Raw genomic sequence first — 115343 nt, forward strand, 5'->3', positions numbered from 1 at the left:
AGGCTGGCGCCCATTTGCAGGTTTTCCATCACCGTCATGCGCGGGAAAATGCGGCGCCCTTCCGGCGACTGGGCGATGCGCATGCGCGCGATCTCGTGGGTCGGCAGTTGGGTGATGTCGGTACCGGCGAATGTGATGGTACCCGCGCGGGCGCGGGGAGCACCGAAGATGGTCATCATCAGCGTCGACTTGCCGGCGCCGTTGGCACCGATCAGCGCTACGATCTCACCTTGCTTGACCGTGACATCGACGCCGTTCAGCGCCCTGATGTTGCCGTAGTAGGTCTGGACGCCCTTGATATCGAGCAGCGTTGTACCGGCCATCATTTACGCCCTCCGCGCCGATTGGAGACGCGCGGCGTCTTCGGCTTCACCGGAGCCTTGGTGGCCGGCTTTGCTGCAGAGGATTTCGCGGCAGAAGATTTCGCCGTCGGTTTGGCTTTGGCCTGCGCTGCCGCCTTGCTTGCTGCTGCACTCGACCTCGCATCGAACTGCCCGGCTTTCGAGGCACCTTTCGACACGGTGACGCGCTCGCCCTCGCTGTGGCCGACCGTGTCGGCAACCGGTCCGGCGAGATACGAAGCCGATGTGCCTGGGCCGTGGGCGGCATCCGGGCCCGTATCCAATTGCTCGATGACATCTTCGTCGCCGACTTCGGTGAGCACCGTCTCGACCTCCTCGTCGTCGACGCCAAGATAAGCGGCGATGACGCGCGGGTCGGTCCGCACCGATTGCGGGTTGCCGTCCGAGATTTTGCGCCCGTATTCGAGCACCACGACGTGATCGGAAATCTGCATCACCACCGCCATGTCGTGCTCGATCAAAAGGATCGACGTGCCGGTGTTGTCCTTGATGTCCATCAGCAGCGCATTGAGCCCCGCCGATTCTTTCGGATTGAGACCAGCGGCCGGCTCGTCGAGGCACAGAAGCTCAGGCCCGGTGCACATGGCGCGAGCGATTTCGAGCCGCCGCTGCGCGCCATAGGGCAGATCGCCGGCCGGATCGTCGGCGCGGTCGACAAGGTCGGCCTTCTCCAGCCAGTGCTCGGCCAGTTCAACCGATTCCGCCGAAGCCTGTCTGTAGCCGCTGTAGCCGAACAGGCCGAGAATGGTGTAACCGGAGGCCTTCATCAGCTTGTTGTGCTGAGCGACCAAAAGGTTCTCCAGTAGCGTCATGCCCGAGAACAGGCGGATGTTCTGGAAGGTGCGCGCCACCTTGGCGCGCGCCGGGATCTCATGGTTCGGCAAGCGTTCAAGCAGGAACGTGGAGCCGTCGCGCCGGTTGAGCGTGATCATGCCTTCCGACGGCTTGTAGAAACCGGTGATGCAATTGAACACGGTGGTCTTGCCGGCGCCGTTGGGACCGATCAGGGCGGTGATCTCGCCGCGCTTGGCCTGGAAGGAAAGGTCGCCGATGGCGACGAGACCGCCGAACTTCATCGACAAATGCTCGACCTGCAGGATGGCATTGTTCACGGAGGGGCTCGCGTTCATCAGCCGTGTCCCTCCTTGGTGAAGGACCCAGACACCGCCCTGCGCACCTTGAGGAAAGCTGTCGGCTCGCGGCTGCCGACGAAGCCGCGCGGCTTCCACAGCATGACGATGACCATCGCCATGCCGAACAGCAGCATGCGGTACAGTTCCGGCGTGAAGCCGGACCCGAAACCGGGTATGACCGTAGTGTTGCCCCACCTGAGGCCGGTCTTGAGGAAATCCAGTTCGCGCAGGACTTCGGTGCCGCCGATCATCACCATGGCGGCGACGGCAATGCCGACCAGCGAGCCCATGCCGCCAAGCACGACGATGGCGAGGATGATCGCCGATTCCAGGAAGACGAAGGATTCCGGGCTGACGAAGCCTTGCCGCGCGGCAAAGAACGAGCCAGCGAAGCCGCCGAACATCGCGCCCGTGGCAAAGGCGGTGAGCTTGGTGGTGGTGGTGTTGATGCCGAGCGAACGGCAGGCGATCTCGTCCTCGCGCAGCGCTTCCCAGGCACGGCCGACCGGCATCCGCCTGAGCCTCACGGTGACGAAGGCCGTCAGCAGGCAGAGCCCGAGGATCAAATAGTAGAGGAATATCTTGTAGTAGGCACCCGATTGGGCGATGCCGAGCACCTTCGAGATGTAGTTCGGATCGGAGACGTTGAACGACATCAGGCCGAAGAAAGACACCTTCGGGATGCCGGAAATGCCGGCCGAGCCGTTGGTCACCTCGCGCCAGTTGATGATCACCAGCCTTATGATTTCGCCGAAGGCGAGCGTCACGATCGCCAGATAGTCACCGCGCAAGCGCAGCACCGGGAAGCCTAGCATCACCCCCCAAAACGCAGCCATCAGGCCGGCGGCGGGCAGCAGGATCCAGAAGGAGAGGCCGAAATGCGTGCCGAGCAGCGCATAGGCGTAGGCACCGACGGCGTAGAAGGCGACATAGCCGAGATCGAGCAGGCCGGCCAAGCCGATAACGATATTCAGCCCCCAGGCCAGCATCACGTAGATCAGGATCTGGATGCCGTAATTGTCGACATATTTCAGCGAGCCCTGGAAACCGGCGGCCATCGACCCGGCATATAGCGCCAGCACCAACACCACCACGATCGGGTAGAGCGCCAGTGCAGTTATGCCCAATGCCGAGAAATGAGCATGAATGAAGGCCCGGAAATGATAAATCAGCCAGGCCAGCGCATAGATGATTGCAAGCGCCCGCACGAACCGCACGAAATCGGAAAGTTCCGGCCCTAAGGCGTCGGTCAGAAAGCCGCTGAGCGCGAGCAGAATAACGGCGACGGCGAGCGCCACGATGAACGCGGGAAAGCGGAAGAATCGCGAAGCCAGGCTGACCGGCAGCAGGCCGGTGGCGACGTCGACGATCTTCTGGTTCGCCAGGAAGGGTTGGCCATAGGCGACGTAAAGGAAGCGTCCGGCCATGGTGGCGATCACGACGCCGGCGAGCAAGCCCCAGCGCTGCACCAGGATCAGTTCGTTGGAGATGTTCTGGTCGGTCTTCAGGCCGATGAACAGCACGAACAGGCCAAGCGAGATGGCGCCGGCATAGAGCGCTTCGCGAAAAGCGCGCTGGACCGGGGTGGCGACGACGGTGCTTTCCGGAGACACGGTAACCGCCATGATCTCAGACCTTTTCGACTTCTGGCCGGCCGAGAATGCCGGAAGGCAGGAAGATCAGCACGATCGCCAGGATGGAAAAGGCGGCGACGTCCTTGTAATCGATCGAGAAATAAGCCGACCACATGCTTTCGATGAAGCCAATCATCAGCCCGCCGAGCACGGCGCCGGGCAGTGAGCCGATGCCGCCGAGCACCGCGGCAGTAAATGCCTTCACACCGGGCGTAAAGCCGTCGGAAAACACCACCACACCGTAGTACATCAGGAACAACGTGCCGGCGACGGCGGCAAGGGCGGCGCCCATGATGAAGGTGATCGAGATGGTGCGGTCGACGTCGATGCCAAGCAGTGCGGCCATCTTGCGGTCCTGCTCGCAGGCGCGCTGCGCCCGACCGAGCGAGGTCTTGTTGACCAGGTACCAGAACAGCGCCAGCAGGACTATGGTGACCAGGACGATGATGATCTGCTTCAGCGAGACGCTGATGCCTTCGATGTTGTAGACCTTGGACACCATTGGCGGGACCGGCTTGTTGCGCGGCCCTTGGGTCACCTGGACGAAATTGGACAGCGCAATCGACATGCCAATCGCGGTGATCAGCGGCGCCAGCCGGAATGAACCGCGCAAAGGCCGGTAGGCCACCTTCTCGATCGTCCAATTATACAGGCTGGTCAGCAGCATCGCGACGATCATCATGATCAGCAGCGCAACGACGATCGGCAGCGAATAGAACAACGCACCGAGGATAAGGAAAACGATGAGCGCGGTGAAAGCGCCGATCATGAAAATGTCGCCATGGGCGAAATTGATCATGCCGATGATGCCGTAGACCATCGTATAGCCGATCGCGATCAGCCCATAGATCGATCCCAGCGTCAGCCCATTGATAAGCTGCTGGACAAAATACTGCATGCTGTCGTGGCTCCCCTGGAATGTCGCCCATGCAGACGCATTCCTTTTCGTATTTCCCCTAGTCGTAAAGTTTCGAGCCCGGATTGCAACGTGATTTTTCGATCATTATGCGTGTTTTCGCCGCACGCCGTTCGATTGCCCGTTTTGTTCCCGTCCGCCCCCTGGACCATCGCGGACCCTACCATTGGCCTAACGCAATGTCTTTGACGATTCAATCGCAGCATGCGCTCCATTTCGAAGAAATCGCCGTCAAAATAAGTTGATGAGCGGGATCGTTGCGCCGTTGACGTCAATCCGCTTGCGCTCTCTCTTTCCCTTGGGTCAGTGTTTTTTCTATTTGACGACGAAGCCGTGCGCGAACGGGTCGCGGTCGTCGATGAAGATCGTGTTCAATCCGGTCATTCGTGCCCAGCCGCCGATCGAGGGAATGATTGCCGGCTTGCCGGCGACGGTGACCTCTTCCTCGACCCTGCCCTTGAACAGCGAACCAATGATCGATTCGTGGACGAAGTCGTCGCCAACCCCAAGCTTGCCCTTGGCGTGAAGCTGCGCCATACGCGCCGAGGTGCCGGTGCCGCAGGGCGACCGGTCGATTGCCTTGTCGCCGTAGAAGACGGCGTTGCGGGCATCGGCTTGCGGGTTGGTCGGCGCGCCGGTCCACAATATGTGCGACAGCGTATTGATGCCGGGATTCTCCGGATGCACGAAGGTATATTTTTCGTTGAGCCGCTGCCGCACCACCGGGCTCCAGGCGATCAGTTCGCCGGCCGAATGGTCGGCCATGTCGCGATAGGTCTTTTGCGGTTCGACGATGGCGTAGAAATTGCCGCCATAGGCGACATCGACGCTGATCTCGCCGAGCCCGGGGCATTCGACCGTCAGTGCCTCGGCATAGAGGAAGGAAGGCACATTGGTGATGCGCACCTCCTCGACATAGTCGCCGACTTGGCTGTACTCCGCTACGACCACGCCCGCCGGCGTATCCAGCCTGAGCACGCCCGGTGTCTTCGGCTTGATCAGCCCATGCTCGACGGCAAAAGTTACCGTGCCGATGGTGCCGTGGCCGCACATCGGCAAGCAGCCCGAGGTTTCGATGAACAGGATGGCGATGTCGCAATCTTCACGCGTCGGCGGATAGAGGATCGAGCCGGACATCACGTCATGGCCGCGCGGCTCGAACATCAGCCCGGTGCGGATCCAGTCATATTCGGCCAGGAAATGCGCTCGCCGCTCCATCATCGTTGAGCCCTTGAGCAAAGGCCCACCGCCGGCGACCAGCCGCACCGGATTGCCGCAGGTGTGGCCGTCTATGCAGAAGAAGGAATTCTTGGCCATGCCGGCTCCCAACTGAATGTCTTCGAACTCAAAACCGTTGCGGGCTGAACGGGCCGAGATCGAGCGATGGATTCTGCCCGAGAACGAGCTCGCGGATCAAGCGCCCGGTCGCCGCAGCCTGGGTCAGGCCGAGGTGACCGTGGCCGAAACCATACACCACCGACGGCGTTTGTTGCGACCGCCCGATCACCGGCAGCGAATCCGGCAGCGACGGCCGGAACCCCATCCATTCGCGTCCATTGGCCGGATCCAGTCCCGGCAGGAATTTCTGCGCCTTTTCGAGCAGCGCTTTCGAGCGCGCATAATTGGGCGGCCTCTCAAGGCCGCCGAGTTCGACCGCGCCGCCGACGCGCAGGCCCGTCTCGAGCGGCGTGATGACGAAGCCATGCCCGGAGAAGATCAATTGCCGCTTTACGTCGAAGGCAGTCTTCGGCAACGTCGTGTTGTAGCCACGCTCGGTCTCCAGCGGGATTCCGTCGCCGAGATGTCTCGCCAGCAGATGCGACCAGGCCCCGGCAGCGATGACGACGTGCTTCGCCCGTCGCCGCGTGCCGTCGGCCGTGGTCAAGATCGCGCCGTCCTGTCCCGCCTTGACACGCTCGATCCGGGCCCTTTCGAACCCGGCGCCCAACCTCTCGGCATAGGCCCACAAGGCCTTTCCAAGCAGTTTGGGATCGGCAACGGTTTTCCACCCCGGCACGAACGTTCCCTTGACGAAGCGCGGCGACAGACCGGGCTGCAGGGCTGTGAGAGCGCTCCCGTCGACATGGCTGAAGCCGATGCCGAAGCGCTGCCTTGCCGCCCAGCCGGTCAGCGAGGCCTTGAACTCGGCCTCGCTGTCGTAGAGTTCGAGCGAGCCGTCCTCATGCAGCATCGGCCGTGTGCCGGAACGGTCGAGCAAGCCCATCCATTCCGCCTCGGCGAGCTTCATCATCGCGGCCTGCGCGGCAAGGCCGGCTTCATAGCGGTCGCTTCGGCCGGCGCGCCAGAAGCGGACCAGCCAGGGCAGCAGCTTCGGCAGATACGCGGGTGGGATGCTGAGCGGGCCGAGCGGGTCGGCGAGCCATTTCGGCAACTGCTTGATCATGCCCTTGTGGGCGAGCGGCAGCACATCGGAGAAGGCAAAGGCAGCGGCATTGCCGGAGCTGGTTTCCTCACAGATCCCCGTCCGATCGAAGATCGTGACATTTTGGCCCGCCTCTGCCAGAAAGGCGGCGGCGCAGATGCCGATGATGCCGCCACCAATGATGGCGACATCGAGCGTAGCATTATCATTCATTGCCATGCGCCGCGCTGCACATCTGCAAATGCCTTCAAAGCGACTGGATCAGAATGTCGGCAGCTCTGGCCGCACCGCCAGCGCATCCCTGACGATCTTTTCGACTGCCTTGCGCCGCTCGCCCGACAATGGCTGGCGCGGCATGCGCACGCGGTCGTTGGTGTTGATCGCCAACACTTCGGCGAGCTTGATGTTCTGCACCAGATAGGTCGAGACGTCGAGGTCGAGCAGCGGCCGGAACCAGCGGTAGATCTTCAACGCCTCCTCGCGGCGGCCCTGTCTCATCAGTTGGTAGATGGCGACGGTCTCGCGCGGGAACGCGGTGACCAGGCCCGCCACCCAGCCGATGGCGCCGACCGACAGCGCCTCGAAGGCGAGATTGTCTACGCCGGTGAACAAATCGTAGCGGTCGCCGAGGCGGTTGATGATCTCGGTCGAGCGGCGGATGTCGTCGGAGGACTCTTTTATGGCGACGAAGCGTTGGTCCTTCGCCAACTCCTCCATCTGGTCGACGGTGACGTCGACGCGGTAGGCAAGCCGGTTGGAGTAGATCATCACCGGCAGGTCGCCGGCCGCGGCGGCGGCGCTGAGTGCCGCGACCGTCTCTTCGGCATTGGTATGGTAGATCGGACTCGGCACCACCATCAAACCGTTGGCGCCTGCCTTGGCAGCGCGGCGCGCGATCGCCGCCGCCTCGCGTGTACCGGCCTCGTTGACCGTCAACAGCACCGGTTTCTTGCCGGCGATCTTCTGCGCGGTCTTCAGCACCGCGATCTTCTCGTCGTGCGACAGCATCGGGCCTTCGCCGAGCGACCCGCAGACGATGATGCCGTCACAGCCGGCCTCCATCTGCAGCGCAAAGCAGCGCTCCATCTCGGCATGGTCGAGGCCGTCGTCCTTGGTGAATTTGGTCGTAACGGCGGGGAAGACTCCGGCCCACATGTCGATCACTCCATCTGATATATCAGCCGTATATTTCTTAAGAAGCCGGCTGTCAACATTGAATCTGATATGATATATCAACAATATATCAGGAGAAGTCGCATTGGTATATGACAGACCGGGCTCCGAGCCGGCGACCGCGAAGGCCTACCGCAGGCTCGAGCACATGATCGTAACTCTCGAACTGGCGCCGGCGAGCTTCATCACCGAGGGGGCGCTGATCGACAGGCTCGGCCTCGGCCGCACCCCGGTTCGCGAAGCAATCCAGCGGCTGGCCTGGGAGGGGCTGCTCGAGGTCCGGCCGCGCGCCGGCATCGCCATCGCGCCGCTCCACCCCGGCGACTGGCTGCGTGTCCTCGACGCCCGCCGTGGCGTCGAGGTGGTGCTTGCCCGCTCGGCCGCCCGCTTCGTTACCCGCGAGGCCGCCGACCTGTTCCATGACGCTGCCCTTGCCATGCAAAAGGCAGTGATTTCGGAAAATGTGTTCTACTTCATCCAGGCCGACAAGGCGCTCGACGAGGCGCTGGCGCTGGCTGCCGACAACCCGTTCGCCGCGCGCCTGGCGGCACCCTTGCAAACCCACAGCCGTCGCTTCTGGTTCCGCTACAAGGCCGATACCGGATTGGCCGAATCGGCCGAGCATCATGTCGCGCTGATCCGTTCGATCCTCGCCGGCGACGAAGAGGCCGCGGCCAAGGACGCCAAGCGGCTGATGGCGCTTTTGCGCGGCCATGCCGAGGCGGCTGCTACGCGCTGAGCCTGCCATTTCGTCATGCGCCCTGGCCGGGCAGGGCCATCACGTTTTCCCAATTGTCGCCGGCCGCGACGATGCAGCTTCTGCCAGCGATATCGGTGACGACGATGGTCCAGGTTCCGGTCTCGGCGACAAAGACTTCCATGACCGCCTCATGACCGATCAGCCCCAAAGCAAACTGCCTTTCCTGGAACTTCTCGCTCAAATGGGCGACGATCTCGCCATGTTCAACGCAGTATTGATATTGCGCGCCTGCGGTGTTCGTACCCACCGCCAATGCGCCAGCAAGAACCAGGGTTTTCACCCATCTCAACAGCGATTTGCGTGCCATAGGGCACCTCCTTTGCCATCACGTTCCGGCAAAGGAGGGGTTTGACGGCCTCATTTTGCCGGAGCGATTCAGGCCGGTTCCGACGTCATCATCATCGCGTCGTTCCTTTCTGTGTTCCGGTCTGCCATTGGTGGGAACGATTCCAGATGTTCCCATTATGTTCTCGATATATGGTATCGGCAATGGAAAAGCGCAAGCAGGCGCCCAAGCGGGCGCCTGCAGATCCGTTTTACGGTTGTCGCCGAAAGAATGGGCCACAGGCCGCGCGGCCATGCCGAGGCGCGCAGACCCGTGATAAATCGTTCAGATGCCTGGCAGCGCCGCTGTCGTCATCGCGCTTTCCCAGCCTTCGCCGACTGAAATCACGCAGCTTTGACCTTTTGTGTCGCTGGCGAGGATGGTCCAGGTGCCCTTGTCGGAAACGAAGACTTCAAGCACCACATTCGGATTGACGACGCCGACCGCGCTCGGGTTTTCATGAAACTTCTCGCCGAGCGCCTTGACCATATCGGCGCGAGCCGCGCATTGCTCGGCAGCCATTGCCGGGACGGCGGAAAGGGCCATCGCAGCGCAAGCTATAGTCGCCATGAGACGTGTCATCTGACACCTCCTTTGCGCCGGACATTTCCCCCGGAGCCGTCACCAGCGCCGTTGGTTGATCTGCCAGCGTCTCCTTCGCGGCAGGACTGCAACCTAAGAAGATTGCTGCCTTCTTGGTTCCATCACATTAACGTTCAAACGAAAAGGCCCGGGTCCGAGCCCAGGCCTCGTTCAGTGTTTGCGATCTGGATCAGTTCATCGTCGGGATGACGAACTCGGCACCGTCCTTCACACCGGACGGCCAGCGCGACGTCACCGTCTTGGTCTTGGTGTAGAAGCGGAACGCGTCCGGCCCGTGCTGGTTGAGGTCGCCGAAGGAGGACGCCTTCCAGCCGCCGAAGGTGTAGTAGGCGATCGGCACCGGGATCGGCACGTTGATGCCGACCATGCCGACCTGAACCCGCGAGGCGAAGTCGCGCGCCGCGTCGCCGTCGCGGGTGAAGATGGCGACGCCATTGCCCATCTCGTGCTCGTTGGCGAGCTTGATGGCGTTCTCGTAGGTCGGTGCGCGAACGACCGAGAGCACCGGCCCGAAGATCTCTTCCTTGTAGATGCGCATGTCGGCGGTCACATTGTCGAACAGGCAGCCGCCCATATAGTAGCCGTTCTCGTAGCCCTGCATGGAAAAGCCGCGGCCGTCGACGACCAGCTTGGCGCCTTCCTTGACGCCGGTGTCGACATAGGACTTGACCCGCTCCAGCGCCTGCGCCGTGACCAGCGGGCCGAAATCGGCGGAAGAATCCGTCGACGGACCGACCTTCAGGCTCTCGACGCGCGGCACCAGTCTTTCCATCAGCCGGTTGGCGGTGTCGTTGCCGACCGGGACGGCCACCGAGATCGCCATGCAGCGCTCGCCGGCCGAGCCGTAGCCGGCGCCGATCAGCGCGTCGACGGTCTGGTCCATGTCGGCATCCGGCATGATGATCATGTGATTCTTGGCGCCGCCGAAGCACTGCACGCGCTTGCCGGCCGCGCAGCCGCGCGAATAGATGTACTGGGCGATCGGTGTCGAGCCTACGAAACCGATGGCCTTGATGTCGGGATCGTCGAGGATGGCGTCGACCACTTCCTTGTCGCCGTTGACGACATTGAGGATGCCCGCCGGCAGACCGGCCTCGATGAACAGTTCGGCAATCCGCATCGGCACGCCCGGATCGCGCTCCGACGGCTTGAGGATGTAGGCATTGCCGCAGGCGATGGCCGGCGCGATCTTCCACAACGGGATCATCGCCGGAAAATTGAACGGCGTGATGCCGGCGACCACGCCGAGCGGCTGGCGCATCGAATAGACGTCGATGCCGGGGCCGGCGCCATCGGTGAACTCGCCCTTCATCATATGCGGCGCACCGATGCAGACCTCGACCACTTCGAGGCCGCGCTGGATGTCGCCCTTGGCGTCGGCGATGGTCTTGCCGTGTTCGCGCGCCAATATCTCGGCCAGCGCGTCATACTCCTTGGCGACCAGCTCGAGGAACCGCATCAGGACGCGTACGCGTCGCTGCGGATTGGTCGCCGCCCAGCCGGGCTGTGCGGCCTTGGCGTTTTCGACCGCCGCGCGCAATTCCGCCTGCGAAGCCAGCGCCACCGTGCCGCGCACCGTGCCGTCCATCGGCTGCATGACGTCCTGCTTGCGGCCGCTGGTTCCGGCGACGCGCTTGCCGCCGATGAAATGACCGTATTCGATCATGGTCTCTCTCCCTGGTTCGTGATGAGGCATTGTCCGCCTTTGCGGGAGCGATGGCAACGCGAGCGAAAACGCAACCGTTGTGCGGAGAATAGATAGCGGTTGACGGCAGAGCATCAATTCTCGCAAATAGGAAGAATGCAGGTCCCCAGCAGCAAGGATTGAGAATGAGTTCCTTCACCGCCCCCCTCTGTCCTGCCGGACATCTCCCCCTCAAGGAGGGAGATTGGCTGTCACGCCCGCCTTCGGAAATCTTCACTGCGGCAAGAAAGACGCCTGCGGCGGAACTGCCAATCTCCCCCCTTGAGGGGGAGATGTCCGGCAGGACAGAGGGGGGCGCGAAGGAACGCGGTTTTGATCGTTATCGCCAAGACCACCCTCATGAACTGGGATGATGCCCGTATCTTCCTTGCCGTAGCGCGGGCCGGCCAGATCCTCGGCGCCGCCAGGCGGCTGGAGCTTAATCACGCGACCGTCTCGCGCCGCATTGCCGCCCTCGAGGATGCGCTCAGGACAAAACTGTTTCGCCGGCTTACCACCGGCAGCGAGCTGACGCCGGCGGGCGAGCGTTTCCTCGAGATTGCCGAACGCATGGAGGGCGACATGATCGCCGCGCGCTCGACCGTTTCAGGCGAAGGCGACGACGTCTCGGGCACCGTGCGCATCGGCGCGCCGGACGGCTTTGGCGTCGCCTTCCTGGCCAGGCGCCTCGGCGCGCTGACCGCTCTGCACCGTGAGCTCACCATCCAGCTGGTGCCGGTGCCACGCTCCTTCTCTTTGTCCCGGCGCGAGGCCGACATTGCCATCACCGTCGAACGGCCGACGGAAGGCCGCCTGGTGGCGGGAAAGCTGGTCGACTACACGCTCGGCCTGTTCGCGTCGCGGGCCTACGCCGACACCCATGGCCTGCCCGGAACCGCCGCCGAGCTAGGCCAGCATACGCTGATCGGCTACGTGCCGGACCTGATCGTCAGTCGCTCGCTCGACTACGCGGCCGAATTCAGCCCCGACTGGCGCACCAGCTTCGCTATTTCCTCCGCGCTCGGCCAGGCCGAAGCAGTGCGTTCCGGCGCCGGCATCGGCATCCTGCACACCTTCGTTGCCCGCTCGATGCCGGAGCTGGTGCCTCTCGATATCGTCGCACCCATACGCCGCGCCTACTGGCTGGTCTATCATGAATCGGTCAGGCCGCTGCGCCGCGTCCAGGTCGTCGCGAGCTTCATTACCAAGGCCGTCGAACGGGACAGGGGTTTGTTTGCGTGAGCCTGCCGGCCGCTGGCTGTCTTAGCTGGTGGGCGTCTTACTTGGCGTATCGTCCGGGCCCGAGATCGCCGACGTCGATGTCCGGCACCCGGCTGGAGATGATGTCGGCCAGAACTTTGGCCGAGCCGCAGGCCATGGTCCAGCCGAGTGTGCCATGGCCGGTGTTGAGATAGAGATTGGAGAAATCGGTGCGGCCGATCAGCGGCGGCCCGTCGGGTGTCATCGGCCGCAGCCCGCACCAGAAGGTCGCCGATCGCATGTCGCCGCTGCCCGGAAACAGGTCGCCGACCGAATGTTCGAGCGTGCGCCGCCGCGATTCGTGCAGCCGCAGGTCGAAGCCGGAAATCTCCGCCGTGCCGCCGACCCGGATACGGTCGCCGAGCCGGGTGATCGCTACTTTGTAGCTCTCGTCCATCACGGTCGAGACCGGTGCGGCGGCGGCGTCCTTGATCGGCAGGGTGATCGAATAGCCCTTGACCGGGTAAACCGGGATGGGCCGCTTCAGCATGCGCATGAACCGTGCCGAATAGCTGCCCATCGCCATCACATAGGCATCAGCGACCATCCAGCCCTTGCTGGTGCTGACGTTGGTAATGCGATCGCGCTTCTTGACGACGCGCCGTATCTCCGTGTCGTATTCGAAGGTGACGCCGCGTGCCGCGCAAAGCTCGGCAAGCCTGTCGGTGAACATCTTGCAGTCGCCGGTTTCGTCGCCGGGCAACCGCAGGCCACCGACGAATTTTTCGCGCACGCCGGCCAGCCCAGGCTCGGCCGCAATGCAGCCGTCGGGGTCGAGGACCTCGTAGGGGACGCCATAGGCCTTCAGCACCTCGACATCGCCGCCGACGCCGTCGAGCTGCTTTTGCGTTCGGAAGAGCTGCAGCGTGCCCTTGGCGCGCTCGTCATAGGCGATGCCGGTCGCCTCGCGCAGCGCCTTCAGCGTGTCGCGGCTGTACTCGGCCAGCGGCACCATGCGCGCCTTGTTCAGCGCGTAGCGTTCAGCCGTGCAATTGCGCAACATCTTGACCAGCCATATCCACATATGCGGATCGAGGGCCGGTCGCACCACCAGTGGACCGTGCTTCATCAAAAGCCATTTGATGGCCTTCAGCGGAACGCCGGGCCCGGCCCAGGGCGAGGCATAGCCGGGCGAGATCTCGCCGGCATTGGCAAAGCTGGTTTCCAGCGCCGGGCCTTTCTGGCGATCGATCACCGTCACCTGATGACCGGCCTCGGCAAGAAAATAGGCGGTGGTGACCCCGATCACGCCGCCGCCCAGCACGAAGATCTTCATCGTTTGGTTCTCCGCGGCGGCATCTCGTCGGGATTCGAGACCGGGATCATCGCCGCCTCATGTCTGCCGGATTCTGTGGCGTCAGCCAAGTGCCGATGCTTAGGGAAAAGACATGCGTGAGGACAACAAGCTTGCGTCCTAGCCATTCACATAGCGCCGGTGGAAACGGTGGCCGAGGCTGGTCAAGACCTCATAGCCGATGGTGCCGGCCTGGCCGGCTACCTGGTCCACCGTCTGCGACGACGGTCCGATGAGTTCGACGAGGTCGCCGGCCTTCAGCCTGCCGGGCGGCAATGCGGAAATGTCGAGGATGATCGAATCCATCGAAACCCGGCCGACGAAGGGCAGCCGCACATTTTCGAGCCAGGCCGAGGAAGCGGCGCGTCGATGCCAGCCATCGCCATAGCCGAGCGAAATCGTCGCCGCGGCAAGCGGAGCCTTGGTGTGGAAAGTGTGACCGTAGCCGACACCGACGCCGGCCTTCAATATCCGCGTCTGGATGACCTTGGCTTGCAATCGCACCACCGGCAGCATCGGATTGTCCTTCGCCGGCGTCGGATTGACGCCATAGAGAGCGGCACCCGGACGAACGAGGTCGTAGTGATAGCGCTGCCCGAGAAAAATGCCTGATGAATTGGCAAAGGAAGCCGGCGCTTCCGGCAGCATCCGGCGCAGCCGTTCGAATTCCAGCCGCTGCCGCTCGTTGGCCGGCTGCTCGGGTTCATCGGCGCAGGCGAGATGGCTCATCACGAACGTCAGTTCGACACCGTCGAAAGCCTGCGGATCCTGCGCAACGGCTTTCACCTCGGATGGCATCATGCCGAGCCGCGACATGCCGCTGTCGACCTGGAGGGCGGCCGGCAATTTGCGGCCCACCCGCCCGGCCATCTCGCGCCATGCCGCGAGTTGGCTGGCGCTGTTGAGTACGGTGCAAAGCCCTGCCGCAACCGCTTCCCTTTCCGCACCCGGCGGAATGCCGTTCAGCACATAAATGGCCGGGTCTGAGCCGAGCGCCTTGCGCAGCAAGATGCCGCCGGCCAAATGCGCAACAAAGAAAGTATTACAGCCCTCACCCATCAGCGCCGCCGCCACCGGCGCCGCGCCAATCCCATAGCCGTCGGCCTTGACCACTCCAGCACAGCCGACGCCGCCCAGCCGCGCCTTCAGCCGCCGGTAGTTCTCACGGACGGCGCCGAGATCGATGGTCAGGATCGCCCCTGCCGCGGCTTCGCTGATCGGTTCGCCCAGGGTGACGGTCGGCGGAAGAGATTTGCTGGAGATGTCGTTCATGCCGACCTGTTTTAACGGAAGGCCGGCGGCTACGCCACCAGGTGCCGGAACGCCGCCACCACGTCTTCGTAGACCTTGCGCTTGAACGGCACGATCAGGCCCGGCAATTCCAGCATCGGCCGCCACGCCCACCGGTCGAACTCGGCCTTGTGGCCACCCGGCGGCGGATTGATCGCGATCTCGGTTTCGTCGCCGTGGAAACGGAAGGCAAACCATTTCTGCGTCTGGCCGCGATATCGTCCCTTGAAGGCGACGCCGACCAGATGCGCCGGCAGATCGTATTTGATCCAGTGCGGCGCCTCGGCCAGCAGCGACACCGAGCGCATGCCGGTCTCTTCGTAAAGTTCACGCGCCGCCGCGGGCAGCGGCTCCTCGCCATCATCGATGCCGCCCTGCGGCATCTGCCAGAGCTGCGTCGTTCCAGCGAATTCGCTGTCCGGCTCGGCAATGCGACGGCCGACCCAGACCAGGCCGGCCTCATTGAGGACCATCACCCCTACGCAGGGCCGGTAGGGCAGCGTCTCGGGCTCAACGAGCTTGTTCTTTGCCATCTCAGCCTTTTTCCGGATCTATGGCCACCGCCGAAACCGGCACGATCTCGATGCCACGCTTCTTGGCCTCGGTCACCCAGGAAGACACGGTATCCACCGTCAGGTCGAAAGCCGAGCCGATGCCAACGGCAAACCCTTTCGCCCGTGCCGTCGCTTCCAGCCCATCCAGTTTCTTCAATATGGCGCCGCGGTCCTGCACCGCATCGATCGCCGTATCGCCGCCGACGAACGGCACGCCGTCCTTCAGCGCCAGTTCGGGTGCCAGGCTGCGCGCCGACGAACCGTCGTCGACATAGGCCAGACCACGCTTGCCAAGCTCGGCCATCAACGGCCCCATCGCCGTCGCGTCGGCCGAAAAGCGGGCGCCCATATAGTTCATGACGCCGGTGTAGTTGGTCGTTCGCGACAGCGCCCAGCGTAAATTCTTCAAATTCTCGTCCGGCGTTGCAGCCACGGTCAGCGTGTTACGGCCGGGATTGACGTTCGGATAGTCGAACGGCTCAAGCGGTACCTGCATGATGACCTCATGGCCGCTCTGCCGCGCCACCTGCATCCAGCGGCCGATGCTGTTGCCTTGCGGCGCGAAGGCCAGCGTCACTTCCGCCGGCAGCTTGGCGATGGCTGCCTGCGTGCCGGTCTGCGACACGGCAAGCCCGCCGATGACGAGCGCGACGCGTGCACCGCGAGCCCCGGACCACGGCCGCGCATAGACATCGAACGGGCGCCTGCCGTCGGCGGCGCGGATCGGCAACGGACCGGTTTCGCTGGCCTCGACCAGCGCCTTGTCGGGAATGTGCGCGATCCTGAGGTTCTGGCCGATCGTCGAAGGGTCGCGGATGACGATGGCCGCATTGGGTGGACCGTCGCCCTCTTCGGTCTGGACATGGATGATCTGCGGACCGCCCGTCTTCGGCCCGCTTATGTTGGCCCCCCTTGCGTTGCTTGGCGCAGCCATTTCGGGCGTCGCCTTGGCGGGCGCGGCGACGGTATCCGCCGCCGGCGTCTTCGGCGTCGAAACGGCTACTTCTTGCAGCTTCCGGAACGGCTTGTCTCGCAAGGCGATCGCGCTGGAGACGCCGACCACGGACAGCACGACAAGCGCGGCCGCGACCGCACCGGCGCTGATCCCGCTGCCTGAGCGCGGCAGCCGGATCGCCTGTCCGAGAGGTCGTTCTATGTCCTTGCCGATATCAGCCAAGCCCGCACCCCCCGGCGTGCATCCCCGAAGTAAACCTTCTCCGGAGGCGCAAAATCCAAAATGTCGGCGCGTCCCCTTGCTCCACTGGACGCGCAGCATGCCGGCCGCAGCCCCGAATCAAACTGCCGGAGCCTCGCGGCCCCGGCAGCATCGCATCGCTTCGCTCAGGCAGCCAGACCTGTTTGGCCCGGCTTGCCCGCCCTTACTGGTTCAACACGGCCTTTTGCGGATTCGGCGGGAACGCCGGATCGGTCTTCTGGCCGCGCAGCAGTTGCTCGGCATAGATGAGCTGCAAATCGTCCTTGGGTTCCGGCGGCACATAGGCGGCCGAGCCCGAACCGGTCGTGCTTTCGTCGGCGCCCTTGATATGGCCCTTGAGGTCCGATTCGCCGCGCGTCAGGTCCCTGCCCTGCAGTTCCGCCGGCAGCGGCTGGTCGACCTTGATGTCGGGCGTGATGCCCTTGCCCTGGATCGACTTGCCGGACGGCGTGTAATAGAGCGCCGTCGTCAACCGCAGTGCCCCGTTCTCGCCGAGCGGAATGATGGTCTGCACCGAACCCTTGCCGAAGGACTGCGTGCCGACCACGGTGGCGCGGCGCAGATCCTGCAGCGCGCCGGCAACGATTTCCGATGCGCTGGCCGAGCCGCCATTGACGAGCACGATCAGCGGCTTGCCGCCGATGTCGTCGCCGGCCCGCGCGTCGAAGCGGGTGACGTCCTTCGGATCGCGGCCGCGCGTCGAGACGATCTCGCCACGGTCGAGGAAGGCATCCGACACGCTCACCGCCTGGTCGAGCAAACCGCCCGGATTGAGGCGCAGGTCGAGCACGTAGCCCTTGAGCTTGTCGTTCGGCACCTGCTTCTTGATGGTGTCGATGGCATTCTCGAGGTCGTCATAGGTCTTTTCGGTAAAGGAGGTGATCTTCATGTAGCCGATGTCGTTTTCGACCCGGAACTTGACCGCCTTGACCTTGATGATATCGCGCACGACGGTCAGTTCGATCGGCTTGTCGGCGCCCTGGCGCAGGATGGTGAGCTTGATCGGCGTATTGACCAGCCCGCGCATCTTCTCGACGGCGTCGTTGAGGGTCAGGCCGCGGACCTCCTCGCCGTCGATCTTGGCGATATAGTCGCCGGCGAGCACGCCTGCCTTGGCGGCCGGCGTATCGTCGATCGGCGTGATCACCTTGACCAGGTCGTTCTCCATGGTGACCTCGATGCCGAGGCCGCCGAATTCGCCCTTGGTCTGCACGCGCATGTCCTGCGCTTCTTCGGCATTCATGTAGGAGGAGTGTGGGTCGAGCGACGACAGCATGCCGTTGATGGCATTTTCAACCAGCGACTTGTCGTCGGGCGGCGTCACATAATTCGCCCTTACCCGTTCGAAGATATCGCCGAAGATCGCCAGTTGCTTATAGGTCTCGGAGCCCGCAGCCTTCGCTGTCGAGCCGGGCGCGCCATAGACCAGGCTCATCGCCGATGCACCCATCAGCGCACCGGCAAACAGAAGCGACAGTTTCCGCATCATTCACGTCCTTCCAGAAAAACGGTCCGCCCACCATGGGGCCGGATCGACGGGTTTTCCATCCTTGCGGAACTCGACATAGAGCTCCGGTGTGGCATTTCCATTCTTCGATGCCGAGGTGCTCGCCACCCGGGCCTCTCCCATCGCGCCGACCGGCTCACCTGCGAGCACCGACTGGCCAGACGCGACGCTGATTCTGCTCATCCCCGCCAGGACGACATGATAGCCGTCACCCGCATTCAGGATCAAGAGTTGACCGTAAGAGCGGAAAGGCCCCGCATAAAGCACATTTCCATCCGCCGGCGCTGTGACGATGGCTCCCGATTGTGTCGCAACCATGTCACCGAGCATCACCGCGCCGTTACCGTCGTCGGCCCCGAAGCGCCGCTTGATCCTGCCGGTGACCGGCAGCGCGATCTGCCCTTGAAGCGCGGAAAACGGCGCGGCAGCGGTGAGCCTGTTGCTCTCCGGCACCGGCAGCGAGGCCAATTCCGTCGGCGCCGCAGCCGATGCCGGGCCCTTGTCGGCGTCGGCCGTCTTTTGCTCGGCTGCCTTGGCCGCATCCGCCGCCTTGCGGGCTCTGTCGGCCTCGAGCGAGGCGATCAGTTCTTTCAGGCTGCCGGCCTTGGCCGCCAGCGTCGCGGACCGCTGCTTTTCGGCGGCCAGCGCGGTTTGCGTATCGGCGGCGAGCTTCTGCTTGGCTTCGAGCAGCATGCCGAGCCGCTTTTTTTCCGCCGCCTGCTCGCCGACAGCTGCCGTCAGCCGCGCCCGCTCGGCCTCGATCGAGGCCGTCACCCGCGACTGCTCCTTGAGGTCGGCCAGCAACATGTCGGTCTGGTGGCGCAGTTCCGGCACCACGGCACCGAGCAGGATGGCGCTGCGCACCGACGACAATGCGTCCTCCGGCTTGACCAGGATCGCCGGCGGCGGATTGAGCCCCATGCGCTGCAGCGCGCCGAGCACTTCGGCCAGAACGTCGCGTCTGGCGGCCAGTGAGGCGCGGATCTTCTGCCCCTGCGCCTTCAGCCCTTCCAGCTTGCCGCCAATGTCCTCGATGTCCTGGCCGAGCTTCTGCTCGGTCATCGCCGACTGGATCAGCGCCGCGGTGATCGAGGCGTGGTCCTTCTTGACAGCCGCTATGTCAGCGGCGAGCTTGGCCAGCCGCTCGGACGACAGCGTGATCTCTTTCGATACTTTTTCGTATTCGGCGCGGCTCTGGTCCGGGTCGGGCGCCAGGTCGAGCGTGTTCTCGGCCCGCGCGACGCCGAGCGAAAGCGCGATCGTCGCCACGGCGATGCCGTAGCGCACGCGCCAGGAGCCCGTTCGTGATTTCCAGTCTTCAGACATTGAAGCCCAACTCTATGCGCGGCTTCGTTAACGAACCATCAACCATGTTCGAGCCCCGGCCGTCATCGACAAACCCCATGAGCCCAAACTGTCGATGAGCATTGGGGCAAAAATCCGGGCGGCTGGCATCAATTCGCCGACGGAGCCGACTTCATGAACGATGGTAGGGGTGACCGGAAAGGATCGTGGCCGCCCGGTAAAGCTGCTCGCCCAGCATCACGCGGACCAGCTGATGCGGCCAGGTCAGCGCGCCGAGCGACACCGTCAGATCAGCCAGGTCGCGCAGTGACTGGTCATGGCCGTCGGCGCCGCCAATGGCGATCACCAGCGCCTTGCGCCCGCCATCGCGCAGCGAACCTATGCGACCGGCGAAATCCTCGGAGGAAAGGTTCTTGCCGCGCTCATCCAGCAGCATCAGCGCCGTGCCCGGTTGCAAGTGCGTCTGCAGTTTCTGGCCTTCCTCGCGCCGGCGCTCATTGGCCGTCTGCGCGCGACCTTCGGCAATCTCGACGATCCCGGCGAATTCGAGGCCCACGGCAGGACCGCTCCTGGCAAAACGCTCGAAATAGCGGTCGGCCAACTGCTTCTCGGGGCCGGCTTTCATTCGGCCCACGGCATGAACCGTAATCTTCATCCCTGCCTCGAAGAGCCGCTGATGCATGTCGGACGACGACATGCATCAAGACGAATACGGCTCAGTGGAGGGTCTCCTCCTCGAGATCGGGCGCCTGCCACATCTTTTCGAGATTGTAGAAGTCGCGGACCTCGGGACGGAAGACATGGACGATGATGTCGCCCGAATCGATCAGGACCCAGTCGGCGCCAGCCAGCCCCTCGACGCGTGCAGTGCCGAGCCCGGCATCCTTCAGCGCCTTGAGGAGATGATCGGCAACAGCCGAGACATGACGGTGCGATCGGCCCGACGCGACGACCATGTAGTCGCCGAGGCTCGATTTCCCCTGAATGTCGATTGAGACGATGTTTTCGGCCTTGGAGTCTTCCAGACTGGCAAGGACTGTCTTGATGGCGCGGGACACGGCGTCGTTTACGCTGATCCCGGCCGGCGAAGGCACGATGTCGGCCTTCTTCCGCAGTGCTGTTCTCAGTGTATTTCCTTTCGCAGCAAGAACAACCAAATCACCTCTGAAATCAGGTGACACTGCTTAGATAGGCAGAGTTAGGTTGCAGTTTCAAGACACCGCTCGCAAGCAGGCACCCGGCAGCGGCCGAATATCCGGCTTTTCGGGCCAGAAAATCGGAACCGCCTCGCCCCGCAGCGGTTATCGGCTCATCCACGAACCGGAATCCCGACATGCCGATCGATCCCCAGAACGCTCTCCTCACCGTGCAATCCGGCCTGGCGCAACTCAGCACGCTGATCGTCTCCTACTCGCTTTCGGCGGTCGGCGCCGTCATCCTGCTGGTCATCGGCTACATCGTCGCCGGCCTCGCCGAGCGTTCGATCTATGCCGGCCTCGGCCATATCAGCGGCTTCGACGAAACGCTCCGCCATTTCTTCTCGCAGGTCGTCCGCTACGCCATCCTGGGACTGGTCGTAATCATGGTTCTCGGCCAGTTCGGCGTGCAGACGGCTTCGATCATTGCCGCTATCGGTGCCGCCGGCCTGGCCATCGGCCTGGCGCTGCAAGGCACGCTGCAGAACATTGCCGCCGGCATCATGCTCCTGGCGCTGCGGCCGTTCCGCATCGGCGAATATGTCGAAGTCGGCGCGATATCCGGCACCGTCGAGGAGATCGGGCTGTTTGCCACAACGCTGAGGACGGTCGAAGGCGTCTACGTGCTTGCACCCAACTCGACCCTGTGGAACCAGCCGGTCCGCAATTTCACCCGCAACGGTGTGCGCCGCGGCGACATCACGCTCAGCATCGGCTCCTGGAACGACATCGATTTTGCGCAGAAGACCATGCTCGGTGTCGCCGCCGCCGACCGACGCGTCAGGCGGCAGCCGGCGCCGATCGCCTTTGTCGCGACTGTCGGCGACAGCACCGTCGCCATCACCTTGCGCTACTGGACGGCGGCTGCCGATTTCTTCGCCGCCCAGATCGACCTCACCAAGAGCGTCAAGCAGGCGTTCGATGCCGAAGGCCTTTCAATCCCGGCGCCGGCGCCGCAAGTGCCGCAGCCGGAGGCCTCAGCCACGCAGCAATAGAGCATTTGAACCCGGCCGGCAGATGGCCCTCAAAGCTCTCCGCGCCCGCGCTGATCTTCGGGCGCGAAGGCGAGATCGACAGGCAACGGCGCCTGCGCCGTCATTGGCGCGAAACTGCCGGTCTCGGTGGCGGGCACCGGCCGAACCATGACGACGCGCCAGAGAACGAACAGGCAGTAGGCTGTGGCAATGACGATTGCCACATAGATGAAGGCCTGCGTGCCGTAGACGGCGGAAAGTCCGGTCACAATGCCGGGTACGACGAAGCCGGACAGCGACCAGGCAAACAAAAGCGAGCTCGACAACGCCACCATGTCGTCCTTGCCGGCGCGGTCGCCGGCATGGGCGCTGGCAAGCGAATAGATCGATTCCGAGGCGCCGTCCCAGACCACATAGATGACGAGCAGCACCGCCAGCGCGCCGCCGTCGAAACCGAGGGCAAACAGGCCCGCCGCGGCGGCAAGCGCCGACGCCGCGATCAGCACAAAGCGCCGGTCGGTGCGGTCGGAAATCCAGCCGAGCGGAATCTGCAGGATCAGCGTGCCGACCGGCATTGCCGAAAGCAGCAAGGCGACGTCGGCCTGGCTGTAGCCCTTGGCCGTGGCATGGATCGGCGCAAAACCCGAGATCGTCATCGACAGGCCGCCGACGGCAAGCATACCGGCAACGCCGACCGGGGAGATCCGCCAGGCGCGGCCGAGCGCCACGGACGCCGCTTGCGGCGCCGGCGGCTGCGCAAGCCGCGTCAGCCCGACGGGAAGGATCGACAGCGCGGTGAAGGCAATGCCGATCAGCGGCGCGTCGGCCGCGCGGATATCGATCAACGCCAGCGTCGAGTAGCCGACGCCGAGCCCGGCGACGTAGGCAACGTAGAAGATAGCCATGACCCGGCCGCGGATGGCGTTGGCGACGACATCGTTCAGCCAGCTCTGCGCGACAATGAACAGGCCGCATATGGCAAAGCCGTAGAGTGCCCGTGCAGCGATCCATGGCAATGGGTGCGGCCCCGCGCCGACCGCGGCGTTGGACAGCACGATCAGCGCCGACAGCACCATGAACACGCGGGCATGGCCGACACGCCGCACCAGCGGCCCGGTCAGGATGCAGCCGGCGAGGCCGCCAGCCGAAAGGCCGGTGACGATCAGCCCCGCCCATGTCGGATCGAAGCCCTCGGCGCCGAGCCGGACTGGGATATAGGCGAACATCAGCCCATTGCCGACGGCGATCAGCGCCATCGACAAAAGGATGCTGGCAATGGCGATCGACGGCGCCGGCTGCCCTAGACCGTTCTTGTCCTGGTCGCGCTCGAGAATCGTCATGACCGAGGATCGCCCATCAAGCAGGTCAAGGCAGCGGCAAAAGCGACATCACCGGACTTGCCTTCCGCGCCGGTTCAGCCCTTTGCCACCTTGCGGATCGCGCTCGACGACAGCGACGAACGCGGGCCGTGGATGAAGGTCCAGGCCGGCGCCGTCATGCGGGCGAGCCGCGGTGCGTCGCCCTCGTCGACGCGGGCATAGTCGAAGGTCTTGGCGACCACCGACGACAGGAACGACAGCGTCGCGCCTGGTCGGTCGACCACCGCGATCGGGAACGTCATGACGATGCGGCGCCAGCGCTGCCAGCGGTGGAAGTCGCGAAGCGAGTCGGCGCCCATGATCCAGACAAAATCGACGCCCGGGTTACGCGCCTTGACCAGCGCCAGCGTGTCGGCGGTGAAGCGGACGCGGTGGGCCGCCTCGAATGCGGTGACCTTGATCTTCGGGTTCTTCGCGATCTTTTCGGATAGCTGCAGCCGCTCGGCCAGCGGCGCCAGGTCTCCGGCATTCTTGAGCGGATTGCCGGGCGTCACCATCCACCACAGCTGATCGAGCGCAAGGCGTCTGAGTGCGATCTCGGCGACCAGCGCATGGCCGGCATGCGGCGGGTTGAACGAACCGCCGAACAGCCCGACCGCCACGCCTTTCCCGGCATGCGGCATCTTGAGATAGCGGGAGGATATGGCATGTTCGGACAAGGCAAGCATGCGTCAGGCACCCCCCTCTGCCGCGCCGGGCATCTCCCCCTCAAGGGGGGAGATTGTCAGCTTCATCGCAGGCGCAAATCTTGCAACGCCGCCGATTGGCGAAATCAGAAATGACAGCCAATCTCCCCCCTTGAGGGGGAGATGTCCGGCAGGACAGAGGGGGGTGGCTGGGCGCACGCCTCTCAGGCTCGGACTGTGGACGGATTCAAGGCCTCACCTGTCCCGACCCGCGCACGCGATATTTGAACGAGGTCAGTTGCTCGACGCCGACCGGCCCGCGTGCATGCATCTTGCCGGTGGCGATGCCGATCTCGGCGCCCATGCCGAACTCGCCGCCATCGGCAAACTGGGTCGAGGCGTTGTGCAGAAGAATCGCCGAATCGACCTCGTTGAAGAACCGGTCGACCGCTGTGGCGTCCTCGGCGATGATCGCCTCGGTGTGATGCGAGGAAAACGTCTCGATATGCTCGATGGCGCCGCCAATGCCGTCGACCAGCTTCACCGCAATGATGGCATCGAGATACTCGGTCACCCAGTCTGCATCGGTCGCGGGCTGGGCATCGGCATAAAGCCTCAGCGCCTCGGCATCGGCATGGATCTCGCAGCCTGCCGCCCGCAAGGCCTCGAGGATCGGCACCAGGTGCGTGCCGGCGGCGGCACGGTCGACCAGCAGCGTCTCGGCAGCACCGCACACCCCGGTGCGCCGCATCTTGGCATTGACCGCGATCTTGACCGCCATGTCGAGATCAGCCGATCGGTCGATATAGAGATGGCAGATGCCCTCGAGATGCGCGAAGACCGGCACCCGCGCCTCGTTCTGCACACGCTCGACCAGGCTGCGGCCGCCGCGCGGAATGATGACCTCGAGATTGCCGGAAAGTCCTTTCAGCATTTCGCCGACGGCGGCGCGATCGGTAGTCGGCACCAATTGTATGGCATCCTCCGGCAGCCCGGCTGCCTTCAGCCCCTCGACCAGGCAGGCATGGATAGCGGCGGAAGAATTCGCCGAATCCGAGCCGCCGCGCAGGATCACCGGATTGCCCGCCTTGAGGCAGAGCGCGCCGGCATCGGCGGTCACGTTAGGCCGGCTCTCATAGATGACGCCGACGACACCGAGCGGCGTGCGCACCCGTTCGATATGCAACCCGTTCGGCCGGTCCCATGCGGCAATGACATCGCCGACCGGATCGCGTAACCCGGCGATCTCGCTGATACCGTCTGCCATGGCGCGGATGCGGGCGGGATCGAGCTTCAGCCGATCCATCGACGCTGCCGATAGGCCAGCCTCCCTGCCATTTCTGATGTCGATGGCATTGGCGTCGAGGATGTCCTGCTCATGCCGAAGGATCGCCTGAGCCATGCCGAACAGCGCCGCGTGCTTGCGCTCGGCCGCAGCGATGGCCAGCGGGCGGGCCGCGGCACGCGCGCGGCGGCCGATATCGGCCATCAGCGCCACGGTATCATCCCGGGATTTTTCATGCAGCGTCAGCATGGCTCATCCTCCGCTATGTAACCTGGTCACCGACTACTTGCTCGCCACCGGCATGGCTCACCACAAGATCGTCGCGGTGGATCATCGCCGAACGCGCCTCGTAGCCGAGCACGGTTTCGATCTCTGTCGTCCTCAGCCCAGCGATCCTTACGGCATCGGCGGCATCATAGGCAACCAGCCCGCGCGCGATCTCGCGGCCCTCGGGCGACAGGATCGCCACCGTGTCGCCACGCGCAAAATTGCCGCTGACCAGTTTGACCCCGGCCGGCAGCAGCGACTTGCCGGAGAGCAGCGCGCCGATGGCGCCGGCATCGACGGTCAGCCGGCCGGCCGGTTCGAGCTGCCCGGCGATCCAGGTCTTGTAGCCCTTGACCGGATTGGCGCTCGGCCGGAAGAAGGTGGCACGCTCGCCGCGCTCGATTGCCAGCAGCGGCGACAGCCGCGTGCCCGATGTGATGATCATGGCGGTGCCGGCGGCGGTCGCGATCTTGCCGGCGTCGAGCTTGGTGCGCATGCCGCCGCGCGACAATTCCGAAGCAGCGGCACCCGCCATCGCTTCGATGTCGGGGGTGATGCGGTCGACGACCTGAATGAATCGAGCTTGCGGGTCACGCGCCGGCGGTGCCGTGTAGAGCCCGTCAACGTCGGAGAGCAGCACCAAAAGGTCGGCGCCCATCATAGTGGCGACGCGCGCCGCCAGCCGGTCGTTGTCGCCATAGCGGATTTCGGAGGTGGCCACCGTATCGTTCTCGTTGATGACCGGCACCGCCTTCATCTTGAGCAGTGTCGAGATCGTCGCCCGCGCGTTGAGATAGCGGCGGCGCTCTTCGGTGTCGCCGAGCGTCAGCAGGATCTGGCCCGATTTCAAGCCATTCTTGCCGAGCGCATCCGACCAGGCGCCGGCCAGCGCGATTTGCCCGACGGCGGCCGCCGCCTGACTCTCCTCGAGCTTCAGCGCCCGCTTGCCGAGGCCGAGAATGGTGCGGCCAAGTGCAATCGCGCCCGAAGACACGACGAGAATTTCGGCGCCGCCATTGGCCAGCACGGCGATGTCGTCCGCAAGCGAGGCCAGCCAGTCGCGCTTCAGGCCCGTCGTGCGGTCGACAAGCAGCGCCGAGCCGATCTTGACGGCAATGCGCCGATAATTTTTCAGCGATTGCGCGGCCATGGCTATGTGTTCCAGCGCGTCTCGACCGGCGCAGCGACAGCCTCGCGTGCATCGGCCACCACAGCGATCAGCGCGCGCAGCACCGCCTCGACGCCTTCGCCGGTGACTGCCGAAAGCAGCATCGGCGCGCGGCCGGCGGCACGTTTCAGCGAGGCGGTCTTTTTCTTGCGTGCGTCGGCATCGAGTATGTCGACCTGGGAAAGCGCGACGATCTCGACCTTGTCGGTCAGGCCGTTGCCGTAGGCTTCGAGTTCGGCACGCACGGTCTTGTAGGCATTGGCCGGATTTTCTTCCTGCGCCGAGACAAGATGCAGAAGGACACGCGTGCGCTCGACATGGCCAAGGAAGCGGTCGCCGATGCCGACACCTTCATGCGCGCCTTCGATCAGGCCCGGAATATCGGCAATGACGAATTCGCGACCGTCGATGCGGGCCACGCCAAGGCCCGGATGCAGCGTGGTGAAGGGATAGTCGGCGATCTTCGGCTTGGCCGCGGTGACCCCCGCCAGGAAGGTCGACTTGCCGGCGTTGGGCAGCCCGACAAGGCCGGCATCGGCGATCAGCTTCAGCCTGAGCCAGATGTTGAGCTCTTCGCCCGGCAGTCCGGGATTGGCGCGGCGCGGCGCCTGGTTGGTCGAGGTCTTGAAGTGCTGGTTGCCGAAACCGCCATTGCCGCCCTTGGCCAACAGAAAGCGCTGGCCGACGACCGTCAGATCGCAGATCAGCGCCTCATTGTCCTCGGCAAAGACCTGTGTTCCGGCCGGCACTTTCAGCGTTACGTCGGCACCCTTGGCGCCGGTCATGTTGCGGCCCATGCCGTGCGTCCCGGTCTTGGCCTTGAAATGCTGCTGGTAGCGATAGTCGATCAGCGTGTTCAGCCCATCGACCGCCTCGACCCAGACATCGCCGCCGCGACCGCCGTCGCCGCCGTCCGGGCCGCCGAACTCGATGAACTTTTCGCGCCGGAACGACACCGAACCGGCGCCGCCGTCGCCGGAGCGGATGTAGACCTTGGCTTGATCGAGAAATTTCATCGGATTGTATGGTTTCTGCTATTGGCTTTGCGGGATTGCTCTAAACCAAGGCGGGTCGAAGGGCGAGGGCCGTTTTTGCTACTGTACCGTCGCGCGTAGCTCTGGACGCGTAGCATTTGGTTGACCCTTGCCGAAAATCGATCCTCGGCTTTCCAAGCGCGAGATGTCGGAATGAAGCTGGTTACTTACAATATCCACTACGGCGTCGGCCTCGACGCCCGCTATGATGTCGGCCGTATCGCCGATGCCGTGCGCGGCGCCGACGTGATCGCGCTGCAGGAGGTCACCCGCGCCAACCCGAAGAATGGCGGCCGCGACATGGTGGCCGACCTCGGCGAGGCGCTGCCCGACTATTTTGCCGTCTACGGCAGCAATTTCGAAGCCGACGCCGGCTCGCGCCTGGAGAACGGCCGCGCCATCACGACCACCTTCCAGCTCGGCAACATGGTGCTGTCGAGGACGCCGATCCATCTGTCGCGCAATCTCCTTTTGCCGCGCAGCCGCAGTGTCGAGGCGATGAACTTCCAGCGCGGCGCGCTGGAGGCGCTGATCGAAACGCCGCTTGGTCCGATCCGCTTCTATTCCACCCATCTCGACCACCGTAGCCCGGTTGAACGGCTGAGCCAGATCCGCTTTCTGCGCCAGCGTCTGTTGAAATACCCGCTCGAGGGCGGCGGGCTCTCCGGCGTCGCCGAGATCGGCTTGCCGGACCTGCCTTGTCCCGAAGCCTTCGTCGTCATGGGCGACTTCAACATGCTGGCCGGATCGCCGGAACATGTCGAACTCGCCGGCCAGCCTGACCATGAATTCGGCATGCCGGTGACCGCCGACCTCGCCATCGATGCTGCCACCCGCCTCGGCGCTGCCGGCGCCGATCTCGTCACCTGGGTCGACCCCAAGCGGCCGGGCGATACCAGCCGCTACAAGCGCATCGACTACATCTTCACCAGCGCCTCGCTTGCCAAATCGCTGAGGCGCCTGTGGGTCGACCGGCAAGCGGCCGGTTCGGATCACTTGCCGATCTGGCTCGAGATGACGTGAGCCGCATCCATCAAAAATGCACCCAGTTCCGCAGGCTGGTCCAGGTCTTGCGATCGAGGCGGTAGCGCTCGACCGGCACCTGACCGGCAACGATCGAATTCAGCATGCCCTGGCCGGCATACTGGAAGCCGCATTTGTGGATGACCCGGCGCGAGGCCGGATTGATAACCCGCGTCGAGGCGTGCAGCACCTGGATCGTGGTTCTCTGGAAGGCAAGGTCGACCAGTGCGTGCGCTGCCTCCGTCGCGTAGCCGCGTTTCCAGTACGGCTCGCCGATCCAGTAGCCGAGCTCCAGCCCACGATCCGTGGTGTTGAGCCCGGCACAGCCGACGAAGGTCTCGGTGCCGGCCAGCGTCAGCGCATAGGCGATTCCGGCCCGGCGCGATGCCGTCATGGCCAGGAAAGCGCGTGCCTCCGCCTCGCCATAGGGATGCGGCATGCGGGCCAGCATTTCCGCGACATGGCGGTTGTCGGCGAGCGCCACCAATTGCTCGATGTCGCTCTCACGCGGGGCACGCATAACCAGCCGCTCGGTGACCAGGACCGGGCAATCTATCGTGTAACTTTCGTCGTCTGTCGCTTCCGCTTCGGCAACCATATCAAAGTCCTCCAGGCACAAGAAAAAGGGGAGATGGAAACCCATCTCCCCTGATCCATTTCCTGGCTTGGCCAGACACCGGTTCCCGAGATGGGTGCCGGTGTTCTCGTGCGGAACCGGCTACTCCGCTGCCTTCGTCATCGGGTTCACCGATACGTAGGTTCGGCCATTGGCTTTTTTGTTGAAGGTGACTGCGCCAGCTTCGAGCGCAAACAGCGTGTGGTCCGTGCCAATGCCGACATTGGTGCCGGGATGCCACGTCGTGCCACGCTGACGAATGATGATGTTGCCCGGAATCACGGCTTCGCCGCCGAACTTCTTCACGCCGAGCCGCTTGGAATGGGAGTCGCGACCATTGCGCGACGATCCGCCAGCTTTCTTGTGTGCCATCTAACTACTCCGATGCGCCGCGAGGCGCCTAAACGATCTTATGAACGCGTTCGCGTTCCGTTTCAAGTCCGATCCGGCGACGATTGCGCCGGTTCGTTCTACTTCTTCGCCAATTCCTTGGCCTGCTCGCGCCAGTCCTTGATCTGGTCGGCGCTGAACGGCATGTGCTCGTCGATCTTGGCGACGTCCTTGTCGGACAGCTTGGCGATCTGGGCAAAGGTGGTGATGCCCTGTTCGTTGAGCTGGCCGGCGGCGACCGGGCCGATGCCCTTGATCACGGTCAGGTCGTCCGGCTCGCCCTTCGGCGCCTTGAACAACGGCGCGGCGGCTTCGGCAGCCTTGTCCACGGTCGTCTCGGCCTTGGCTTCCTTCTTCGGCGCAGCCTCTGCCTTCGCTGCTGCCTTCGGCGCGGCTTCAGCCTTCGCCTCGGTCTTGGCTGCAACTTCGGCCTTCGCTTCGGTCTTGGCGGCGGCCTTCTTCGCCGGCTTGGCGCCACCCAGCAGGATTTCGGCAATCCTGACGGTGGTCAAAAGCTGGCGATGGCCGATCTTGCGGCGCGAATTCTGCCGGCGGCGCTTCTTGAAGGCGATGACCGTGCGGTTCTTGCCTTGCTCGACGACTTCGGCGGTGACCATCGCACCATCCACGAACGGCGCGCCGAACGTGACGTTTTCGCCTTCGCCATGCGCGAGCACATTACCGATCTCGACGATGTCGCCGACATTGGCTTCGAGTTTTTCGATCTTCAGGAGATCGTTGGCGGCAACGCGATACTGCTTGCCGCCCGTTTTGATGACTGCGAACATTTTTTGCCTTTCGCTGTTCGGTCGGCCTTGATGAACCGCTTCAGGCGGTTCGGCCGTCTTTTTGTCAGTCTGCGGGTTCAAAAAACAAGCGGCGCGGAAGATCCCTCCACGCCGATTGCGCGCTGTCCCTAACCGAAGGTTCGGCTTGAGTCAAGGCAAGCGCCGCGGGCAAGCTGCGAATGGGTTGAGCCCAGTCCTAGCAAATATCGAGCAGCGGCTGCCGGAGGCTCGAAGGAAGCACGGACAGAAGCTGCGGCGCCGGGGCAGATTGGCCCTTGTAACCTGCCTGTCCAGCCGTTATCTAGTGCGCCGCGCCGGCAACGGCGGACCATGACCGCGGAGAGGTGGCAGAGTGGTCGAATGCACCGCACTCGAAATGCGGCATGGGTGCAAGCCCATCGGGGGTTCGAATCCCTCCCTCTCCGCCACTTCGGAATGTGTCCATTCCGGACCCATAGGTAACAGCATCTCTCATCGCGCCGGTAATGGCTTAAGATCGCGGGCCTATGCAGCCTTCCGCCGCAATTGGCTCACGCTCAGCCACACCGCCGAAACCAGGAAGTAGAGGGCGCCTACTGCGGCATAGCCGGCCACGTTGGTGATCGATGGCGGCATCGGCATCCGCGCCTGCGCGATGAAAAACGTGCCTGCCAGTGCTGATTGCCCTCCGCTCAGGACCATCGCCCACTGCGCACCAGAGCTCTTCCAACGGCGGACGGCGGTGCCGAGTTGAAGCAGGCCGGACAGGATCGCCCATAGGCCGAACACGCCCAGCACCCAATTCATGCTCATCTTCAGCGCAACAACGACCGCGAGCGTTGTCGCCACACTGACCACGACGTTGATGGCCTGGGTGCGATTCTGTCCCAATCCTCCGCTGCGCGATGCGTCGACAAAATTGGCCAGGGCATCCCACGCAGGATAAGCCACGAGCAAAACCGCCGCGACCACCCCGGAATGCTGTCCCACCGTAAAGGCAGCCGCCACCCAGGCAGCCGAGAACGCCGTCCGAGCGAAGTAATAGAGCTTGAGCCATTGTTCCTGGCTGGCGCGGGAAAGATCGCCATTGTGAACCGTCATTGGATCGTCCTTTCGACTAGTAGGTAGGGACTCTCGACGAACGTCGCAGAGTCGTTACGCCTATGGTTAGTTGAGGTCTTAGGGTCGTATCTGGAGGGAACGCAGAGCAAGCCGCTCCAGGAGCGGGCCTGTCACGACGCCGAATATCTTCGGATCGTCATAGGCCCGTGCTGAAAGCATCGCGCCGTGAACGGTCGCCATGAACGCTTCAGCCTCGGCACGAGGGGTACTCATCAGTCGAAATTGGCCGTGCCGCGCACCGCGCTCCATCACCGATGTCAGCCAAGCCGACAGCGAGCGGAAATGCGCCCGGACCTCAAGGCCAACTTCCTTGGGCAGCACGGGGAGCTCGCTTGCCAACAGCGCGCAGATACAAAACGGGGCGCTGGCGTTCGCGATGCAGGCTTCCCAATACCCGGCATAGATCCGCAACTGTTCGAGCGGATCGGATTCGTGAAGTTCGACATTTGCCATCCCCGCTTCAGTTTCTTCGCGATACCGCGCAACCAGCGTCCGAACCAGATCGACCTTGCTTGGGAAATGGTGATGGATGCTCGCCTTACGGATCCCGACCACATCAGCGATGTCGGCATAACTGAAACCGTTGTAGCCGCCAGCGACGATCAGTGAACGTGCGCAAGCCAGGATGTCATCAGAGGTGGTAGACAAGTTGCTCATACTTTTACCTACCTTCTGGTAGGATGGCAGTCAAGCCTCCTTGCAACGCGAGTAGCGTGAAATTGCGTGGCTATGGCGTAGACGTCATTCGATCTTCATTGTTTTCGGCCCGCCATCCGTTCAGAAAGCTCCGGGTGTTTGTCGATCGAGGTAGCCATCCCACTTCGAGGACGAGGCAACACCCTCCGGCCGACCGGACCACCGCCAATCGCCGTGCGGCACTAGGCGTTTGCACCGACTGCGCTATCTCACCATCGTTAGCTTGTTCTATCGCTGGTTGAAGACTGGGAGGTTTCCATGGATCGGCGACTATTTTTGACAGGAATGTTTGGCATTGCCGGGGCCGCGGCCCTTGCAAGCACAGTTCGGCCAATCAACGCAGTGGCCGGCGTTCCAACTGCCAGAAGCGGCATTCTCGATGAACTCGAGGCGCCGGATGTCGAGACCTTCGACGACGATGAAACTCAAGCAGAGTTGCAACCAGTCTATCATCGCCGGTGGCACCGGCCGCGCCGGCGCCGCCGGCGCGCTTGGAGAAGGGTCTGTCGCGTTTACTGGCGAAACGGCTATCGGCGCAGGCGGTGCTTCCGCAGGCGCGTCTGGGTCTGGTTTCGATTCTAGCAACTGGCCGGCTTGAACCCTGGCCATCGCGGCCGGGGTTTTCGCCCCAGGCGGCCGTTAGCGCCCTTAGGGAGCTTTCCTAAGGGCGCGGAGGAAGCTGACGGTGTTTGCAGGGTTCAGAGCCACCAGCCTACGACTGGACGATACGACGATTTTCGCAAGGGTCGGAGGCACCGGTCCGCCGCTGCTGCTTCTTCACGGTTTTCCAGAAACGCATCTGATGTGGAGGGATATCGCCGCAGCCTTGGCGCTCCGCTTCACGGTGGTCGCCGCCGACCTTCGAGGCTATGGGCAAAGCGGATGTCCGATTTCCTCTGCCGATCATAGCCCATACGCCAAACGCGCCATGGCCGGCGACATGGTTCAGGCCATGAAGCAGCTGGGGTTTGAGCGGTTCATGGTTGCCGGGCATGATCGCGGCGGGCGGGTTACCTATCGCCTGGCGCTCGACCATCCCGACAAAGTGCTCAAAATCGCCGTCCTCGACATCATCCCCACCGCCGCAACGTGGGATCGGGCGGATGCCAGACTGGCGCTCGGCTTCTGGCCCTGGAGCCTTCTTGCGCAGCCGGAGCCCCTGCCGGAGCGTCTGATCGGCGCGGCTCCCGATGCTGTCGTCGACGATGCAATTACGCACTGGGGATCGTCGGCGAAAATGGTCTCCAAAGAGGTCAGGAACGCCTATGTTGATGCGCTTCGCGATCCCGCGCATATTCATGCCATCTGCGAAGAGTATCGCGCCGCTGCGACGATCGATCGTGAACATGACGCGCTGGACCGCGCAAACGGTCGTCGCATCGACTGTCCGCTACTGGCGCTATGGAGTGGCGAAGGCGCCCTGGAGAACTGGTATGTGCAAGAAGGCGGGCCGCTGGCCATCTGGAGGAAATGGGCCGACAGAGTGGCAGGATGCGCTGTCCAAGGCGGGCACTTTTTCCCGGAAGAGCACCCCGACAAGACGGCAGCGGCTCTCTCGGAATTCTTTGAAGACAAACAGGTCGGTCAGCACAGAGTATTGTAGAGGTCACATGCTTCAGTTACGCGGAACCTCGCGAGTGCTTCGCGGCCCTAGATCGAGAACCCTCCGAAAATCCGCCCGTCCGGCATCAATGTGCTTGATAAGGGAATGAAGGCGATCTCCACGTCCACGCCTCTGATATGCAGCCTCATGTTTGTCGGAAGTTGCGCATCGCCTTTGCCGGCATCCTTTGATGCTGCGAAATACGACAATATGAGTTGCGTCGAGCTCAACGTGGCGATGGGCGCTGTCGCCGACGAAATGTCGGCGACAGCCATCGCTCGTGGCAAAGTCGTCCACACCAACATTCCGGGCTGGCTGTTGGGAGGGCAGCGTGTCGCCTCGACCGTGGCTGCCCGCCAGAGTGCGAAGATCGAGCGCTTGCGGCAGCAGGAGGCTGCGATTGCAGCGGCGAGACGAAGCCGGTGCTAATCGTCTCTTAGCCGTTCGATAAAACGCCTCTTATGGATATGCCGATCGCGGATCGCCTGCAGCCTGCGAGCAAAATCGTGGGTCGTGCCACATTCCTCGGCGATTGCCTTGAGGTCGAGCAGAAGGCTGGCGGCCTCATCGTAGCCGGGAGGGTTGCGGCGTTCGATCTCGCTCTCCACCTCACGCCAGACGCTTTCGCCGCGCCGCGAGAGCGCATCGAGCCGAATACGGCGGGCGCGCGCCTCTTCCGCCGCCTGCCGTTTTCTTTCAGCCTCTCGTTGCTCCTCCTGCGCGCGCTCGCGGGCCTGACGGATCGCCTCGGCACGGGCTCGCAGTTCGCCGGCCGAGCGCGGAACAGTGGCCATGGGGCTTCCAACAGAGACTTTCAACATCGAGCGATTCCGGACGAACGCCCGAAGCTCGTTTTCAACATGCCGATCGCCGTCGACGAGACGAACGAGCAGCGTCGTCTTTTCATGATCGGACAAGGCGCCGACTGAACGCCGGACCATATCCGGCGACAATTCCGTTGTCGTGCCGGCGGGACGCTCGGCCGCCGCAGCGACGAGGTCGGCGTCGAGCTGAAAGAAGCGCGCGAAAGCGTCGAGCGCGGGCGTCATCGGGCCGATCCCCGGCAAAGGCTCCGCCTCGTCCGGCTTGACGGAACCGATCTCGGCCGCCTTCAGCCACAGCAGGTAGAAAAGCCTCAGATCGCCGCCGAGCACGTCGGCGCGCAGCGGCGCCAGTGCTTCGAGCCAGTGCGAGTCGTCGTCCCAATTATCCCAATCGTCCGCAGGTTCCAGTTCTTCGCACAGGATGTCGACGATCAGGTTCTCGCCGGACGTGCTGATCTCGAGGCAATCGACCGCATGCAGGAATCCCTCGAGACGCTGCCGGTCGATTAATCGCGCTGGAAACCGGATCATCAGCCGGTGGGTGCCCCAATTCGCCAAATAGAGATGAAGATCGAACCAACGCCGCATCAACGCGACCGGATCGCCTTTGAAGTCGCCCCACTCGTAGAAATTCGTGAAGCTCGTGGCCGTAATCCGCGCCCGCGTCGACACATCGCGCAAGTCCCCACGATCCGCTTCGCTGAGTGGGCGGTCGACCGCCCGAAACTCGTAGTATTGATATTCGCTCATGGTTGCTTGGCTGCTGGCCGATCCTCGTCCCCCACAGGTCAGTTCAGGATAGAGCTGTGTCGAGATCGAACTCGCCCCGTCTGGTACTTTCTGCACAGGAATTTGCCGTTTGTGCGGATGAACTGTTGAAAGGCAGCCGGCCTGTCGTAGATTTGGCAAGCGCGAACGGCAGCGAGGATGCCATGAAGAAAGAAGCACTGGACTCCGTCCTTGGCCGGGGCAAGCCCGGCTTCGATCTCGGTCCGATAGAAGATCAACTACATGCCGTGGCAAACGAGCAGCAATTGCCGGATGTCGCAATCATTCACTGCATAGCGAGGATTGAAGAATCGGCTCCCGCGCTGCGTGCCGTCGTCACAAGAGCGGCCGAAGGAGAGGCTCTGTCGCGGGATGATCAGATGCTGCTCTTGCGAGGCATCTACATTCTGGGCGGCGCTCGCGACACTAGAACGTTCGGGCCCTTGTTGCGCCTGCTGCGCCGGCCGGGACGCGACCTCGATGACCTGCTCGGCGACGTGGTGACCGAGAGCATGGCGCGTATCGTCGCCGGCGTATTTGATGGCGACGCCGACGCTTTGTTCAGCTTGATCAGCGACCGCTCCGTCGATGAATTCGTCCGCGATGCAGTTTTGGGCGCAGCGACCTTCCTGACCTGGGAAGGCCGCATCGAGCGTGACCGAATGCGAGATTTTCTCGAGCGATTCCACACCGAGAGGCTGGCCGATGACGACGATTTCGCCTGGATCGTCTGGCTGGGGGCGATCGCCCTGCTTGGCTTGCGCGATCTGGCGTCACTTGTTCACAGCGCATGGGACGACGGCCGCATCCCCGAAGGGGTAATCGACCGCCGCGATTTCGAAGACGATCTCCTGGCCGCCGAGCAAAGCCCAAACGACATGGATCGATTCGAGCGCGCCGCTCTCGGCTATATCGACGACGTGCTTGAAGCGTTGGAATGGACCAGCCACCTTGAGTATTTTGGCGAGGAAGATTGGCAATCGCCCTTGCCGGAACAAACTTGGCTCGACGAGTTGTCGAGATTGACAGCGCCGGTCACAAATCCTTGGCGCCATGTCGGACGCAATGATCCGTGTCCCTGTGGAAGCGGCAAGAAAGCAAAGAAATGCTGCCTGGCAAACTAACCTGTTGCAGTGTCGCGCAATTGCGAGTTTGATTTTTGGCTACCCTCACGCCGATCCACCGGGCTGATGCGCAGCGATCGCGCCGAGGAATATCTCGCCGAAATCCTTGAGCTTGGCGGCGCCGACGCCGTTGACCGCGGCGAAGGCGTCCAGATCACGCGGGCAGCGTTCGGCCATATCGATCAGTGTACGATCCGAAAAGATCACGAAGGCCGGCACCTGGCGTTCCCGGGCAAGACGCAGCCGTACAGCCTTGAGCGCGGCCAGCAGCGCCGAATCCAGACCTTCCGTGCCTGCTGCGGTATCCTCAGGACGTATCTTGCCTCGCGATGACTGGCGCGCGTCCAAGCGATACCGGAATGAAGCCTCGCCCCGAGCCAGCGCACGGCCCTTCTCGGCAATGGCGACGCCGCCATGGCCGGCTGAGTCCAATGTCAGGAACCCTCCCGCGACGAGTTGGCGGAGCAGCGACAGCAAGAAACTCTTTTTATGCGCCACACAGGTGCCGAAGCTGGCAAGCCTGTGGTGGTTCCTGTCCAGGACCTTCTCGGTCTCATGGCCGAGCAGGACATCGACGACATGGGCGACGCCGAAGCGCTCGCCGGTCTGTGCGATCGCCGCCAGGATGATCCGCGCCTCCGCCTCGCCATCCGCATGCGGCGCCTGGTCGAGGCAGTTGTCGCAATTGCCGCAAGGCGAAGCACTTTCGCCGAAATAGCCAAGCAGGATCTGACGGCGGCACTGCGTCGTCTCGCAATAACCGATCAGCGTATCGAGTCGGCCATGCGCGCGCCTTTTGTGCTCAGCCGGCGCGTCCTCGTCTTCGATGAAAAGCCGGCGCATGCGGATATCGCCGAGACCGAAGAGCATATGTGCCTCGGCCGCCCGCCCGTCGCGGCCCGCCCGCCCGATTTCCTGATAATAGGCCTCCAAGCTGCCCGGCAGGTCTGTGTGGAAGACATAGGCGACATCCGGCTTGTCGATCCCCATGCCGAAGGCGATGGTCGCCACCATCACCACGCCGGACAAGGTCATGAAAGCGTTTTGATTCGCTTCACGCGTGTCCTTGCTCATGCCGGCGTGATAGGCGAGCGCGCGTACGCCGTTCCGCTCGAGGAACGCCGCCATCTCTTCGGTCTTTTTGCGTGACAGGCAATAGACGATCCCGCTGCGGCCCGCATGGCGCTGCACGAAGTTTAGCAATTGGCGCTTGCTATCCTGCTTGGGCTCAATGCTTAGCTTGATGTTCGGCCGGTCGAAGCCGAGCACCACGGTATCGACGCGCCCGTCGAACAGTTGCGCGGCAATGTCGGTGCGCGTCGCCTCGTCCGCCGTCGCCGTCAGCGCAATGATCGGCACTTTCAGGAAGATATCACGTAGTCTCGACAATTCTTCGTATTCGCGCCGGAACGCCGGTCCCCATTGCGAGATGCAATGCGCCTCGTCGATGGCGATCAGCCGGACATCGAGCTTGGTCAACGCCTCGAGCATTCGCACGGTCATGAGCCGCTCCGGTGCAAGATAGAGCAGGCGCGTCTGGCCTGCCGCGACACGGCGCCATGCAGCGACATTGGTATCGCGGTCGAGCGAGGAATTGATCGTATCGGCCGCCACGCCGGCAAGGCGCAATGCGGCGACCTGATCCTGCATCAGGGCCACCAGCGGCGAAACGACAATGGTGAGCCCGCCCAGCACCAGCGCCGGGACCTGGTAGCAGAGCGATTTGCCGGCGCCGGTCGGCATGACGGCCAGCACATGATGCCCGGCCAGCAGCGCCTCCATCACGGCCGCCTGGCCGAGACGAAAATCATCGAAGCCGAATACATCCTTGAGGACGCGCCGCTTGGAATCCTCTGCCGGGATGCTCGCTGCTGCCTGCATTACAGAACTTTCGGGGACACGACCTGCCGAAATTCGCCGGCGAATCGCCAGGTGATTGCCTGGACAGCAGATTCGAACATTTATCGACCCCTCTGGTCCTGTCCGGGGCACCGCCTGAGGCGAACTTCTCTCTCATTGGCCGATATCAGACCGTCGTTCCAGCCCCCTATTCGCTTTGGCTGTGAATATCGCACCGCCTCGGAGCGGTTAATCCTATCTTCACCATCATTCGGCAGGTTCAGGTTCTGCGGTGATGTTTTGAGTACCGCGGCGCCACAAGCGCCCAGGCAACACGCCCGCGCCTCTCCGGAGGCGCGGGTTTTTCGTTCCGAGAACCGGCTGCCTGATCTTCGGGCCCGCAGCTCAGTCGAGGAAATCGGCGCGGTGCGGCGTGAAGCTGTCGACCAGCCGTCCCGCCTCCAGCGCCTTGACGCCATGGACAAGGTTGGACGGGACGATGAAGCTGCTTCCGGTTTCCAGGACCTCGGTCCTGCCGTCGATGGTGACCTCGAAACGGCCTTCGGCGACGTAGCTTGCCTGGACGTGCGGGTGCGAGTGCAGCGCGCCGACGCCACCCTTGTCGAAACCGAATTCGACCATCATCAGTTCGTCCGTGTGCAGGAGCACGCGCCGGCGGTTGCCATCCGGCGTCGGCGTCCACGCAGCCTCGCCGGCATGCGAGAAGATTTTGGTTCCGGTCATCGCCAAACTCTCACCTTTTGTTGTTCATCGTGCCAGCCAGCCGCCGTCCACCGGCACCACCGCGCCGTGCATGTAGTTGGACGCCGGCGCCAGCAGGAACACGGCTGCGTCGCCGATGTCTTCCGGCGCGCCCCAGCGCCCGGCCGGAATGCGCGCCAGGATTGAAGCGCTGCGGTCGGGATCGGTGCGCAGCGCCTCGGTGTTGTTGGTCTCGATATAGCCTGGCGCAATGCCATTGACGTTGATGCCCTTTGCCGCCCATTCGCATGCAAGCAGCCGGGTGATACCGAGCACGCCATGTTTGGAGGCGGTGTAGGAGGCGACGCGAATGCCGCCCTGAAAGCTCAGCACCGAAGCGATGTTGACGATCTTGCCACGCCGCCCCGGGTCGGCAAGCACGCGCCTGGCAAAACTCTGGCTGAGGAAGAACACCGTCTTCAGATTGACGCCGATGACGTCATCCCAGTCGGCTTCGGTGAGGTCGACCGCATCGGCACGCCGGATGATGCCCGCATTGTTGACCAGGCCGTCGAGCGGCCCGGTGCCGTCCCAGACGCGGTCAAGCATCGCCTGGGCGGCGGCATCGTCGCCAAGGTCGCAGCGGACCGCCTCGAAGCGCCCGCCGGCCGCTTCAATCCTCTCCGCCGTCTCGTCCATCGCCGACCGGCCGACGCCGACCACCGCGCCACCGGCGCGCGCGATCGACACGGCGATGCCCTGGCCGATGCCGGTATTGGCGCCGGTGACGAGGATGCGCTTGCCGGCAAGGCTGAAGGCCGAGAGATCGCTCACTTGAGCTCCTCCATCGCCACCAGGTCGACATCGGTATAGTCGACATTGTCGCCGGCCATCGCCCAGATGAAGGCGTAGTTCGAGGTGCCGGCGCCCGAATGGATCGACCATCCCGGCGACAGCACCGCCTCCTCGTTGCGCATGACGAGATGGCGCGTTTCGTCCGGTTCGCCCATGAAATGAAACACCCGCGCCGCCTCCGGCAGGTCGAAATAGAGATAGGCCTCCATGCGCCGGTCATGCACATGGCATGGCATGGTGTTCCAGACCGAACCGGAGGCAAGCTGCGTCATGCCGACGACAAGCTGACAGGTCTTTACCCCATCGGCATGGATGAACTGGAAGATCGAGCGCTCGTTGGAGGTTGCCTGGCTGCCGAGATCGAGCCGCTTGGCATCGCCGATGCGGATCAGCCGGTTGGGATGGCTCTGATGCGCCGGCGCGCTGAGCAGGTAGAACTTAGCCGGCGCTGCCGGATTGGTCGCAGCGAACGACACCTCATCCGTGCCCATGCCGAGATAGAGCATGTCGCGTGCCTGCAGCTCGTAGGATTGGCCGCCGGCTTTGACGACGCCTGCACCGGCGATGTTGACGATGATCATCTCACGGCGGTCAAGAAAATTCTTGGTCCCGGTCGGCTTGATCGCCTGCAGCGGCAGCGGTGTACCGGCGGGCATGGCGCCGCCGACGATCATGCGGTCGTAATGGGTGTAGGTCAGGCCGATGCGGCCGGGCTGGAACAAGTCCTCGATCAGGAAATTGTGTCGCAGCTCGTCCGTTCCCATGGCTGCGGCAGAAACAGGATCGATGGCGAAGCGGGAGGTGAAATCCGTATGATTGTCAGTGTGATTCATTGCTGTCCCATGGGGCTGCCTCAATTGCTTATTCCGTTGCCGCGGCCTTGACCGAGTCGGCATAAAAAACCTGGCGCGCGTGCAGGCGCTCGCGATAGCGCTGCTGGCTGGCACCGAGATGCCCGCGCATCGCCTCCCGCGCCGCCTCGGCATCGCCTGCCGAGATGGCGTTGAGGATCATCAGGTGTTCGCGCTGCAGGCCGCGCTGGTAGGCGTCGGACTGCGCGAACTCGGTCGACCAGGGCGAGGTCACATCGCAAGGAATAGCGCGCCGGCCGAGCACGTCGAGCATCTCGACATAGAACGGATTGTTGGTGGCGCTGGCGATTGCGCGGTGGAAGGCAAGGTCGGCCGGTCCAGTCGGCTCGCTGTTGAGGAGCAGCCGTTCGAACTCGAAGAAGGCTTCCTGGATTGCCGCTTCCTGCGCGGCGTTGCGCCGGATGGCGGCGAGCCCGGCGGATTCGATCTCGATCGCCAACCTGACTTCGAGCACGTTGAGGGCAATCGAATCCTTGCTGCCCATCTCCGCTGCCAGAGCACCGAACGCTGTCGAGATATGTTCGGTCACGAAAACGCCGGCGCCTTGGCGCGGCTCGACCAGGCCGTCCGCGGCAAGCTTGGCCAGCGCCTCGCGTATCACGGTGCGGCTGACCCCGAAGGTTTCCGTCAGCTGGCCCTCGGTCGGCAGCTTTTGCCCAGGCTGGATCTCGCCCGCCTGCAGCTGCTTGCGGATCGCCGCGACGACGGTTTCCGAAAGCTTCGGTCTTCGTTCGACGCGGAGCCCGACGGCCGTGTCCGATGCCATGTCGCACCCCCTATTTGAAGACGCTCGGCAGCCATAGCGAAATGGCCGGAATGTAAGTGACGAGCGCCAGCACCACGAGGCCTGCGCCATAGAATGGCCAGATCGAGCGCATCGATTCCCAGACGGATATCTTGCCCACTGCGCATGCCACGAACTGCACTGCGCCCACCGGCGGCGTGTTCAGCCCGATGCCGAAATTGAGGATCATGATGACGCCGAAATGCACCGGATCGACGCCGTAGGCCTGCGCCACGGGCAGGAAGATAGGCGTGCAAATGATGATCGTCGGCCCCATGTCCATGAACGTGCCGAGGAACAGCATCAAGAGGTTGAGCAGGAGAAGCACAACCAGCGGATCGTCCGAGATCGCGTTCATGGAGGCTATCAACGCTGCCGGCACTTTCAGGAAGGCCATCAGCCACGAGAACGCCGCCGCCATGCCGATGATGAGCAGCACCATAGCCGTGGTGCGCACGGCGCCATGGGTGGCATGAACGAACCCTTCCCAGGTCATCTGCCGGTAAACGAAGACGGTCACGAGCAGCGCATAGATGACGGCGATACAGGAACTCTCGGTGGCGGTGAAGACGCCCGATCGCACGCCGCCGAAGATGATCGCGATCAGCAGCAGGCCGGGCACGGCGACGGCGAAAAGATGCGCGACCGCGGTGAAGCCCGGAAACGCCTCGGTCGGATAGCCGCGGGAGCGCGCCACGATATAGGCGGTGACCATCAGCGACAGGGCCAGTAGCAGGCCCGGGATGATACCGGCCGTGAACAGATCGGCGATGGAGATCTTTCCGCCTGCCGAGATCGAGTAGATGATCATGTTGTGCGACGGCGGCAGCAGCAGCGCGATCAGTGCCGCCATCGACGTGACGTTGACGGCGTAGTCCGCTCCATATCCACGCGCCTTCATCTGCGGGATCATCAGGCCGCCTACCGCCGCTGCCTCCGCAACCGCTGAGCCGGAAATGCCGCCGAACAGTGTAGCGGTTGCAATGTTGACCTGGCCGAGGCCGCCGCGCAAATGGCCGACGAGCGAGCCAGCGAAGGCAACGATCTTGCTGGCGATGCCGCCGCGCACCATCAAGTCGCCGGCGTAGATGAAAAACGGAATGGCCAGCAGCGAAAAGACGCTCATGCCGGAATTCAGGCGCTGGAACACGATGAGCGGCGGCAGGCCCATATAGAGGACGGTGGCGAGGCTTGCGACGCCGAGGCAGAAAGCGATCGGCGTGCCGATAAGCATCAGCAGGGTGAAGACGCCGAAGAGAATCCACAGTTCCATGGCGTCAGACCTTCACGTTGGCGGTGTCGAGTTCGGCCGCGACTTCGGCCGGCGGCAGTTCATCGAGGGCATCGTCGATCGGCGCGCCGGAGAGGCGAAGCACGATGCGCTCCAGCGTGAAGAGCACGATGAGCGCGCCTCCCGCGACAAGCGGGACATAGTCCCAGCCCCCCGATATGCCGAGTGACGGCAAGACGGAGCCCCAGGTCAATGCGACCAGCTGGCTGCCATACCAGATCATGCCGATGCCGAAGGCGAGCGCGACAATATCCGAAATCATCCGCAGCCAGCGCTTGCCGCCTTTCGGCAGCACGTAGAGCAGGACGTCGAAGCCAAGATGGTAGTTCTCGCGAACGCCGACGGCAGCGCCGAGGAAAATGAACCAGCTCATCAGCATCACCGAGCCGGGCTCGGTCCAGCTCGGCGAGCGGTTCAGAACATAGCGGCCGAACACCTGCCAGGCGACGAACGCGGTCATCAGCACCAGCCCGATGCCGGCGATCGACAGCGCCGCCGTGCTGACGCGCGACATCACTTGCGCGACGCCGGACAGGAGCGGTGTTGGTTTTGGGCTGGAAGTCACCGGTTTTCTCCCCAGGAGGATGGCGGCACGGAATGTCCGCGCCGCCGCTTGATCACTGCACGGCCTTGATGGCTTCGACCATGGCCTTCAGCTTGTCGTCCTTGACGTGCTTCTCGTAGACCGGCCCCATCGCGTCGATGAAGGGCTGCTTGTCCGGCGTCGTGATCTGCGAACCGGCCGCCTCGACCTTGGCGCGCGATTCCTTGACCTTGGCGGTCCACAGCTCGCGCTGCTTGGCGACGCTTTCCTTGGCGGCCGCCTTGAAGATCGCCTGGTCTTCCGGCGTCAGCTTGTCCCAGCTCGACTTCGCCATGACGAAGGCTTCCGGCACCATCGTATGCTCGTCGAGCGAATAGTATTTGGCGACTTCCGCGTGCTTGGCGGTGTCGTAGCTCGGAAAATTGTTCTCCGCGCCGTCGATCACCCCGGTCTCGATCGCCGAATACACCTCGCCATACGGCATCGGCGTCGCGTTGGCGCCGAGTGCCGCCACCATGTCGACGAAGATGTCGGACTGGATGACGCGGAACTTCATGCCGGCCATGTCGGCTACGGTGTTGATCGGCTTCTTCGAATTGTAGAAGGAGCGCGAGCCGCCGTCGTAAAAGGCGAGCAGCACCAGCCCGACCTGGTCGAACGCCGCCGCGATCTGGTCGCCGATCGCCCCGTCCATGACCTTGTGCATATGCTCTTCCGAACGGAAGATGTAGGGCAGCGAGGGCACGGTGGTCTCCGGGATGAGCCCGTTGAACGGCGCCATCGAGACGCGGTTGAGATCGATCACGCCGGTACGCACCTGCTCGATCGTGTCCTTTTCCTCGCCGAGTTGCGCGGAAGGATAGATCTCGACCACATAGCGGCCGGCCGTGCGCTCCTTCACCAGCTCGCCGAAATATTTGACCGCCTCGACCGTCGGATAGCCGTCCGGGTGCGTGTCGGACGAGCGCAGGACCGTCTGGGCGCTTGCCGATCCGGCCAGCAGTGCGGCGGCAAGTAGCGTAGCTCCCGCCAATCTCGAAAAATGCAGCATTGGTTTCCTCCCGTTTTGAACGATGGCGGCAAGCGCCGTTAGAGCCGGTACGCCTGTTTCGCGAGCGTATAGGCAAGTTCCTGCGCCAGCTCGTGCGCCTCGTCCTCGCCGAGCCGATGCTCGGCGACGAGACGCGCCAGATATGCGCAATCGACCCGGCGCGCCACATCATGGCGGGCCGGTATGGATGGAAAGGCGCGGGTGTCGTCGTTGAAACCGACGGTGTTGTAGAAACCGGCGGTTTCGGTGGTCATCTCACGGAACCGGCGCATGCCTTCGGGGCTGTCGTGGAACCACCAGGCCGGCCCGAGCTTCAATGCCGGGTAGACGCCGGCAAGCGGCGCCAGTTCGCGCGCATAGCTGGTCTCGTCAAGGGTGAAGAGGATGATGGTGAGGTCGCGCTCCAGCCCGACGCAGTCGAGCAGCGGCTTCAGCGCCGTCACATAATCGGTGCGGGTCGGGATATCGAAGCCTTTGTCCCTGCCGAACCTGTGAAAGATAGAAGGCGAATGATTGCGCCAGGAGCCGGGATGGATCTGCAGGACCAGCCCGTCGTCGCGGCTCATCTTGGCCATCTCGGTCAGCATCTGGGCGCGAAACAGTTTTCGCTCGCGCTCGTCGTCCGAGCCCCGGCGGATGCGGTTGAACAGCTCCTGCGCGGCGGCATCCGAGAGATTGGCGGTTTCGGCCGTAGGATGGCCGTGATCGGAGGAAGTCGCGCCGAAACTCTTGAAGAAGGCGCGCCGCTGGCGGTGCGCCTCGAGATAGCCGGTCCAATTGCCGGTATCGCACCCGGTGATCTCGCCAAGCCGGTCGAGATTGGCCGAGAACCCTTCGAAGTCGGGATCGACGATCGCATCCGGCCGATAGGCGGTGATGACGCGGCCCTCCCAGCCGCTGTCGCGGATCATCTGGTGCCATCTGAGATCGTCGAGCGCGCCTTCGGTCGTCGCGATGACTTCAATGTTGAAGCGCTCGAACAGCGCTCGCGGGCGAAAATTCTCCCACTGCAGCAAGGTCGAGATCATATCGTAATGGCGGTCGGCGGTTGCGGCCGTCAGCGGCTCGTCGATGCCGAACAGATGGGCAAGCACATGGTCGAACCACAGCCGGGTCGGCGTGCCGCGGAACAGGTAATAATGCTCGGCGAAGCACCGCCAGATCGTTCTGCCGTCGGTTTCCACCGGCGAGCCGTCAAGCGTCGGCACACCAAGCTCCTCAAGCCGAACGCCCTGGCTGAACAGCATGCGGAAAATGTAGTGGTCCGGCACGATCAGCAACTGCGCCGGATCGGGAAACGCCTCGTTGAGCGCATACCAGCGCGGATCGGTGTGGCCGTGCGGGCTGACGATCGGCAGGTCCTTGACCGCGGCGTAGAGATCACGGGCCAGCGAACGCGGGCGCGCCTCGGCGGCAAACAGCAAATCCGGATCCGTCAATGCGGCCACGCAAATCCTCCCAATCCGGACATCGGTAGGGTTGGAAAGAAATAATGTCAACATACAAAAACTGGGTTGTTGTATGATGACTTTTCGTCGGCCATTGCCCATTGTGCGTGACGGCATCGGGTGTTACGCCGCCTGACAGCAGTGACCCAACAATCTCGATCAGACACGTGGCGCAATGACCAATAGACGCCTTTCCAACAGCACGCTGAAGGCACTGCCGGCTTCGGTCGCGATTCCGCGCTACGACCGCGGCGGCGTCGCACCTGGCATCGTCCATCTCGGCGTCGGTGCCTTCCATCGCGCCCACCAGGCGGCCTATGTCGACGACTGCCTGGCGGCGGGCGAGGCGGACTGGGGCATTGTCGGCGTGTCCTTGCGCAGTCCTGACACGCGCGACGCACTGGCGCCGCAGGATGGCCTCTACACGCTGGCGATCAGGAGCAGCATCGGCGAAGAGCTGCGCGTCGTCGGCTCGATCCTGTCGCTGCTGGTGGCGCCGGAAGATCCGGCTGCGGTGCTCGCCGCCCTGACCGATCAGCGCACCCGCATCGTCACGCTCACGATCACCGAAAAGGCTTATCTGAGAGCAGCCGGCGGCGGTTTGGACAGCACCCATCCGGACATCGTCCATGATTTGGCTAGCCCGCAAATGCCACGGACGGCGCATGGTTTTCTCACCGAAGCGCTGTCGCGCCGCCGTGCCGCCGGCATCCAGCCTTTCACCGTGCTCTGCTGCGACAACCTTCCGGCCAATGGCGCCACGCTGCACCGCCTGCTGGTCGAATTCGCCGCGCTGCGCGATTCCAGGCTCGCCACTTCAGGCGATGCCAGGCTCGCCACTTCAGGCGATGCCAGGCTCGCCACTTCAGGCGATGCCAGGCTCGCCGCTTCAGGCGATGCCAGGCTCGCCGCACACATTGCCGACGGCGTCGCGTTTCCGTCGAGCATGGTCGACCGTATCGTGCCGGCGACCACCGACGCCGACCGAGCGCGTATCGCCGTCGAGCTCGGCGTCGAGGATGCCTGGCCGGTGATGACCGAGCCGTTCTGCCAATGGGTGGTCGAAGACGATTTCCCGGCTGGCAGGCCGGCCTGGGAAAAGTTCGGCGTCACCATGGTCGGCGACGTCGGGCCCTTCGAGGACATGAAGCTGCGGCTGCTCAACGGCTCGCATTCGGCAATCGCCTATCTCGGCCTGCTCAGCGGCGACGACACGGTCGACCGCGCCTTTGCCGATCCGGCGATCCGGCAATTCGTCGACGGACTATGGGCCGAGGCGATCCCGACGCTGCCGCAGGACGCCGGGCTCGATACGGCCGGCTACACGGCCCAGCTCGCCGAACGCTATTCGAACACGGCGCTCGCCCATCGCACGGCGCAGATCGCCAATGACGGCAGCCAGAAGCTGCCGCAGCGCATCGTCGCCTCGGCCCTCGATCGACTGGGCGCCGGTGACCCGCCCGCGCATCTCATGCTGGTGGTGGCGGCCTGGATCGCCGCTTGCGAGGCGCGCGGCAAAACCTTGCCGGAAGCCCATTTTACCGACCCGATCGACGCTCGGCTTACGGCGCTCGGCAGCCGGCCGGCTGATGAGACGGTGACAGCGATATTCGATCTCGCCGGCTTCGCCAAGGACCATTCCCACCGCATGACACTGATCGATCTGACGGCAGCCCATCTCGAGCGCCTGCGGCGGGGCGGCACTGCCGCAGCTTTGGCGGCGCTTGGCATAGGGAGTGAGAAGCCATGAGACAGACCTGGCGCTGGTTCGGGCCAGACGATCCGGTGACGCTTGCCCATGTCCGTCAGGCCGGCGCCGTCGGCATCGTCAGCGCGCTGCACCACCTCAACGACGGCCGCGCCTGGCCGGCAGACGAGATCGCCAGGCGCAAGGCCGAGATCGAGGCAGCAGGGCTGACCTGGGACGTGGTCGAGAGCATCGTCGTGCACGAGGACATCAAGACCCGCAGCGGCGACTGGCGCAGCCTGATCGACAATTACAAGGCCTCGATCCGCGCCGTCGCCGCCGCCGGTATCAACACCGTCTGCTATAATTTCATGGCGATCACCGACTGGACGCGCACCGACCTCGATTACCCGATGCCGCATGGCGGCACGGCGCTGCGCTTCGATGTCGTCGAGCTCTGCGCCTATGACGTCTTCATCCTTGAGCGAGAAGGGGCGGAGGCCGATCACCCAGCGGCCCGTATCGAGGCCGCGCGTGCGCGGCTGCAAGCCATGAACGAAAGCGACAAGGCAAGGCTGGAGCGCAACCTGATCGGCTGGGTGCCGGCGCGCGAATTCATCTTCGATCGGGCAAGCTTCCGCCGCGCCCTCGACCTCTACAAGGACGTCTCCACCGAAGGCCTGCGCGAAAACCTGTTTGCCTTCCTGCGCGAGATCGTGCCGGTGGCCGAAGAGGCCGGCCTCAGGATGGCGATCCACCCCGACGATCCGCCTTTTTCGCTGTTCGGCCTGCCGCGAATCGTTTCCAAGGCAGCCGATGCCCGCGCGCTGCTCGACGCGGTCGCTTCGCCGGCAAACGGGCTGACACTGTGCACCGGCTCCTACGGCGCGGGCGCGCAGAACGATCTGCCCGCAATGGCCAAGGCCTTCGCCGAAAACATCCATTTCGCCCATCTGCGCAACGTCACCAAGGAGCCAGACGGCTCCTTCCACGAAGCCGAGCACCTCGACGGCGACACCGACATGGTGGCGGTCGTGTCGGCGCTGATTGGCGAAGAGCGGCGGCGCAAGGCGGCAGGCAGGGCGGACTGGCAGGTGCCGATGCGTCCCGACCATGGCCACGCCATCGTCGACGACATCGGCAAGAAGGTGAACCCCGGCTATTCCTGCATTGGCCGCCTGAAGGGCCTTGCCGAACTGCGCGGCGTGATGCGCGCAGTAGAGGCACTGACGGTTTGAGCTATTTGCCTGACGAATCCAATATTTGTCGGGACGAATAATCGGTGCCCTTGGAATTCCAGAACAGCCGCACGGCCTTGCCGACCAGATTTTCATAGGGAACAAACCCGACACTGAACCGGCTGTCGGAGGCATTGTCGCGATTGTCGCCAAGCACGAAGTAGTGGCCTTCGGGCACCTCAAACACGCGCGTATTGTCGCCGATCGAGTTGTCGGTGAGGTTGAGAACGGAATGGGTGACGCCCCCCGGCAGAGTTTCGCGTTGAAGTTTGGCTTTCGAGAACTCTTCGGACGAAAAAGTGCCGATATCGTCGAGTCCCACCGCGACATCGTTGATGTGAAGCACCCCGTCGATGATCTGGATCTTCTCGCCGGGAAGGCCGACAATCCGCTGGATGTAGTCCACGCTCGGATCGGGCGGGAACTTGAAGACAACCACATCTCCCCTTTTGGGTTCCGCGCCGAATATACGTCCATCAACGGGAAGCAAGTTGAACGGCACGCTGTAGCGGCTGTAGCCGTATGCCATTTTGGAGACGAAGAGATAGTCGCCTTCCTGCAACGTCGGCACCATGCTGCTGGAGGGAATCGAAAAAGGCTGGAGCAGGAACGCGCGTATTGCGAATGCAGCCGGATACGAGGTCAGAAAGACGAGCACCAGCACCGAAAGCCCACGCGCGTACCATCTGTCCGGCTTGAACCGGTGCGCGAAGGGAACAACGATCGCTGCCCACAGGGCCATCAAACCGATCCCTGAAAAATTGGCCCACCAAGCAAGATCGACGCCAGGCAATACCGGAAAGCCAATGTAAATAAGCGCGAAAACGACGACGCTGATCACCACCAGGCTGGCGACCGCCAGTTTGCCGCTGCCGATCCAGAGGAACCCGCCAAACGGGCCGCCATAGGCCGAAACCAGGGCCGTCGACCATCTGGATCGCGAGATAGTTTCTTGTTGCACTGCTTGTTCTGTCATCGGCCACCCCCACGCCAAGGCAGCCAGACTGTCCACCAAACAACAAAGCGGGGCAAGCCCGCTTTTTCAGTTAGTCATTTGACCGGAACTCACGCCGGCAACAGCGCACCTTCAAGCGTCGTAAGCTGGTTGAGGAACTGCTCGGCCTTGCTGCGGGTCTGGTCGTCCTTGGCGTCGGCGGCGTCTTCCCTGGCCTCCTGGATGCGGCGGGCAAGGTCGGCGCGGTCGATGTCGCCGACGGCTACCGCCGATTCCGCCAGAAGCGTGCAGCCGGCCGGAACGATGTCGGCAAAGCCGCCGAACACCACATAGCGCTCTTCCTTGCCTTGCGCGGTCTTCAGCGTAACGACGCCCGGCTTGATTGTGGTCATGACCGGCGCGTGATGCGCCATGACAGTCATCTCGCCTTCGGCGCCCGGAATGACGACGGATTCGACCTGCTCGGAAACCAAGAGGCGCTCCGGCGAGACCAGTTCGAATTTGAAAGCTTCAGGCATGATCAGTTTAGCGACTGGTGAATGGTGAATGGTGAACGGTCAGAAAGAATGACCTTCACTCAGCCCCGATTTCCTATCCGCTACTCCCCATTCACAATTCACTATTGACCATTCACCATCAGGCCGCTTCGGCGGCCAGGCGCTGTGCCTTCTCGACCGCTTCCTCGATGCCGCCGACCATGTAGAAGGCGGCCTCCGGCAGATGGTCGTAATCGCCGTTGCAAAGGCCCTTGAAGCCCTTGATGGTGTCGGCGAGGTCGACCAGCTTGCCCGGTGCGCCGGTGAACACTTCGGCGACGAAGAAGGGTTGCGACAGGAAGCGCTCGATCTTGCGGGCGCGGGCCACGGTCTGCTTATCCTCTTCCGACAGCTCGTCCATGCCCAGGATGGCGATGATGTCCTGCAGCGACTTGTAACGCTGAAGGATCGACTGCACCTGGCGGGCGACCTGGTAATGCTCTTCGCCGACAACCATCGGGTCGAGCATGCGCGAGGTCGAATCGAGCGGATCGACGGCCGGATAGATGCCCTTTTCCGAAATCGCGCGGTTGAGCACGGTCGTCGCGTCGAGGTGGGCGAACGAGGTCGCCGGTGCCGGGTCGGTCAGGTCGTCGGCCGGCACATAGATCGCCTGCACCGAGGTGATCGAACCCTTGGTCGTCGTGGTGATACGCTCCTGCAGCGCGCCCATGTCGGTAGCCAGCGTCGGCTGGTAGCCCACGGCCGAAGGAATGCGGCCGAGCAGCGCCGACACTTCCGAGCCCGCCTGCGTGAAGCGGAAGATGTTGTCTACGAAGAACAGCACGTCCTGGCCCTGGTCGCGGAAATATTCGGCAACCGTCAAGCCGGTCAGGCCGACGCGGGCGCGGGCGCCCGGCGGCTCGTTCATCTGGCCATAGACGAGCGCGGCCTTGGAGCCTTCGCCGCCGCCCTTCTTGTTGACGCCGGACTCGATGAACTCGTGATAGAGGTCGTTGCCTTCGCGGGTGCGCTCGCCGACGCCGGCGAACACCGAGAAGCCGCCATGCGCCTTGGCGACGTTGTTGATCAGTTCCTGGATCAGCACCGTTTTGCCGACGCCGGCGCCGCCGAACAGGCCGATCTTGCCGCCGCGGGCATAGGGGGCCAGCAGGTCGAGCACCTTGATGCCGGTGACCAGGATCTGCGCTTCCGTCGACTGCTCGACATAGGTCGGCGCCGGCTGGTGGATCGAGCGCATCTCGATGCCGTCGACCGGGCCTGCCTCGTCGACCGGCTCGCCGATGACGTTGATGATGCGGCCGAGCATGCCCGGGCCGACCGGCACGGTAATCGGTGCACCGGTGTCATAGACGTCCTGGCCGCGGACCAGACCTTCGGTCGAGTCCATGGCGATGCAGCGCACGGTGTTTTCGCCGAGATGCTGGGCCACCTCTAGCACCAGGCGATTGCCGACGTTGATCGTCTCAAGCGCGTTCAGGATCGCCGGCAGATGTTCGCCAAACTGGACGTCGACAACGGCGCCGATGACCTGGCGAACCTTGCCTGCCAGGCCGGTTTTCTTGATGGTGGCGGCCGGCGTATTCACAGCGGCGGCCTTGGTTGCTGCCGCCTTCTTGGCCGGAGCGGCCTTTGCTGCTGCCGGAGCCTTCGCTGGTGCCGCGGCCTTAGGGGCTGCCGTCTTCGGGGTCGCTGCTTTCGCCATCGTCTTTACCCTTTTCGTCTCTTTGTTTCTCACACGCTTGAGGTCGATGACCTCCTTGTGGGCGTGCCTAGAGCGCCTCGGCGCCCGAAATGATTTCGATCAATTCCTTGGTGATCTGCGCCTGCCGCTGGCGGTTGTAGGTGATCGACAATTTGTTGATCATGTCGCCGGCGTTGCGCGTCGCATTGTCCATGGCGCTCATCTTGGCGCCCATCTCGCCGGCAGCATTCTCGAGCAGCGCGCGAAAAACCTGCACGGAAATGTTGCGTGGGATGAGATCGGAGAGGATCTCGCCCGGCTCCGGCTCGTATTCGTAGACGGCGCTGCCGCCGTCCTTCACTTCCGCGCCAGCCGCAGGCGCGCCCGCCGGGACAATTTGCTGCGCCGTCGGGATCTGGCTGATCACCGACTTGAACTGCGAATAGAACAGCGTGCAGATGTCGAAGCCGCCTTCGTTGAACAGGTGGATCACCTTCTTGGCGATGGCATCGGCATTGACGAAGCCCAGCGTCTTGACCTCGCGCAGGTCGACACGCTCGATGATCAGCGCCCCGTAGTCGCGGCGCAATATGTCGAACCCCTTCTTGCCGACGCAGATGATCTTGACCTGCTTGCCGTCGGCCAGAAGCTTGCGGATGTGGTCGCGGGCAAAGCGGGCGATCTGCGAATTGAAACCGCCGCACAGACCGCGTTCGGCCGTGCAGACGACAAGCAGATGCACGTCGTCCTTGCCGGTGCCGGTCATCAGCGCCGGGGCATCGCCGCCGCCGCCGATCGCCTGGGTGATATTGGCCAGCACCGCGCCCATGCGCTCCGAATAGGGACGCGCCGCTTCCGCCGCTTCCTGCGCGCGACGCAGCTTCGCCGCGGCGACCATCTGCATCGCCTTGGTGATCTTCTGCGTCGCCTTGACCGAGGCGATACGGTTACGAAGGTCTTTTAACGAAGGCATGCTTCAAACCTGATCCCGTCCGTCCTGCTCAAGCAAAGGTCTTGGCGAAGGCGTCGATTTCTGCCTTCAGCCTGGCGCGCAGATCGTCGGACAGCGCCTTCTCCTTGCGGATGCCGTCGAGCACGTCCTTGCCGGCCGAGCGCATATGCGACAGCAGACCATGCTCGAACTTGCCGACCTGGTTGACCGCCAGCTTGTCGAGATAGCCGTTGACGCCGGCGAAGATCACCGCGACCTGCTCCTCGACTTTGAGCGGCGAGAATTGCGGCTGCTTCAACAGCTCGGTCAGACGCGAGCCGCGGTTGAGCAGGCGTTGCGTGGCGGCGTCGAGATCGGAGCCGAACTGCGCGAAAGCAGCCATTTCGCGGTACTGCGCGAGCTCGCCCTTGATCGACCCGGCAACCTGCTTCATCGCCTTGATCTGCGCCGAGGAGCCGACGCGCGACACCGAAAGGCCGACATTGACCGCCGGGCGCACGCCCTGGAAGAACAGATTGGTTTCCAGGAAGATCTGGCCGTCGGTGATCGAGATGACGTTGGTCGGGATATAGGCCGACACGTCGTTGGCCTGCGTTTCGATGATCGGCAGCGCCGTCAGCGACCCACCGCCGTTTTCGTCATTGAGCTTGGCGGCGCGCTCGAGCAGGCGCGAGTGCAGGTAGAAAACGTCGCCGGGATAGGCTTCGCGGCCCGGCGGACGGCGCAGCAGCAGCGACATCTGGCGATAGGCGACGGCCTGCTTCGACAGGTCGTCGTAGCTGATCAGCGCGTGCATGCCGTTGTCACGGAAATATTCGCCCATGGTGCAGGCGGTGAACGGCGCCAGGAACTGCATTGGCGCCGGATCGGAGGCGGTCGCGGCGACGATGATCGAATAGTCGAGCGCGCCGCGCTCTTCCAGGACCTTGACGAACTGCGCCACCGTCGAGCGCTTCTGGCCGACGGCGACATAGACGCAGTACAGCTTTTCCTTCTCAGGGCCGTTGTCGTGCACCGATTTCTGGTTGAGCATGGTGTCGAGGATGATCGCGGTCTTGCCGGTCTGGCGGTCGCCGATGACCAGTTCGCGCTGGCCGCGGCCGACCGGGATCAGCGCGTCGATGGCCTTGAGGCCGGTCGACATCGGCTCGTTCACCGATTTGCGCGGGATGATGCCGGGCGCTTTGACGTCGACGCGCTTGCGTTCGGTGGCCTGGATCGGGCCTTTGCCATCAATCGGGTTGCCGAGCGCGTCGACGACGCGGCCGAGCAGGCCCATGCCGACGGGCGCATCGACGATGGCGCCGGTGCGCTTGACGGTGTCGCCTTCCTTGATGTCGCGGTCGGCGCCGAAGATGACAACGCCGACATTGTCGGCTTCGAGGTTGAGCGCCATGCCGCGGATGCCGCCGGGGAACTCGACCATCTCGCCGGCCTGGACATTGTCGAGGCCGTAGACGCGGGCGATACCGTCACCGACGGACAGCACCTGGCCGACTTCGGAGACCTCGGCCTCCTTGCCGAAATTCTTGATCTGGTCTTTCAGAATTGCGGAAATTTCCGCGGCGCGGATGTCCATCAGCCGACCTCTTTCAGTGCAAGCTTGAGCGAATTGAGTTTGGTTTTGAGCGACGTATCGATCTGGCGCGAGCCGATCTTGACCACCAGTCCGCCGAGCAGCGACGGATCGACGGTGACCGTGATCGCCACATCCTTGCCGGCGACACTTTTCAGCGCTGCCTTCAGCTCGGTTTCCTGGGCAGGCGTCAGCGCATGCGCCGAGGTAACCTCGGCGGCGGTCTCGCCGCGGTGTTCGGCGGCGATCTGGCGGAACGCCTTGATCATGCCGGGCACGGCAAATAGCCGGCGATTCTGGGCAACGACGCGCAGGAAATTGCCGGTGAGGCCGGTGATCCCCGCTTTGTCGGCGATCGCGGCGATCGCCTTGGCCTGGTCCTCGCTGGAGAAGACAGGGCTCCTGATCAGCCGCGAAAGGTCAGCGCTGCCTTCGAGCATCGTTTCGAACCTATTGAGGTCGGCCTCGACGCTGGCGACCGAATTGGCCTGCAGCGCGAGTTCGAACAGCGAACCCGCATAGCGTTCTGCGACACCTGAGATTGGCGATGACGATTGGGCCACGGACCGTCTTTTCTCTTGTCTGACAGGCCGCAGATTGTTGGCGCGAGCAAAAACTCTGGCTAAATCTTTGACCTTACTGCATTTTTCCAAGCACGGAGGCGCGGCTTCCGCTATCCCCGGTCGAAAGTCGATTGCCGTCTAGCACAGGCATTTTCAGACCGCAATGCGTCGTCCGGCATGGTTTTCAGGCACTATTGTCGCATCCGCCGGCCGAGTTCAGCAACCAACCCCGGATTGATCCCTGATTCAGGGCAAAAAGCCGAAGGCGAAGGCCAGAGGCAGCGCCGCCAGCACCAGCTCGACGACGATGGATGCCCAGTTGAACGGCGTGTTGGCGCCGTCCGACATCATCGACAGCAGCCGGCCGAAGGCGGTGAACAGCCAGGAGAAGCCGAGCGCCATATAGAGCAGCGGCTGCGCCAGGAGGATGCAGCACAGGCTGAGGCCGAGATAGAAGCCCGACATCCGGCCGCGCCCCTCGGCGATCGCCGCTGCCTTCTCCGGTCTGACCTGCAGCCGCAGGATCCGGAAGGCCAATCCTGGCGCCAGGAACAGCAGCAGGCCGAACAGCAAGGTCACCACGGCGCTCGACCATGCCAGCCACTCGCCCTGGCTCATCGGCCACGGAAACGCAAATTCCATGTTGTCCCCTCGTAAATGGATATTCAAAATTTCGGGCATTCTAACGAAGCAAGAGACATACGCCAGATGGGCATCGGCAATTTACGGAAGCCTGTCCTCTGAGCCCCTTCACAAAAAGCTCTGCGGGTCGATGTCGACCTGGACTCGCACCGAGCCCCTTATCTTCGGTCCCTCGGCCAGCATGGTGCGAATGAACCCTTGCATGTCGGCGCGCCGTTCGCCCTGGATCAGCAGGCGAAAGCGATGGCGGCCGCCGATCAACGACAGCGGCGCCTCGGCCGGGCCGAGCACGAACAGGTCGCTGGCCTGCGGCGCGGCGCGACGCAGGCCACGGGCGTGCCCTTCGGCTTCGGCCCGTGTCGCCGCGCTGACGATGACGCCGGCGAGCCTGCCGAAGGGCGGCAGCCCCGCCCGCTCACGCTCGGCGATCTCGCGCTCGTAGAAGGCCTCGGCATCGCCTGAGACGATCGCGCGCATCACCGGGTGGTCGGGTTGGAAGGTCTGCAGCAGGCCGAGGCTTTTCTTGCCGGTGCGGCCGGCGCGGCCGGTCACCTGGCTGAGCAGTTGGAAGGTGCGCTCGGCGGCGCGCGGGTCGCCATTGGCAAGGCCGAGATCGGCATCGACCACACCGACCAGCGTCATGTTGGGGAAATTATGGCCCTTGGCGACGAGTTGTGTGCCGATGACGATGTCGGCCTCGCCATTGGCGATGGCTTCAAGCTCGAGCCGCAGCCGCCGCACGCCGCCCATCAGGTCGGACGACAAGACGATGGTGCGGGCATCGGGGAAATGCGCGACGACCTCCTCGGCGATGCGCTCGACGCCTGGCCCGCAGGCGACCAGATGATCGAGCGTGCCGCATTCCGGACAGGCTTCGGGCCGGCGTTCATTGTGCCCGCAGTGGTGGCAGACGAGCTGGCCGCGAAAGCGGTGCTCGACCAGCCAGGCCGAGCAGACCGGACAGCCGAAGCGGTGGCCGCAGACCCGGCAGAGCGTCAGCGGCGCATAGCCGCGCCGGTTGAGGAACAGCAGCGACTGTTCCTTTCTTTCCAGCGTCTGCCGTATATGGCCGAGCAGTACAGGCGACAGGAAGCCGCCGCGTGCCGGCGGCGCGCGGCGCATGTCGATCGTCTTGAGATCGGGAAGTGCCGCCTCGGCAAAGCGCGCCGAAAGCACCGCCCTGCTGTAGCGGCCCTGGCTGGCATTGACCCGGCTTTCGACCGACGGTGTCGCCGAGGCGAGCACGACCGGAAAGCCGCCGATATGGCTGCGCACCACGGCCATGTCGCGCGCGTTGTAAAAGACGCGATCCTCCTGCTTGTAGGCGGGATCGTGCTCTTCGTCGACGACGATCAGTCCAAGCTCCCTGAATGGCAGGAACAGCGCCGAGCGCGCGCCTGCGACGACCCGCACGCCGCCTTCCGCTACCTGCCGCCAGACCTTTTCGCGCATCCTTGGCGGCAGGTCCGAGTGCCACTCCGCCGGCTTGGCGCCGAACCGCTCCTGGAAGCGTTCGAGGAAGGCGTGGGTCAGCGCGATTTCCGGCAGCAGGATCAGCACCTGCTTGCCGCGATCGAGCGCGGCCGCGACCGCCTCGAAATAGACCTCCGTCTTGCCGGATCCGGTTACACCGTCGAGCAGGGTGACGCCGAATGTACCGGTCGCGACATTGGCGCGCAGCGTCTCGGCGGCATCGCTCTGGTCGGGCATCAGTGAAGGCACGGCGTAGCCGGGATCGGGTGCTGCGACCACCGGCCGCGGCGGGATCATCACCGTCTGGAATACGCCCTGCACCCGCAGCCCGTCCACCACCGTCGACGACACGCCTGCCGCATGCGCCAGGCCGGATCGCGTCCAGGCAAGTCCGCCTTCGGCCGTCTCCAGCACGCGCGTCCTCGCCTCCGTCATCCGGTCGGGCTTGGCGAACGTGCGCTGCAGCCCTTCGATCCACGGCTCCGGGTCGAACGCCTCCGGCGCCCTGAGCAGCATGCGCGCCACCATGCCGGGCGGCGACAGCGTGTACTGCGCCACCCAATCGACAAAACGCCGCATCGCGCGGTCGATCGGCGGGCAGTCGAAAACCTGCTCGATCGGCCGCAATTTCTTCGCGTCGACCTTTTCGACGGCGCCGTCCCAGACGATGCCGGCGACCTGGCGGGGCCCAAGCGGAACGCGCACGATCGAGCCCGGCACCACGCGCATGCCAGCCGGCACGGCATAGGTGTAGGGGCGCTCGGCGGGCATCGGCACCAGCACCGGTGCGGCCGCGACAAAGGGCGAATCTTCGATCATGAGGCGTGACCTTGCCCCGACTTTGGTCTAGATCAAAGTCCGACCCCAAATGTGCATGACGTGCACATGAAAAATCTTCAGGAGACCGCCATGAAATTTTTTGTCGACACCGCCGATGTCAAGGAAATCCGCGAGCTGAACGATTTGGGGCTGCTCGACGGCGTAACCACCAATCCGTCGCTGATCCTGAAATCCGGCGGCAAGATCGCCGACGTCACAAGAGAGATCTGCGAGATCGTCAAGGGCCCAGTCTCGGCCGAAGTCGTCGCCACCGAATACAAGGACATGATGGCGGAGGCCAAGATCCTGGCCAGGATCGCCGACAATGTCTGCATCAAGGTGCCGCTGACGCTCGACGGCCTGAGAGCCTGCAAGGACATCCGGTCGGACGGCCGCATGGTCAACGTCACGCTGTGCTTCTCGGCCACCCAGGCGCTGCTCGCCGCCAAGGCCGGCGCCTCCTTCATCTCGCCCTTCGTCGGCCGCATCGACGATAGCGGCTGGGACGGCATGGAGCTGATTGCCGATATCCGCACCATCTACGACAATTATGACTTCCAGACTGAAATCCTGACCGCTTCGGTGCGTACCGTGAACCATGTCAAGCAGGCGGCGCTGATCGGTGCCGATGTCATCACCGCGCCGCCGGCGACGCTCAAGGCGCTGGTCAAGCACCCGCTGACCGACAAGGGCCTGGAACTGTTCCTCGCCGACTGGGCAAAGACCGGGCAGAAGATCGGCTGAAGCGACTATCCTACGAACAAAAAAAGCCGAGCAATCGGCCTTTTTTGCAGATTGCGCACTCTGGAAAGACCTAGCTTGCCGCCGGCTTGCCGTGCTTGATCAGATCCTGGGCAATCGACAGCCGCAGCACATCTGCCAGCTCGCGCGCCGCACGGTTCTCGGCGTCGATCTGGGCCCGGTATGACGCGAATTCCTGGCGCGGCCTGTCGTATGACGACGGAATCGAGCGCTTGCCCCTCGCTATGACCGTGCCCGTCTTGGCATCGCTGAGCACATAGTTGGCAGTCAGCGTCACAGTGCCGGCGGTCGGCTCGTCTTCGTCGGTCGTGACCTGCTCGATTGCCGCCGATTCGACGAGTTCGGAGACGCCGAGATCAAGCGAATAGACCGGCGAAGCCGGCTCGCCGGCGCCCTGGCCGAGCGCGAAGATCAAATTGTTGCGGACCTGCTGGGCGTAGCGGGTCTTGACCGGCTTGACCGAGATCGATGCCAGTTCGGCAGCAGCGCCGACCTGCGAGCCGGCGATCAGCGGCGCGCTCGAATAGAGCGGCCGCACCGTGCAGGCGGAAACCAGCGCCACCGAGGCGAGCAGCCCGCAAAGCACAACGCGGCGCAGCGTCAACTCTGTCTTTCGCGGATCAGGCAACGACATTGACGATCCTCTGCGGCACTATGATCACCTTGCGCGGCGCCTTACCTTCGAGCGCTTTCTGCACGAAGTCGAGAGCCAGAACCGCCTTTTCGACCGCACCTTGATCCGCGTCACGGGCAATTGTCAAATCGCCGCGTTTCTTGCCGTTGACCTGGACCGGCAGCACGATCTCGGCGTCGACGACAAGCGAGCGATCGTAATCCGGCCAGGGCCGTTCGGCGACAAGGTCGGTGCCGCCGAGCGTCTGCCAGCACTCCTCGGCCAGATGCGGCATGACCGGCGCGATCAGGTGCACCAGGATCTCGACGGCCTCACGGCAGGCCGCTTGCAGCGCCGGACCGGCCCTGCCCTCTGCCGCCTCGTTGAGCGGTACGGTCAAGGCATTGGCGAGCTCGTAGATGCGGGCGATGGCGCGGTTGAAGGCGAGCTTTTCGATATCCTCGCCGACCGACTTCAAGATCTTGTGCGCGGCCTTGGACACTGTCCCGGCCTCGCCGTCCTTCGCCGCCTCTGGCCGGACTCCGGCGAGCGATTCGGCAGCCGTCGACACCAGGCGCCAGATGCGCTGGATGAAGCGATGCGCGCCGGCCGCACCCTCGTCGGTCCATTCGACATCGCGCTCGGGCGGCGAGTCCGACAGCATGAACCAGCGCGCCGTATCGGCGCCGTAGCCGTCGGTGATCTCTTCCGGACTCACCGTATTCTTCTTCGACTTCGACATTTTTTCGAGCGGACCGATCACCGCCTCTTCGCCGGTGGCGATTTCGAAGGCGCGGCGCTTGCCGTCGGCGTCTTCCAGCCTGACCTCGCTAGGCGCAAGCCAGCGGCCGTTCGAGGCGCCGCCAACCCGATAGGTCTCGTGCACCACCATGCCTTGCGTGAACAGGCCCCTGAACGGCTCGGCGAGATCGACATGGCCGGTCTCGCGCATGGCGCGGGTGAAAAAGCGCGAATAGAGCAAATGCAGGATCGCATGCTCAATGCCGCCAATATACTGGTCGACCGGCAGCCATTCAGTCGCGGCCTTGGGATCGGTCGGATCGTTTGCCCACGGCGCGGTGAAGCGAGCGAAATACCAAGAAGAATCGACAAATGTGTCCATCGTGTCGGTTTCGCGCCGCGCATCCTTGCCGCAACGCGGGCATTTGACGTGCCGCCATGTCGGATGGCGATCGAGCGGATTGCCCGGCCGGTCGAACTCGATGTCGTCCGGCAGCTTGACCGGCAGGTCGGCCTTCGGCACCGGCACCACGCCGCAATCCTCGCAATGGATCATCGGGATCGGGCAGCCCCAATAGCGCTGGCGCGAAATGCCCCAGTCGCGCAGGCGGAAATTCACCTTGCGCTCGGCCATCGGCCGGTTGCCGATGGTCCTTTGTTCCAGCAGCTTCGCCACCTCGTCGAATGCCTGATCCGGCTTCATGCCGTCGAGGAAGCGCGAATTGATCATCGCGCCATCATCGACATAAGCCTCGTCGATGACCTGGAAGCTTCCTTGATTCTCGCCTTCCGGCATCACCACCGGAATGACCGGAAGGCCGTATCTGTTGGCGAAGTCGAGGTCGCGCTGGTCATGTGCCGGGCAGCCGAAGATGGCGCCGGTGCCATAGTCCATCAGCACGAAATTGGCGACGTAGACGGGCAGCGTCCACCTCTCGTCGAACGGATGGACAACGCGAATGCCGGTATCGAAACCCTTCTTCTCGGCCGTCTCCAATGCCGCCGCCGAAGTGCCCATATGGCGGACTTCGTCGATGAACTTTGCCAGCGCCGGATTGTCCTCGGCGGCCTTTTTGGCCAGCGGATGGTCGGCCGCAATCGCCATGAAGGACGCGCCGAAGATGGTGTCGGGCCTGGTCGTATAGACTTCGAGCTCATGCTCGCCGGCGACTGGCTTGGCCAGCGGCCAGCGGATCAGCAGCCCTTCCGAACGGCCGATCCAGTTCGCCTGCATCAGCTTCACTTTTTCCGGCCAGTCGTCGAGTTGGTCGAGCGAATCCAGCAGATCCTGCGCGTAATCGGTGATCTTGAAGAACCACTGCGTCAGCTCGCGCTGTTCCACCAGCGCGCCTGAGCGCCAGCCGCGTCCGTCGATGACCTGCTCGTTGGCAAGCACCGTCATGTCCTCCGGATCCCAGTTGACCTTGGAGGATTTGCGCGTCACCAGCCCCTTCTCGACGAAATCGAGGAACAGCATCTGCTGGCGGTGATAGTAGTCGACGTCGCAGGTGGCGAACTCGCGGGCCCAATCGAGCGACAGGCCCATGACCTTGAGCTGCTCGCGCATGGCGGCGATGTTCTGATAGGTCCAGTCCTTGGGATGGACCTTGTTCTGCATCGCCGCGTTTTCGGCTGGCATGCCAAAGGCGTCCCAGCCCATCGGGTGCAGCACGTTGAAACCCTTGGCCCGCTTGTAGCGCGCCACCACGTCGCCCATCGTATAGTTGCGGGTATGGCCGATATGGATGCGCCCCGACGGATACGGGAACATCTCCAGCACGTAGTATTTCGGGCGCGGGTCGTCATTGTCGGCTTCGAACAGCTTCTTGGCGTCCCAGGCGTTCTGCCATTTGGGCTCTGACGCGCGCGGATTGTATCGTTCGGTTGCCATCGGGTGTTTTTCACTTAAAAGCATGCGCGAGCCGCCGGACAATGCCCGGGCGGCTCAGGAAATGTCGTCGCGGTGTTCACCATGGATTGCCGGACCCGTCAACTGCGGCGATCCGGCGAAAAGCCAAACACAGGCAGGATATAGGCATGGCGAGCGCCGTCGAACAGCTTTTCACGGTCAAGGCAAGGATCGCTGCCGCCGAGCGCGAGGCAGGCCGTGAGGCCGGAGCGGTGACGCTGGTCGCAGTCTCGAAAACCTTCGACGCCGCCGATATCCGCCCGATTATCGAGGCCGGCCAGCGCGTCTTCGGCGAAAACCGCGTCCAGGAAGCACAAGCGAAATGGCCGGTGCTGAAGGAGGCATTTTCCGACATCGAGCTGCATCTGATCGGTCCGCTGCAATCGAACAAGGCCAAGGAAGCGGTGGCATTGTTCGATGTCATCGAAACCGTCGACCGTGAAAAGATCGCCGCAGAGCTGGCCAAGGAGATCGCCAGGCAAGGCCGGTCACCAAGGCTCTATGTCCAGGTCAACACCGGCTCCGAGCCGCAAAAGGCCGGCATCGAGCCGCGCGAGGCTGTCGCCTTCGTGGCCCGCTGCCGCTCGGTTCACGCCCTCGCCATCGAAGGGCTGATGTGCATTCCGCCGGCCGACGAGAACCCCGGTCCGCATTTCGCGCTGCTGGAAAAGCTTGGGCTTGAGGCCGGCGTCGACAAGCTCTCCATGGGCATGTCCGGCGACTACGAAACCGCGATCGCCTTCGGCGCGACCAGTGTCAGGGTTGGATCGGCAATTTTCGGCGCCAGATGAGGCGCAGCCGACCTTAGGCCACAGGCTGACATTGACTGCGCCAGCGTATAGAAACGGAACGTTTCGTTCCTATATGGGTCGAGTTATTCTCAACCCGTCTGGAGCCACCCATGCGTTACAATCAACTTGGAAATACGGGGATGTTCGTCTCCGAACTTTGCCTCGGCACGATGACGTTCGGCGCGGCCGGCGAGAATGCCCAATGGGGCCTGATCGCCAGCCTCGACCAGAAGGGCGTCGACGAGATCGTTGCCCGCTCGCTCGCCGCCGGCGTCAATTTCTTCGACACGGCGGATGTCTATTCCTTCGGCGCCTCGGAACGGCTTCTCGGCCAGTCGCTCAGGAATCTTGGCGTCAACCGACAGGACGTGATCATCGCCACCAAGGTCCATGGCGCCATGGGCGGGGGCCCGAACCAGCGTGGTTCCTCGCGCGGCCACATCATGGATTCGGTCGAAGGCAGCCTCGAGCGGCTGCAGCTCGATCACATCGATCTCTACCAGCTGCACGGCACCGACACGGTGACGCCGATCGACGAGACACTGCGGGCGCTCGACGACCTCGTTGCCGCCGGCACGGTCCGCTATGTCGGCGTCTCGAACTGGCAGGCCTGGCGCGTTGCCAAGGCGCTGGGTATTGCCGAGCGCAAGGGATTTGCCCGCTTCGAGACCGTGCAGTCGTACTACTCGATCGCCGGCCGCGATCTCGAGCGCGAAATCGTGCCGCTGCTCAACGAGGAGAAGCTCGGGCTGATGGTCTGGTCGCCGATGGCTGGCGGCCTGCTCTCCGGCAAATACGGACCGGGCGCCCCCGGCAATGGCGAGGGCCGCCGCGCCAGCTTCAATTTCCCGCCGGTCAATGAGGACCGTGCCTGGGCAGCAGTCGCCGTCATGCGCGAGATCGCCGTCAAGCACGGCGTCAGCGTCGCCACGGTGGCGCTCGGCTATGTCCTGGCCAAGCCATTCGTGATGAGCGTCATCATCGGCGCCAGCCGCATGGAGCAGCTGGAACAGAACCTTGCAGCCACCGAGTTGAAGCTCGATGCCGATGATCTCGTTCGCCTCGACGAAGTCAGTGCCCTGCCCGCCGAATACCCCGGCTGGATGCTGGAACGTCAGGCTGCCGGCCGGCGTCCGGCGCCCGTTGTGCCGAAAACGTAACTCAATCTCACCTTCGATTCGATGCTTCGGGAGCCGGCAGGCTCCCGATCTTTTTTGGGCTCAGGTCAGCCGGACCGTCTCGACCAAAAAGTCCAAAAACGCCCGCACCCGCGCCGGCAGATGCTTGCCTTGGCCGACATAGACGGCGTGGGTGAGTTCCTCGTCGCCGGGGTTGAACTCTTCCAGCAGCGGCAGAAGCCGGCCGGCGGCAATGTCGGCCTCCACATGCCAGCGTGCCAGCCGGGCGAGGCCCGCCCCCGAGAGCGCCATCAGCCGCATCGCCTCGCCGTCGCTGACCAGCGTATTTCCGATGATCGACAGGGTGATCGGCTTGCCGGCCGCGTCGATAAAAGGCCAGCCCTCGAGGTGACGTACGAAACGGAAGCCCATCCGGTTGTGACGATCGAGATCGGCGGGCGTCTTGGGCGTGCCACGCGCTTCGAGATACGATGGCGCCGCAACGACGACCACCCGGCTCTGCCCGAGCTTGCGCGCCACCAGCCGTGATTCGCCGAGCGGTCCGGCGCGGATGGCGACGTCAGCGCGCTCCTCCATCAGGTCGATGACATCGTCGGTCAACACCAGATCGACCGAGATTTCGGGGTAGCGTTCTAGGAAACGCGGCAAAAGCGGGATCAGCCGATGCTGCCCGAAAGGCACGTAGCTGTTGATCCGCAGCCGGCCACGCGGCGCGGCACCCGCCGCTGCCTCGCGCTCGGCCGCCGCCATGTCGGCCAGGACGCGCACGCCGCTGTCGAAGAACGCCGCCCCCTCCGGCGTCAGTTGCAGCTTGCGCGTCGAACGGCTGACCAGCCGCGCACCAAGCCGCGCCTCCAGCCGCGCGATCAGCTTGCTCACCGCCGACGGCGTCATCCGCAACGCGCGGGCAGCGGCTGAAAAGCTGCCCGCCTCGACGACGCGGACGAACACTTCGATCTCGCCGGAGCGATTGATGTCGGGCCTGGCCATTGGTGAATCTATTTCACAGACGATGTGCCCGATGCAAGGCTGGTTCACAGCACATCGCGGCACGATCTTCCGGATCGGGGCGTGGGAGGACACGGCGCCCGTCGTCAAAACTGGTCGTCATCGAAGTGGGAACCGCCATGCCCCTTGCTCTTTACGCTCTTGCCGCCGGTGCGTTCGGCATCGGCGTCACCGAATTCGTCATCATGGGCCTGCTGCTCGACGTCAGCACCGATCTCGACGTCTCGATCTCGGCTGCCGGCCAGCTGATTTCCGGCTATGCGCTGGGCGTTGTCATCGGCGCGCCGCTGCTGACGATCGCAACCGGCCGTTGGCCGCGCAAAACCGTGCTTCTGGCGCTGATGGCGATCTTCACGCTGGGCAACCTCGCTTGTGCGCTTGCCCCAGACTACTGGACGCTGATGGGTGCGCGCGTACTGACCGCCTTCGCCCACGGCACCTTCTTCGGCGTCGGCTCGGTCGTGGCGACCGGACTGGTGGCGCCCAACAAGAAAGCCTCGGCGATCGCCCTGATGTTCACCGGCCTGACCATCGCCAACATCCTCGGCGTGCCCTTCGGCACATGGCTCGGCCAAGCCTTCGGCTGGCGCGCGACCTTCTGGGCGGTGACCCTGGTCGGCATCGCCGCCTTTACCATCATTCTGCTGCTGGTGCCGGGCAGCCGAACAGAGCCTGAGAAGAGCAATTTGCGCGCCGATCTCGCCGTGCTCGGCCGCACGCCGGTCCTGCTTGGCTTTGCTACCACCGTGCTTGGCTATGCCGGCGTCTTCGCCGTCTTCACCTACATCGCCCCGTTGCTGACCGAGATCACCGGTTTTGATGAAGCAGCGGTGTCGCCGATCCTGCTGGTCTTCGGCGGCGGCCTCATTGCCGGCAACCTCGCCGGCGGCAAGTTCGCCGACCGCTGGTTGGTACCGTCCGTTCTCGGCAGTCTCGTCGTCCTGGCGATGGTGCTCGGCACCATGACCTTCGCCCTGCACAGCCAGGTCATGGCCGTTATCTATGTCGGCCTGCTCGGCGCCGCCGCCTTCGCCACCGTGGCGCCGCTGCAGATGTGGGTACTGGAAAAGGCACAAGGCGCCGGCCAGAGCCTCGCCTCATCCTTCAACATCGCCGCCTTCAACCTCGGCAATGCTGCCGGCGCCTGGCTCGGCGGCGTGGTCATCGCCCATGGTCCCGGCCTCGATGCCGTCACCTGGGTCGCGGCCCTGTTGCCGCTTTCAGCGCTTGCCGTGGCGGCGTTTGCGCTGCGCCTCGACCGAGATCCTGTCCTCGCCACACCGGAAATCGCGCGGTCATAGAACGGCAAACCTCAACCAATCTTTGAAACAGCCATCCTTCCACAAGGAGCAAACCCATGGATTATCGAAATCTTGGCGCATCAGGCCTGAAGGTCCCGGCGCTCTCGTTCGGCGCTGGAACCTTCGGCGGTTCAGGCCCGCTGTTCGGCGCCTGGGGCAACAGCGATGCGACGGAAGCACGGCGGCTGGTCGACATCTGCCTTGAGGCCGGCGTCAACCTGTTCGACACCGCCGACGTCTATTCGAATGGCGCTTCCGAACAAGTGCTCGGCGCTGCCATCAAGGGCCGCCGCGACGCCGTGCTGATCTCGACCAAGACCTCGCTGCCGATGGGCGACGGTCCCAACGATGCCGGATCGTCACGTTCACGCCTGATCAAGGCCGTCGAAGACGCGCTGGGGCGCCTTGGCACCGACTACATCGACCTGCTGCAACTGCACGCCTTCGACGCAGCAACACCGATCGAGGAGGTGCTGTCGACACTGGACAGTCTCGTGCGCGCCGGCAAACTGCGTTATGTCGGCGTCTCCAATTTTTCCGGCTGGCAAGTGATGAAGTCGCTCGGCCTGGCGGGCAGATATGGCTATCCCCGATACGTCGCCCATCAGGTCTATTACTCGCTGGTCGGACGCGATTATGAATGGGAGTTGATGCCGCTCGGCCTCAACCAGGGTGTCGGTGCGCTGGTGTGGAGCCCACTCGGCTGGGGCCGCCTGACCGGCAGGATCCGCCGTGGCCAGAAGCTGCCTGAGAAAAGCCGGCTGCACGACACGGCAAGCTTCGGACCGCCCGTCGAGGATGAGCATCTCTATCGGGTCGTCGACGCGCTTGATGTTGTCGCCGAGGAAACCGGCAAGACCATACCGCAGATCGCCATCAATTGGCTGCTGCAGCGGCCGACCGTCGCCTCCGTCATCATTGGCGCGCGCAACGAGGAGCAGTTGCGCCAGAATCTCGGCGCCGTCGGCTGGTCCTTGACAGCCGAGCAGATGAAGAAGCTCGACACGGCAAGTGAGGTCACCGCACCCTATCCGTATTTTCCCTATCGCCGGCAGGAGGGTTTTGCCCGGCTGAACCCGCCCGCAGTCTGACGCTCCAAAAGCTGGGCGGCGGCTCCCAGGCTGCCGCCCGCCCGGCTAATGCAGAACGAACTCGCCGTCGACCTTGCGCCATTCGTTCGGCGCGATCAGCTTCTGGTGCGTGTAGCTGACCGAATGCAGCGGGCCTTCGAGCTTGGCCTTCCAGAACTCGATGAAACGGATCAGCACGGGAAATTTCGGGGCGATGTCGTAATCCTGCCAGATGAAGCTCTGCAGCAGATGCGGATGATCTGGAAAGTGATAAAGAATCTTGGCCGTGGTCAAGCCATAGCCCTTGAGCATCAGGTCCATTTCGGAATGGTCGCGCATTGCGGTCCCCTGGTTGATTCTCCTTCCTCCCAGCCTGAAATTGTGCACCCCATTTGCTTAATCGTCTATTGATATTTCTGCGATCGAACCAGATTCCTCCCGCAAAAACATGCGCTTAGCAGCCGACTCACGAGAGTGCTGACACGACCCGGCAAAGCACCTGCGGCATCCCGCCGCGCGAATCCAACGTCTAATGTTGCCGTCGCGGCCGAACTGTTAATAATGCGCGCGAATTCGCGGCCGCATCGCCGCGATCCTGCCGGCGGTCAAGCCGGCGGTTTGGTTTTGGGGAGGAAGGCGAAGAAATGTCCGATGTTCATGTCCATCGCGTCCAGCCGGCGTGGAAGAAGAACGCGCTGATTGACAATGACACCTACCTGAAATGGTACGCCGACAGCGTCAAGAACCCGGACAAGTTCTGGGGCAAGCACGGCAAGCGCATCGACTGGTTCAAGCCGTACAGCAAGGTCAAGAACACGTCCTTCGACGGCCAGGTCTCAATCAAATGGTTCGAGGATGGCCAGACCAACGTTTCCTGGAACTGCATCGACCGGCATCTGAAGAAGCGCGGCGAACAGACCGCCATCATCTGGGAAGGCGACAATCCCTACGACGACAGGAAGATCACCTATAACGAGCTTTACGCGCATGTCTGCCGCCTCGCCAATGTGATGAAAAAGCACGGCGTCAAGAAGGGCGACCGCGTAACCATCTACATGCCGATGATCCCGGAGGCCGCTTATGCGATGCTCGCCTGCACGCGCATCGGCGCCATTCATTCGGTCGTCTTCGGCGGCTTTTCGCCGGATGCGCTGGCCGGACGCATCGATGACTGCAAGTCGACCTTCGTCATCACCGCCGACGAAGGCCTGCGCGGCGGCAAGCCGATCCCGCTAAAGGAGAACACGGACAAGGCGATCGAGATCGCCGCCAAGGCCGGAACGAAAGTCGAAAAGGTCTTGGTAGTGCGCCGCACTGGCGGCAAGACCGGCTGGGCCGCCGGGCGCGACGTCTGGTACCATGACGAGGTCGCGACGGTTAAGGCCGAATGCAAGCCCGAGAAGATGAACGCCGAGGACCCGTTGTTCATCCTCTACACATCCGGCTCGACCGGCAAGCCGAAAGGTGTGCTGCACACCACCGCCGGCTATCTCGTCTATGTCTCGATGACCCACCAATATGTCTTCGACTATCATGACGGCGATATCTACTGGTGCACCGCCGATGTCGGCTGGGTCACCGGCCACAGCTACATCGTCTACGGGCCGCTCGCCAACGGCGCCACCACGCTGATGTTCGAAGGCGTGCCGAACTACCCGTCGCAGTCGCGTTTCTGGGACGTGATCGACAAGCACAAGGTCAACATCTTCTACACGGCGCCGACGGCGTTGCGCGCGCTGATGGGCGCCGGCGATGCCCATGTCACCAAAACGTCGCGCAAGTCGCTGCGCGTGCTCGGCACCGTCGGTGAGCCGATCAATCCGGAAGCCTGGGAGTGGTATTTCAACGTCGTAGGCAACGGCAAGGTGCCGATCGTCGATACCTGGTGGCAGACCGAGACCGGCGGCATCATGATCACGCCGGTTCCGGGCGCCACCCACCTCAAGGCGGGTTCAGCGACGCGGCCCTTCTTTGGCGTCAAGCCGCAGCTGGTCGATACCGACGGCAAGGTGCTCGAAGGCGAAGCCAGCGGCAATCTTTGTATTGCCGACTCATGGCCGGGCCAGACGCGCACCGTCTATGGCGATCACGACCGCTTCGTGCAGACCTATTTCTCGACCTACAAGGGCAGATACTTCACCGGCGACGGCTGCCGCCGCGATGCTGACGGCTACTACTGGATCACCGGCCGCGTCGACGACGTCATCAACGTCTCCGGCCACCGCATGGGCACCGCCGAGGTCGAATCGGCGCTGGTTTCGCATGAGAAGGTCTCGGAGGCCGCCGTCGTCGGCTACCCGCACGATATCAAGGGCCAGGGCATCTACTGCTATGTCACGCTGATGGCCGGCGAAACGCCAAGCGAGGAATTGCGCCAGGAACTCGTCGCCCATGTCCGCAAGGAGATCGGCGCCATCGCTTCGCCCGACAAGATCCAGTTCGCGCCCGGCCTGCCGAAGACCCGTTCCGGCAAGATCATGCGACGCATCCTGCGCAAGATCGCCGAGGATGATTTTGCCGCGCTCGGCGATACCTCGACGCTGGCCGATCCGGCGGTCGTCGACGACCTTATCGCCAACCGGCAAAACAAGAAGGGCTGATGCAACCCGCATTGGGCGCCGTCACCGAGCTTTGGCGCTATCCCGCGAGCTCGCTCGCCGGCGAGTTTCAGCAGGCGATCTCCGTCGACCGGCATACCGTCGAAGGCGACCGCCTGTTTGGTCTTGTCGATACCTCGACCGATGAAATCGCACGGCCCGACCGCGAAGCGAAATGGCACAAGGTGCCCCGCATCCGCACCCGGCTGTCGCAGGCCGGCAGGCTGGAGGTCGCCATCCCCGACGGACGCTGGCTTTCGGCACCTGGCGCGCAAAGTGATCGCGCCATTTGCGCCTATCTCGGCTTTGCGGCTTCCATCCGGCCGTTCCGTCGGGAAAATGCGGCTCCGGATTACGCCGGCCCTCTGCTGACGGAACGCTACGTCAAAGCCCCTATTCATCTGCTGACCACCGCCTCACTGGCGCGTTTGAAAGTGCTGCATCCAAAGGGCACCGCCGACGCGCGCCGCTTCCGCCCCAACATCGTCGTCGATGTGCCGGAGGTCGAGGGGTCGTTCCCCGAGACGGAATGGATCGGGCGCAAGCTGGCGATCGGCGACCTGCTCCTGACCATCTCCGAGCCGTGCCGCCGCTGCGGCTTCACCATCATTGGCCAGGACGGGTTCGACCACGACCCGGCAATCCTGCGCAGCCTGGTCCGCCACAACGCCCATAACCTCGGCGTCTACTGCACCGTCGATCGACCGGCCCGCGTCGAGATCGGCGCCACGATGCGCCTCCTGTAGCTATCGGTACAAATCCGCCCGCGTCGGCGGCAGGCCGCTCGGCCCACGCGCGCGCCTTGTGGCGACGGTCTGGAAAACCTGCGCCGAGGCGCGTTCGAAGGTAATCGAGCAGCCGGTGAGATAAAGCAGCCAGAGCCGCGCCTTGGCTTCGCCGACCTCGGCGATAGCTTCGTCGAAGCGTGCGTGGAGGCGCTCGGCCCATAGCCTGCAGGTGCGCGCATAGTGCTCGCGCAAATTTTCGACGTCGTAGACGAGGAAGCCGTGGGCCTCGAGATTGCCGAGCGTCATGCCGATCGTGTCGAGTTCGCCGCCCGGAAAAATGTATTTGATCAGCGCCTTGAATTCCGGCCCCTTGCGCAGCGTCTTCTTCAAGCTGCCCTTGTCGCGCCGGGTGATGGCGTGGTGCAGATAGATGCCGCCCGGCTTGAGCAGGCGATGGATCCTCGAGAAATAGGCCGCATGGTTGGCAAGCCCCAGATGCTCGAACATGCCGATCGACGAGATCTTGTCGAAGGAGCCGGACAGCTCGGCATAGGACTTTATCTCGATGGTGATGCGGTCCTCCAGCCCCTCGGCGCGGATGCGTTCACGGGCGAGCTCGGTCTGTGCTTCCGATAGCGAAACGCCGTGGCCGACGACGCCATAATTCTTCACCGCATGGATGAGCATCGCTCCCCAGCCGCAGCCGATGTCGAGCAATCTATCGCCGGGCTTCAGCCGAAGCTTGCGGCAGATATGGTCGAGCTTGTCTCTCTGGGCCTGATCGATATCGTTGGCGAAATCCTTGAAGTAGCCGCAGCTATAGACCATGCGCTCGTCGAGGAAGAGCCGGTAGAATGCGTTGGAAATGTCGTAATGATGCTCGATCGCCTCCTTGCTCGAACCGCTGACGAAAGGATTGCGGCCGGAAAGATCGGTTCGCGTCGTCATCTGTTTTCGCGAAAACAGCACCGCCGGCAGGTCGCGCAGGATCGCCAGCTTCGGCAATGTCTTGAGCTTCGTCCTGAGCTTGCCGTGCGTGGGCAAGGCGTAGAAATCGAACAGCGATCCGTCTTCGACGTCGACCGCCTTGGCAATCCACATCTCGATCAGCGTCGATAAAGAGGGCCGACGTACGATCTGCCAGACGATGTCCTGGTCGTTGATGGTGAGCACCGGGCCGGCAGCCGGGCCGATCCGCTCGCCTGTCCACAGCCTCACCGCAAAACCCGGCTTCAGCGTCTCGATGACCGTCCGAACAATCCGGGCCGCTCTCTCGGCTGCCTCCATCCCGTCCTCCCTTACCCGGCAAAATAGTGGCCCGGAACAATAGCGGCTCGATCTTGCCTGCCCGATCGGCCGGCCGCAAGCCGCCCGAGTGCACAAGCAGGCTTGTTCAGGATTTTCGGGTGCCGCGCCTTGCCATTTGCCGGATGACACCCCATCATGAGGGAGTGTTCAACAAATCGAAAGGAGGTGATCCGATGTCGAGTGATTTCGTTTTCCAGAACGTGGCCTCAGCGGATCGCACTTTCGGGAAGCAGTCTTCCCGCTAAGGCGCGAGATGCGCGGCTGGCGACCAGGGTCGCCGCCAGGAGCCGCGCCATGGACGGAAACACGGAAGGCCGCCGGCTTCGCGAGAAGCGGCGGCCTTTCCTTTTTGGGCTGTTGTCCCCTATTTGGTTACGGTTAACATCTCGACGTTGCGCGCTATATCCTGGAAAGCCTGGTTGAGTTCCGTTCCATTGGCCGCCTGATAAAAGTGCTTGATCTTGGCGGTGTCCGGGCTCGCGCAATCCTGGAGCGTCGCCTTGGCATTCGTTTCGTTTAGGTCAAACCCAATGGTGAAGACCTCGATGCCCTTGTCGCGCATGGCAGCGCAAAGTTTCTTGGCGGCCGTGCGGGTCGGCTCCTTGCCGGCGTCATTGTAGACGTCGCTGACCGTGCTCGCATCGAAGTAGGACAGGTTGAATTCGCCATCGGTCATCAGGATCGCGATCTTGGCAACCTTCTTTGGATCCATCTTGGCCGGCCGTTCCGAGGCTTTCATCACACTGCCCCAGTTTTCCGAAAGCATGTACCAGGTCCACTGCACGCCGATATGGCCGGCGGTGCCGCCGGAGGCGACGAAATTCTTGATGACCGTCTTGAGCGCCGTCGCATCCGCTGTCAGCGGCATCAGCGCGGCGATCGGGCAGGCGGCGGTGCCGGTCTGCCAGGCGAAGGATGACAGCAGGTAGTCGCGATTGACCATGCTGACGTCGGGGCCCGCATCCGAATACTGATAGGTCCCCTTGCGCTCGGTGGCGCAATTATCGGGACGGATAAAGCCCGAGACATACTGCACGGCGTCATTGGCCGGCGCCTGTTTGCGTTGACTGGCGGTGGTTTCCACATAGACGCTGCTGGCGGCAAGTGTACCGGCATTCACCGAATTGGCATAAGGCACGATGGCAACCCGCACACGTGGCTTGGAGGGGTCCTGGCCGCCCAGGAAGCTGTCGACAGCATTCGCCGCGGCCGCCCGCAGATCGATGATTTTCTGGCCGGCCATCGACCCGGTCACGTCCAGCATCATCGCGACTTCGATCTGCTTGTCCGAATAGAGCGCCGTCGTCGATGCGGGGACGCGTTGCATGCCACCCGTGCTGAAAAGCGGGAAATAGTAGTTGACGTTGACATGGACGTCCGCCTGGACAGTCTTGGCTGTCCTGTCGACAACCAGATTGTCGAGGACGATCTGGTTGTCCTGGAGGATACCCGCCGTGCTGTTGGCATCGAGAAAGGCCTGCACCGATTTGCTGGCGTCGGCCTCGCTGATGACGCCGGTTGTCAGGTCGCGGGCCGTCGAGGTGACCGCTGCATCGACCACGCCTTGCAGGCTCGATTTTACATTGTAGAGTTGGGACACGTTGACCGCAAAGCCGACACTCAGTGCCAGCACTGAGCCGATTATCCCAAACAGGACCGCGAAATTTCCGCTGCGATCCCCGGCAAAGCCGCCGATCGTCTGAACAAGACCCCCGAAACGCCGCATTCCTTCCGCCTCCATTCGCTACAGCCTGCAGCTGTCCGAACGCGCATTGCAGGAATCCGGCCGGATCGCGCCGCCAGGCCCGGGAAAGCGACCGGCCCGCGATCAGGTCATTGTTTCCAAACGGTTTCGAGCGGCGGCAGGGTAAACAGAGGGTAAACGAAAGCTGCGCCGGCACGGCTTTGTCGACAAAGCGCTTACCACGAACAGGCTCGCAATTCAGGACGACTGGACTGCGTCCCAATCCGGTACAGACGAGATGTATCGAACCGGTTCAGCACGATCGCGGTGGCGGGAAATGGAAACACGGACTGTGAATGTGTCCCGAAAGACTAGGCCAGCATCCGTGCGCTGACCGTCTTGTCGACGCCACGACAAGGCGGCTTGAACAGATTACCTTCCTGCTCGTGCGTCCAGACCTTGAACAGGGTGAGCCGATGCGGGCCAAAACTGTGCAGCAGCGGCACGTCGGTGGCGTCGCGGCCGCGGGCGATGACGACGCGGCCGATCCTCGGCACATTGTGGCGAGGATCGAAAGTGTACCACCTGCCGTCGAGGAACACTTCCACCCACGCCGAGAAATCCATCGGCGCCGGATCGGCGGGCACGCCGATATCGCCGAGATAGCCGTTCACGTAGCGGGCCGGGATGTTCATGCAGCGGCAGAGCGTGATCGCCAGATGGGCAAAGTCGCGGCAGACGCCGACGCGTTCCTCATGCGCCTGCGCCGCCGTGCGGGTCGAGCGCGCATAGCCGTAGCCGAAGGACAGGCGGTTGTGGACATAGTCGACGATGGCCTGCACCCGCGCCCAGCCCGGTGGAAGCTGGCCGAAAAGTTGCCAGGCCAGGTCGCCGAGATGGTCGGTCTCGCAGTAACGGCTGCCGAGCAGATAGCCGAGCACCTCGTCCGGCAATTCGGCAACCGGGACTTCTCTCGCCAGCGTGTTGACTTCGTCCGTCTCGCCGCTGTCCTCGACCACCGCGTCATAAAGGATGCGAAAGCTTCCGGCCGGCGCCGTGAAGCGGCGGCAGCTATTGCCGAAAAGGTCGTGGTAGACCCTGGTCGGGACCGACGGCGAGGTCAGCACGCGCGTCTGCCGCTTGATGTCGGCCTGGCGATCCCCGTGGATATCGAGCAATGAAACGACCGGCGTTGCTGCAACGCATTCAATGGCAATTTCATAGCCGAGCCGAATCAGCATCGCCCTCCCCTGCGATCGTCATGGAAGATAGTGCCGATCAACGCGGGACAGTGCGTGGCGGTTCCTTGTGGTCGTCAAAAACGACGCCTCGCGGCTTCCCATACGGACGCGGCAACGTTACGGTCGATTGACACGCGTCTTTCGAAATAATCCCTCCAAGATGACCCCGGGAAACCGATGTTTGCAGGCAGAAAATTCGCGGCCTTCCTGTTCGATATGGACGGCACGATTCTCAATTCGATCGCCGCAGCGGAAAGGGTCTGGGCAGCGTGGGCGCATCGGCAAGGTCTTGACGTCGCCGCATTCCTGCCGACCATCCACGGCGTGCGGGCGATCGAGACCATCGGCCGGCTGGCGCTCCCAGGCGTCGATCCTGCCCGCGAAGCCGATTCGCTTTTGCAGGCCGAGGCGGCCGATGTCGAGGGCATTCGCCCGATTGCCGGCGCCGCGGCCTTCCTGGCGTCGCTGCCGCCTGGAAGCTGGGCGATCGCCACTTCGGCACCGCGCGAGCTCGCCCTGCTGCGCCTGCAGGCCGCGGGTATTCCGGCTCCCGCCGTGATTGTTGCGGCGGAGGATGTATCGCGCGGCAAGCCGGCGCCCGACTGCTTCCGGCTGGCGGCCGAACGGCTCGGCGTCGATGTGGGCGACTGCCTCGTCTTCGAGGACGCGCCGGCCGGCATAGCGGCGGCCGAAGCCGCGGGCGCTGCGGTCGTGGTGATCAGCGCCACGCACCGGCATCCGTTGGAGACGCCGCATGCCACCATCGCCGGCTATGACGCGATCGGCATCGCCGTCGATTCCAGCGGCTGGATTGCCATCGGAGTGGAGCGGGCCGCGCTGCCTGTTTGACTAGCACCCTGCCTGGGCTAAAAGTCGCTGGTCAGGCCCTTGACCTCCCAGTCGCCATAGCGGCCAGGCTCCTTGCCGCCGCGCCCGCCCATCTCCCTCGGCAGCGTGGCTTCCTGCTCGCGATATTTCTCCCGCCGGGCCTCGGCCTCGACCAAGGCGCGCCTGGCTGCCGGGGTCAGCGGCTTTTGCGGCGAGCCGTTAGCATGCGTTTGGCTGGTTTTGTCGATCATGCGATCTTCCGCTAGATTGAAACAGGCCCCGATTGAAACGGGAACCGCTGTTTCCCATCATATAGCGATGGGCCCACAAGGATCGACCCCTTTGTTGGGCCAGAACGGAGCAGACGATGAACACCCTTCGCACCGCCATGCTTTTGGCCGCAATGACGGCCCTGTTCATGGGTGTCGGCTATCTCATCGGCGGATCCGGCGGCATGATGATCGCGTTGCTGATCGCCGCCGGCACCAATTTGTTCAGCTATTGGAACGCCGACAAGATGGTGCTGTCGATGCACCGTGCGATCGAAGTCGACGAACGCAACGCGCCTGAATATTACGCCATCGTGAAGGGTCTCGCGCAACGTGCCGGCCTGCCGATGCCGAGAACCTATCTCATCGACAATCCGCAGCCCAATGCCTTCGCCACCGGCCGCAATCCGCAAAATGCCGCTGTCGCCGCCAGCACCGGCCTGCTCGAGCGGCTATCGCATGAAGAAGTCGCGGCGGTGATGGCACACGAGCTCGCCCATGTGCAGCACCGCGATACGCTGACCATGACGATCGTCGCCACCTTTGCCGGCGCAATTTCGATGCTCGGCAATTTCGCCTTCTTTTTCGGCGGCAACCGCGACAATAACAATTCCTTTGGCATCGTCGGCGTGCTGGTGGCGATGATAGTCGCGCCCCTGGCCGCCATGATCGTGCAGATGGCGGTGAGCCGCACCCGCGAATATGAGGCCGACCGGCGCGGTGCCGAAATCTGTGGACACCCGCTGTGGCTCGCCTCGGCACTTGACAAGATCGCGCGGGGCGCCGAACGCATCCGCAACCCGGATGCCGAGCGCAATCCGGCAACCGCCCATCTCTTCATCATCAATCCTCTTTCCGGCGAGCGCATGGACAGTTTGTTTTCCACTCACCCGAGCACAGAAAACCGCATCGCCGCGTTGCAGAGGATGGCGAGCGAAATGGCCGGCGCACCCGAAGCGGCCGCGACGCCAAGGCCGGCGCCGGAAGGGACCGGGCAGCAGCCGTCTGGTCCGTGGGACAGGGCCGCGCGGCCCGAGAGGCCGGCTGAGCCGGCCAAGCCGAGACCCAATCCCTGGGGACGCAATCCGACCGGCCCCAAAGGTCCGTGGTCGTGAGTTCAGCGAAGCGCCGGCACGGAATTTCAGGCGATCGTGAACACAATTCGAGCGGCGAGGCCGTAGCCGGCCTCGCCGCGCGCAAGGCAGCCGCGCGCCTGCTTGCCGCGGTTATAGACGCGAGGACGCCGCTCGACGGGCTGACCGACCAAGAGAACGGCCATCCGCAGTACAAGGCGCTCGACCTGCGCGACCGCGCCTTGGTGCGCGCCATTCTGGTCACCGCCCTGCGCTACCGCATGACCATATCAGGCCTTTTGGCCCGTCGCCTGGAAAAGCCGCTGCCGCCCAACGCCACGGCGCTTTCGCACATTTTGCATGTGGCGGCAGCGCAGATCCTGTTCCTCGATGTTCCCGACAGCGCCGCCGTCGACCTCGCCGTGACACACGCCAAGTCCGATCCGCGCACGGCGCGCTTTTCCGGCCTCGTCAACGGCGTGCTGCGCACGCTGGCGCGGGCCAAGCAGGACGAGCTCGCCGCAGCACGTGCCGCTACCGACGAGGCGCCAAAATGGTTTTCCGACCGTTTGAAAACGGTCTACGGCCTCGACAAGGCCAGGCAGATACTGCTCGCCCATCGCCATGAGGCACCGGTCGATTTCTCGGTCAAGTCGGACCCGGCGCTGTGGGCCGAACGGCTCGGCGGCTTTGTCTTGCCGACCGGCACGGTGCGGGTGGAAAAGCTCAGCGCTTCCGTGACCGAACTGCCCGGCTTTGGGGAAGGCGCCTGGTGGGTTCAGGATGCAGCGGCCAGCCTGCCGGCCCGGCTGTTCGGCGACATCAATGGTTTGCGAATCGCCGACCTCTGTGCCGCGCCGGGCGGCAAGACCGCCCAGCTGATCCTCGCCGGCGCCCACGTCACCGCGCTCGACATGTCCAAAACGCGGCTGGCACGGCTGACGCAGAACCTCGAACGGCTCGGTCTGGCCGCCGAGATCGTCCAGGCCGATCTGCTCAAATACGAGCCGAAGGACCTCTTCGACGCCGTCCTCCTCGACCCACCATGCTCTTCGACCGGGACGGTGCGGCGGCATCCCGACGTTCCCTGGACGAAGACGGCGGCCGACGTCGAAAAACTGGCCGACCTGCAACGCCGGCTGCTTGCCCGCGCCGTCACCCTGGTCAAGCCTGGTGGACGCATCGTCTTTTCCAACTGTTCGCTCGATCCGCTGGAAGGCGAAGAGCTCTATCGCGACTTTCTCGCCGGCAATGCGGAGATTGTCGACGACCCGCTTCGGCCGGGTGAGATCGCCGGCATCGACCCGTTTCTGACGCCGCAAGGCACGTTGCGCACCACGCCTGCCGATCTGGAGCTAGGCTCGCCGGGCCGCTCCGGGCTGGACGGCTTCTTCGCCGCCCGCATGCGCAGAGCCGGCTAAGGGACGATCTTGAAGTGCCGTCCGGCTTCATGGGGCGAGGAGGCATGGAAAACAGGCTGAACGGCCCCACCGCCGCGGAATTCGCCTTCGCACAAGTTCTTGAATCATATAAACTTGTGCTTGGGTGAGGACGATCAGGAGGGGTTTTGGCAATCGCTGCCGGTAACACGACGCGTCTGTGGACGCTTGTCGCGAGGGAGTTCTGGCGCAAGACGCGCCGGCGCTTGCGCGCCGGGCCACTCTATCGCTGGCGCTACTCAGGCCGCACGCCGGAGCGCGTCCTGATCGCCCCACCGGACCTGCGGCTCGCCGATCCTCAGATCGCGCTCGAGATCTATTACGGCCGCTATCCGCTTTCGGGGCATCTGGTCGAGACCGGCGGCAAATCGCCCTTCCAGATCGACGTGCCCAATCCCGGCTGGCAAAAAACGCTGCATGGCTTTCGCTGGCTGCGCCATATGCGTGCCGCCGGTACCGAGCTCGCCGCCGCCAACGCGCGGGCGTTGGTTTCCGACTGGATTGCAATCCATGGCAGCCATATTTCCGGCGTCGCCTGGGAGCCCGGCACGACGGCCAAGCGTGTCATTGCCTGGCTGCAGCATTCCTCGATCGTGTTGCAGGGCGCCGAATTTCCGTTCTACCGCGCGTTCTTGAAATCGCTCGCCGTCCAGATCCGCTATCTGCGCGCCATGGTGCGCGAGATGCCGGACGGCAAGGACAGGCTGCGCGCCCGCATTGCGCTGGCCTTTGCCGCTTTGTCGCTGCCGGCGCCGGCCTCGGCGCTACGCGGTGCTACCCGCAATCTCGCCGAGGAGCTCGACCGCCAGATCCTGCCTGACGGCGGCCATATCTCGCGTAATCCGATGACCGTGCTTGAAATCCTCGCCGACCTTCTGCCGTTGCGCCAGACATACGCCAATCAGGCCGAGACGCCGCCGGCCGCCCTGATCGGCGCCATCGACCGGATGCTGCCGGCACTGCGCTTCTTTCGCCATCAGGACGGCAGCCTTGCCCGCTTCAACGGCATGGGCGCCACCATTCACGACCGTATCGCCAGCATCCTGCATCACGACGACACCGCCGGCGCACCGTTGCTGCACGCGCCGCATTCGGGTTATGAGCGCCTGTCGATGGGCGGTGTCACTGTGATCGCCGATACCGGCCCGCCGCCCCCCGTCGACGTATCCAATGCCGCTCACGCCGGATGCCTCGCCTTCGAATTGTCGTCGGGCCGCCAGCACTATATCGTCAACGCCGGAATAGATACTTATGGCGCCGCCGAGTTCCGGCCGCTTGCCCGCGCCACCGCCGCCCACTCGACCGCCACCATCAACGACACGTCGTCGGCGCGCTTCAATCACTCCTTGCGCGTCAACGACCTGCTCGGCACGCCTTTGATCGGCGGACCGCAGCATGTACCTTGCAAGCGCACCGACCAGAAGGGCAGCCAGGGCTTCATCGCCCGCCATGACGGCTATGTGGCGCGCTTCGGCTTCCTGCATGAGCGCGAGCTGAAATTATCGACCGAAGGCAATGTGTTTGCCGGCAGGGACCGTTTCCTGCGCCCGGGCGGCGCTTCTATCCGCAACAATGGACGTGACTTCGTCACGGTGCGTTTCCATGTCCATCCCGATATAAGCCTGCTCCAGGATGAGCATGACCGTCTGGTGCTGGCCGCCGACCATGCCGACACCTGGGTGTTTACCTCTACCGAAGTGGTGCCAGAGGTCGAGGAATCGATCTATTTCGCAGGGCTTGGCGGCCCGCGCCGCAGCCGCCAGATCGTGCTTGCGTTCAAGGCCTCGGAAATTGCCGAGGTCCACTGGCAATTGACGCGCACCATCATCGCCGGCCGTCCGGAAAAAGCTGAAGCCGGTGGCAACGGCAGACACTGATCAAGTCTTGCGGCTTGATTTCCGGGCCTCATATGCTACGGCCCGCGGACGCTCTCCAACCAGAACTGGAAAGGCCGCCAGCCCATGGCCGTCGCCGCCAAGAACATTCCCGCGCCCGACCTTGTACCCATCCGTCGCGCGCTCCTTTCCGTCTTTGATAAGACCGGCCTGATCGATTTCGCCAGGGCGCTGGCTTCGGCCGGCGTCGAGCTAGTCTCGACCGGCGGCACCGCAAGGGCCCTTGCCGAGGCGGGCATGGCGGTGCGCGACGTGTCCGAGCTCACCGGCTTTCCCGAGATCATGGACGGCCGCGTCAAGACGCTGCACCCGTCGGTGCATGGCGCACTGCTTGGCGTGCGCGACGATCCCGAGCACGCCGCAGCGATGCGCGACCACGGCATCGAGCCGATCGATCTCGTCGTCTCCAATCTCTATCCGTTCGAAGAGGTGCGTCGCTCCGGCGCCGACTACGCGGCGATCGTCGAGAACATCGACATCGGCGGCCCGGCGATGATCCGTGCCTCGGCCAAGAACCACGCCTATGTCGGCATCGTCACCGATCCCGATGACTATGCCTCGGTGCTCAACGCGCTGGAGATGAATTTCGGGTCGTTGTCGCTGGATTTCCGCAAGAAGCTGGCAGCCAAGGCCTTTGCCCGCACCGCCACCTACGATGCGGCGATCTCGGGATGGTTCGCCGAGGCGCTTGAGATCGAGCATCCGACATGGCGCGCCTTCGGCGGCAAGCTGCAGTCGGTGATGCGCTATGGCGAAAACCCGCATCAGGGCGCCGGCTTCTATGTCAACGGCGACAGGCGGCCGGGCGTCGCCACGGCGCGCCAGCTTCAGGGCAAGCAGCTTTCCTACAACAACATCAACGACACCGACGCTGCCTTCGAGCTGGTCGGCGAGTTCGACCCGTCGCGCTCCGCAGCAATTGCCATCATCAAGCACGCCAACCCGTGCGGCGTCGCTGAGGACGCTTCGCTGCAGGCGGCCTATGCCAAGGCGCTGGCCTGCGACCCGGTCTCGGCCTTCGGCGGCATCGTCGCCATGAACCGCATCCTCGATGCCGGAACCGCCGAAGAGATCGTCAAGACCTTTACCGAAGTGATCATCGCACCGGAGGCGTCCGAAGAAGCAGTCCGCATCATTGCCGCCAAGAAGAACCTACGCCTGCTGGTCACCGGCGGCCTGCCCGACCCGCGCGCGGCGGGCCTTGGCTTGAAATCGGTTGCCGGCGGTTTGCTGGTCCAGGGCCGCGACAACGCGGTGGTGGATGACCTCGAGCTGAAAGTGGTGACCAGGCGCGCTCCGACGCCGGCCGAATTGGCCGATCTGAAATTCGCTTTTCGCGTGGCAAAGCACGTCAAGTCGAACGCCATCGTCTATGCCAGGGATGGCGCTACAGTCGGCATCGGCGCCGGCCAGATGAGCCGGGTCGATTCCTCGCGCATCGCGGCGCGCAAGGCGCTCGACGCGGCCGAGGCTGCCGGCCTGACGGAGCCTTTGACCAGGGGCTCGGTCGTCGCCTCGGATGCCTTTTTCCCGTTCGCGGACGGGCTTTTGTCGGCAATCGAAGCCGGCGCCACCGCCGTCATCCAGCCCGGCGGCTCGATGCGCGACGACGATGTCATCGCCGCCGCCGACGCTCACGGCATTGCCATGGTCTTCACCGGAGTGAGGCATTTCCGGCATTGAACGCGTTACCCTCCCGCTGTGGGAGAAGGCAAGAGCAGCTCACTCCGCCGGCCGATCTGCCGGATAGGGCGTGCCGATCAGGATCGCCATGCCGGCGCCAAGGAACAGCACGATCGCCGCCATGCCGAGCCGCGCCGAGCCGCTGGCCAGGGTGATCGTGGCCACCATGAAGGGTGCGGCAAAACTGGTTGCCCGGCCGGCCAGCGCATAGATGCCGAAATAGCGGCCCGATTCGGCAGCGGAGACGCTGCGCGCCATGTAGGAGCGCGACGATGCCTGCACCGGGCCGAAAGCAAGCCCGATCAGCAGGCCGTAGAAAATGTAGGCTTTTTCCGCCGCCGTGCCGAACAATCCGCCACCATCCAGTCCGGGCATCACCCAGGCGCCGAACAGCGTATAGCCCGGTCCGGTCGAAACGATGCCGATCGTGGCAATGCTCAGCATGACCAGCGAAATCATCACTATGGTCTTGGAACCCAGCGCTGTGTCGAGGCGTGCGGCAACCAGGCAGCCGACGATGGCAACGACGTTGAGGATGATGCCGAACAGGCCGATCTCGGTAATCGACCAATGGAACATTGCCGCCGCAAACGTTCCGCCCAGCGCCAGCAGTGCATTGACGCCGTCCTGATAGATCATACGGGCGACGAGAAAGCGAAAAATGCCGCTGCGCTTGCGCACTTCGGCCAGCGTCGACTTCAGTTCCGACAGGCCTTCGCGCACCGCCGGCCCGATTGGAATGCCTTTGATCGCATCAGGCGTGAAGAAGAACATCGGCAGGATGAACAGGAAATACCAGCCCGCCGACAACGGCCCGGTAGCGCGCGCGTCCTCGCCGAGCCTGGGGTCGAGGCCGAAGATCGGGTCGAGCCCAACGACGGTCTTGCCGGTTTCAGGCGAGCCGGCCATGACGGTAACGACGAAGATCAGTGCGATCATGCCGCCGAGATAGCCGAGTCCCCAGGCCATGTTCGAGATCCTGCCGATGTCGCTCTTCGGCACCAGGCGGGGCATCATCGAATCATTGAACACGGTCGAGAATTCCGCCGCGACCGACGCCAGCGAGAACAACGCCACGACCAGAAAAAGATCAGAGCCGGGCGCGGCGAACCACAGCAGGGTGAGGCAGGTGATTTTAACCGCGGCGAAGAAGGCGATCCAAGGTTTGCGTGGTCCGGTCTGATCGGCGATCGAGCCGAGGACCGGCGACAAAACGGCAATGACGAGGCCGGCGGCGGCAATGCCGTAGCCCCAGGCCGCTTGCCCGGTCTCCGGATTGCTGGCCATGCGCGAGACGAAATAAGGACCGAAGATGAAGGTGGTAACGACCGTGAAAAACGGCTGTGCCGCCCAGTCGAACAGCATCCATCCCCAGATGCCGCGTCCCGATGCCCGCTGCACTGCCATCTCAGCCATGTCCCCTCCGCTGGAGCTTGCTCCATGCCGATCGAATCGGAATGACGCTCCGTCTTCTGTTGAGCACGATCTTGTCCAAAAGCCGATCGTCACTTTTTGGGATCATGCTCCGGCCCCCCAAAGCAGGGCGCCGTTCGCTCTATAGCGCAGTTCTTCCCGGCAATCCCGCGCGATATGGAAGACGTCTCACAGCTGCGTCAGATCACTCATCAGGCCGGATGCCACCGACAGCCGCGACACGGTGATGTCGCCGCCCTCGGTCAGCGCCTGCAACCGCTCGCGGATGCGTCCGACCCGTTCGCCGCCGGCCTCCAACCATGCCGACACCGGATCCGCCGCCTCGGCATGGCCGGTCAGCGCCGCCACCGCGATGCCGCGCCTGGCCGCGCCGATCGTGTCGGTGGCGCGGGAAAGCGCCAGTTGATCGTAATAATCCGAGGGCGTGATCGAGCGCGCCGCATCTTCGACGCGCGGGATGCGGAAGACATCGCTGACTGCAAAAAACGCCTTGGCGGCAGCGACGATGCCGGCATTTGCCGTCCGCGCCGTCAGCGCTATGTCGGGGATGAGTTCCGCCACATCGGTCAACGCCAGTTGCTCGGCAAGGCTCTCGGGCGCGCCGCCCTTCGACAGGCTGTGCCGCCGCTCCTCGATCCGCTCGCGCGAGAAGGCCGGCAGCAGCGAAACGAGCTTCGGCTCCAGCGCCTTGCGCGCATCCTGCAACTCGGCAATCCGCTGCCCGAGCAGTGCAGTGTCGGCATCGTTCTTCAGGTACCAGCCGCTGGTCACATAGATCAGCCGGCTGACCGCCTGATAGAGGTCGAGCTGGATCTGTCCGTCGATCTGGTTGTCGAGCGCGTCGATCTGGCGATAGAGCGCCGGCAGTGCAAAGCCATCCCGCACCACGGCGAAGGTGCGCACGACATCGGCGGCACTGCGCCCGGTCGCTTCCTGCAGCCTGTTGACGAAGGACGGGCCGCCGCGATTGACCAGATCATTGGCGACGACACGGGCGATGATCTCGCGGCGCAGGCGATGGCCGTGGATTTCCGCCGCATATTTCTTTGCCATGCCGTCGGGAAAGTAACCCATCAGGTCGCGGTCGAAATGCGGATCGTCCGGCACGTCGCTGGCGACGATATCGGAAAACAGCACGATCTTGGCATAGGCAAGCAGCACGCCGAGCTCGGCCCGGGTGAGCGGCTCGCCGCGCGCTTCGCGCTCGGCAACAGCCGCCGGCGACGGCAGCGTCTCGACGGCACGGTCGAGCAGCCCGCGCGCCTCGAGCGCCTCCATGAAGCGGCTCTGATGGGCAATGTCGGCAAGGCCGCGCTTGCGAGCAAGGGACAGCGCCAGCGTCTGCTGGTAATTGTTGGACAGCACCAGGGCGCTGACCTCGTCGGTCATCTCGGCCAGCAATTTGTTGCGCGACGGCCGCGTCAGCGATCCCTTTCGCATGGCGGAAGCCAGCGCGATCTTGATGTTGACCTCGACGTCTGAGCAGTTCACGCCGCCCGAATTGTCGATCGCATCTGAGTTGCAGCGGCCGCCATTCAATCCGAATTCGATGCGCGCCCGCTGCGTGACGCCGAGATTGGCGCCTTCACCGATGACCTTGGCACGCAGGTCGAGCGCGGTGATGCGGATCGCGTCATTGGCACGGTCGCCGACGTCCTGGTTGGTCTCGCCCGATGCCCTGACATAGGTGCCGATGCCGCCGAACCACAAAAGATCTGCCGGCGCCTTGAGGATGGCACTCATGATCTCGACCGGCGTGGCCGTTGTCTTGCCGAGGCCGATAGCTGCAGCCGCGGCGGCCGGCAAGGTGATCGACTTCTGGCTGCGCGAGACGATGATGCCGCCTTCGGACAGCTTCGTCTTGTCGTAATCCTGCCAGCTTGAGCGGGCGAGAGCGAACATACGCCGGCGCTCGGCCATCGAAGCCGCCATGTCGGGATCGGGATCGATGAAGATGTCGCGATGATCGAAGGCGGCGATCAGCCGGGTCTGCTCCGACAGCAGCATGCCGTTGCCGAACACGTCACCTGACATGTCGCCAACGCCGATGGCGGTGAACGGCGTGGTTTGGATGTCGCGGTTCATCTCGCGGAAATGCCGCTTGACCGCTTCCCAGGCGCCCTTGGCGGTGATGCCCATCTTCTTGTGGTCGTAGCCGGCCGAACCGCCGCTGGCGAAAGCGTCGTCGAGCCAGAAGCCGTGCCTTTCGCTGATGGCGTTGGCGATGTCCGAGAAGGTCGCCGTGCCCTTGTCCGCGGCGACGACGAAATACGGATCATCCTGATCGCGCCGCACGACGCCGGCTGGCGGGATGACGCCGTCCAGCCCGATATTGTCGGTGATCGACAACAGGCTGGAAACGTAATTCTTGTAGGCGGCCGTGCCGGCCTCGAAAATTGCGTCGCGCCCGGCGCTCATCGGCAGCTTTTTCGGGTAGAAGCCGCCCTTGGCGCCAACCGGCACGATCACCGCATTCTTGACCTGCTGTGCCTTGACCAGGCCGAGCACCTCGGTGCGATAGTCCTGCGCACGGTCCGACCAGCGCAGGCCGCCACGCGCGACCGGGCCGAAGCGCAGATGCACACCCTCGACCTCGGAGCCGTAGACGAAGATCTCCCGCCATGGCCGCGGCGCCGGCAGCCCGTCGACCGATTGCGAATCGAGCTTGATCGCCAGCGATTGGCCTTTCTGTTTCGTATCGGAAACGAAATGATTGGTGCGCAGCGAGGCTTCGATCAGGTTCAGATAACGGCGGATGATGGTGTCGTCGTCAATGTTGGGAACGTCTTCCAGCGCATCCGTGATCTTGGCTTTCAGATGTTTGGCCTGAACGACGCCTTCCGTCTCGGCCGTCGGGCTGAGGCGGGCGACAAACAGCGCATGCAGGCCGCGGGCGATCTCGGGATAACGGTTGAGTGCGGCGGCGATGAAATCCTGGCTCTGCGGGATGCCGGCCTGCTGCAGATAGCGGCCATAGGCGCGCAGGACGGTGATCTCGCCCGACCACAGGCCGGCGGTCTGGGCAAGGCCGTTATAGCCGTCATTGTCGACATCGCCGCGCCAGACGGAAAGGAACGCATCCTCGAACAGCGCGCCGCCATTGCCGAGGTCGATCGGCCTGCCGTAGCTGTTCTCGAGTTCCATGTCGTGGATGAAGACCATGCCGGATTGAATGTCGCCGACCTCGAAAGTGCGCTCGCTGATGACGCGGAAACCGATGTTTTCCAGCACGGGCACGCGCCGCGACAGCGCCACCGGGCTGCCATGGTGATAGATCTTCAGCGCCGCCTGATGCGGCTTCTGGACGGTGTGACGGTAATAGTCGATGGCGATCGGATTTGACGCATCGAGCTTGGCGATGCGCCTGGCGTCGGCAAGCGCCACGGCCGGCGGAAAACTGTCGCGATAACTTTCCGAAAAACGCGAGGCGATGGCCGTGAGTCTCGCATCGGCGCCGGTCTCTGTCGCGGTCTCGCGCAGTGCATCGTCCCAGGTCCGTACGATGTCGCGGATCGCCGCCTCGATCGTCGCCTGCTCGACCTTCGGCGTCTTGCCGCCGGAGCGGCCGATGATGAAATGGACGCGCGCCAGCCCGCCTTCCGGGAAGGCCGGATAATAGGCCGACAGCCGGCCTTCGAAGACGGTCTTCAGATAGGTGCCGATCTTCTCGCGCACGACGCTGTCGTAGCGGTCGCGCGGCACGAAGACGAGCACGGAGACGAAGCGGTCGAACTGGTCGACACGCACCAATGCCCTGACGCGCGGTCGCTCGATCAAGCCCAGTATGGCTTCGGCATGCTTGCGCAGGATCGGCACCGGAACCTGGAACAGCTCGTCGCGCGGATAGCTCTCCAGCACGTTGATCAAAGCTTTGCCGGAATGGTCGCTTGGATTGAAGCCGGATTTGGCAATGACGGTTTCCGCCTTCGAGCGCAGGTAGGGGATCTTCATCACCGAGCGCGTATAGGCAGTCGAGGTGAACAGGCCGACGATACGGAGCTCGCCTGAAAGCACGCCTTTGCCGGTGTAGGTCTTGACGCCAATGTAGTCGAGGTAGATGCGGCGGTGCACCGATGACTTGGCGTTGGCCTTGGTGACGATCAGCGGTTCCGGCCCATGCAGGAAGGCACGGATTTCCGGCGTCGTGCTCACCGCTTCGGTGCCGCGCCTGAGCACCAGCACGTCGGGATCGGAAAGGATGCCGAGGCCGGGCTTTTCGGCGCGCTCGAGCATGCCGCTCGTCTCGCCGCCGGTGTAGTTGAATTCGCGCATGCCGAGAAAGGTGAAATTGTCGTCGCGCAGCCATTCGAGGAAGGCGATCGCCTCGGTGACATGGGCCTTGTCGAGCGGCACTGGCGAGTAGCGGAATTCCGAGATCGCCTGGTCGAGGCGGGCAAGCATCGGCTTCCAGTCGGTGACGGCGGCTCGCACCTGGCCGAGCAGCTTCGTCAGGCGTGCGGCCAGGCCTTCGGCCTGCTCGGCCGAAAGGCGGCCGATATGGACATGGATGACGCTCAGTCGGTCATGGCTGTGGTCGCCCTTGGCATAACCGCCATCGCCGAGGATTTCCTCGACGCCGTTCTTGCCGTGCCTGACGACTATGACCGGATGGGTAACCAGCAGCGGCTCGCCGGCGCTTTCTGTAATCTCGCCGAGGACGGAATCGAACAGGAACGGCATGTTGTCGTTGACGACGGTGATCACCGTCATCGGCCGGCGCTGGCGGACGACACCGGAATCAACGTCTATAGCAACGACGCAGTCGTCCTTCTTGTGCCTGGCCACTGCGCGGCCGGCGAGTTCGGCAGCGCGTTCGAGATCGATGACGTCGTAGGCGGCGACATCTTCGGCCGGAGCTCGGGCCAGCAAGTAGTCGGCAAGCCTGCCGGGCTTTTCGCCACCCGCGGCTTCACCCCTCGTCACGCCGGCTTTTTTCAACCGGCTCGCTGACTTTACGCTGGCCATGAGTCCCTCCCGTCACATGTTTTTGCGGCTATGCTAACAGATGACGGGTATTTGGCGACAAAGGTTTGACGGCTTGCGACGAAATGTCGAAATTCACCGGCAGCCTGGCGAAAACGAGGAGAAATCCGCCATGACGGAGAAAATTACCGCGCTTGACCTGGCACCGGCGGAGCTGAGCGACGCGACCAAGGCCTATTTCGCCAAGTGCCGGGAGAAGCTCGGCCTCGTTCCCAATGTGCTGCTCGCCTATGCCTTCGACGAGAAGAAGCTGCGCGCTTTCACCGACATGTACAATGATTTGATGCTGGGTGAATCCGGCCTGTCGAAACTCGAGCGCGAGATGATCGCGGTGGCCGTCTCGTCGATCAACCATTGCTACTATTGCCTGGTCGCGCATGGCGCGGCGGTGCGCCAGCTTTCCGGCGACCCGGCCTTCGGCGAGATGATGGTGATGAATTTTCGCGCCGCCGAGCTGTCGGACAGGCAACGCGCCATGCTCGAATTCGCGGTGAAGCTGACCGGGCAGCCGGCAAAGATCGTCGAAGCGGACCGGGCGGCGCTGCGGCAAGTCGGCTTTTCCGACCGCGACATCTGGGACGTCGCCTCGACCGCGGCGTTCTTCAACATGTCGAACCGGCTGGCATCGGCAATCGACATGCGGCCGAACGATGAATACCATGCGATGGCGCGATAGGCACCGCCGTTGCGAGCCAACCACACATTATATTAGCTACTTCGCATTCTCGTTGCTTGTTTGCCGGTTTGGTCCGATGATCGGCATGCGGCATGACCGCATGCCGGTTCGATGCCGCCGATCAAAGGAGGAGAACATGGCGAAATTTCTCTACGTCTATCACGGCTCGGGCAAGATGCCGACCGAGGAGGCCGAACGGAAGGCAGCGATGGATGCCTGGAACGGCTGGTACGGCAAGCTTGGCTCAGCCGTGGTCGACGGTGGCAATCCAGTCGGCATGTCGAAGACCCTGCTGCCCGGCGGCAAGGTCGAGAACAATGGCGGTAGCAATCCGACCGCCGGTTACACCATCATCGAAGCGAAAGACATCGACGATGCCGTCGGCAAAGCCAAGGATTGTCCTATCCTGACGGACCCGGGTTTCAGCGTCGAGATTGCGCCGATAATCGAAATGGGTTGACGCGCCGGCTCAGGACCGCGCCGCGATAGCCGCCGCAGCGCCGGCCATGGTTCCGGCGCTGACGCGGTTGGCGATCTTCATCGCCCGCTTGCTTTTGAGCAGCTTGCGCGCCTGTGATGCGGCGAGCACCCAGGTCAAATCGATAGCGACCAGGACAACGGCCATGGTCGCGGTCAGCTCGATCCAGCCGATCATGCTGACCGAACCGAGGTCGATGATGGTCGGCAGCAGCGCCAGGTAGAACATCATGATCTTCGGGTTGCCGAGCGTCACCGCCATGCCGGCAAAGAACAGCTTGACGGGCGAATCTTCGCGCGGCAGCGAACCTTCTTTTGCCTCGACCGGCGCCGTCCACATCTTCCAGGCCAGCCAGGCGAGATAAGCAACGCCAACCCATTTCACGACGACAAAGGCAAAATGGAACGTCTGCGCCACCACGGCGAGGCCAAACACCGCCAGGGACAGCCAGATCGCTTCGCCGATCCACATCGCAAGCAGGAACGGAAACACGTCGCGAAACCCTTTCGAGATGACCCGCGCCACAAGAGCGGCGATCGATGGGCCGGGCGAGCCGGCTGCAACAAGCAGGGCGCCGGCAAAAATCAGCAGCGACGTGAAATGCATGACGCGGTCTCGTTTGACATGTTTGGGTCGTTCAACATAACCCAACTGTTCCGGCGACGGTAGCGTCTACCGAAAGAAGGCTTGTCGGCCAGGCACCTCACGGCTAGAGATGTCGTTCCGAAATCCTTTCCGAGCTTCACTTTGCCTACGTAACCGCCGGTCTCGTCAACTCCCCCAACACAGAGCAGGGCGTCGCAGTCGCGATGCCTGTTTTCACATCATGTGTTCCTCGGGTGGCGGTTCGAGACCGGTTTGGCACTGCTGAACCGCTGTCGCGCATAACCACCCGCGACACCTGATTTCCAACTGCCGCAGTCTCTCGCCACGCCGTGCCCGCAAGGGTTCTCGATATCGCCGATCTGACGAACTTCCCGACGGGAAGGGCTTTTCGGCATGCCTTCGATATTGCGTATCCGCTGGGCGATCACATCCAAGACCGCACCTCGACCTCACCTCAACTGCAATCGCTGCGGCGGCCTGAAAGCCTATCGCTGCAGCGGCAAATTCCGGGTCAATGCCAACGGCAAGCGCATTGACGCCTGGTTGATCTACCGCTGCATCGACTGCGACAATTCCTGGAATTTCGGCATTCTGGAGCGCTCAAGCCGCCGCGATATCGAACCGGCAATATTGCAGGCGCTCGAAAGCAATGATCCGGTCCTGGCGCGGCGCCATGCTTTCGATGTTGCCGCATTGCGAAGCAGGATCGGGCGCGTCGAGGCGTTTCCTGAAGCCGTCGTTCATAAGCAGGTGCTCGGGGACAGGCCGGAAAATACCAGCGCTCTCGAACTTCAGCTCTGGCTCGAAATGCCGACAACGCTGCGGCTCGACCGGTTGCTCGCCAACGAACTCGGTGTCTCGCGATCGCGGCTACAGGTTTGGGAAGAGAAGCGATTGCTGGTCATTGGTCCGGACGGGGGCAAAGCCTTGCGCAAGCCGGCTCGAACGGGAACGACGATCCGCGTCTATCTCGTCGGCGAGCCCGACCGGGAAGCCATCATCTCGGCTGCCGGCGGATGAAACAACGAGGGAAGGGAGCACACGAGTGCTCCCTTCCCTCGTTGTTGTAGACTACAAGAAAGAAACTTGCGCCGCGCCGACCACTTTCGCCGATTTCCCGAAACGCAATCCTAAGCCGTTTCCAAATCCTTGGCATTTTTCCTTCGCTGAAACGCGCCAAGGAATCGCAAGGGAAGAGTAAGCATCGATAGATTGGGATGTGCCTTGCGCATCATTTTCCATGCGTAACGGTCTGCCTGCCGTTCCTGATCAGGATCCTGTCCAGATTCGACATGCTGCAGCGCGTGGTGTCCTACCTCATGATAGAGCGTTTTCTCGATCATGAATCTCCGAACTACGTTCCCAATCCTGTGCTCGGACGGGCGTCGCCAGACAATCTCGATGACCGATACCGCCTGGAGGTAGGTACCGGCGAATTCGGGCTCGGGAGGTTCCGGGATTATGTAGATTCGCGAAATGCCAACCAGATCGGCTTCAGGTACATTTGCGAGCCAGCGGCCAACGTGCCGAGAGGCTTCAAAGCGACTGTCGAGCTTGCCATGCTCCAGAACAATGATGCCGCCGACCGAAGACCGCCGCCAGTCGTCCATTGTAAAGCGGACGATGCTGCGGAGCGCAGCTCGCATGAGGGGAGTTATCGGTCTTGCGAGCGAAGCCGACATATATCGTCGGGATGCGTCTTCGTTGATATCGTGCAGAGCAGTAGCGAGGCCCGCCACAAGCGTTGTGATTTCGTGATGAGAAACCTTGCCTAGATCGATCCTTGCAAGTTCGTGCTCGATCGCTGGCAATACTGCATTGCCAAATCCAACAAGATTCTTGTGAGCAACGAGCCTTCGCCGCATGTCATCTTGCATAAGGCTCCGGACGAAAGCCAGAACGGCATTTCCCACACCCGGTTCCCCAACTTTACCCACAGCTAAACTACCGTGACAAAGAAGGAGAGAGCGAAAATATCATGGTATTGCGACGACTCCGCTGTAGCCCCTGAAGAGACACTGAGCGGCCGGCGCCACATTCCTTCTGGCGACAAGCCATGTCCGCTCAGCGGGAAGGAACGCGTGTTTCGCCCCTCCATTCCGCCCAGAATAAAAGCTCTTACGCCGCGCCGACCACTTTCGCCGACTTTTCAAAACGCTTGCGCTCGTTCGGATCGAGATAGAGCTTGCGCAGGCGGATGGTCTTCGGCGTCACTTCGACCAGCTCGTCGTCCTGGATCCAGGCCAGCGCGCGTTCCAGCGTCATGCGGATCGGCGGTGTCAGCTTCACCGCCTCGTCCTTGCCGGCGGCGCGGATGTTGGTCAGCTTCTTGCCCTTGAGCACGTTGACTTCGAGGTCGTTGTCCCTGGAATGGATGCCGATGATCATGCCCTGATAGACCTTGACGCCGGGGTCGATGACCATCGGGCCGCGGTCTTCCAGGTTCCACATGGCGTACGCCACCGATTCACCCTGTTCGTTGGAGATCAGCACGCCGTTGGTACGGCCCGGCAGCTCACCCTTGTAAGGTTCATAGGCATGGAACAGCCGGTTCATCACAGCGGTGCCGCGCGTGTCGGTCAACAGTTCCGACTGGTAGCCGATCAACCCGCGCGTCGGTGCGTGAAAGACGATGCGCTGGCGATTGCCGCCCGAAGGGCGAAGCTCGACCATCTCGGCCTTGCGCTCCGACATCTTCTGCACGACGACGCCGGCATGCTCCTCGTCGACGTCGATGACGACTTCCTCGACCGGCTCCAGTAATTCGCCGCTGTCGCCCTTCTGCATGACAACGCGCGGCCGCGACACGGCGATCTCAAAACCTTCGCGGCGCATCGTCTCGATCAGCACGGCCAGCTGCAATTCGCCGCGGCCGGAGACGAAGAACGAATCCTTATCCGGCGATTCCTCGATCTTCAGCGCGACATTGCCTTCGGCCTCGCGCAGCAGGCGGTCGCGGATGACGCGGCTGGTCACCTTGTCGCCTTCGGTGCCGGCCAGCGGGGAATCATTGACCAGGAACGACATCGTCACGGTCGGCGGATCGATCGGCTGCGCATGCAGCGGTTCCGTCACCGACGGGTCGCAGAAGGTGTCGGCGACGGTGCCCTTCGACAGGCCGGCAATAGCGACGATGTCGCCCGCCTGCGCCTCGTCGATGGGCTGGCGCTCGAGCCCGCGGAAAGCGAGGATCTTCGAAATGCGGCCGGTTTCGACCTGGGTGCCGTCATGGTGCAGCACCTTGACAGCCTGGTTGGATTTCAGCGTGCCGGATTCGATACGGCCGGTGATGATGCGGCCGAGGAACGGATTGGCTTCCAGGATGGTGCCGATCATGCGGAACGGGCCGGGATGAACGGTCGGCGCCGGCACGTGCTTGATGACGAGGTCGAACAGCGGCGCCAGAGCCTGGTCCTTCGGACCTTCGGGGTTTTCCGAGACCCAGCCGTCGCGGCCTGAACCATAAAGGATAGGGAAGTCGAGCTGCTCGTCGGTGGCGTCAAGTGCTGCAAAAAGATCGAACACCTCGTTGACCACTTCGACGTGACGGGCATCGGGCCGGTCGATCTTGTTGATGACGACGATCGGCTTCAGTCCAACCTTGAGCGCCTTGCCGACGACGAATTTGGTCTGCGGCATCGGCCCCTCGGCGGCGTCGACCAGCACGATGGCCGAATCCACCATCGACAGAATGCGCTCGACCTCGCCGCCGAAGTCGGCGTGGCCGGGCGTGTCGACGATGTTGATGCGGGTGTCCTTCCAGTCGACCGAGGTCGCCTTGGCCAGGATGGTGATGCCGCGTTCCTTTTCGAGGTCGTTCGAATCCATGGCGCGCTCGGCGACGCGCTGGTTGTCGCGGAACGAGCCGGACTGTTTCAGAAGCTGGTCGACAAGGGTGGTTTTTCCATGGTCGACGTGCGCGATGATCGCGATATTGCGGATTTTCATGTTTCGGTCTCGGGAGCGTTGCAGGCAGCAGGCCAAAAGGCGCTGCCTCTTTCGGTTGGGCGGCTCATACAGGGTTTTTCGCAATTGCGAAAGAGGAGGCGAGCCACCAAATAAAGTCACCAAATCTTAAATGTCTTGGTGTGAAGTGGAATTATTAACCAAGGCGGAACCTTTCATGGTCCGGACAGTTCGAATTTCATGATCGAGATAGGCATCAAACTCCGGCCGATTTTGGCATGTACCGCGCTCGCCGTCCTCCTCGCGGCCGGCGCGGCGCAGTCGGCGGCGTCGTTCAAGGAGACGCGGTCTGCTTTGCCGTCCGACAAGCCGTCGGCGGAGCAGCTTTTTGCCGATGCTCCCGATGGCGTCGATCCGGTGGTGACCGGGCCGGTCACCGCCGCCTTCAAGCAGCGGCAGCAAAATGCCGGATGCGACAGCGCCGTCTGGCCCAACATTCCCGTCGTCTGCTATCCCGATTGATATACGCCCTACCCTCGGGCTGGCCCGAGGGTAGTGGCGCCGTCGCTCACGCCGACCGCACCGGATCGAGCGTGACCTTGTAGAGTTCGCTGTCGTCGCGATCCATCAGCCGCACCGTCAACTGCTCGGTGGCGCCATCGATTTCGACGAGCCCGAAGAACTGCAGGCCGGCCGAAGGCGCCAGGTTTTGACCCTGTTCGGCAGTTGGTGCCTTTATGAACTTCAGCTCCGGGCCGAATGTCATATCGAAACCATTAGGCCCGAACGTGCCGGAATGGATCGGACCCGAAACGAATTCCCAAAACGGATTGAAGTCCTGGAACTGCGCCTTGTCCGGATTGTAGTAATGCGCGGCTGTGTAATGCACGTCTGCGGTGAGCCAGACAGTGTTGCTGATACCCGCATTCTTTATATAGCGAAGAAGGTCGGCAATTTCCAGCTCACGCCCTTTGGCCGGGCCATTGTCGCCATTGCTGACCGCCTCGGCCCCTACCTTCTTGGTGCCGTCGTTCCAGACGACGAGGCCGAGCGGCATGTCGGCGGCGATGATTTTCCAGGTTGCGTTGGAATTCGCCAGTTCACGCTTCAGCCATTTGATCTGCTGTTCACCGAGGATGCGCGATTGCGGCGTCATCGTCTCCTGCATATCCGGACCGTTGGGGCCGCGGTAGGAACGCATGTCGAGGAAGAACACGTCGAGCAGCGGACCATAGGCGATCTTGCGGTAGACGCGGCCGGGCTCCGACGGCTCGTAACGGATCGTCGTCATTTCGTGGAAGGCGCGCGCCGCACGTGCCGTCAGCACATGGATGGATTTTTCAGTGTAGCGATCGTCGGCGCTCAGGTCCTTCGAGTCCGACCAGTTGTTCAGCACCTCGTGGTCATCCCACTGATAGAAGGTCGGACAGATGGCGCTGAGCGCCAGCACATGCCTGTCCATCATGTTGTATTTCCACTGCGCCCGGTATTCGTCCAGCGTCTCGGCAACCTTGCGCTTCTCGTCGATCAGCACTTTGTTTTTCCACTTGCCGCCGTTGGGCAGGTCGACCTCGTCCTTCATCGCACCATCGGCATAGATCGTATCGCCCGAATGCAGGAAGAAGTCGGGCGTGTGCTTGGCAATGGTGGCGTAGGTCTTCATGCCGGTCTCGTCGATGCCCCAGCCTTGGCCGGCGGTGTCGCCCGACCAAGCAAAGCGAATGTCGCGCTTCGAGGCAGGTGCCGTGCGGAAGCGGCCGACGACCGGCTCGGAAACGGCGTTGATGTCGGCAAGATCGGCCGCGACCATGCGGTAGAAGATGTCCTGGTCGGAGGCGAGATCGGTAAGCAGCCGCTTCACCGTATAATCGCTGGCCGGCGAGGTATCGAGCGGCGCCAGGCGGACGGCATTGGTGAAGCTTTCGGTCGGCGACACCTCGAACATGACGCGCGACGGCCGGTCGGTGCGTGTCCAGACCATGCCGCTGGTGGCGTCGACGTCGCCGGACTGGATGCCATGGGTGAAAGCCGGGCGCTGATTGGCGCGCGAGTAATAGGGAAGCGCGAGGCCCGAGGCGCCGACCAGGCCAACGGCGCTGGCCGACGTGACGAAAGCGCGCCGCGTCATCGAAATCTTGTTCATGGCTGTCTCCTGGATGGCATTGAACGTCGCCGCCAAGCTCCAGCTTCAATGTTTCAGGCACATTTCGAAACGATGAAGGTTTGATAACAGTGAACAGGCTGGCGAATCTCCCTCCTTGAGGGGGAGATGTCGCCGAAGGCGACAGAAGGGGGTCGTCTCGCATGGAGCACCGGTCTCCTGCATCGGCGATAAGGGGCCGAGCCCAGTCGGACCAACCCCCTCTGGCCGCTTCGCGGCCATCTCCCCCTCAGGGGGGAGATTACCACGGCCGATCGCGCCCTACGCCGGCTGCGGTTCCGGATCAAACGCCGGACGGCTGGTGTTGATCAGCAGCGAGATGCAGGCGGCGGCTATTGCCGTCATGCCGGCAATCAGAAAGGCAAGCTCGTAATTGCCTTGCAGCTCGCGCATGGTGCCGCCGAAAAAGGCCGCCGTTGCCGCACCCACCTGATGGCCGGCGACGATCCAGCCGAAGACGATCGGTCCGCTGCGGTCGCCGAACGCCTCGTTGGAAAGCCTGAGCGTCGGCGGCACCGTGGCGATCCAGTCCAGTCCGTAAAACACGGCGAAGATGATCAGGCTGGTCGCCGAGAAGCCGGAATAGGGCAAATAGATCAGCGACAGGCCGCGAATACCGTAATAGACGCCGAGCAGCTTGCGCGGGTCGAAACGGTCGGTGAGCCAGCCCGACAGCGTTGTGCCGATAAGATCGAAGATGCCCATCATCGACAGCAGGCCTGCAGCCTGCACTTCGCCAATGCCCATATCGCCGCAAAAGGCGATCAGGTGCGTGCCGACCAACCCGTTGGTGGTGAAGCCGCAAACGAAGAAGGTGGCGAACAGATACCAAAAGACGCGCGTGCCGGCGGCGCGGCGCAACGTGCTCAGCGTCTGGGTGAGGAAATTGCCTTGCGAGGCCGGTGGCACCGGCGGCACGTCGTCGGCCTCGGCACCGTAACGCACCATGCCGATCGCGGCTGGCCGCTCCGGCACCAGCATATAAACCAGCGGCACCAAGGCGGCGGTGGCCACGGCGATGGCAATGGCGACCGGCTTCCAGCCGCCCGACTGGGCGAGCGAGGCGAGCAGCGGCAGGAAGACCAGCAGCCCGGTGGCACTGGATGCCGACATCAGTCCCATCACCAAGCCGCGATTGGTCTTGAACCAGCGGTTGACGATGGTCGCGCCGAGCACGGTGGCGACGGCGCCCGAGCTGACGCCGGAAAACACGCCCCAGGTGAGGAGCAGATGCCACGGTTTGGTCATCAACAGGCTGAGCGCGGTCGATCCCGACATCAACAGCAGCGCGGCAAGCAAGGTGCGGCGCAGCCCGATCCGCTCCATCAGCGCCGCGGCAAACGGCCCGGTCAGGCCATAGAGGAAGATGCCGGTGGCCGCCGCCAGCGACACCACGTCGCGCCGCCAGCCGAAACTGTTCTCCAGCGGCAGCATCATGACTGCCGGCGCCGAACGCAGGCCCGCTGCGATCAGCAGGCAGAGGAAGATGACGGCGACCACGACGAAAGCGTAGCGCTGGCCAAACGGGCGGGATTGAGCTATCATGTTACTGACCGGTACGTTGCAGGAGCGCGATACATACGTACCGACCGGTAACATTGTCAACCAGCTAATCGGCAGACCAGGCATGAAAAGCATTGAACCAACGATCAAGGCCAATGACGCACCGCCGCCTCGCGCCGCCGAACGGATTCTCCAGGTGGCGCGCGATCTGTTCTACCGGCAAGGCATCAGGGCGATCGGCGTCGACGAGATCGTGCGGCGTGCCGGCGTCACCAAGCCCAGCCTCTACCGCAGCTTTCCGTCCAAGGACGAGCTGGCCGCATCCTACCTCCGGCACTATGACCTCGAATTCTGGGAGCGCTTCGACGAGGCGGTGAATGCCCACCCCGGCGATCCGCGCGCGCAGATCGTCGCCTTCCTGACGCGTGTCGGCAAGCGCACGCAAAGGCCCGATTATCGCGGCTGCGGCATGACCAATGCCGCGGTCGAATATCCCGAACATGGCCATCCGGCCCGCGTCGTGAGCGAAGCCAACAAGCAGGAATTGCGCCGGCGCCTGCGTGCCATGGCGGCAGAGATGGGCGCCGGCGACGCCGACACGCTGGGCGACGGGCTGCTGCTCCTGATCGAGGGCGCCTATATCAGCGGCCAGCTGTTCGGTGTCGGCGGGCCGGCGAAGTCGGTGGCCCGCAACGCCGATCTTCTGATCGAGGCAAGCTTGAAGAAATAGCTCTCTTGCTGTCTGTGCCGGTCGGGAGCAATATGATTGCTACGCTTTGGCCTCACATTGCACGTAACGCCTTGAACTCGATTGCTCGAACAATTTTGGACGATCTTCAAAAGATGTTCCTGCTTCACTACATGAGGCAGGGAAATTCGGTTTTTATCAGCGACCAAGAAAAGAGAGACATCAGGACGGTCCTTAGCCTGAATGAATATACGGTCAAGGAAGCCGTGCTGCGCAGAGTTGCGTTCCTCATACTTATTTCATCGACCTTGGCATATTTCTTCTTCAGGGCGCCTGACTTTAGCCAGACAGCGAGCGCGCTGACCATCTCAATATCGGCGTTGGCTTTGATCTTCTTATACTTGGGCATCGCTGTCCCCCTAACCCTGTTTACAGCTTGCGCGTCGCTACTCGCAATTTGTTGGATGGACTACCAAACGTTCGTTATATCTTCTTCTTTTTCCGCGTTGTACGCCCTGTATTTTTTTGCAAGGCTTAGGTCGAGATAGGGTTCAGAGGGGATTCTCCACCATGCGTGCCCTGCTGCTTGTTCCGCTTATCCTCGCCGGTTTCTGCCAGGCGGCCCGGGCCGGCGACATATCCAGCGTCAATACCGATCTCGATTGGGAGAAGGACTGCGTCACCTATGCCCAAGCGGAGGAAGGCGACGGCGACTGGGCCGATCTCGCCTGTTCGGGCTACCGCGGCTACCCGGTGCTGGTTTCCTACGACGACGCGCGGGAATCGCTGTTCTACGGCTTTCCACCTGGCGATATGACCACGGTCTGGGAAAGCTTTTCCGGCCTCAATTCGGCTGGACCCAAGGTCGAGTGGCGGATCGAAACCAACGGCAAAACTGCCATTCCCTTCGCCGTCATTCATCGTCGCTCGATCAGCGATACCGAGGGCGAGAACAAGTCGACGGAAGTGCTGATCGTCGCCAAGGTTGCCCAGCCTGACGCCCACGAAGGCTGCACGATCGGCCTTGTGCTCGCCACCGGCAATCCCGCCGCCAACGATCAGGCGCGCAAGCTTGCCGACGAGAAGGCACGCACCTTCGCCTGCGGCAAGGACAAGCGCGTAGTGATCGGCGACGCGCCCGCTTACGGCCGGGTCGACAACTGATTATTTGCGCCCGACAATTACTTGCGCCTGGCCCGCTCGATTGCCTCGACGATCATCTTCTTGGCATAGGTCGCATCGTACCAGCCTTCGATCTTGACCCATTTGCCGGGTTCGAGATCCTTGTAGTGCTCGAAAAAGTGCTGCACTTGCTGGCGGGTGATGTCGGGCAATTGCGTGTATTCGTGGACGTCCTCGTAACGCAAGGTCAGCTTGGGTGAAGGCACCGCGATCACCTTCTCGTCCTGGCCCGCATTGTCCTCCATCACCAGCACGCCGATCGGCCGCACATTGATGACGCAGCCTGGCACCAGCGCGCGCGTGTTGCAGACTAGCACGTCGATCGGGTCGCCGTCGCCCGACAGCGTATGCGGTACGAAACCGTAATTGCCGGGATAACGCATCGACGTGTGCAGAAAGCGGTCGACGAACAGGGTGCCGGCTTCCTTGTCCATCTCGTACTTGATCGGCTCGCCGCCGATCGGCACCTCGATTATGACGTTGACGTCCTCGGGCGGGTTCTTTCCGCTGGCAATCGCTTCGATACGCATCGCTTTATCCCTCTCTCGATTGGAGATCGATAGCGGGCGACGGCGAATGGTGCAATGCGGCGAATGGTACGGGGAGATCGTCCGAACCGAAAACCGGCCGGATCATGCGCTGGCCGTCATTCCCAGACGAAAGCGACCTTCTTCAGCGCCTTCTGCTCGAATATCTCGACGCCTTCGGCAACATCGCGGCCACCGGCGCCGGCATAGAAGGCAAGTGCGTTCTGATTGTCTTCCAGCGCCCAGACCACCATGCCTTTCAGGCCATGGTCGGCCAGCCGTGCCCGCGCGGCCGAGAACAGCCGGCTGCCGAGCCCGATGCCTTGATATTCCGGCCGCAGGTAAAGTTCGTAGATCTCGCCCTGCTGCCTGAGTTCGCGGGCGCGGTTCTTGCCGATCGTCGCATAGCCGGCAATTTTGCCGCCGATTTCGACGACCAGGACGGTGGCAGCGCGGCGAATGGCATTCGCCCACCAGTCGGCGCCGCGGCGGTTGATCATCGATGTCAGCGTGCGGTGCGGGATGATGCCCGAATAGGCGCCGCGCCAGGCCTCGAGATGCACGTCGGCGATGGCGGCTGCATCGCGCGGTTCGGCTTTCCTGATGTCGATGCTCAGCGTATTCATGATTGGTTAACCATAAACCCGCCGCGCCCGATTGCAAGAGTCCGGTCAACCGCCGCGATGCTTTCACACAGCCGGACGGTGCGTCCTTGAGACGCTGCGAAACCGCTTTTGGCGAGATCAAATCTCGACCAGATGGTCGTCCAGTTCGTTGCTGTCGCCAGTCGAGACCGGAAAATGCTCGGCCAGTACCGCACCGACTGCTTGGATCGCCTCGACGAACCCCTCGGCAAGCCGATCGTCGCCGGCATGCGCCGTAAGGTCGCGGACGACACCGTCCCAGACATGCTGGCCGACACGAGAATCGATCCCGCTGTCGGCGACCACCTCGGCGTAGCGCTCGGCAATCGAGACGAACACCAGCACGCCAGTGCGCGCCGTGGTACGGTGGACGTTGCGGGCGAGGAACTGCTTCATCGCATTGGCGTGGGCGGCCTGGTAGCGCAGCCGCCTCGGCACCAAATGGATGCGCAATGCCGGCAATGCCCACAACAGGATGAGCACACTGGCAAGCGCCAGAAGCTCGGCGATGACGAAATGCGGCAAGCGGATCGACAGCCACCAGGCTTCCAGCCCATAACCGACGGCGAGGCTGACGACGAGCATGCCGAGCATCGCCATGAAAGCGGCCGGAAAGAAATAGCCGTCGCTGGCATGCGCCACGACGCAGTAGATCTCGCCGTCGGTCTTTGATTCGGCAGCGCGGATCGCATCGGCGATGCGCTCATGATCCCCGGGGCTGATCGGTCGTGTTGCCATGATTGATGTCTCACCAGCTTCCTGAAGAACCGCCGCCGCCGGACGAACCGCCGCCGCCTGAAAACCCGCCGCCGGAACTTCCAGACGACCAACTGCTGCCGGAACTTCCAGACGACCAGCCACTGCCAGACGAGGTCCCAGACGTCCAGCCACCGCCACCGGAGGATGACGAAGCTGGCCCACGGCCGTAGCGGAACGTCATGCCCAGCCACTTGTACACGCCCGGCGACAGCTTCGTGCCGAAGATCGGCGGCAGGAACGCCATTGCCAAGCCGCCGAAGAACATCGTCGCCCACAGGACAATGAACAGCATGAAGATGGGATCGACAGGATTGTCATTCGCCGGATTGCGCTTGCCGCGCGCCTCCAGCTCTTCGGGATTGCCTTCCAGCACCATGATCATGTCGTCGACGGCCTTGCTGATGCCGCCTGAGAAATCGCCGGCACGGAAGGCCGGCACCATGTCGTTTTCGATGATCAGCTTGGTGTGCAGGTCGGTCANCGGAACAGCCGGTTGGCGTAAGGCTCGATCTCCTCGCCGTCGAGGCTGGGGATGGTCGCGACGACGATCTGGTCCGAACCCTTCGTCTCGAAAGCGGCAAGCTTCTGCGTCAGCGCCGCCTTGGTCGCGGCATCGATGATGCCGGCATTGTCGACGACCCGTCCGGTCAGCGCCGGCAGTGCGGCGGCGAAGGCCGCGAAGCCGACCAGCAGCACCGCCATGGCCAACAGCGCGGTGCCGATCATTTTGATGAAACGGCCGGATTTCACCGGGCTGATGGCATGTCTTGTCATCTCGTCACCAACTTCCCGAGGAGCCGCCGCCGCCGGACGAACCGCCGCCGCCGGAAAACCCGCCACCGCTTGAACCCGACGACCATCCCCCGCCGGAACCTCCCGACCAGCCGCCGGACGACCGCCGGTTTGGCTCGAAGGTCATGCCCAGCCAGCGATAGCGGCCGGGACCGATCTTCTGGCCGAAGATCGGCGGCAGGATGGAGGCTGCGAGGCCGCCGAAAAAGATGATTGCCCAGATGGCTATGAAGATCGTGAAGAACAGATCGTCGCTGTTGAACGGCGGCTGCTGGTTGCGTTCGCCGCGCGCCTCCAGTTCTTCGGGATTGCCTTCCAGCACCATGATCATGTCGTCTACGGCCTTGCTGATGCCGCCGGAGAAATCGCCGGCACGGAAGGCCGGCACCATGTCGTTTTCGATGATCAGCTTGGTGTGCAGGTCGGTCAGCGTGCCTTCCAGCCCATAGCCGACTTCGATGCGCATCTTGCGGTCGTTCGGCGCCACCAGAAGCAGGACGCCGTTGTTCTCCTTCGCCTGGCCCAGTTTCCAGGCGCGGAACAGCCGGTTGGCGTAAGGCTCGATCTCCTCGCCGTCGAGGCTGGGGATGGTCGCGACGACGATCTGGTCGGACCCTTTGGTCTCGAACTCGGCAAGCTTCTGCGTCAGCGCCGCCTCGGTCGCGGCTTCGATGATGCCGGCATTGTCGACGACCCGTCCGGTGAGGGTTGGCAGGTCGGCGGAAAGGGCGGTGAGCGGGAGGAACAGACCAAGGCAAAGAAGAAGCAGAGTGACGCTCAGAAGCGTCAGGTTTGCACTTCGTCGCGCCCCCCTCTGTCCTGCCGGACATCTCCCCCACTTGGGGGGAGATCGACTATCGCGACCGCTTTCGCCAACTCCCAAGGTCGGTGATTGGCCGCCTTGGCAAGAGCTGCCAATCTCCCCCTTGAGGGGGAGATGCCCGGTAGGGCAGAGGGGGGCGCTACGGAGTGCAAGGCCAATAGGGACCACGCTCACCGGCTGTTCTTCACCCGCCTTGCGTGGTGTTGGTGCCGAAATCGACCTTCGGCGGCTGCATCTTATCCTCCTCGATGGTGAAATTCGCAAACGGCTGGTTGCCGCGGAACCAAAAGGTCGCCCAGATCACCGACGGGAAGGTCCTCAGCGTCAGATTGTACTCTCTCACTGCCTGGATATAGTCGCGGCGGGCGACCGTGATCCGGTTCTCGGTGCCTTCGAGTTGTGCTTGCAGCGCCAGAAAGTTCTGGTTGGCCTTGAGATCGGGATAGTTCTCCACCACCGCCAGCAGGCGCGACAGCGCGCTGGTCAGGCCGGCCTGGCTGTCCTGGAATTTCTTGAAGGCTTCCGGATTGTTCAGCGTTTCCGGCGTCACGGTCACCTGCGTCGCCTTGGCGCGCGCTTCGACCACGGCATCGAGCGTGTCCTTCTCGTGCGCGGCGTAGCCCTTGACCGTGTTGACCAGATTGGGGATGAGATCGGCGCGGCGCTGGTATTGATTCAACACCTCGCTCCATGCGGCTTTGGCGTTTTCCTCAGCCGTCGGAATGGTGTTGTAGCCGCAGCCGGCAAGCAGCGGCAGCATGACGGCCATGACCAGGAACGCAGCTAGATTACGAAAGATTGGCGGCGAAGAAAGGCGCTGGGCAAGCATGATAAGTCCCCTCGATAGCATTGGCAGGCGAAGCATTAGCACAATCCTTGCGTAAGAAAATGACTTCGGCCGAGAAGTGTTACTGGTTTCTGCCATTCGCCGTCGGGCCCTGTGACAGACGAGGCGAACGGGTTAAGCTCGGCATAAAACGGGACATCACCATGGCGAAACGCCACGACAGCGACGCGGAATCGCGCCGCATCATCGAACGGGTGGCGCGCGAGACCGACCCGGGGGGCACCTCGTTCCTTGCACGAACCACTAAAGGCGCGCGCGACCACGTCACCGCGGCCGATGCCGACCGGTCGGACCCGATCGAATATTGGGGCACCCGCATCGGTCGGGCAGCGGGCTTGCTTATTGCCATCGGCCTGTTGATCTGGCTCGTGCTTTTCGTCACCAGGGGTAGTTAGGAAAATCAATGAGTGCCGAAAAAACCGAGGCGCCGCGCGCGGTCATCGTCGTCTCCAGCCATGTCGCCCGTGGCTCGGTCGGCAACCGTGCCGCTGTCTTTGCGCTGGAGACGCTCGGCTTTCCGGTTTGGGCGGTACCGACCGTCATCCTGCCCTGGCATCCGGGCCATGGCCGGGCCACCCGCATCGTGCCGCCGCTGGACCAGTTCAAGGCGCTGATGGCCGACCTTGAGCGCGCGCCGTGGCTGGGCGAGGTCGGCGCCGTGCTGTCCGGCTATCTCGGCGAGGCTGGCCAGGCCGAAGCCGTCGCTTCGCTGGTCGGCGCAGTGAAGGCGAAGACGCCGGACGCCCTCTATATCTGCGATCCGGTGATGGGCGATTCGGGCGGGCTCTACGTACCTGAGCCGACCGCAATCGCCATGCGCGACCGGCTGATGCCGATCGCCGATATCGCCACGCCCAACCGCTACGAGCTGGAATGGATGGCCGGAGCGCCGCTGCCCGACCTGAAATCGGCAATGGCTGCGGCCCTGCAGGCCGGCCCACCGGCTATGCTGGTCACATCGGCGCCGGCGATGATGGCCGGCGGCACCGGCAATTTACTGCTCGCCGGCAGAGAGGCACTGCTTGCCGAACACCGGCTCATCGACAAGCCGCCGAATGGGCTCGGCGACCTAACGGCGGCCGTCTACCTGGCGCGGATCCTGTCCGGCCAGCCAGCCGCCAAGGCGCTGCAATCGACCACGGCGGCGGTCTACGAGATCCTGGCGCGGACCGCCAAGCGCGGCGGCGACGAGTTGCAGCTCGAGACCGATGCCCAGAGCCTGTCGCACCCGATGGCGATGGTGCAGCTTCGCCATCTCCTGCATCCGGAACGGGACCGCCGGGCGTGAAGCAGGCCGAAGACGCCGTGCCCCAGGATGATGCGCCCAAGGATGCTGCGCCTGACGATGTTATGCCCTGGGGTGTTGTGCTTGTCGGCGTCGACGGTTGCAAGGCCGGCTGGATAGCCGTCCGCCGCGATCCCGGTGCGGCACCGTCGACAGCCGTTTTCCCAAGCTTCGCGGCGTTGCTCGACCGACTGCCCGCCGACTCGTTGGTAGCGGTCGATATGCCAATCGGCCTGCCCGATTTCTCGCAAAGAGGCGGTCGCGGCCCGGAGGCGCTGGTGCGGCCGTTTCTTGGCGCCCGGCAGTCCAGTGTCTTTGCCATCCCCTCCCGCGCCGCGCTCTATGCCGAGATCGAAGCCTTCACCACGGTCAAAGCCTGGTACGCCGCACATCGCAGGGCAAGCGAGGTGGCCAAGACGACCTCAGATCCGCCGCGCGGTGTCTCGATCCAGGCCTTCGGCATCTTCGCCAAGATCCGTGAGATCGATTCGCTGCTGATCGCGCGCCCCGAACTACGCAGCCGCGTGTTCGAATCGCATCCGGAAGTTGCCTTCTGCAAACTGAACGGCGACCGGGCGATGCGCCTGCCAAAGAAGATCAGGGGCAACATCAATCCGGCCGGCATGGCCGAACGCAAGGCGCTGCTTGCCCGGCATGGCTATAGCCAGGATTTTCTCGACCAGACGCCGCCGCGCGGCGCGGCCGCCGACGATTTCCTCGATGCCGCTGCGATGATGCTGGTTGCCGGACGCATCGTCAAAGGCGAGGCAACGCCGTTTCCGGATCCGCCGCTCGCCGATCGTTTCGGCATTCCGGTCGCCATTTGGGCCTGAGGACCAGGGCGTCAGGAGCGTGATCTGAGCGCCTCGTTAAGTGCCCACATATCCTTCTCCTCGGGCGCGGTCTCCAATCCGAGCACGGGAACTTGCGTGCGCAAATGGTCGTGGTGGGTGCGCACGCCATATTCGAGATCGGAGAGGTAAAAACCTCCGAAGGCTTCGGACAGCATGGATTCGTTGGACCATATCGAAAGCTGTACATCCTCGGCCAGCGTGTCGCGGTCGATGCGGTAGGATAGGTAGCGGGCTGCCGCCTGTCGCCTGGTCTCGTCGCGATAGCGGTAGATGGCGCCGCGCAGCAGCGTCTCACCCGTCGACAGCGGGAATTCCTGATAGAACTGCACCGATTCCGGCATGATCGACAGCGCGTTGTTCGGGAAGATGCCGTAGTAGATCCAGGCCTTGCGCAGGTGTTCCGGCAGGTGCTTCGCCTCGGGTGCGAGCTTGATGTATTGCGCGACGCTCCAGCGCCGTCCGGCATACGGATTGTAGGTGGCGAACGAGCGCGACACGCCGTTGACGAACGGCTCGTCGAAATAGGTCGCACCGTAAAGGTCCTGCAGCGCCGGATGCGCCATGGCGACGTGGTAGCCTTCATTGTCGACATCGCGCACCGACTTCCAGTTGACCGGCGTCTTTTGGGTCCAGATGCCCCACGAAGGCACCATCTCGGCGACGCCGTAATGGGCAATCTCGGCTTCGATCGGCTTCAACAGCTCGGCCACCGATGGCTGCGGCCCACCCTTGCGGAAACGGATGAAGATGAAGCCCATCCAGATTTCGAGCTCGAGCGGCATCAGGCCGAATTCGGTCTTGTCGAGGTCGGGGAAGGAACGGGGGCGGGCAGCACCGCGCAGCGTGCCGTCGAGATTGTAGACCCAGCCATGAAAGGGGCAGACCAGCGCATTCTTGCAAGTGCCCTGGCTGTCGGCAACGACGCGACTGCCGCGGTGGCGGCACATATTGTTGAAGGCGCGCACAACGCCATCCTTGCCGCGCACGATCAGCGCCCGCTCGCCGACCACGTCCATCGTCAGATAGTCGCCGGTGTTCGGCACGTCGCAGACATGGCCGGCGATCTGCCAATGGTTGCGGAAGACGTGCTCTTTCTCGAGTTCGAGCAAGGCGTCGGAATGATAGCTCCAGCCCGGCAGCCCCCGCCGATCCCAATCGTTGGGGATTGCCACGTCACGCAGATGCGGGTTCATAAAAGGCTCTTTATTTATTGAATGATTGTTCAATAAAAGCATATTTTCCGTTGAAATGCAATGGCTTGGCAAAATGGAGAGTATTCTAGACGGGAAAACAAGCGGGATTCGAGAGCCCAGTCCGAACGATCGAAGCCGGGAAAATCCCGGGAATTCCAGACGTTAATCCCTTTACACGTGTTGAGCGCCCGACGCTCTGTGGGCCTGGAAAGGCGACGTGGATCTGGTGCCGTGGGTAGCGGAAAACGAGCACAGAATGCCACCGGTGCTGTCAGGTACGCCGGATCGGTTTGCCCAGGAATGGCCGCCGGCTTGGTTTCATGCCGGTTACACAATCGATAATCCATCATCGTTGGCCGGTTACAAGGTGCGATTAAGTTCGTTTCAACAGGGAAAAGAAGAAGACCGAAGGAAACGACGATGCGTACGAAAATCCAGATCACCGATACCGACCTTCGCCAGCAGGGTCCCCAGCGTAACGACCGGCGCCCGAAGCTGGCGCTGCGCCAGCGCGCCAGTGATCATCCGATGGCGATGTTCATGCTGCTGGCGGCTGCCGCATTTGCCGGCATGGCGTTGACGCCGACCGTCGGTCCGGCCTTCGCCTCACTGAACCCGCCGGCCAACCTCATCGATGGCGCGACAACCACCACCAAGACGGCGCGCCTGCCGATGCCGGAGATCGATTTTGCCTGCAAGGGGCAGGCCTGGGGCGCCGAGAGCCTGGATTGCCTGCGCGTCATCGCTGCCCAGTCGGGCAAGGCACGACCGGTCCGCATGATCGCCAATGCCGCCCCGCTGGCTGATACGCCGAACGTTTTTTGATTTTTTTGCGAGCGCCCTCCAGCACTCCAGTCAGGCTCCCGCCGCAATGTCGGCCGGGAGCCTTTTTCTTCCGGGGCGAGATCGCGGAGTCTAGCCGCCCAGAGCGGCCTGCTCGGCAATGGCCGAGAGCACGCCGCGCACATCCAGCGTGCTGAACGGTTTTTCGAGGATCGGCGGTCGCTGCTGCGCCGGCAGCGCTTCGATCTCGCCTTTCGCGCCGATCAGATCGCCGGTGACAAGCACGAAGCGCCGCGCCAGACCCGGCATTTCGGCGAGTAGCTCGCGATAGGCGGCTATGCCGCTGGTGCCGGGCATGCGCAAATCGGAAAACACGATGTCCGGCGGCACATGGCCGCTCAGCGTCGCGGCGGCCGAGACCCAGGCCGGCACGACCCGCGACTTGATGCCCATCAGCTCCAGAATATCGGACAGCGACGCGGCGACATCCGGCTCATCGTCTATGATCAGCGCGTGACGCAAGCCGCTCGACCGCGACGGAGCTTCGCCGGCGGCGGCCGCGCCGGCAGCGATCGCCGGCAGCTGCACGACAAAACGCACACCTCTCGGCGAAACCTCCTCGAACCAGATATTGCCATTGTGCCGCTCGATGATCGATTTCGAGATCGACAGGCCGATGCCGGTACCGACACCGACCGGCTTGGTGGTGAAATAGGATTCGAATATGCGTGAGCGTATCGCTTCCGGCACGCCTGGCCCGTTGTCCTCGACCGAGAATCCGGGATTGCCGCGGTCGCTGCGAAACGTCCGGACCTTGATCCTGCGGTCGCCGGCAACGCCGGCCAAGGCGTGCTGGCTGTTGATGAGGAAGTTGGCGGCCACCTGCGTCACGTGGTCGGCATCGGCCATGGCCAGCAGCGGGCCGCCGGCGAAATCGGTGTCGATGATGATGCCGCTCGACCGTGCACCATAGGCGGTCACTTCGAGTGCGGCGCGGATCACCTGGTTGAGGTCGGTTTCGGCTTGTGCGGCCGGGTGCAGGCGGACCATCGACAGGAAGCTCTTGACGATACGGCCGCAGCGCTCGGCAGCGGCGCGCACCTTTTCGGCGCGCACCTTGGTCTGGGGATCGGCGGCGAATTCGTGCAGCAGCGTCGACTGGGCGACAACCACGGCCAGCGGATTGTTGAGCTCGTGCGAAACGCCGGCAAGCAGCGAGCCCATTGCCGCCATCTTCTCGTTCTGGTGCAGTTTTTCGCGCTGGCGGTTGATTTCCTCCTCGGCCCGCAACTTGTCGCGCAGGTCGCGGATGGAGCCGAAGATCAGCTGGCGATCGGCGACCCGCATCTCGGTTGCCGTCAGCTCGATCGGAAAAACCTCGCCGGCGGCATTCTGGGTGACCGTTTCAAGCCGTTGGCCGACCATCGGCGCGCCGCGGCCCGACATGTATTCGGCACCCGACGCATAGCCCTTGCGGTAATATTCCGGCACGACCGTATCGAGCAGGTCCTTGCCGAGGATATCGCTGCGCCGATAGCCGAACATCTTCTCGGCGGCCGGATTGAATTCGATGATCGAGCCGGTCTCGTCGATGACGATGATGGCGTCGAGAGAGGCCTGCAGCATGGTGCGGCGAATGACGTCGCTGGCATGCGCGTCGGAGGGCGACCGTTCGATGGCATCGCCGATGGCGAGTGCCACCATGTGCAGCGCCGCCTCTTCCTGGTCGGTCCATTCGCGTTCGTGGATGCAGTCGTTGACCGCCAGCGTGCCCCACAAATTGCCGTGCGAAAAGACCGACACCGACAGGAATGACTTGATGTTCTGCTTTTCGAAATCGGTCCGCAGAAAGCCTTCGAGATCGCGTGTGTGCCCGGCGAAGATCTTGCCTTGACGCTCGTCCTCCGCCAGCCGTTCCAGCAATGGGTCGGAATCGACGACCGACTGCATGATGACGGTCGGTGACGCCAGTTCGCCGCCAAACCGGGGAGCGATCCAATAAGCGGCGACCGACTGGGCGAAGCCCTGGCCGGGCAGTTCGCGCAGGCGAAACAGGATGCCGCGGTGACAATCCATGGCTTCGCAAAGCGTCTGGAGAATACCCTCCATTTCGCGTTGCCAGTCGCCGGCTTCGCGCAGCCGGCGAACCACATGCACGGCCGCCATCGCCGCGCCCTGCCTGGCGCCCTGCATGTCCGCGCGTGTTGTTTCAGCCGTCATGGTCAGCCGTCATTTCCTGGCCGTGGCTTGCTCAAGCCGCCGGGCCTTAGTTGTTTTCCCCGACTGGCAGCGAGAAGATATAGCCTTCGCCGCGCACCGTGCGCAGGAATTTCGGATTGGCCGGATCCGCCTCGATCTTCTTTCTCAGCCGCATGATGCGGATGTCGACGGCGCGGGACGACTCCGGGTCCTCGACGAAACCGATCGCCTCGGAGATCGCCGCCCGCGTCAACAGCCGGTTGGCGCGCGTCAGGAACACCTCCAGCACGTCGAACTCGCTCTTGGCCATGTCGATGACCGCGCCGTTGGCGCCGGTGACGAGCCTGCCGTCGAGATCGGCGTGAAAGGGTCCGAAGCTCACGGACCGGCGGCCGCCGGATGTTTCAGCCTTGGCCTTTTGTGGCTCGGTCGGTTCCGGAACGCGGCGCAGCACGCTGCGCACCCTGGCCAGCACTTCGCGCAATTCGTAAGGCTTGACGATGTAGTCGTCAGCGCCGAGCTCCAGTCCGACGATGCGGTCCAGCGCGGTACCGGCCGCCGTCGCATAGATGATGCCGATCGGCATTTTCGACCGCATCCAGCGGCCGAGCGACAGGCCGTCCTCGCCCGGCATGGCGATGTCGAGAATGGCCAGATGGAAGGACTGGGTTTCCAAAAGGTCGCGCGCCGCCGCCGCACTTTCGGCCGTGGCCACATCATAGCCGCTGGCGCCCAGATACTCGGCGACCGCATCCCTCAGGTCGGGCTCGTCCTCGACAATGACAATTCGTGCCCGCACGATGCTTTCGCTCCCGCTTTCAGCGGAAAGTAGATTGGGTATAAACATGATGTCCAGCACTCTTCTTGGGTTGCCGTATGCGGGGTAGAAAAACATGGCTGCACGATCCGTTATCGCGCTTGTTTCCGTCGCTGAAGTAATTGCGACCGATCTCGCCGATCATCTCGAGCGGCGCGGTCATGACGTCCGCGCGGCGCGACAGCCGTGGGAGGCCGAATCGCTGCTTTCGGAAAAGGGTATCGATGTCGTGGTTGTCGGCGACAGCGTCAGCCAGGCAGAGGGGCGCGACCTGCTCAGGCGACATGGCGGCGAAGGTGGACCGGATTTCATCCTGATCTGCCGCCCGGCCGATCTGGTCGACAAGGTTCTGGCGCTCGAACTCGGCGCCGCCGACGTCGTCGAAAGCCCGCTCAATGTCAGGGAGCTTGCCGCTCGCGTAGGCGGCCTTCTGGCTCGGCGCGGCAGGAGCGCCGGGGAACTGATCGTGCTGGAGAACGCGACCGTCGATCTCCGATCGGCCATCGTCATGCACCGCTCGGGCACGGAAGAACAGCTGTCCCCCGGGCAGGTGGCGCTGCTCAGGCTGTTCCTGGCCAGCCCGCGCAAGGTGCTGACGCGGGACGACATCATCGCCGCCGCGCCCGCCGAAAATGCCGAAGCCTTCGATCGGTCGATCGATTCGCGCATCGTGCGGCTGCGTCGCAAGCTCGATACCGAAACCATCACCACCATACGGGGTGCGGGCTACCGGTTCGATCCGCCCACGCAATTCACCGATTGAAGGCAGGACGGCCACCCTTTTGTCTTGAGCATCGATTTTCCCAAAACCGTTCCACTTTGGGGTCCGATGCTCTTCAGCGCACCACGAGAAGCGACGGGCCGGACAGCATGTCACTGTTCGTGCTGACCTCGCCGGCATGGGCACGTTCCTTCAGCAGGACGGTGGCGAGGCCGGCAATGCCGAGCAGCCCCTGCACGTAAAGCAGCGCGGAAAGCATGGAAGCGGCGAATTTCGTTTTCATCCTGTTCGTTCCTCAAAATTGGAATTTACGGGCACTTCAGGGGAACCCCCGAAGCGCCCGCGCCGCCAGCGGAGCCCCCCGTTGCGGCGCGGGCCTTCGGTCCTCTCGGCTGCAAGTTGCCGGAGGCGCCGCGCATCCTCAACGGCCCTAAGCCGCCCCCGCCAGAGGGGCTTGAGCAGGTCGACGCGCAGGCTGGAAACTGTCCAGACCAATCCAGACCGTAGCGAAAACAGTGTTGGCTTCCGATCGTTCGTTGACCGCTGTTTTCGTTAGGTCAACTTACCCTGTTCGCTGTATCCGGATCATGCCGCCGAGGCTGCGCTTTGTTGCAGCTCGGTTTCGGAGTCAGGTGAATTCCTATCAAACGAAAGGCAATCGCGTATTCGCGCCGCGGTTTGGCCGATCCGCCTAGGCAAACACGCCACCGTCATGACGACGTCGTGCAACTGCAAGCTGCTTTGCACGGACCTTTTCTGTTAACCAGGGGAAACAGAATCGAAACACAAACGAGCACGTAGCGAAATCGGCTGGAAACATGACGCCCCGATAAGCCGGTCATCGAATTGAGCCGGCCCCGACCGGCAGAATAGGGGAGACATCATGTACACTGCCATTTCCGCCAAGCTCATCAACATCGCTGCCGCCGTGATCACCGGTACTGCCTTGCTTGTCAGTGCCGGCAACAGCGCAGCCCACGCCGCCGCCAACAAGATCGTCGCGCGTGTATCACTGTCACAGCAGACCATGGAAATCCTGGTCGACGGCCGGCCGACATTCGCCTGGAAGGTCTCGACCGGCGACAGGACGCACGTCACGCCGACCGGTTCGTTCAAGCCGACCCGCATGCATGAAATGTGGTACTCGAAGAAATACGACAACGCCCCGATGCCGCATTCGGTGTTCTTCAGCGGCGGCTACGCCGTACATGCGACAAGCGCCATCAAGCGCCTCGGCCAGCCGGCCTCGCATGGCTGCGTGCGTCTGCATCCGGACAACGCCGCCGATTTCTACCAGCTCGTCGAGGTCTTCGGCCCGGCCAACACCAGCATCGTCATCGTTAAATGAGCGATGCTTCTCGTCGCTCCCAGGAAAGGGCCGGAAATTAGCGCAGTCTAATCCGGCATTACCGGCATCAGCTTCGGATCCGGCTTTTCGGCGTGATGCGGCAGGTCCTTGCTGGCGATAAAGGTGTAGAACATCGGCACCACGAACAGCGTGAACATGGTTCCGACCAGGATGCCGGTGAAGATCACCAGGCCCATCGAATAGCGTGCCGCGGCACCAGCGCCGCTGGAGATGATCAGCGGCACCACGCCGAGCGCCATCGCCGCCGTCGTCATCAGGATCGGCCGCAGCCGCACCCTGGCCGAGGCGATGATCGCATCGCGCCGCCGCATGCCGTGCATTTCACGCTGCTGGTTGGCGAACTCGACCAGAAGGATGCCGTGCTTGGTGATCAGGCCGATCAGCGTGATCAAGCCGACCTGCGTGTAGATGTTGAGCGTGCCGAGCCCGACATTAAGCGGCACGATCGCGCCGAAGATGGACAGCGGCACCGCCATCATGATGATCAGCGGATCGCGGAAACTTTCGAATTGCGCCGCCAGCACCAGATAGATGACGAGCACCGCCGCCGCGAAGGCGATGATGATCGTGTAGCCCTGTTCCTTCTCCTGCCGCGATTGACCGGTATAGTCGATGAAGAAGGTGTCGGGCAGGCTCTGCTTGGCAATGTCCTCGATCGCCTGTAGCCCATCCCCGGTGGTGATGCCGGGCCGCGGCAAGGCAGAGATCGTCGCCGAGTTGAGCTGGTTGAACTGCTCGATGGCGGCCGGCGACGCGTTGGTCGAGATCTTCACCACCGCCGAGAGCGGCACCATCTCGCCCGATACGCTGCGCACGAAATACTCGCCCAGTTTTTCGGGATTGTCGCGGAATTGCTGCGGCACCTGCGGAATGATGTCGTAGCTATTGGATTCGCGGTCGAATTGCGCCACTTCGGCGCCACCGACCAGGAGCGTCAGCGTCCGGCCGATGTCGGCTATCGGCAGGTTGAGCGCGGCGGCGCGATCGCGGTCGATCGTCACTGTCACTTGCGGCGCGTCGAAGGTCATCGAATTCTGCACGACGATGAAGCGGCCGGAGGCCTGCGCCTTGTTCTTGATGTCTTCGGCCGCCTCGTACACCTGCGAGGCGTCGCCGGTCGAGCGCACGACCATCGTTATCGGCAGGCCGCCGCCGGAGCCGGGCAGCGTCGGCGGCGCGAAGACGAAAGCTTCGACGCCCGCCACCTTGCTCAGGCGGCCCGTAATGTCTTGCTGGATTTCCTTCGAGTTGCGCGTGCGGTCAGCCCAGTCCTTGAACGCAAAGCCGACGAAAGCGCTGTTTGTCTGGCCACCACCGAAGGCGACCGCGGAGAACTGTGCCCGCGTCTCAGGCAGATCCTTGACCAGGCCGAGTATCTGATTGACGTAGGTTTCGGTATAGTCCGACGTCGCGTACCGTGGCGCGGTCACCAGCGAAAGCAGGAAACCCTGGTCCTCTTCCGGCGCCAGTTCGCTCGAGGTCTTGGTGAACATGAAACCGGTCGTGGCGACCAGCGCGAGGACGATCATCAGCGTCACCGGGCGATAGTTCAACGAACCGGTGACGAGCCGCTCATAGATGTGTTCGACGCGCCCGAACGTATTGTCGACAATGCGCTGGAAGCGGCTGTGCGAGCCGGACCTCAGGATACGTGCCGACATCATCGGTGTGATGGTGAGGGCGACGACACCCGAAAGCACCACCGAGCCGGCAAGCGTCACCGCGAATTCGCGAAACAGTGCGCCTGTCAGGCCGCCGGTGAAGGCCAGCGGCGCGAACACGGCGGCCAATGTTATCGTCATGGCGACGACGGCGGACGAGATCTCGCGCATGCCGTTGAACGCCGCCTGCATCGGCGACAAGCCGTCTTCCTCCATGTGGCGGTGGATGTTTTCCACCACCACGATGGCATCGTCGACGACAAGTCCGATCGCCAGCACCATGGCCAGCAACGACAAAAGATTGATCGAATAGCCCACTGAAAACAGCAGGAAACAGACGCCAATCAGCGACAGCGGAATGGTCACGATCGGCATCAGCACCGAGCGGAACGAGCCGAGGAAGAGCAGGATGACGACGATGACGATGGCGACCGCCTCGCCGATGGTCTTGAATACCTCCTCGATCGACGCGCTGATCTGCTCGGTTGAGTCGTAGACGATCTCCATCGTCATGCCGAGCGGCAGCGTCTCCTGGATGGTCGGCACAATCTTGTGGATTGCCGCCGCGGTGGTCAGCGGATTGGCGGCCGGCGTCGGAAAGATAGCGAGAAAGATGCCGGGCTTGCCGTTGAAGCTGACC

At 63.3% G+C, this 115343-nt stretch carries 102 protein-coding genes, 1 tRNA gene and 3 pseudogenes (2 of these 106 running past the window's edge); 34 read left to right on the forward strand and 72 right to left on the reverse strand.

The genetic code is table 11. The features are described from left to right. The 7 genes and pseudogenes from X773_RS60555 to X773_RS60585 all read right to left on the reverse strand — a co-directional run. A protein-coding gene (locus X773_RS60555; RefSeq protein ID WP_023678049.1) for an ABC transporter ATP-binding protein crosses the window boundary here: on the reverse strand, positions 1-323 show its 5' end (the start). It extends 406 nt beyond the left edge of the window; 323 of the gene's 729 nt are visible here — the first part of the coding sequence; it begins with the start codon at positions 321-323; its stop codon lies off the left edge, out of view. 17 nt (positions 324-340) lie between these two features. Continuing rightward, positions 341-1492, reverse strand: a pseudogene (locus tag X773_RS60560) (ABC transporter ATP-binding protein); the annotation flags it as partial. Next, positions 1492-3120, reverse strand: coding sequence for a high-affinity branched-chain amino acid ABC transporter permease LivM (gene livM / locus X773_RS60565; RefSeq protein WP_023678051.1), 1629 nt, complete (start codon positions 3118-3120; stop codon positions 1492-1494). The gene livM and the pseudogene X773_RS60560, both read right to left, overlap by 1 nt. Positions 3121-3124: 4 nt before the next feature. Then, positions 3125-4027, reverse strand: a complete 903-nt coding sequence (locus tag X773_RS60570) for a branched-chain amino acid ABC transporter permease (protein ID WP_023678052.1) — start codon at positions 4025-4027, stop codon at positions 3125-3127. A gap of 333 nt (positions 4028-4360) precedes the next feature. Then, positions 4361-5362, reverse strand: coding sequence for a 4-hydroxyproline epimerase (locus X773_RS60575; protein ID WP_023678053.1), 1002 nt, complete (start codon positions 5360-5362; stop codon positions 4361-4363). Positions 5363-5390: 28 nt separating this feature from the next. Beyond that, entirely contained in the window at positions 5391-6641 is a 1251-nt protein-coding gene (locus X773_RS60580) for an FAD-binding oxidoreductase (RefSeq protein WP_023678054.1), read from the reverse strand. 48 nt (positions 6642-6689) lie between these two features. Next, entirely contained in the window at positions 6690-7583 is an 894-nt protein-coding gene (locus tag X773_RS60585; protein WP_023678055.1) for a dihydrodipicolinate synthase family protein, read from the reverse strand. A 103-nt stretch (positions 7584-7686) separates the two neighbouring features. Here X773_RS60585 and X773_RS60590 point away from each other — a divergent pair, with 103 nt between their 5' ends. Beyond that, the gene (locus X773_RS60590; RefSeq protein ID WP_023678056.1) at positions 7687-8340 is read left to right on the forward strand and encodes a GntR family transcriptional regulator; all 654 of its coding nucleotides are present in this window, start codon (positions 7687-7689) and stop codon (positions 8338-8340) included. A 13-nt stretch (positions 8341-8353) separates the two neighbouring features. Here X773_RS60590 and X773_RS60595 read toward each other — a convergent pair whose 3' ends face one another. From X773_RS60595 to X773_RS60605, 3 genes are all read right to left on the reverse strand, one after another. After that, a complete protein-coding gene (locus X773_RS60595) occupies positions 8354-8668 on the reverse strand; it encodes a hypothetical protein (protein ID WP_023678057.1) in 315 nt (104 codons plus the stop codon). Positions 8669-8971: 303 nt separating this feature from the next. Beyond that, positions 8972-9268, reverse strand: a complete 297-nt coding sequence (locus X773_RS60600) for a hypothetical protein (protein WP_023678058.1) — start codon at positions 9266-9268, stop codon at positions 8972-8974. 190 nt (positions 9269-9458) lie between these two features. Further along, on the reverse strand, positions 9459-10955 hold the full coding sequence (locus X773_RS60605) for a CoA-acylating methylmalonate-semialdehyde dehydrogenase (RefSeq protein WP_023678059.1): 1497 nt from the start codon (positions 10953-10955) through the stop codon (positions 9459-9461). A gap of 378 nt (positions 10956-11333) precedes the next feature. Between X773_RS60605 and X773_RS60610 the strand changes: the two genes are divergently transcribed. Continuing rightward, a complete protein-coding gene (locus X773_RS60610) occupies positions 11334-12215 on the forward strand; it encodes a LysR family transcriptional regulator (RefSeq protein ID WP_023678060.1) in 882 nt (293 codons plus the stop codon). Positions 12216-12252: 37 nt separating this feature from the next. On the opposite strand, the pseudogene X773_RS60615 reads toward X773_RS60610, so the two are convergent. From X773_RS60615 to rsfS, 8 genes and pseudogenes are all read right to left on the reverse strand, one after another. Next, positions 12253-13530: pseudogene (locus X773_RS60615) on the reverse strand (D-amino acid dehydrogenase); the annotation flags it as partial. 117 nt (positions 13531-13647) lie between these two features. Then, complete coding sequence (alr, locus tag X773_RS60620) at positions 13648-14799, reverse strand: alanine racemase (protein WP_023678062.1); 1152 nt, start codon at positions 14797-14799, stop codon at positions 13648-13650. A 29-nt stretch (positions 14800-14828) separates the two neighbouring features. Further along, a complete protein-coding gene (locus tag X773_RS60625; protein ID WP_023678063.1) occupies positions 14829-15350 on the reverse strand; it encodes an RNA pyrophosphohydrolase in 522 nt (173 codons plus the stop codon). Position 15351: 1 nt separating this feature from the next. After that, positions 15352-16548 (reverse strand): divergent polysaccharide deacetylase family protein, encoded by a 1197-nt coding sequence (locus X773_RS60630; protein ID WP_023678064.1) that lies wholly within the window; start codon positions 16546-16548, stop codon positions 15352-15354. Positions 16549-16750: 202 nt separating this feature from the next. Beyond that, on the reverse strand, positions 16751-18076 hold the full coding sequence (locus X773_RS60635; RefSeq protein ID WP_023678065.1) for a S41 family peptidase: 1326 nt from the start codon (positions 18074-18076) through the stop codon (positions 16751-16753). Then, positions 18077-19420, reverse strand: coding sequence for a murein hydrolase activator EnvC (locus X773_RS60640; RefSeq protein ID WP_023678066.1), 1344 nt, complete (start codon positions 19418-19420; stop codon positions 18077-18079). It abuts the gene before it with no gap. A gap of 151 nt (positions 19421-19571) precedes the next feature. Further along, positions 19572-20054 (reverse strand): 23S rRNA (pseudouridine(1915)-N(3))-methyltransferase RlmH, encoded by a 483-nt coding sequence (gene rlmH / locus X773_RS60645; RefSeq protein WP_023678067.1) that lies wholly within the window; start codon positions 20052-20054, stop codon positions 19572-19574. 61 nt (positions 20055-20115) lie between these two features. After that, a complete protein-coding gene (gene rsfS, locus X773_RS60650; RefSeq protein ID WP_023678068.1) occupies positions 20116-20493 on the reverse strand; it encodes a ribosome silencing factor in 378 nt (125 codons plus the stop codon). A 239-nt stretch (positions 20494-20732) separates the two neighbouring features. Here rsfS and X773_RS60655 point away from each other — a divergent pair, with 239 nt between their 5' ends. Further along, entirely contained in the window at positions 20733-21590 is an 858-nt protein-coding gene (locus X773_RS60655; protein ID WP_023678069.1) for a mechanosensitive ion channel family protein, read from the forward strand. Between the two features lie 29 nt (positions 21591-21619). Here X773_RS60655 and X773_RS60660 read toward each other — a convergent pair whose 3' ends face one another. From X773_RS60660 to obgE, 5 genes are all read right to left on the reverse strand, one after another. Continuing rightward, positions 21620-22909 (reverse strand): MFS transporter, encoded by a 1290-nt coding sequence (locus X773_RS60660; protein ID WP_023678070.1) that lies wholly within the window; start codon positions 22907-22909, stop codon positions 21620-21622. A 74-nt stretch (positions 22910-22983) separates the two neighbouring features. Beyond that, a complete protein-coding gene (locus X773_RS60665; protein ID WP_031212055.1) occupies positions 22984-23571 on the reverse strand; it encodes a nicotinate-nucleotide adenylyltransferase in 588 nt (195 codons plus the stop codon). Positions 23572-23821: 250 nt separating this feature from the next. Then, positions 23822-25108 (reverse strand): glutamate-5-semialdehyde dehydrogenase, encoded by a 1287-nt coding sequence (locus X773_RS60670; RefSeq protein ID WP_023678072.1) that lies wholly within the window; start codon positions 25106-25108, stop codon positions 23822-23824. Between the two features lie 13 nt (positions 25109-25121). Then, on the reverse strand, positions 25122-26276 hold the full coding sequence (proB, locus tag X773_RS60675; RefSeq protein WP_023678073.1) for a glutamate 5-kinase: 1155 nt from the start codon (positions 26274-26276) through the stop codon (positions 25122-25124). A 2-nt stretch (positions 26277-26278) separates the two neighbouring features. Then, the gene (obgE, locus tag X773_RS60680; protein WP_023678074.1) at positions 26279-27310 is read right to left on the reverse strand and encodes a GTPase ObgE; all 1032 of its coding nucleotides are present in this window, start codon (positions 27308-27310) and stop codon (positions 26279-26281) included. A 171-nt stretch (positions 27311-27481) separates the two neighbouring features. Here obgE and X773_RS60685 point away from each other — a divergent pair, with 171 nt between their 5' ends. After that, positions 27482-28351: an endonuclease/exonuclease/phosphatase family protein gene (locus X773_RS60685; RefSeq protein ID WP_023678075.1), complete on the forward strand. Its 870-nt coding sequence runs from the start codon at positions 27482-27484 to the stop codon at positions 28349-28351. Between the two features lie 10 nt (positions 28352-28361). Here X773_RS60685 and X773_RS60690 read toward each other — a convergent pair whose 3' ends face one another. The 3 genes from X773_RS60690 to X773_RS60700 all read right to left on the reverse strand — a co-directional run bounded on the left by X773_RS60690 (position 28362) and on the right by X773_RS60700 (position 30145). Continuing rightward, positions 28362-28949, reverse strand: coding sequence for a GNAT family protein (locus X773_RS60690; RefSeq protein WP_023678076.1), 588 nt, complete (start codon positions 28947-28949; stop codon positions 28362-28364). 120 nt (positions 28950-29069) lie between these two features. Next, entirely contained in the window at positions 29070-29339 is a 270-nt protein-coding gene (gene rpmA, locus X773_RS60695; protein WP_023678077.1) for a 50S ribosomal protein L27, read from the reverse strand. Between the two features lie 98 nt (positions 29340-29437). Further along, entirely contained in the window at positions 29438-30145 is a 708-nt protein-coding gene (locus X773_RS60700; RefSeq protein ID WP_023678078.1) for a 50S ribosomal protein L21, read from the reverse strand. Between the two features lie 338 nt (positions 30146-30483). On the opposite strand from X773_RS60700, the gene X773_RS60705 reads away from it, so the two are divergent. Beyond that, positions 30484-30573: transfer RNA gene (locus X773_RS60705), tRNA-Ser, on the forward strand. 76 nt (positions 30574-30649) lie between these two features. On the opposite strand, the gene X773_RS60710 is transcribed toward X773_RS60705, so the two are convergent. Both X773_RS60710 and X773_RS60715 read right to left on the reverse strand, forming a co-directional pair. After that, positions 30650-31225: a DUF308 domain-containing protein gene (locus X773_RS60710; protein ID WP_023678079.1), complete on the reverse strand. Its 576-nt coding sequence runs from the start codon at positions 31223-31225 to the stop codon at positions 30650-30652. Between the two features lie 78 nt (positions 31226-31303). After that, a complete protein-coding gene (locus X773_RS60715; RefSeq protein ID WP_023678080.1) occupies positions 31304-31903 on the reverse strand; it encodes a TetR/AcrR family transcriptional regulator in 600 nt (199 codons plus the stop codon). Between the two features lie 724 nt (positions 31904-32627). On the opposite strand from X773_RS60715, the gene X773_RS60720 reads away from it, so the two are divergent. Together X773_RS60720 and X773_RS0138290 are read left to right on the forward strand one after the other, a co-directional pair. Continuing rightward, complete coding sequence (locus tag X773_RS60720) at positions 32628-33545, forward strand: alpha/beta hydrolase (protein ID WP_023678082.1); 918 nt, start codon at positions 32628-32630, stop codon at positions 33543-33545. A gap of 210 nt (positions 33546-33755) precedes the next feature. Then, on the forward strand, positions 33756-33974 hold the full coding sequence (locus tag X773_RS0138290; protein ID WP_245274746.1) for a hypothetical protein: 219 nt from the start codon (positions 33756-33758) through the stop codon (positions 33972-33974). Here the strand turns inward: X773_RS0138290 and X773_RS0138295 are convergent. Further along, complete coding sequence (locus tag X773_RS0138295; RefSeq protein ID WP_031212060.1) at positions 33971-35119, reverse strand: hypothetical protein; 1149 nt, start codon at positions 35117-35119, stop codon at positions 33971-33973. The two genes, X773_RS0138290 and X773_RS0138295, sit on opposite strands and share 4 nt — an antisense overlap. A gap of 56 nt (positions 35120-35175) precedes the next feature. On the opposite strand from X773_RS0138295, the gene X773_RS78175 reads away from it, so the two are divergent. After that, the gene (locus tag X773_RS78175) at positions 35176-36261 is read left to right on the forward strand and encodes a DUF1186 domain-containing protein (RefSeq protein WP_156937374.1); all 1086 of its coding nucleotides are present in this window, start codon (positions 35176-35178) and stop codon (positions 36259-36261) included. 45 nt (positions 36262-36306) lie between these two features. Here X773_RS78175 and recQ read toward each other — a convergent pair whose 3' ends face one another. The 9 genes from recQ to uxaC all read right to left on the reverse strand — a co-directional run bounded on the left by recQ (position 36307) and on the right by uxaC (position 45647). Then, entirely contained in the window at positions 36307-38142 is a 1836-nt protein-coding gene (gene recQ / locus X773_RS60730; RefSeq protein ID WP_023678084.1) for a DNA helicase RecQ, read from the reverse strand. Between the two features lie 363 nt (positions 38143-38505). After that, on the reverse strand, positions 38506-38844 hold the full coding sequence (locus tag X773_RS60735; RefSeq protein ID WP_023678085.1) for a cupin domain-containing protein: 339 nt from the start codon (positions 38842-38844) through the stop codon (positions 38506-38508). 24 nt (positions 38845-38868) lie between these two features. Further along, positions 38869-39636: a 2-dehydro-3-deoxy-D-gluconate 5-dehydrogenase KduD gene (gene kduD / locus X773_RS60740; protein WP_023678086.1), complete on the reverse strand. Its 768-nt coding sequence runs from the start codon at positions 39634-39636 to the stop codon at positions 38869-38871. Then, positions 39633-40490, reverse strand: a complete 858-nt coding sequence (gene kduI, locus X773_RS60745) for a 5-dehydro-4-deoxy-D-glucuronate isomerase (RefSeq protein WP_023678087.1) — start codon at positions 40488-40490, stop codon at positions 39633-39635. The genes kduD and kduI overlap by 4 nt, the downstream gene beginning before the upstream one ends. Positions 40491-40518: 28 nt before the next feature. After that, positions 40519-41295 (reverse strand): FadR/GntR family transcriptional regulator, encoded by a 777-nt coding sequence (locus X773_RS60750; RefSeq protein ID WP_023678088.1) that lies wholly within the window; start codon positions 41293-41295, stop codon positions 40519-40521. A 10-nt stretch (positions 41296-41305) separates the two neighbouring features. Beyond that, the gene (locus tag X773_RS60755; protein ID WP_023678089.1) at positions 41306-42586 is read right to left on the reverse strand and encodes a TRAP transporter large permease; all 1281 of its coding nucleotides are present in this window, start codon (positions 42584-42586) and stop codon (positions 41306-41308) included. Positions 42587-42590: 4 nt separating this feature from the next. Further along, positions 42591-43118, reverse strand: coding sequence for a TRAP transporter small permease (locus X773_RS60760; RefSeq protein ID WP_023678090.1), 528 nt, complete (start codon positions 43116-43118; stop codon positions 42591-42593). Between the two features lie 103 nt (positions 43119-43221). Further along, positions 43222-44199, reverse strand: a complete 978-nt coding sequence (locus X773_RS60765) for a TRAP transporter substrate-binding protein (RefSeq protein ID WP_023678091.1) — start codon at positions 44197-44199, stop codon at positions 43222-43224. Positions 44200-44237: 38 nt separating this feature from the next. Beyond that, a complete protein-coding gene (gene uxaC, locus X773_RS60770) occupies positions 44238-45647 on the reverse strand; it encodes a glucuronate isomerase (protein WP_023678092.1) in 1410 nt (469 codons plus the stop codon). A gap of 175 nt (positions 45648-45822) precedes the next feature. Between uxaC and X773_RS60775 the strand changes: the two genes are divergently transcribed. Together X773_RS60775 and uxuA are read left to right on the forward strand one after the other, a co-directional pair. Beyond that, a complete protein-coding gene (locus X773_RS60775; RefSeq protein WP_023678093.1) occupies positions 45823-47397 on the forward strand; it encodes a mannitol dehydrogenase family protein in 1575 nt (524 codons plus the stop codon). After that, positions 47394-48572: a mannonate dehydratase gene (uxuA, locus tag X773_RS60780; RefSeq protein ID WP_023678094.1), complete on the forward strand. Its 1179-nt coding sequence runs from the start codon at positions 47394-47396 to the stop codon at positions 48570-48572. Before X773_RS60775 ends, uxuA begins: the two co-directional genes overlap by 4 nt. A gap of 1 nt (position 48573) precedes the next feature. Here the strand turns inward: uxuA and lepB are convergent, their stop codons facing one another. The 8 genes from lepB to X773_RS60820 all read right to left on the reverse strand — a co-directional run bounded on the left by lepB (position 48574) and on the right by X773_RS60820 (position 57733). After that, complete coding sequence (gene lepB, locus X773_RS79065; protein WP_084641293.1) at positions 48574-49548, reverse strand: signal peptidase I; 975 nt, start codon at positions 49546-49548, stop codon at positions 48574-48576. Between the two features lie 89 nt (positions 49549-49637). Continuing rightward, positions 49638-50045 (reverse strand): F0F1 ATP synthase subunit epsilon, encoded by a 408-nt coding sequence (locus X773_RS60790; RefSeq protein ID WP_023678096.1) that lies wholly within the window; start codon positions 50043-50045, stop codon positions 49638-49640. Positions 50046-50163: 118 nt separating this feature from the next. Further along, positions 50164-51729, reverse strand: a complete 1566-nt coding sequence (atpD, locus tag X773_RS60795; RefSeq protein ID WP_023678097.1) for a F0F1 ATP synthase subunit beta — start codon at positions 51727-51729, stop codon at positions 50164-50166. Positions 51730-51796: 67 nt separating this feature from the next. Next, on the reverse strand, positions 51797-52681 hold the full coding sequence (locus X773_RS60800; RefSeq protein ID WP_023678098.1) for a F0F1 ATP synthase subunit gamma: 885 nt from the start codon (positions 52679-52681) through the stop codon (positions 51797-51799). Positions 52682-52709: 28 nt separating this feature from the next. After that, positions 52710-54239, reverse strand: a complete 1530-nt coding sequence (gene atpA, locus X773_RS60805) for a F0F1 ATP synthase subunit alpha (protein ID WP_023678099.1) — start codon at positions 54237-54239, stop codon at positions 52710-52712. Continuing rightward, the gene (locus X773_RS60810; protein ID WP_023678100.1) at positions 54239-54799 is read right to left on the reverse strand and encodes a F0F1 ATP synthase subunit delta; all 561 of its coding nucleotides are present in this window, start codon (positions 54797-54799) and stop codon (positions 54239-54241) included. The genes atpA and X773_RS60810 overlap by 1 nt, the downstream gene beginning before the upstream one ends. Before the next feature lie 246 nt (positions 54800-55045). Beyond that, positions 55046-55441 (reverse strand): DUF4345 family protein, encoded by a 396-nt coding sequence (locus tag X773_RS60815; RefSeq protein WP_023678101.1) that lies wholly within the window; start codon positions 55439-55441, stop codon positions 55046-55048. A gap of 108 nt (positions 55442-55549) precedes the next feature. Continuing rightward, the gene (locus X773_RS60820; protein ID WP_023678102.1) at positions 55550-57733 is read right to left on the reverse strand and encodes a primosomal protein N'; all 2184 of its coding nucleotides are present in this window, start codon (positions 57731-57733) and stop codon (positions 55550-55552) included. Positions 57734-57823: 90 nt separating this feature from the next. On the opposite strand from X773_RS60820, the gene fsa reads away from it, so the two are divergent. Beyond that, positions 57824-58477, forward strand: a complete 654-nt coding sequence (gene fsa, locus X773_RS60825) for a fructose-6-phosphate aldolase (protein ID WP_023678103.1) — start codon at positions 57824-57826, stop codon at positions 58475-58477. Between the two features lie 70 nt (positions 58478-58547). On the opposite strand, the gene lptE is transcribed toward fsa, so the two are convergent. Both lptE and leuS read right to left on the reverse strand, forming a co-directional pair. Then, positions 58548-59129, reverse strand: a complete 582-nt coding sequence (gene lptE / locus X773_RS60830) for an LPS assembly lipoprotein LptE (protein WP_023678104.1) — start codon at positions 59127-59129, stop codon at positions 58548-58550. Beyond that, positions 59116-61740 (reverse strand): leucine--tRNA ligase, encoded by a 2625-nt coding sequence (gene leuS, locus X773_RS60835; protein ID WP_023678105.1) that lies wholly within the window; start codon positions 61738-61740, stop codon positions 59116-59118. The genes lptE and leuS overlap by 14 nt, the downstream gene beginning before the upstream one ends. Positions 61741-61886: 146 nt before the next feature. Here leuS and X773_RS60840 point away from each other — a divergent pair, with 146 nt between their 5' ends. Both X773_RS60840 and X773_RS60845 read left to right on the forward strand, forming a co-directional pair. Further along, a complete protein-coding gene (locus X773_RS60840) occupies positions 61887-62549 on the forward strand; it encodes a YggS family pyridoxal phosphate-dependent enzyme (protein ID WP_023678106.1) in 663 nt (220 codons plus the stop codon). 110 nt (positions 62550-62659) lie between these two features. Beyond that, a complete protein-coding gene (locus X773_RS60845) occupies positions 62660-63709 on the forward strand; it encodes an aldo/keto reductase (RefSeq protein WP_023678107.1) in 1050 nt (349 codons plus the stop codon). A gap of 60 nt (positions 63710-63769) precedes the next feature. Here the strand turns inward: X773_RS60845 and X773_RS60850 are convergent, their stop codons facing one another. Then, positions 63770-64678, reverse strand: coding sequence for a LysR family transcriptional regulator (locus X773_RS60850; protein WP_023678108.1), 909 nt, complete (start codon positions 64676-64678; stop codon positions 63770-63772). Positions 64679-64815: 137 nt separating this feature from the next. Between X773_RS60850 and X773_RS60855 the strand changes: the two genes are divergently transcribed. Together X773_RS60855 and X773_RS60860 are read left to right on the forward strand one after the other, a co-directional pair. After that, positions 64816-65997: an MFS transporter gene (locus tag X773_RS60855; protein WP_023678109.1), complete on the forward strand. Its 1182-nt coding sequence runs from the start codon at positions 64816-64818 to the stop codon at positions 65995-65997. Positions 65998-66053: 56 nt separating this feature from the next. Beyond that, positions 66054-67088 carry an aldo/keto reductase gene (locus tag X773_RS60860; RefSeq protein ID WP_023678110.1) on the forward strand — a complete coding sequence of 345 codons (1035 nt, stop codon included), beginning with the start codon at positions 66054-66056 and terminating at the stop codon, positions 67086-67088. Positions 67089-67133: 45 nt separating this feature from the next. Here the strand turns inward: X773_RS60860 and X773_RS60865 are convergent, their stop codons facing one another. After that, positions 67134-67406 (reverse strand): usg protein, encoded by a 273-nt coding sequence (locus tag X773_RS60865; protein WP_023678111.1) that lies wholly within the window; start codon positions 67404-67406, stop codon positions 67134-67136. A gap of 305 nt (positions 67407-67711) precedes the next feature. Here X773_RS60865 and acs point away from each other — a divergent pair, with 305 nt between their 5' ends. After that, entirely contained in the window at positions 67712-69667 is a 1956-nt protein-coding gene (acs, locus tag X773_RS60870) for an acetate--CoA ligase (RefSeq protein ID WP_023678112.1), read from the forward strand. After that, positions 69667-70410, forward strand: a complete 744-nt coding sequence (locus tag X773_RS60875; protein WP_023678113.1) for an MOSC domain-containing protein — start codon at positions 69667-69669, stop codon at positions 70408-70410. The genes acs and X773_RS60875 overlap by 1 nt, the downstream gene beginning before the upstream one ends. On the opposite strand, the gene X773_RS60880 is transcribed toward X773_RS60875, so the two are convergent. From X773_RS60880 to X773_RS60890, 3 genes are all read right to left on the reverse strand, one after another. Continuing rightward, complete coding sequence (locus X773_RS60880) at positions 70411-71679, reverse strand: cyclopropane-fatty-acyl-phospholipid synthase family protein (protein WP_023678114.1); 1269 nt, start codon at positions 71677-71679, stop codon at positions 70411-70413. A 385-nt stretch (positions 71680-72064) separates the two neighbouring features. Continuing rightward, the gene (locus tag X773_RS60885; RefSeq protein WP_023678115.1) at positions 72065-73426 is read right to left on the reverse strand and encodes a pilus assembly protein; all 1362 of its coding nucleotides are present in this window, start codon (positions 73424-73426) and stop codon (positions 72065-72067) included. A 329-nt stretch (positions 73427-73755) separates the two neighbouring features. Next, positions 73756-74625 (reverse strand): transglutaminase family protein, encoded by an 870-nt coding sequence (locus tag X773_RS60890; RefSeq protein ID WP_023678116.1) that lies wholly within the window; start codon positions 74623-74625, stop codon positions 73756-73758. A 177-nt stretch (positions 74626-74802) separates the two neighbouring features. On the opposite strand from X773_RS60890, the gene X773_RS60895 reads away from it, so the two are divergent. Then, positions 74803-75474, forward strand: a complete 672-nt coding sequence (locus X773_RS60895) for an HAD-IA family hydrolase (protein ID WP_023678117.1) — start codon at positions 74803-74805, stop codon at positions 75472-75474. Between the two features lie 17 nt (positions 75475-75491). On the opposite strand, the gene X773_RS60900 is transcribed toward X773_RS60895, so the two are convergent. Further along, the gene (locus X773_RS60900) at positions 75492-75704 is read right to left on the reverse strand and encodes a DUF1674 domain-containing protein (protein WP_023678118.1); all 213 of its coding nucleotides are present in this window, start codon (positions 75702-75704) and stop codon (positions 75492-75494) included. Between the two features lie 116 nt (positions 75705-75820). Between X773_RS60900 and htpX the strand changes: the two genes are divergently transcribed. From htpX to purH, 4 genes are all read left to right on the forward strand, one after another. Beyond that, a complete protein-coding gene (htpX, locus tag X773_RS60905; protein ID WP_023678119.1) occupies positions 75821-76837 on the forward strand; it encodes a zinc metalloprotease HtpX in 1017 nt (338 codons plus the stop codon). Next, positions 76828-78216: an RsmB/NOP family class I SAM-dependent RNA methyltransferase gene (locus X773_RS60910; RefSeq protein WP_023678120.1), complete on the forward strand. Its 1389-nt coding sequence runs from the start codon at positions 76828-76830 to the stop codon at positions 78214-78216. Before htpX ends, X773_RS60910 begins: the two co-directional genes overlap by 10 nt. Positions 78217-78362: 146 nt before the next feature. Further along, the gene (locus tag X773_RS60915) at positions 78363-80111 is read left to right on the forward strand and encodes a heparinase II/III family protein (protein WP_023678121.1); all 1749 of its coding nucleotides are present in this window, start codon (positions 78363-78365) and stop codon (positions 80109-80111) included. A gap of 84 nt (positions 80112-80195) precedes the next feature. Beyond that, entirely contained in the window at positions 80196-81812 is a 1617-nt protein-coding gene (gene purH / locus X773_RS60920; protein WP_023678122.1) for a bifunctional phosphoribosylaminoimidazolecarboxamide formyltransferase/IMP cyclohydrolase, read from the forward strand. Between the two features lie 39 nt (positions 81813-81851). Here the strand turns inward: purH and X773_RS60925 are convergent, their stop codons facing one another. Continuing rightward, positions 81852-83228, reverse strand: a complete 1377-nt coding sequence (locus tag X773_RS60925; RefSeq protein WP_023678123.1) for an MFS transporter — start codon at positions 83226-83228, stop codon at positions 81852-81854. Positions 83229-83414: 186 nt separating this feature from the next. Beyond that, positions 83415-88211 (reverse strand): NAD-glutamate dehydrogenase, encoded by a 4797-nt coding sequence (locus X773_RS60930; protein ID WP_023678124.1) that lies wholly within the window; start codon positions 88209-88211, stop codon positions 83415-83417. A gap of 130 nt (positions 88212-88341) precedes the next feature. Between X773_RS60930 and X773_RS60935 the strand changes: the two genes are divergently transcribed. Beyond that, positions 88342-88905 carry a peroxidase-related enzyme gene (locus X773_RS60935; protein ID WP_023678125.1) on the forward strand — a complete coding sequence of 188 codons (564 nt, stop codon included), beginning with the start codon at positions 88342-88344 and terminating at the stop codon, positions 88903-88905. A 136-nt stretch (positions 88906-89041) separates the two neighbouring features. Beyond that, the gene (locus X773_RS60940) at positions 89042-89365 is read left to right on the forward strand and encodes a YciI family protein (RefSeq protein WP_023678126.1); all 324 of its coding nucleotides are present in this window, start codon (positions 89042-89044) and stop codon (positions 89363-89365) included. Positions 89366-89374: 9 nt separating this feature from the next. Here the strand turns inward: X773_RS60940 and X773_RS60945 are convergent, their stop codons facing one another. Continuing rightward, positions 89375-89989 (reverse strand): LysE family translocator, encoded by a 615-nt coding sequence (locus X773_RS60945; protein WP_023678127.1) that lies wholly within the window; start codon positions 89987-89989, stop codon positions 89375-89377. A gap of 393 nt (positions 89990-90382) precedes the next feature. Here X773_RS60945 and X773_RS60950 point away from each other — a divergent pair, with 393 nt between their 5' ends. Next, positions 90383-91009, forward strand: a complete 627-nt coding sequence (locus X773_RS60950; protein WP_023678128.1) for a DUF1062 domain-containing protein — start codon at positions 90383-90385, stop codon at positions 91007-91009. A 110-nt stretch (positions 91010-91119) separates the two neighbouring features. On the opposite strand, the gene X773_RS60955 is transcribed toward X773_RS60950, so the two are convergent. Together X773_RS60955 and typA are read right to left on the reverse strand one after the other, a co-directional pair. After that, a complete protein-coding gene (locus X773_RS60955) occupies positions 91120-91866 on the reverse strand; it encodes a hypothetical protein (protein WP_023678129.1) in 747 nt (248 codons plus the stop codon). A 241-nt stretch (positions 91867-92107) separates the two neighbouring features. Beyond that, on the reverse strand, positions 92108-93937 hold the full coding sequence (gene typA, locus X773_RS60960) for a translational GTPase TypA (RefSeq protein ID WP_023678130.1): 1830 nt from the start codon (positions 93935-93937) through the stop codon (positions 92108-92110). A gap of 198 nt (positions 93938-94135) precedes the next feature. On the opposite strand from typA, the gene X773_RS60965 reads away from it, so the two are divergent. Then, positions 94136-94417: a hypothetical protein gene (locus tag X773_RS60965; RefSeq protein ID WP_023678131.1), complete on the forward strand. Its 282-nt coding sequence runs from the start codon at positions 94136-94138 to the stop codon at positions 94415-94417. 46 nt (positions 94418-94463) lie between these two features. Here X773_RS60965 and X773_RS60970 read toward each other — a convergent pair whose 3' ends face one another. Together X773_RS60970 and X773_RS60975 are read right to left on the reverse strand one after the other, a co-directional pair. Further along, a complete protein-coding gene (locus tag X773_RS60970; protein ID WP_023678132.1) occupies positions 94464-96038 on the reverse strand; it encodes an alkaline phosphatase in 1575 nt (524 codons plus the stop codon). Between the two features lie 279 nt (positions 96039-96317). Next, positions 96318-97601 carry an MFS transporter gene (locus X773_RS60975; RefSeq protein WP_031212067.1) on the reverse strand — a complete coding sequence of 428 codons (1284 nt, stop codon included), beginning with the start codon at positions 97599-97601 and terminating at the stop codon, positions 96318-96320. 82 nt (positions 97602-97683) lie between these two features. On the opposite strand from X773_RS60975, the gene X773_RS60980 reads away from it, so the two are divergent. Continuing rightward, the gene (locus X773_RS60980; RefSeq protein WP_031212068.1) at positions 97684-98289 is read left to right on the forward strand and encodes a TetR/AcrR family transcriptional regulator; all 606 of its coding nucleotides are present in this window, start codon (positions 97684-97686) and stop codon (positions 98287-98289) included. Between the two features lie 528 nt (positions 98290-98817). After that, positions 98818-99411: a hypothetical protein gene (locus tag X773_RS60990; RefSeq protein ID WP_023678136.1), complete on the forward strand. Its 594-nt coding sequence runs from the start codon at positions 98818-98820 to the stop codon at positions 99409-99411. A gap of 17 nt (positions 99412-99428) precedes the next feature. On the opposite strand, the gene ppa is transcribed toward X773_RS60990, so the two are convergent. The 6 genes and pseudogenes from ppa to X773_RS61020 all read right to left on the reverse strand — a co-directional run bounded on the left by ppa (position 99429) and on the right by X773_RS61020 (position 103803). Next, entirely contained in the window at positions 99429-99959 is a 531-nt protein-coding gene (ppa, locus tag X773_RS60995; RefSeq protein WP_023678137.1) for an inorganic diphosphatase, read from the reverse strand. Between the two features lie 116 nt (positions 99960-100075). Next, complete coding sequence (locus X773_RS61000) at positions 100076-100582, reverse strand: GNAT family N-acetyltransferase (RefSeq protein ID WP_023678138.1); 507 nt, start codon at positions 100580-100582, stop codon at positions 100076-100078. Between the two features lie 117 nt (positions 100583-100699). After that, positions 100700-101338, reverse strand: coding sequence for a TPM domain-containing protein (locus tag X773_RS61005; protein ID WP_023678139.1), 639 nt, complete (start codon positions 101336-101338; stop codon positions 100700-100702). A 10-nt stretch (positions 101339-101348) separates the two neighbouring features. Next, positions 101349-102085, reverse strand: a pseudogene (locus tag X773_RS61010) (TPM domain-containing protein). A 52-nt stretch (positions 102086-102137) separates the two neighbouring features. Next, entirely contained in the window at positions 102138-102941 is an 804-nt protein-coding gene (locus X773_RS61015) for a YgcG family protein (RefSeq protein WP_031212070.1), read from the reverse strand. Positions 102942-103158: 217 nt separating this feature from the next. Further along, positions 103159-103803: a LemA family protein gene (locus X773_RS61020; protein ID WP_023678141.1), complete on the reverse strand. Its 645-nt coding sequence runs from the start codon at positions 103801-103803 to the stop codon at positions 103159-103161. A 161-nt stretch (positions 103804-103964) separates the two neighbouring features. Between X773_RS61020 and X773_RS61025 the strand changes: the two genes are divergently transcribed. The 3 genes from X773_RS61025 (at position 103965) to X773_RS61035 (ending at position 105939) form a co-directional block, all read left to right on the forward strand. Further along, the gene (locus X773_RS61025; RefSeq protein ID WP_023678142.1) at positions 103965-104216 is read left to right on the forward strand and encodes a hypothetical protein; all 252 of its coding nucleotides are present in this window, start codon (positions 103965-103967) and stop codon (positions 104214-104216) included. An 8-nt stretch (positions 104217-104224) separates the two neighbouring features. After that, positions 104225-105109 (forward strand): pyridoxal kinase PdxY, encoded by an 885-nt coding sequence (gene pdxY, locus X773_RS61030; protein ID WP_023678143.1) that lies wholly within the window; start codon positions 104225-104227, stop codon positions 105107-105109. Positions 105110-105171: 62 nt separating this feature from the next. Continuing rightward, positions 105172-105939: a DUF429 domain-containing protein gene (locus tag X773_RS61035; protein ID WP_031212071.1), complete on the forward strand. Its 768-nt coding sequence runs from the start codon at positions 105172-105174 to the stop codon at positions 105937-105939. Positions 105940-105950: 11 nt separating this feature from the next. Here the strand turns inward: X773_RS61035 and X773_RS61040 are convergent, their stop codons facing one another. Then, on the reverse strand, positions 105951-107153 hold the full coding sequence (locus tag X773_RS61040; protein WP_023678145.1) for an aromatic ring-hydroxylating dioxygenase subunit alpha: 1203 nt from the start codon (positions 107151-107153) through the stop codon (positions 105951-105953). Between the two features lie 420 nt (positions 107154-107573). Here X773_RS61040 and X773_RS61045 point away from each other — a divergent pair, with 420 nt between their 5' ends. Beyond that, a complete protein-coding gene (locus X773_RS61045; protein ID WP_023678146.1) occupies positions 107574-107978 on the forward strand; it encodes a hypothetical protein in 405 nt (134 codons plus the stop codon). A gap of 90 nt (positions 107979-108068) precedes the next feature. Here the strand turns inward: X773_RS61045 and X773_RS61050 are convergent, their stop codons facing one another. After that, positions 108069-110156 carry a PAS domain S-box protein gene (locus X773_RS61050; protein ID WP_031212072.1) on the reverse strand — a complete coding sequence of 696 codons (2088 nt, stop codon included), beginning with the start codon at positions 110154-110156 and terminating at the stop codon, positions 108069-108071. Positions 110157-110202: 46 nt separating this feature from the next. Continuing rightward, the gene (locus tag X773_RS61055) at positions 110203-110982 is read right to left on the reverse strand and encodes a response regulator transcription factor (RefSeq protein ID WP_198023578.1); all 780 of its coding nucleotides are present in this window, start codon (positions 110980-110982) and stop codon (positions 110203-110205) included. Between the two features lie 46 nt (positions 110983-111028). Between X773_RS61055 and X773_RS61060 the strand changes: the two genes are divergently transcribed. After that, a complete protein-coding gene (locus tag X773_RS61060; protein ID WP_023678149.1) occupies positions 111029-111715 on the forward strand; it encodes a response regulator transcription factor in 687 nt (228 codons plus the stop codon). A 73-nt stretch (positions 111716-111788) separates the two neighbouring features. Here the strand turns inward: X773_RS61060 and X773_RS74665 are convergent, their stop codons facing one another. After that, positions 111789-111956, reverse strand: coding sequence for a hypothetical protein (locus X773_RS74665; RefSeq protein ID WP_023678150.1), 168 nt, complete (start codon positions 111954-111956; stop codon positions 111789-111791). 600 nt (positions 111957-112556) lie between these two features. Between X773_RS74665 and X773_RS61065 the strand changes: the two genes are divergently transcribed. Further along, positions 112557-113021, forward strand: coding sequence for a L,D-transpeptidase (locus X773_RS61065; RefSeq protein WP_023678151.1), 465 nt, complete (start codon positions 112557-112559; stop codon positions 113019-113021). 47 nt (positions 113022-113068) lie between these two features. On the opposite strand, the gene X773_RS61070 is transcribed toward X773_RS61065, so the two are convergent. Beyond that, a protein-coding gene (locus tag X773_RS61070) for an efflux RND transporter permease subunit (RefSeq protein WP_023678152.1) crosses the window boundary here: on the reverse strand, positions 113069-115343 show its 3' portion. 812 nt of this gene lie beyond the right edge of the window; 2275 of the gene's 3087 nt are visible here — the last part of the coding sequence; its start codon lies off the right edge, out of view; the stop codon is at positions 113069-113071.

It is taken from the genome of Mesorhizobium sp. LSJC280B00, from assembly GCF_000502835.1.
GTDB lineage: Bacteria > Pseudomonadota > Alphaproteobacteria > Rhizobiales > Rhizobiaceae > Mesorhizobium.

What these genes read in the sequence shown, in the direction of transcription:
- livM (WP_023678051.1), bottom strand. Translation starts at nt 3,120, where the DNA reads ATGGCGGTTACCGTGTCTCCGGAAAGCACCGTCGTCGCCACCCCGGTC.
- X773_RS60570 (WP_023678052.1), bottom strand. Translation starts at nt 4,027, where the DNA reads ATGCAGTATTTTGTCCAGCAGCTTATCAATGGGCTGACGCTGGGATCG.
- X773_RS60575 (WP_023678053.1), bottom strand. Translation starts at nt 5,362, where the DNA reads ATGGCCAAGAATTCCTTCTTCTGCATAGACGGCCACACCTGCGGCAAT.
- X773_RS60580 (WP_023678054.1), bottom strand. Translation starts at nt 6,641, where the DNA reads ATGAATGATAATGCTACGCTCGATGTCGCCATCATTGGTGGCGGCATC.
- X773_RS60585 (WP_023678055.1), bottom strand. Translation starts at nt 7,583, where the DNA reads ATGTGGGCCGGAGTCTTCCCCGCCGTTACGACCAAATTCACCAAGGAC.
- X773_RS60595 (WP_023678057.1), bottom strand. Translation starts at nt 8,668, where the DNA reads ATGGCACGCAAATCGCTGTTGAGATGGGTGAAAACCCTGGTTCTTGCT.
- X773_RS60600 (WP_023678058.1), bottom strand. Translation starts at nt 9,268, where the DNA reads ATGACACGTCTCATGGCGACTATAGCTTGCGCTGCGATGGCCCTTTCC.
- X773_RS60605 (WP_023678059.1), bottom strand. Translation starts at nt 10,955, where the DNA reads ATGATCGAATACGGTCATTTCATCGGCGGCAAGCGCGTCGCCGGAACC.
- X773_RS60610 (WP_023678060.1), top strand. Translation starts at nt 11,334, where the DNA reads ATGAACTGGGATGATGCCCGTATCTTCCTTGCCGTAGCGCGGGCCGGC.
- alr (WP_023678062.1), bottom strand. Translation starts at nt 14,799, where the DNA reads ATGAACGACATCTCCAGCAAATCTCTTCCGCCGACCGTCACCCTGGGC.
- X773_RS60625 (WP_023678063.1), bottom strand. Translation starts at nt 15,350, where the DNA reads ATGGCAAAGAACAAGCTCGTTGAGCCCGAGACGCTGCCCTACCGGCCC.
- X773_RS60635 (WP_023678065.1), bottom strand. Translation starts at nt 18,076, where the DNA reads ATGATGCGGAAACTGTCGCTTCTGTTTGCCGGTGCGCTGATGGGTGCA.
- X773_RS60640 (WP_023678066.1), bottom strand. Translation starts at nt 19,420, where the DNA reads ATGTCTGAAGACTGGAAATCACGAACGGGCTCCTGGCGCGTGCGCTAC.
- rlmH (WP_023678067.1), bottom strand. Translation starts at nt 20,054, where the DNA reads ATGAAGATTACGGTTCATGCCGTGGGCCGAATGAAAGCCGGCCCCGAG.
- X773_RS60655 (WP_023678069.1), top strand. Translation starts at nt 20,733, where the DNA reads ATGCCGATCGATCCCCAGAACGCTCTCCTCACCGTGCAATCCGGCCTG.
- X773_RS60660 (WP_023678070.1), bottom strand. Translation starts at nt 22,909, where the DNA reads ATGACGATTCTCGAGCGCGACCAGGACAAGAACGGTCTAGGGCAGCCG.
- X773_RS60665 (WP_031212055.1), bottom strand. Translation starts at nt 23,571, where the DNA reads ATGCCGCATGCCGGGAAAGGCGTGGCGGTCGGGCTGTTCGGCGGTTCG.
- X773_RS60670 (WP_023678072.1), bottom strand. Translation starts at nt 25,108, where the DNA reads ATGCTGACGCTGCATGAAAAATCCCGGGATGATACCGTGGCGCTGATG.
- proB (WP_023678073.1), bottom strand. Translation starts at nt 26,276, where the DNA reads ATGGCCGCGCAATCGCTGAAAAATTATCGGCGCATTGCCGTCAAGATC.
- obgE (WP_023678074.1), bottom strand. Translation starts at nt 27,310, where the DNA reads ATGAAATTTCTCGATCAAGCCAAGGTCTACATCCGCTCCGGCGACGGC.
- X773_RS60685 (WP_023678075.1), top strand. Translation starts at nt 27,482, where the DNA reads ATGAAGCTGGTTACTTACAATATCCACTACGGCGTCGGCCTCGACGCC.
- X773_RS60690 (WP_023678076.1), bottom strand. Translation starts at nt 28,949, where the DNA reads ATGGTTGCCGAAGCGGAAGCGACAGACGACGAAAGTTACACGATAGAT.
- rpmA (WP_023678077.1), bottom strand. Translation starts at nt 29,339, where the DNA reads ATGGCACACAAGAAAGCTGGCGGATCGTCGCGCAATGGTCGCGACTCC.
- X773_RS60700 (WP_023678078.1), bottom strand. Translation starts at nt 30,145, where the DNA reads ATGTTCGCAGTCATCAAAACGGGCGGCAAGCAGTATCGCGTTGCCGCC.
- X773_RS60710 (WP_023678079.1), bottom strand. Translation starts at nt 31,225, where the DNA reads ATGACGGTTCACAATGGCGATCTTTCCCGCGCCAGCCAGGAACAATGG.
- X773_RS60715 (WP_023678080.1), bottom strand. Translation starts at nt 31,903, where the DNA reads ATGAGCAACTTGTCTACCACCTCTGATGACATCCTGGCTTGCGCACGT.
- X773_RS0138290 (WP_245274746.1), top strand. Translation starts at nt 33,756, where the DNA reads ATGAGTTGCGTCGAGCTCAACGTGGCGATGGGCGCTGTCGCCGACGAA.
- X773_RS0138295 (WP_031212060.1), bottom strand. Translation starts at nt 35,119, where the DNA reads ATGAGCGAATATCAATACTACGAGTTTCGGGCGGTCGACCGCCCACTC.
- recQ (WP_023678084.1), bottom strand. Translation starts at nt 38,142, where the DNA reads ATGCAGGCAGCAGCGAGCATCCCGGCAGAGGATTCCAAGCGGCGCGTC.
- X773_RS60735 (WP_023678085.1), bottom strand. Translation starts at nt 38,844, where the DNA reads ATGACCGGAACCAAAATCTTCTCGCATGCCGGCGAGGCTGCGTGGACG.
- kduI (WP_023678087.1), bottom strand. Translation starts at nt 40,490, where the DNA reads ATGAATCACACTGACAATCATACGGATTTCACCTCCCGCTTCGCCATC.
- X773_RS60750 (WP_023678088.1), bottom strand. Translation starts at nt 41,295, where the DNA reads ATGGCATCGGACACGGCCGTCGGGCTCCGCGTCGAACGAAGACCGAAG.
- X773_RS60755 (WP_023678089.1), bottom strand. Translation starts at nt 42,586, where the DNA reads ATGGAACTGTGGATTCTCTTCGGCGTCTTCACCCTGCTGATGCTTATC.
- X773_RS60760 (WP_023678090.1), bottom strand. Translation starts at nt 43,118, where the DNA reads ATGTCGCGCGTCAGCACGGCGGCGCTGTCGATCGCCGGCATCGGGCTG.
- X773_RS60765 (WP_023678091.1), bottom strand. Translation starts at nt 44,199, where the DNA reads ATGCTGCATTTTTCGAGATTGGCGGGAGCTACGCTACTTGCCGCCGCA.
- X773_RS60775 (WP_023678093.1), top strand. Translation starts at nt 45,823, where the DNA reads ATGACCAATAGACGCCTTTCCAACAGCACGCTGAAGGCACTGCCGGCT.
- uxuA (WP_023678094.1), top strand. Translation starts at nt 47,394, where the DNA reads ATGAGACAGACCTGGCGCTGGTTCGGGCCAGACGATCCGGTGACGCTT.
- lepB (WP_084641293.1), bottom strand. Translation starts at nt 49,548, where the DNA reads ATGACAGAACAAGCAGTGCAACAAGAAACTATCTCGCGATCCAGATGG.
- X773_RS60790 (WP_023678096.1), bottom strand. Translation starts at nt 50,045, where the DNA reads ATGCCTGAAGCTTTCAAATTCGAACTGGTCTCGCCGGAGCGCCTCTTG.
- atpD (WP_023678097.1), bottom strand. Translation starts at nt 51,729, where the DNA reads ATGGCGAAAGCAGCGACCCCGAAGACGGCAGCCCCTAAGGCCGCGGCA.
- X773_RS60800 (WP_023678098.1), bottom strand. Translation starts at nt 52,681, where the DNA reads ATGCCTTCGTTAAAAGACCTTCGTAACCGTATCGCCTCGGTCAAGGCG.
- atpA (WP_023678099.1), bottom strand. Translation starts at nt 54,239, where the DNA reads ATGGACATCCGCGCCGCGGAAATTTCCGCAATTCTGAAAGACCAGATC.
- X773_RS60815 (WP_023678101.1), bottom strand. Translation starts at nt 55,441, where the DNA reads ATGGAATTTGCGTTTCCGTGGCCGATGAGCCAGGGCGAGTGGCTGGCA.
- X773_RS60820 (WP_023678102.1), bottom strand. Translation starts at nt 57,733, where the DNA reads ATGATCGAAGATTCGCCCTTTGTCGCGGCCGCACCGGTGCTGGTGCCG.
- fsa (WP_023678103.1), top strand. Translation starts at nt 57,824, where the DNA reads ATGAAATTTTTTGTCGACACCGCCGATGTCAAGGAAATCCGCGAGCTG.
- lptE (WP_023678104.1), bottom strand. Translation starts at nt 59,129, where the DNA reads ATGTCGTTGCCTGATCCGCGAAAGACAGAGTTGACGCTGCGCCGCGTT.
- leuS (WP_023678105.1), bottom strand. Translation starts at nt 61,740, where the DNA reads ATGGCAACCGAACGATACAATCCGCGCGCGTCAGAGCCCAAATGGCAG.
- X773_RS60840 (WP_023678106.1), top strand. Translation starts at nt 61,887, where the DNA reads ATGGCGAGCGCCGTCGAACAGCTTTTCACGGTCAAGGCAAGGATCGCT.
- X773_RS60845 (WP_023678107.1), top strand. Translation starts at nt 62,660, where the DNA reads ATGCGTTACAATCAACTTGGAAATACGGGGATGTTCGTCTCCGAACTT.
- X773_RS60850 (WP_023678108.1), bottom strand. Translation starts at nt 64,678, where the DNA reads ATGGCCAGGCCCGACATCAATCGCTCCGGCGAGATCGAAGTGTTCGTC.
- X773_RS60855 (WP_023678109.1), top strand. Translation starts at nt 64,816, where the DNA reads ATGCCCCTTGCTCTTTACGCTCTTGCCGCCGGTGCGTTCGGCATCGGC.
- X773_RS60860 (WP_023678110.1), top strand. Translation starts at nt 66,054, where the DNA reads ATGGATTATCGAAATCTTGGCGCATCAGGCCTGAAGGTCCCGGCGCTC.
- X773_RS60865 (WP_023678111.1), bottom strand. Translation starts at nt 67,406, where the DNA reads ATGCGCGACCATTCCGAAATGGACCTGATGCTCAAGGGCTATGGCTTG.
- acs (WP_023678112.1), top strand. Translation starts at nt 67,712, where the DNA reads ATGTCCGATGTTCATGTCCATCGCGTCCAGCCGGCGTGGAAGAAGAAC.
- X773_RS60875 (WP_023678113.1), top strand. Translation starts at nt 69,667, where the DNA reads ATGCAACCCGCATTGGGCGCCGTCACCGAGCTTTGGCGCTATCCCGCG.
- X773_RS60880 (WP_023678114.1), bottom strand. Translation starts at nt 71,679, where the DNA reads ATGGAGGCAGCCGAGAGAGCGGCCCGGATTGTTCGGACGGTCATCGAG.
- X773_RS60885 (WP_023678115.1), bottom strand. Translation starts at nt 73,426, where the DNA reads ATGCGGCGTTTCGGGGGTCTTGTTCAGACGATCGGCGGCTTTGCCGGG.
- X773_RS60890 (WP_023678116.1), bottom strand. Translation starts at nt 74,625, where the DNA reads ATGCTGATTCGGCTCGGCTATGAAATTGCCATTGAATGCGTTGCAGCA.
- X773_RS60895 (WP_023678117.1), top strand. Translation starts at nt 74,803, where the DNA reads ATGTTTGCAGGCAGAAAATTCGCGGCCTTCCTGTTCGATATGGACGGC.
- X773_RS60900 (WP_023678118.1), bottom strand. Translation starts at nt 75,704, where the DNA reads ATGATCGACAAAACCAGCCAAACGCATGCTAACGGCTCGCCGCAAAAG.
- htpX (WP_023678119.1), top strand. Translation starts at nt 75,821, where the DNA reads ATGAACACCCTTCGCACCGCCATGCTTTTGGCCGCAATGACGGCCCTG.
- purH (WP_023678122.1), top strand. Translation starts at nt 80,196, where the DNA reads ATGGCCGTCGCCGCCAAGAACATTCCCGCGCCCGACCTTGTACCCATC.
- X773_RS60925 (WP_023678123.1), bottom strand. Translation starts at nt 83,228, where the DNA reads ATGGCTGAGATGGCAGTGCAGCGGGCATCGGGACGCGGCATCTGGGGA.
- X773_RS60930 (WP_023678124.1), bottom strand. Translation starts at nt 88,211, where the DNA reads ATGGCCAGCGTAAAGTCAGCGAGCCGGTTGAAAAAAGCCGGCGTGACG.
- X773_RS60935 (WP_023678125.1), top strand. Translation starts at nt 88,342, where the DNA reads ATGACGGAGAAAATTACCGCGCTTGACCTGGCACCGGCGGAGCTGAGC.
- X773_RS60940 (WP_023678126.1), top strand. Translation starts at nt 89,042, where the DNA reads ATGGCGAAATTTCTCTACGTCTATCACGGCTCGGGCAAGATGCCGACC.
- X773_RS60945 (WP_023678127.1), bottom strand. Translation starts at nt 89,989, where the DNA reads ATGCATTTCACGTCGCTGCTGATTTTTGCCGGCGCCCTGCTTGTTGCA.
- X773_RS60950 (WP_023678128.1), top strand. Translation starts at nt 90,383, where the DNA reads ATGCCTTCGATATTGCGTATCCGCTGGGCGATCACATCCAAGACCGCA.
- X773_RS60955 (WP_023678129.1), bottom strand. Translation starts at nt 91,866, where the DNA reads ATGCAAGATGACATGCGGCGAAGGCTCGTTGCTCACAAGAATCTTGTT.
- typA (WP_023678130.1), bottom strand. Translation starts at nt 93,937, where the DNA reads ATGAAAATCCGCAATATCGCGATCATCGCGCACGTCGACCATGGAAAA.
- X773_RS60965 (WP_023678131.1), top strand. Translation starts at nt 94,136, where the DNA reads ATGATCGAGATAGGCATCAAACTCCGGCCGATTTTGGCATGTACCGCG.
- X773_RS60970 (WP_023678132.1), bottom strand. Translation starts at nt 96,038, where the DNA reads ATGAACAAGATTTCGATGACGCGGCGCGCTTTCGTCACGTCGGCCAGC.
- X773_RS60975 (WP_031212067.1), bottom strand. Translation starts at nt 97,601, where the DNA reads ATGATAGCTCAATCCCGCCCGTTTGGCCAGCGCTACGCTTTCGTCGTG.
- X773_RS60980 (WP_031212068.1), top strand. Translation starts at nt 97,684, where the DNA reads ATGAAAAGCATTGAACCAACGATCAAGGCCAATGACGCACCGCCGCCT.
- X773_RS60990 (WP_023678136.1), top strand. Translation starts at nt 98,818, where the DNA reads ATGCGTGCCCTGCTGCTTGTTCCGCTTATCCTCGCCGGTTTCTGCCAG.
- ppa (WP_023678137.1), bottom strand. Translation starts at nt 99,959, where the DNA reads ATGCGTATCGAAGCGATTGCCAGCGGAAAGAACCCGCCCGAGGACGTC.
- X773_RS61000 (WP_023678138.1), bottom strand. Translation starts at nt 100,582, where the DNA reads ATGAATACGCTGAGCATCGACATCAGGAAAGCCGAACCGCGCGATGCA.
- X773_RS61005 (WP_023678139.1), bottom strand. Translation starts at nt 101,338, where the DNA reads ATGGCAACACGACCGATCAGCCCCGGGGATCATGAGCGCATCGCCGAT.
- X773_RS61020 (WP_023678141.1), bottom strand. Translation starts at nt 103,803, where the DNA reads ATGCTTGCCCAGCGCCTTTCTTCGCCGCCAATCTTTCGTAATCTAGCT.
- X773_RS61025 (WP_023678142.1), top strand. Translation starts at nt 103,965, where the DNA reads ATGGCGAAACGCCACGACAGCGACGCGGAATCGCGCCGCATCATCGAA.
- pdxY (WP_023678143.1), top strand. Translation starts at nt 104,225, where the DNA reads ATGAGTGCCGAAAAAACCGAGGCGCCGCGCGCGGTCATCGTCGTCTCC.
- X773_RS61035 (WP_031212071.1), top strand. Translation starts at nt 105,172, where the DNA reads ATGCCCTGGGGTGTTGTGCTTGTCGGCGTCGACGGTTGCAAGGCCGGC.
- X773_RS61040 (WP_023678145.1), bottom strand. Translation starts at nt 107,153, where the DNA reads ATGAACCCGCATCTGCGTGACGTGGCAATCCCCAACGATTGGGATCGG.
- X773_RS61045 (WP_023678146.1), top strand. Translation starts at nt 107,574, where the DNA reads ATGCGTACGAAAATCCAGATCACCGATACCGACCTTCGCCAGCAGGGT.
- X773_RS61050 (WP_031212072.1), bottom strand. Translation starts at nt 110,156, where the DNA reads ATGACGGCTGAAACAACACGCGCGGACATGCAGGGCGCCAGGCAGGGC.
- X773_RS61055 (WP_198023578.1), bottom strand. Translation starts at nt 110,982, where the DNA reads ATGTTTATACCCAATCTACTTTCCGCTGAAAGCGGGAGCGAAAGCATC.
- X773_RS61060 (WP_023678149.1), top strand. Translation starts at nt 111,029, where the DNA reads ATGGCTGCACGATCCGTTATCGCGCTTGTTTCCGTCGCTGAAGTAATT.
- X773_RS74665 (WP_023678150.1), bottom strand. Translation starts at nt 111,956, where the DNA reads ATGAAAACGAAATTCGCCGCTTCCATGCTTTCCGCGCTGCTTTACGTG.
- X773_RS61065 (WP_023678151.1), top strand. Translation starts at nt 112,557, where the DNA reads ATGTACACTGCCATTTCCGCCAAGCTCATCAACATCGCTGCCGCCGTG.